At 62.2% G+C, this 91,517-nt stretch carries 78 protein-coding genes and 8 pseudogenes; 37 read left to right on the top strand and 49 right to left on the bottom strand.

Annotated elements, in window-relative coordinates:
- Window positions 1–308 precede the first annotated feature (308 nt).
- The 6 genes from HV773_RS26910 (at window position 309) to HV773_RS26885 (ending at window position 5,704) form a co-directional block, all read left to right on the top strand.
- Complete coding sequence (locus HV773_RS26910; protein ID WP_175197262.1) at window positions 309–1,094, top strand: HvfC/BufC N-terminal domain-containing protein; 786 nt, start codon at window positions 309–311, stop codon at window positions 1,092–1,094.
- Between the two features lie 106 nt (window positions 1,095–1,200).
- Entirely contained in the window at window positions 1,201–1,512 is a 312-nt protein-coding gene (locus HV773_RS26905; RefSeq protein WP_175197261.1) for a BufA1 family periplasmic bufferin-type metallophore, read from the top strand.
- 31 nt (window positions 1,513–1,543) lie between these two features.
- On the top strand, window positions 1,544–2,464 hold the full coding sequence (gene bufB / locus HV773_RS26900; RefSeq protein WP_175197260.1) for an MNIO family bufferin maturase: 921 nt from the start codon (window positions 1,544–1,546) through the stop codon (window positions 2,462–2,464).
- A gap of 53 nt (window positions 2,465–2,517) precedes the next feature.
- Window positions 2,518–2,973, top strand: coding sequence for a DoxX family protein (locus tag HV773_RS26895; protein WP_377730758.1), 456 nt, complete (start codon window positions 2,518–2,520; stop codon window positions 2,971–2,973).
- Between the two features lie 86 nt (window positions 2,974–3,059).
- Entirely contained in the window at window positions 3,060–4,649 is a 1,590-nt protein-coding gene (locus HV773_RS26890; RefSeq protein ID WP_175197258.1) for an aspartate:alanine exchanger family transporter, read from the top strand.
- A 59-nt stretch (window positions 4,650–4,708) separates the two neighbouring features.
- Entirely contained in the window at window positions 4,709–5,704 is a 996-nt protein-coding gene (locus tag HV773_RS26885) for a 2-hydroxyacid dehydrogenase (protein WP_175197257.1), read from the top strand.
- Here HV773_RS26885 and HV773_RS26880 read toward each other — a convergent pair.
- Window positions 5,701–6,618, bottom strand: coding sequence for a LysR family transcriptional regulator (locus HV773_RS26880; RefSeq protein WP_175197256.1), 918 nt, complete (start codon window positions 6,616–6,618; stop codon window positions 5,701–5,703). The two genes, HV773_RS26885 and HV773_RS26880, sit on opposite strands and share 4 nt — an antisense overlap.
- Before the next feature lie 113 nt (window positions 6,619–6,731).
- Between HV773_RS26880 and HV773_RS26875 the strand changes: the two genes are divergently transcribed.
- Together HV773_RS26875 and HV773_RS26870 are read left to right on the top strand one after the other, a co-directional pair.
- The gene (locus HV773_RS26875) at window positions 6,732–7,481 is read left to right on the top strand and encodes an SDR family oxidoreductase (protein ID WP_175197255.1); all 750 of its coding nucleotides are present in this window, start codon (window positions 6,732–6,734) and stop codon (window positions 7,479–7,481) included.
- A 68-nt stretch (window positions 7,482–7,549) separates the two neighbouring features.
- Window positions 7,550–7,999: a VOC family protein gene (locus tag HV773_RS26870; protein WP_246282406.1), complete on the top strand. Its 450-nt coding sequence runs from the start codon at window positions 7,550–7,552 to the stop codon at window positions 7,997–7,999.
- 31 nt (window positions 8,000–8,030) lie between these two features.
- Here HV773_RS26870 and HV773_RS26865 read toward each other — a convergent pair whose 3' ends face one another.
- From HV773_RS26865 to HV773_RS26825, 9 genes are all read right to left on the bottom strand, one after another.
- Window positions 8,031–8,399: a BON domain-containing protein gene (locus tag HV773_RS26865; RefSeq protein WP_246282404.1), complete on the bottom strand. Its 369-nt coding sequence runs from the start codon at window positions 8,397–8,399 to the stop codon at window positions 8,031–8,033.
- Between the two features lie 28 nt (window positions 8,400–8,427).
- On the bottom strand, window positions 8,428–9,507 hold the full coding sequence (locus tag HV773_RS26860; RefSeq protein ID WP_175197254.1) for a porin: 1,080 nt from the start codon (window positions 9,505–9,507) through the stop codon (window positions 8,428–8,430).
- 69 nt (window positions 9,508–9,576) lie between these two features.
- Complete coding sequence (locus tag HV773_RS26855) at window positions 9,577–10,026, bottom strand: nuclear transport factor 2 family protein (protein WP_175197270.1); 450 nt, start codon at window positions 10,024–10,026, stop codon at window positions 9,577–9,579.
- 40 nt (window positions 10,027–10,066) lie between these two features.
- On the bottom strand, window positions 10,067–10,780 hold the full coding sequence (locus tag HV773_RS26850) for an NIPSNAP family protein (protein ID WP_175197253.1): 714 nt from the start codon (window positions 10,778–10,780) through the stop codon (window positions 10,067–10,069).
- 49 nt (window positions 10,781–10,829) lie between these two features.
- Window positions 10,830–11,888: a maleylacetate reductase gene (locus HV773_RS26845; RefSeq protein WP_175197269.1), complete on the bottom strand. Its 1,059-nt coding sequence runs from the start codon at window positions 11,886–11,888 to the stop codon at window positions 10,830–10,832.
- Window positions 11,889–11,912: 24 nt separating this feature from the next.
- Entirely contained in the window at window positions 11,913–12,563 is a 651-nt protein-coding gene (locus HV773_RS26840; RefSeq protein WP_175197252.1) for an alpha/beta hydrolase, read from the bottom strand.
- Window positions 12,564–12,579: 16 nt separating this feature from the next.
- Window positions 12,580–13,545 (bottom strand): VOC family protein, encoded by a 966-nt coding sequence (locus HV773_RS26835; RefSeq protein ID WP_175197251.1) that lies wholly within the window; start codon window positions 13,543–13,545, stop codon window positions 12,580–12,582.
- 70 nt (window positions 13,546–13,615) lie between these two features.
- Window positions 13,616–14,392 (bottom strand): citryl-CoA lyase, encoded by a 777-nt coding sequence (locus HV773_RS26830; RefSeq protein ID WP_175197250.1) that lies wholly within the window; start codon window positions 14,390–14,392, stop codon window positions 13,616–13,618.
- Window positions 14,389–15,897 carry a class I adenylate-forming enzyme family protein gene (locus HV773_RS26825; protein ID WP_175197249.1) on the bottom strand — a complete coding sequence of 503 codons (1,509 nt, stop codon included), beginning with the start codon at window positions 15,895–15,897 and terminating at the stop codon, window positions 14,389–14,391. The genes HV773_RS26830 and HV773_RS26825 overlap by 4 nt, the downstream gene beginning before the upstream one ends.
- Before the next feature lie 153 nt (window positions 15,898–16,050).
- Here HV773_RS26825 and HV773_RS26820 point away from each other — a divergent pair, with 153 nt between their 5' ends.
- Window positions 16,051–16,836: a GntR family transcriptional regulator gene (locus HV773_RS26820; RefSeq protein ID WP_175197248.1), complete on the top strand. Its 786-nt coding sequence runs from the start codon at window positions 16,051–16,053 to the stop codon at window positions 16,834–16,836.
- On the opposite strand, the gene HV773_RS26815 is transcribed toward HV773_RS26820, so the two are convergent.
- Entirely contained in the window at window positions 16,833–17,747 is a 915-nt protein-coding gene (locus HV773_RS26815) for a LysR family transcriptional regulator (RefSeq protein ID WP_175197247.1), read from the bottom strand. The two genes, HV773_RS26820 and HV773_RS26815, sit on opposite strands and share 4 nt — an antisense overlap.
- A gap of 115 nt (window positions 17,748–17,862) precedes the next feature.
- On the opposite strand from HV773_RS26815, the gene HV773_RS26810 reads away from it, so the two are divergent.
- Entirely contained in the window at window positions 17,863–18,543 is a 681-nt protein-coding gene (locus HV773_RS26810) for a hydrolase (RefSeq protein WP_175197246.1), read from the top strand.
- Window positions 18,544–18,595: 52 nt separating this feature from the next.
- Here the strand turns inward: HV773_RS26810 and HV773_RS26805 are convergent, their stop codons facing one another.
- The 4 genes from HV773_RS26805 to HV773_RS26790 form a co-directional block, all read right to left on the bottom strand.
- A complete protein-coding gene (locus HV773_RS26805; RefSeq protein ID WP_175197245.1) occupies window positions 18,596–19,732 on the bottom strand; it encodes a porin in 1,137 nt (378 codons plus the stop codon).
- A gap of 59 nt (window positions 19,733–19,791) precedes the next feature.
- Complete coding sequence (locus tag HV773_RS26800) at window positions 19,792–21,429, bottom strand: amidohydrolase (RefSeq protein ID WP_175197244.1); 1,638 nt, start codon at window positions 21,427–21,429, stop codon at window positions 19,792–19,794.
- Between the two features lie 94 nt (window positions 21,430–21,523).
- Window positions 21,524–22,654 carry a polyamine ABC transporter substrate-binding protein gene (locus tag HV773_RS26795; RefSeq protein WP_175197268.1) on the bottom strand — a complete coding sequence of 377 codons (1,131 nt, stop codon included), beginning with the start codon at window positions 22,652–22,654 and terminating at the stop codon, window positions 21,524–21,526.
- A gap of 152 nt (window positions 22,655–22,806) precedes the next feature.
- Window positions 22,807–23,646 carry a helix-turn-helix transcriptional regulator gene (locus HV773_RS26790; protein WP_175197243.1) on the bottom strand — a complete coding sequence of 280 codons (840 nt, stop codon included), beginning with the start codon at window positions 23,644–23,646 and terminating at the stop codon, window positions 22,807–22,809.
- A 284-nt stretch (window positions 23,647–23,930) separates the two neighbouring features.
- Here HV773_RS26790 and HV773_RS26785 point away from each other — a divergent pair, with 284 nt between their 5' ends.
- Window positions 23,931–24,917 (top strand): LysR substrate-binding domain-containing protein, encoded by a 987-nt coding sequence (locus HV773_RS26785; RefSeq protein ID WP_175197242.1) that lies wholly within the window; start codon window positions 23,931–23,933, stop codon window positions 24,915–24,917.
- 79 nt (window positions 24,918–24,996) lie between these two features.
- Here HV773_RS26785 and HV773_RS26780 read toward each other — a convergent pair whose 3' ends face one another.
- The 7 genes from HV773_RS26780 to garD form a co-directional block, all read right to left on the bottom strand.
- Window positions 24,997–26,196 (bottom strand): porin, encoded by a 1,200-nt coding sequence (locus HV773_RS26780; protein ID WP_175197241.1) that lies wholly within the window; start codon window positions 26,194–26,196, stop codon window positions 24,997–24,999.
- An 86-nt stretch (window positions 26,197–26,282) separates the two neighbouring features.
- Window positions 26,283–27,635, bottom strand: a complete 1,353-nt coding sequence (locus HV773_RS26775; RefSeq protein WP_175197240.1) for a TRAP transporter large permease — start codon at window positions 27,633–27,635, stop codon at window positions 26,283–26,285.
- A gap of 7 nt (window positions 27,636–27,642) precedes the next feature.
- Window positions 27,643–28,122 carry a TRAP transporter small permease gene (locus tag HV773_RS26770; protein WP_175197239.1) on the bottom strand — a complete coding sequence of 160 codons (480 nt, stop codon included), beginning with the start codon at window positions 28,120–28,122 and terminating at the stop codon, window positions 27,643–27,645.
- Window positions 28,123–28,161: 39 nt separating this feature from the next.
- The gene (locus tag HV773_RS26765) at window positions 28,162–29,154 is read right to left on the bottom strand and encodes a TRAP transporter substrate-binding protein (RefSeq protein WP_175197238.1); all 993 of its coding nucleotides are present in this window, start codon (window positions 29,152–29,154) and stop codon (window positions 28,162–28,164) included.
- 541 nt (window positions 29,155–29,695) lie between these two features.
- Window positions 29,696–30,640: an SMP-30/gluconolactonase/LRE family protein gene (locus HV773_RS26760; RefSeq protein ID WP_175197237.1), complete on the bottom strand. Its 945-nt coding sequence runs from the start codon at window positions 30,638–30,640 to the stop codon at window positions 29,696–29,698.
- Window positions 30,637–31,503, bottom strand: a complete 867-nt coding sequence (locus tag HV773_RS26755) for an NAD-dependent epimerase/dehydratase family protein (RefSeq protein ID WP_175197236.1) — start codon at window positions 31,501–31,503, stop codon at window positions 30,637–30,639. The genes HV773_RS26760 and HV773_RS26755 overlap by 4 nt, the downstream gene beginning before the upstream one ends.
- 78 nt (window positions 31,504–31,581) lie before the next feature.
- Window positions 31,582–33,171, bottom strand: a complete 1,590-nt coding sequence (gene garD, locus HV773_RS26750) for a galactarate dehydratase (protein ID WP_175197235.1) — start codon at window positions 33,169–33,171, stop codon at window positions 31,582–31,584.
- A 261-nt stretch (window positions 33,172–33,432) separates the two neighbouring features.
- Between garD and kdgD the strand changes: the two genes are divergently transcribed.
- The 3 genes from kdgD (at window position 33,433) to HV773_RS26735 (ending at window position 36,702) form a co-directional block, all read left to right on the top strand.
- On the top strand, window positions 33,433–34,350 hold the full coding sequence (gene kdgD / locus HV773_RS26745; RefSeq protein WP_175197234.1) for a 5-dehydro-4-deoxyglucarate dehydratase: 918 nt from the start codon (window positions 33,433–33,435) through the stop codon (window positions 34,348–34,350).
- A gap of 183 nt (window positions 34,351–34,533) precedes the next feature.
- Window positions 34,534–35,883 (top strand): MFS transporter, encoded by a 1,350-nt coding sequence (locus HV773_RS26740; protein ID WP_281365302.1) that lies wholly within the window; start codon window positions 34,534–34,536, stop codon window positions 35,881–35,883.
- Between the two features lie 81 nt (window positions 35,884–35,964).
- Window positions 35,965–36,702, top strand: coding sequence for a FadR/GntR family transcriptional regulator (locus HV773_RS26735; RefSeq protein ID WP_175197233.1), 738 nt, complete (start codon window positions 35,965–35,967; stop codon window positions 36,700–36,702).
- A 3-nt stretch (window positions 36,703–36,705) separates the two neighbouring features.
- Here HV773_RS26735 and HV773_RS26730 read toward each other — a convergent pair whose 3' ends face one another.
- The 5 genes from HV773_RS26730 to HV773_RS26710 form a co-directional block, all read right to left on the bottom strand.
- Window positions 36,706–37,413: a hypothetical protein gene (locus HV773_RS26730; protein WP_175197232.1), complete on the bottom strand. Its 708-nt coding sequence runs from the start codon at window positions 37,411–37,413 to the stop codon at window positions 36,706–36,708.
- Window positions 37,414–37,671 (bottom strand): PAAR domain-containing protein, encoded by a 258-nt coding sequence (locus HV773_RS26725; protein WP_175197231.1) that lies wholly within the window; start codon window positions 37,669–37,671, stop codon window positions 37,414–37,416.
- A 10-nt stretch (window positions 37,672–37,681) separates the two neighbouring features.
- Entirely contained in the window at window positions 37,682–39,151 is a 1,470-nt protein-coding gene (locus tag HV773_RS26720; RefSeq protein WP_175197230.1) for a virulence factor, read from the bottom strand.
- Window positions 39,148–41,406, bottom strand: coding sequence for a T6SS effector phospholipase Tle3 domain-containing protein (locus HV773_RS26715; RefSeq protein WP_175197229.1), 2,259 nt, complete (start codon window positions 41,404–41,406; stop codon window positions 39,148–39,150). The genes HV773_RS26720 and HV773_RS26715 overlap by 4 nt, the downstream gene beginning before the upstream one ends.
- Window positions 41,407–41,626: 220 nt before the next feature.
- Window positions 41,627–43,210 carry an aldehyde dehydrogenase (NADP(+)) gene (locus tag HV773_RS26710; RefSeq protein ID WP_175197228.1) on the bottom strand — a complete coding sequence of 528 codons (1,584 nt, stop codon included), beginning with the start codon at window positions 43,208–43,210 and terminating at the stop codon, window positions 41,627–41,629.
- Between the two features lie 249 nt (window positions 43,211–43,459).
- Here HV773_RS26710 and garL point away from each other — a divergent pair, with 249 nt between their 5' ends.
- On the top strand, window positions 43,460–44,260 hold the full coding sequence (gene garL, locus HV773_RS26705; protein WP_175197227.1) for a 2-dehydro-3-deoxyglucarate aldolase: 801 nt from the start codon (window positions 43,460–43,462) through the stop codon (window positions 44,258–44,260).
- A 29-nt stretch (window positions 44,261–44,289) separates the two neighbouring features.
- Window positions 44,290–45,180, top strand: a complete 891-nt coding sequence (locus HV773_RS26700) for a 2-hydroxy-3-oxopropionate reductase (RefSeq protein ID WP_175197226.1) — start codon at window positions 44,290–44,292, stop codon at window positions 45,178–45,180.
- 29 nt (window positions 45,181–45,209) lie between these two features.
- Here HV773_RS26700 and HV773_RS26695 read toward each other — a convergent pair whose 3' ends face one another.
- Window positions 45,210–45,533, bottom strand: a complete 324-nt coding sequence (locus HV773_RS26695; RefSeq protein WP_175197225.1) for a helix-turn-helix domain-containing protein — start codon at window positions 45,531–45,533, stop codon at window positions 45,210–45,212.
- Between the two features lie 5 nt (window positions 45,534–45,538).
- On the opposite strand from HV773_RS26695, the gene HV773_RS26690 reads away from it, so the two are divergent.
- Both HV773_RS26690 and HV773_RS26685 read left to right on the top strand, forming a co-directional pair.
- Window positions 45,539–45,724, top strand: coding sequence for an SDR family oxidoreductase (locus tag HV773_RS26690; RefSeq protein WP_175197266.1), 186 nt, complete (start codon window positions 45,539–45,541; stop codon window positions 45,722–45,724).
- Between the two features lie 138 nt (window positions 45,725–45,862).
- Window positions 45,863–48,046 carry a D-(-)-3-hydroxybutyrate oligomer hydrolase gene (locus HV773_RS26685; RefSeq protein ID WP_175197224.1) on the top strand — a complete coding sequence of 728 codons (2,184 nt, stop codon included), beginning with the start codon at window positions 45,863–45,865 and terminating at the stop codon, window positions 48,044–48,046.
- A gap of 144 nt (window positions 48,047–48,190) precedes the next feature.
- On the opposite strand, the gene HV773_RS26680 is transcribed toward HV773_RS26685, so the two are convergent.
- Window positions 48,191–49,537 (bottom strand): nucleobase:cation symporter-2 family protein, encoded by a 1,347-nt coding sequence (locus tag HV773_RS26680; protein WP_175197223.1) that lies wholly within the window; start codon window positions 49,535–49,537, stop codon window positions 48,191–48,193.
- A 190-nt stretch (window positions 49,538–49,727) separates the two neighbouring features.
- Between HV773_RS26680 and HV773_RS26675 the strand changes: the two genes are divergently transcribed.
- Together HV773_RS26675 and uraD are read left to right on the top strand one after the other, a co-directional pair.
- The gene (locus HV773_RS26675; RefSeq protein WP_175197222.1) at window positions 49,728–50,681 is read left to right on the top strand and encodes a LysR family transcriptional regulator; all 954 of its coding nucleotides are present in this window, start codon (window positions 49,728–49,730) and stop codon (window positions 50,679–50,681) included.
- A gap of 94 nt (window positions 50,682–50,775) precedes the next feature.
- Window positions 50,776–51,291: a 2-oxo-4-hydroxy-4-carboxy-5-ureidoimidazoline decarboxylase gene (gene uraD / locus HV773_RS26670; protein WP_175197221.1), complete on the top strand. Its 516-nt coding sequence runs from the start codon at window positions 50,776–50,778 to the stop codon at window positions 51,289–51,291.
- Between the two features lie 30 nt (window positions 51,292–51,321).
- On the opposite strand, the gene fabG is transcribed toward uraD, so the two are convergent.
- The 11 genes and pseudogenes from fabG to HV773_RS26615 all read right to left on the bottom strand — a co-directional run bounded on the left by fabG (window position 51,322) and on the right by HV773_RS26615 (window position 61,897).
- Window positions 51,322–52,062, bottom strand: a complete 741-nt coding sequence (fabG, locus tag HV773_RS26665) for a 3-oxoacyl-ACP reductase FabG (RefSeq protein WP_175197220.1) — start codon at window positions 52,060–52,062, stop codon at window positions 51,322–51,324.
- A gap of 65 nt (window positions 52,063–52,127) precedes the next feature.
- Window positions 52,128–52,292: a hypothetical protein gene (locus HV773_RS26660; RefSeq protein WP_175197219.1), complete on the bottom strand. Its 165-nt coding sequence runs from the start codon at window positions 52,290–52,292 to the stop codon at window positions 52,128–52,130.
- A 44-nt stretch (window positions 52,293–52,336) separates the two neighbouring features.
- A pseudogene (locus tag HV773_RS26655) lies at window positions 52,337–52,497 on the bottom strand (IS5/IS1182 family transposase); the annotation flags it as partial.
- Window positions 52,498–52,703: 206 nt separating this feature from the next.
- The gene (locus HV773_RS26650; protein WP_175197218.1) at window positions 52,704–52,964 is read right to left on the bottom strand and encodes an ABC transporter permease; all 261 of its coding nucleotides are present in this window, start codon (window positions 52,962–52,964) and stop codon (window positions 52,704–52,706) included.
- 21 nt (window positions 52,965–52,985) lie between these two features.
- Window positions 52,986–56,555, bottom strand: a complete 3,570-nt coding sequence (locus HV773_RS26645; protein WP_175197217.1) for a choice-of-anchor D domain-containing protein — start codon at window positions 56,553–56,555, stop codon at window positions 52,986–52,988.
- Complete coding sequence (locus tag HV773_RS26640; protein ID WP_175197216.1) at window positions 56,552–56,884, bottom strand: hypothetical protein; 333 nt, start codon at window positions 56,882–56,884, stop codon at window positions 56,552–56,554. Before HV773_RS26640 ends, HV773_RS26645 begins: the two co-directional genes overlap by 4 nt.
- A 415-nt stretch (window positions 56,885–57,299) precedes the next feature.
- The gene (locus tag HV773_RS26635) at window positions 57,300–58,274 is read right to left on the bottom strand and encodes a hypothetical protein (RefSeq protein WP_175197265.1); all 975 of its coding nucleotides are present in this window, start codon (window positions 58,272–58,274) and stop codon (window positions 57,300–57,302) included.
- A 19-nt stretch (window positions 58,275–58,293) separates the two neighbouring features.
- Window positions 58,294–59,724 (bottom strand): TolC family protein, encoded by a 1,431-nt coding sequence (locus HV773_RS26630; RefSeq protein ID WP_175197215.1) that lies wholly within the window; start codon window positions 59,722–59,724, stop codon window positions 58,294–58,296.
- A gap of 22 nt (window positions 59,725–59,746) precedes the next feature.
- The gene (locus HV773_RS26625) at window positions 59,747–60,925 is read right to left on the bottom strand and encodes an HlyD family secretion protein (RefSeq protein WP_175197214.1); all 1,179 of its coding nucleotides are present in this window, start codon (window positions 60,923–60,925) and stop codon (window positions 59,747–59,749) included.
- Entirely contained in the window at window positions 60,926–61,381 is a 456-nt protein-coding gene (locus tag HV773_RS26620; protein WP_175197213.1) for a DUF3302 domain-containing protein, read from the bottom strand. It abuts the gene before it with no gap.
- A gap of 54 nt (window positions 61,382–61,435) precedes the next feature.
- Window positions 61,436–61,897, bottom strand: coding sequence for a hypothetical protein (locus HV773_RS26615; protein WP_175197212.1), 462 nt, complete (start codon window positions 61,895–61,897; stop codon window positions 61,436–61,438).
- A gap of 319 nt (window positions 61,898–62,216) precedes the next feature.
- On the opposite strand from HV773_RS26615, the gene HV773_RS26610 reads away from it, so the two are divergent.
- From HV773_RS26610 to HV773_RS26590, 5 genes and pseudogenes are all read left to right on the top strand, one after another.
- The gene (locus HV773_RS26610; protein WP_175197211.1) at window positions 62,217–63,173 is read left to right on the top strand and encodes an EAL domain-containing protein; all 957 of its coding nucleotides are present in this window, start codon (window positions 62,217–62,219) and stop codon (window positions 63,171–63,173) included.
- A 268-nt stretch (window positions 63,174–63,441) separates the two neighbouring features.
- Window positions 63,442–64,104, top strand: a complete 663-nt coding sequence (locus HV773_RS26605; RefSeq protein ID WP_175197210.1) for a response regulator — start codon at window positions 63,442–63,444, stop codon at window positions 64,102–64,104.
- Entirely contained in the window at window positions 64,101–67,469 is a 3,369-nt protein-coding gene (locus HV773_RS26600; RefSeq protein ID WP_246282402.1) for an ATP-binding protein, read from the top strand. Before HV773_RS26605 ends, HV773_RS26600 begins: the two co-directional genes overlap by 4 nt.
- Before the next feature lie 252 nt (window positions 67,470–67,721).
- Window positions 67,722–68,228 (top strand): glycine zipper family protein, encoded by a 507-nt coding sequence (locus HV773_RS26595; protein ID WP_246282401.1) that lies wholly within the window; start codon window positions 67,722–67,724, stop codon window positions 68,226–68,228.
- A 1,306-nt stretch (window positions 68,229–69,534) separates the two neighbouring features.
- Window positions 69,535–70,075, top strand: a pseudogene (locus HV773_RS26590) (transposase); the annotation flags it as partial.
- A 78-nt stretch (window positions 70,076–70,153) separates the two neighbouring features.
- Here HV773_RS26590 and HV773_RS26585 read toward each other — a convergent pair.
- Window positions 70,154–70,732: a hypothetical protein gene (locus HV773_RS26585; RefSeq protein ID WP_175197209.1), complete on the bottom strand. Its 579-nt coding sequence runs from the start codon at window positions 70,730–70,732 to the stop codon at window positions 70,154–70,156.
- A gap of 1,078 nt (window positions 70,733–71,810) precedes the next feature.
- Between HV773_RS26585 and HV773_RS26580 the strand changes: the two are divergent.
- Window positions 71,811–72,545: pseudogene (locus tag HV773_RS26580) on the top strand (IS6 family transposase).
- A 311-nt stretch (window positions 72,546–72,856) separates the two neighbouring features.
- On the opposite strand, the gene HV773_RS26575 reads toward HV773_RS26580, so the two are convergent.
- From HV773_RS26575 to HV773_RS26565, 3 genes and pseudogenes are all read right to left on the bottom strand, one after another.
- Window positions 72,857–74,059, bottom strand: coding sequence for an FAD-binding domain (locus HV773_RS26575; protein ID WP_175197208.1), 1,203 nt, complete (start codon window positions 74,057–74,059; stop codon window positions 72,857–72,859).
- A 420-nt stretch (window positions 74,060–74,479) separates the two neighbouring features.
- Entirely contained in the window at window positions 74,480–74,929 is a 450-nt protein-coding gene (locus HV773_RS26570; RefSeq protein ID WP_175197207.1) for a GNAT family N-acetyltransferase, read from the bottom strand.
- 45 nt (window positions 74,930–74,974) lie between these two features.
- Window positions 74,975–75,186, bottom strand: a pseudogene (locus HV773_RS26565) (transposase domain-containing protein); the annotation flags it as partial.
- Between the two features lie 119 nt (window positions 75,187–75,305).
- On the opposite strand from HV773_RS26565, the gene HV773_RS26560 reads away from it, so the two are divergent.
- The 5 genes and pseudogenes from HV773_RS26560 to HV773_RS26540 form a co-directional block, all read left to right on the top strand.
- Window positions 75,306–76,538, top strand: coding sequence for a site-specific integrase (locus tag HV773_RS26560; protein ID WP_175197206.1), 1,233 nt, complete (start codon window positions 75,306–75,308; stop codon window positions 76,536–76,538).
- Window positions 76,535–77,482, top strand: a complete 948-nt coding sequence (locus HV773_RS26555) for a tyrosine-type recombinase/integrase (protein ID WP_175197205.1) — start codon at window positions 76,535–76,537, stop codon at window positions 77,480–77,482. The genes HV773_RS26560 and HV773_RS26555 overlap by 4 nt, the downstream gene beginning before the upstream one ends.
- On the top strand, window positions 77,479–78,474 hold the full coding sequence (locus HV773_RS26550; protein ID WP_175197204.1) for a tyrosine-type recombinase/integrase: 996 nt from the start codon (window positions 77,479–77,481) through the stop codon (window positions 78,472–78,474). The genes HV773_RS26555 and HV773_RS26550 overlap by 4 nt, the downstream gene beginning before the upstream one ends.
- A gap of 88 nt (window positions 78,475–78,562) precedes the next feature.
- Window positions 78,563–78,805, top strand: a pseudogene (locus tag HV773_RS26545) (transposase domain-containing protein); the annotation flags it as partial.
- A 75-nt stretch (window positions 78,806–78,880) separates the two neighbouring features.
- Window positions 78,881–79,315: pseudogene (locus tag HV773_RS26540) on the top strand (IS6 family transposase); the annotation flags it as partial.
- A gap of 57 nt (window positions 79,316–79,372) precedes the next feature.
- Here HV773_RS26540 and HV773_RS26535 read toward each other — a convergent pair.
- The 5 genes and pseudogenes from HV773_RS26535 to HV773_RS26515 all read right to left on the bottom strand — a co-directional run.
- A pseudogene (locus tag HV773_RS26535) lies at window positions 79,373–79,477 on the bottom strand (IS6 family transposase); the annotation flags it as partial.
- A gap of 52 nt (window positions 79,478–79,529) precedes the next feature.
- Window positions 79,530–81,086: an AMP-binding protein gene (locus tag HV773_RS26530; protein ID WP_175197203.1), complete on the bottom strand. Its 1,557-nt coding sequence runs from the start codon at window positions 81,084–81,086 to the stop codon at window positions 79,530–79,532.
- A gap of 40 nt (window positions 81,087–81,126) precedes the next feature.
- Entirely contained in the window at window positions 81,127–82,071 is a 945-nt protein-coding gene (locus HV773_RS26525; protein ID WP_175197202.1) for an Lrp/AsnC family transcriptional regulator, read from the bottom strand.
- 16 nt (window positions 82,072–82,087) lie between these two features.
- Window positions 82,088–83,239: a thiolase family protein gene (locus tag HV773_RS26520; RefSeq protein WP_175197201.1), complete on the bottom strand. Its 1,152-nt coding sequence runs from the start codon at window positions 83,237–83,239 to the stop codon at window positions 82,088–82,090.
- 2 nt (window positions 83,240–83,241) lie between these two features.
- Window positions 83,242–83,658, bottom strand: a complete 417-nt coding sequence (locus tag HV773_RS26515) for a Zn-ribbon domain-containing OB-fold protein (protein ID WP_175197200.1) — start codon at window positions 83,656–83,658, stop codon at window positions 83,242–83,244.
- A 448-nt stretch (window positions 83,659–84,106) separates the two neighbouring features.
- On the opposite strand from HV773_RS26515, the gene HV773_RS26510 reads away from it, so the two are divergent.
- From HV773_RS26510 to HV773_RS26485, 6 genes and pseudogenes are all read left to right on the top strand, one after another.
- Window positions 84,107–85,285, top strand: coding sequence for a porin (locus HV773_RS26510; RefSeq protein WP_175197199.1), 1,179 nt, complete (start codon window positions 84,107–84,109; stop codon window positions 85,283–85,285).
- Between the two features lie 44 nt (window positions 85,286–85,329).
- Window positions 85,330–86,625, top strand: coding sequence for an MFS transporter (locus HV773_RS26505; RefSeq protein ID WP_175197198.1), 1,296 nt, complete (start codon window positions 85,330–85,332; stop codon window positions 86,623–86,625).
- A 34-nt stretch (window positions 86,626–86,659) separates the two neighbouring features.
- Window positions 86,660–88,327, top strand: a complete 1,668-nt coding sequence (locus HV773_RS26500) for an amidohydrolase (RefSeq protein WP_175197197.1) — start codon at window positions 86,660–86,662, stop codon at window positions 88,325–88,327.
- Entirely contained in the window at window positions 88,324–89,283 is a 960-nt protein-coding gene (locus tag HV773_RS26495) for a CobW family GTP-binding protein (protein ID WP_175197196.1), read from the top strand. Before HV773_RS26500 ends, HV773_RS26495 begins: the two co-directional genes overlap by 4 nt.
- Before the next feature lie 418 nt (window positions 89,284–89,701).
- Window positions 89,702–90,457 carry an SDR family NAD(P)-dependent oxidoreductase gene (locus HV773_RS26490; protein WP_175197195.1) on the top strand — a complete coding sequence of 252 codons (756 nt, stop codon included), beginning with the start codon at window positions 89,702–89,704 and terminating at the stop codon, window positions 90,455–90,457.
- A 239-nt stretch (window positions 90,458–90,696) separates the two neighbouring features.
- Window positions 90,697–91,395 (top strand): annotated as a pseudogene (locus tag HV773_RS26485) (IS21 family transposase); the annotation flags it as partial.
- Window positions 91,396–91,517 lie beyond the last annotated feature (122 nt).

Here is a 91,517-nt window from a genome sequence, read left to right as displayed (position 1 = left end):
TCTGCATCGCCGGCAGAAGCAGCCTCATGTTATCCGCAACCTGTTTCAGGAGAAGCATGTTCGCTACGCAGCTTGATCCAATATACGCACTATTTATTGAACTGGTCAGTAGTTCGTTTGAACCGTCGCGCCGGTTACAGCGCCCCTCACTTAATCATCCGCAGGGCACGATGCGCGCGCGTCGCCTAAAAAAATCCGGCGCCTGTAACCGGACACCGAAATCCACCGAATTAACCAGCATATCCGCCCATCCCCAACAACCGGACCAGCGCCAGAGCCCGATACGCTACGCGCAGCGAGAACCCGCCATGAAGCCTGAACATCGCCCCGCCGACTTCGCGGCACGCTTTTCGCCCGGTCTGACGAATCCCGATGCGGCCACGCCCGAAGGCGTCGTCGCCGCTGCCGGCACGCCCGGCAAGGACGTCGTCAAGCGCTACAACATCTATCGGAACAACGTCACGGTCAGTCTGATCGATGCGCTCGCGGCGATCTATCCCGCCGTGCAGCGCATCACCGGAGTCGAGTTTTTCCGCGCGATGGCCCGCTTTCACGTGCGCGCCACGCCACCGGTTTCACGGCTGCTGTTCGAGTACGGACGCGATTTTCCGTCCTTCATCGAAACGTATGAGTACGCACGCGAGATGCCGTGGCTCGCGGATACCGCACGCATCGAACGCGCCTGGCTCGACGCGTATCACGTTGCGGATGCTTCGCCGCTCGCTGCCGAGACGCTGGCTTGCATCGATCCGTCCGCGCTCGCGCAGGTGCGCTTCGTCACGCATCCGGCCACGCGCATCGTGCGCTCGCGCTATCCGGCCGTTTCGATCTTCACGATGAATCGCGTGAACACGCCTGTCACGCCGCTGCATTCGAGCGACGCGGAAGATGCGCTCGTCACGCGGCCCGACGCAGACGTGATCGTTTCGCGACTGCCGCCGGGTGGCGCGGCCTTTCTCGTTGCGCTCATCGAGGGCGCGACGCTCGGCGCGGCGGCGCAGACGGCCTTCGAGGAAGCCGCCGATTTCGATCTGCCGGCCAACCTCGCCGCGATGTTTTCAGCCGGTGTTTTCGCCGCCGTTCAACTTGATTAGTTTATCGAATTAAATATTCCGCCGCTGTAACCGGCACATTGCAATTCCCGAATTAGCTTGTGTATCCGCGACGGATACCTCTCTTTCCCTCTACTGGAGATCTCTCATGTCCACCAAGATCAATGTCAGTTCCGCGCTGGTTGCCGGCGCAGTCGCCAGCCTTCTCGCCGCCACGGCGCATGCCGCGCCGCTCACCAAGGCGGAAGTCAGCGCCGCAATGGCCGCGCATAAGGAAAAGTGCTATGGCGTCGCGCTGAAAGGGCAAAACGATTGCGCCGCCGGTCCGGGAACGACCTGCCAGGGCACATCGACAATGGATTTCCAGGGCAACTCGTGGAAGTTCGTTCAGGGTGGCACGTGTGCGAGCATCGTCGTGCCGGGTGGCGGCCACGGCTCGCTCACCCCCATGAAGTCCTGATCGCGCATCTGACGAGAGGAGATGGACGGCCATGACCCCTTCCACTGGCAGCGTGACGGCGCATGCGCCTGGCCGTCCTCTTCGCGCAGTCGGCACGACACGCGCGAAACCCGTGCTGACCGGCACGAGTTTCAAACATGAACACTTCGCCGCCATTCTCGACGATGGACTGAAGGACGGCTTTTTCGAGGTCCACGCCGAAAACTACATGGGTGCGGGCGGCCCGCCGCATCGCATGCTGAGCACGATCCGCGAACGCTGGCCGCTCTCGCTGCATGGCGTGTGCATGTCGATCGGCGGCCCGGAAGTGCTCGACGTCCATCACCTTGCCCGCTTTCACGAACTGGTGGAGCGCTACGAACCGCTGCTCGTTTCCGAGCATCTGGCGTGGTCTTCGCACGGCGGAACCTTCTTTAACGACCTGTTGCCGCTGCCTTATACCAAGGCCACGCTCGACCAAGTTTGCGAACACATCGACCAGGTGCAGGAAACGATCAAGCGCCCGATTCTGCTCGAAAATCCCTCCACCTATGTCGCGTTCGCGTCATCGACCATGAGCGAGCCCGACTTTATCCGCGCAGTCGCGCAGCGCACGGGTTGCGGATTGCTGCTCGACGTGAATAACGTTTTTGTCTCGGCAGTCAATCACGGCTATTCGCCCCAAGCGTATCTCGCGGAATTTCCGTCCGAGTACGTTGGCGAGATCCATCTCGCGGGACACAGCGAGCAGCGCGACGACGAGAATGCGCTGCTACTCATCGACAGTCACGACCGGGCCATTGCGGACTCCGTCTGGGATCTTTACCAGCTTGTCATCGAACGCCTCGGCGCCGTTCCGACGCTGATCGAATGGGACAGCAATCTGCCGGCGTGGTCCGAGTTGCGCGCGCATGCAGAGACGGCTAGAGAGATCGCAACCTGTGCGCTCACGTCAGTTCAGCCTGGAGTGTAATCATGATATCGACCCGGCAAGATCTCAAGCCATCCCCTTCAAGCATCGTCGCGATGGCCGTCGTGCGGGCACGGCGCCTCGTCGAGAAATTCGCACAACCGTGGTTCGTGCAATTGCTGCTGCGTATTGCGCTTGCTGTGCCGTTCTGGCGCTCGGGGGTGCTCAAATGGCACGGCTTCCTCCAGCTCAACGACACGGCCATCGATCTGTTCACCGACGAGTTTCGACTGCACCTGCCTGGCGGCCCGTACCCGTTTCCTGCGCCGGCGGTTTTCGCATTCCTTTCGGCGTGCGGCGAGGTCGCATTTCCGGTGCTGCTCGTGCTCGGCATCGGCACGCGTTTCGCTGCGCTGGGTCTGCTGCTGATGACCTGCATGATCGAATTGACGGTGCCGGATGGCTGGCCGATTCACATCACGTGGGCCGCCATGGCGCTCGGCATTGCCGCATGGGGGCCCGGGCTGATCTCGATTGATTATCTGCTTGGGGACCGCGCGCACAGGACGTGAAAGCCAAGTTGCCCCCTGATTAACCGAGCAGCGAGTAATATGCATCTCCTGCACGTTGCTTTATCCATCCATCTAGAGGGGGCGGCATGGATGCAGTCAGGGACCTACTCAGCGCTCAGCCGCTATTCGCACTCTTTCTGACCATTGCGATCGGCTACCTGGTCGGCGAAATCAATATCAAGGGCGTGGCGCTGGGCTCCGGCGCCGTGCTGTTCGTCGGCCTGGCGGTCGGTGCGTTCGCACCGAAATCTGCGCCGCCGCCCTTGCTGGGCACACTCGGTCTGCTGCTGTTTCTTTATGGCATCGGCATACAGTACGGCGCGCAATTCTTTCGCGGGCTCACCAGCAAGGAAGGCGCGAAGGCCAATGCGGCCGCGTGTGTCGGCGTAATCGCCTCGGGTCTCGTGGCATGCGGATTGATTCGTTTCGGCATCACGCTCGCCGATTCGCTCGGGATGTTCGCGGGCAGCGGCACCAGTACGGCGAGCCTGCAAGTAGCAATCGCCTCGATGAAAAGCAACGACGCCGCGGTGGCCTATAGCGTCACCTATCCATTCGGCGTGGCCGGGCCGATTCTATTCATCTACGCGCTCAATGCCGTGATGAAAGTAAAGATAAGCAAACCTCCCGCGAAGTTATTGAAGACCGCGGAAATCGCGTTGCGCAATTCAACGCTGTTCGGTCTCAGGCTGTCCGAGCTCACGGCCCGGCTGCCTGCCAGCGTGGTCATCTCGGCCGTGCGGCGCGCGCATCACAATCAGTTGCCCGTCGAGGATTTCACGCTGCGCGCCGACGACGTCCTGCTCGCCACCGCCACCGACCAGCGCCCGCTGGACGAAGCCACGGCGCTATGCGGCGAACTGCAGCCCGGGCGCATCGCGAGCCATCGGGAAGACCTCGACTATTTGCGCGTGTTCGCATCGAACCCGTCGGTGGTCGGCATGGCGCTCGGCAATTTGCGCTTTCCGGACGGCGTGAACTGCGCGATCGCGCATGTGCGGCGCGGCGACGCCGATCTGGTGTCGACGCCCGATCTGATTCTCGAAGCCGGCGACCGCGTCGGGCTGCTGGTCAATCAGGCCCATCAGGCGACGGTCCGCGCGTTCTTCGGCGATTCGATCAAGACCACGGCCGACCTCAGCTTCATCAGCCTCGGCATCGGCGCGGCGCTGGGGCTGCTGGTCGGCGCGATTCCGCTGCGCGTGCCGGGGCTCGGCGCGTTCAGCATGGGGCTCGCGGCATTGCTGCTGGTCGCGCTATGCCTCGGCAAGGCACGCCGCAACGGGCCGTTCGTCTGGGTCATGCCGCTTTCCGCCAATCTCGTGATGCGCAATCTCGGGCTGACGATTTTTCTCGCGCAGGTCGGCATTTCGTGCGGGCCGAAATTCATCGCAACGGTTGGCACCGCCGGGCCGCTGTTGTTGCTCTATGGCGCGATCACGCTGCTGGTGCTGGTGGCCACCACGGCGGTGTGCTGCCTGTGGATTTTCAAGCTGCCTTTCGATACAACGATCGGCGTGATCTGCGGCGCGACCGGCAACCCGGCCATTCTCGCTTTCGCCAACCGCATCGCGCCGACCGATGAACCCGACATCATGTACGCGATGATTTTTCCGTCGATGACCATCGTGAAGGTGCTTTTCGTGCAGATCGCCATCGCGATTGCCGCCGCCTAGACGCGCCCGCGTGACACCTTAGCCGATGATCTTGAGTTGCAGTTTCAGGGGAATACACCATGGATGTAGCGGTTTTCAGTTCGACGCGCTATGAGCGCCAGTTTCTCGACCAGGCCAACCAGGCCGCGCAACACGATCTGCACTACTTCGACGTTCCGCTCGATATGGACAGCGTCGGCCTTGCAGCGGGCTACGGCGCGGTGTGCATCTTCGTCAACGACCGCGCCAACGCGCAAGTGCTCGAAGCGCTGCACAAGGGCGGCACGCGTCTGCTCGCATTGCGCTGCACGGGTTTCAACAATGTCGATCTGGAAGCGGCGGCGCGGCTCGGCATGAAAGTGGTGCGCGTGGTCACGTACTCGCCGTACTCGGTGGCCGAGCACGCGGTGGCGCTGCTGCTCGCGATCAACCGCAAAGTGCACCGCGCCTATAACCGCACGCGCGATTCGAATTTCTCGCTCGACGGCCTGACCGGATTCGACCTGCACGGCAAGACGGTCGTGGTGGTGGGAACGGGCCAGATCGGCTGCGTGTTTGCGAAGATCATGCTGGGCTTCGGCTGCAAGGTGATCGGCTTCGATCCTTATCCATCGGCCCAATTCGAGGCGCTTGGCCTTAGCTACGCAACCGCAGGCGAATTTGCCGAGCAAGCCGACGTGATTTCACTGCATTGCCCGCTGACGCCCGAGACGTATCACATCATCAATTCGCAGACGCTCAAGCGCACGAAGCCCGGCGCCATCCTGATCAATACGAGCCGGGGCGGTTTGATCGACACGGAAGCCACTATCGAAGCGTTGAAGAGCGGCCAGCTCGGCGGGCTTGGGATCGACGTTTATGAACAGGAGGCGGATCTGTTCTTCCGCGATCTCTCCAGCGAGATCATCACCGACGACATTTTTCAGCGCCTCGTGTCGTTTCCCAATGTGATCGTCACGGGGCATCAGGCCTACCTCACGCGCGAGGCGCTGACGACCATTTGCGAAACCACGGTGGAAAGCATTACGGACTTCGGGAACAAGCAGGCTTTGAAGAACGAGGTGAAGGTTAATTAAGCATACGCATCAACACCCCGCACCAACCGCCTGGCGAGCCGCGCATCCCTCAACTGCTCCAGCCACCATTGAAGCGCACGGCCCTCGTGGTCGTTACGCCAGCCGACATACAGCACATTCGGCTCGCGCGGATTGGCCGTGCGCTTTTCCACCAGTTCGCCGCGCTTGAGCAGCGACGCCACCCGGTGCCGGGGCAGCCAGCCGATCCCGAGCCCATCGCGCTGGGCCTGCATCTTGGCGCGCATGGACGGCACGGCCAGCGCACGCTGCCCGCCCACCGTGCCGTACGCACGGCCCGCCGTAAAGCGCGACGAGTCGGCCACCACCACCGCGCGATGCTGGGCGATGTCCTCACGCGTCAGCGGTTCGTGGGCCGACGCGAGCGGATGCCGGGGAGCGATCGCGAACACCCACTCGACCACGCCCAGTTCGAACCACCCGAGGTTGGGAATCGCCGGCGGCTCGTTGGTCGCGCCGATGACCAAATGTGCCCTGCCGTCCCGCAGCGCTTCCCAGGTGCCGGCGAGGACCTCATGCGTGACGCGCAGTGCCACCCCAGATTCCAGCTTGTCGAACGCGCGCATGACCGGCATGAGCGTTTCGAATTCCATCAGCTCGTCGGTGACGATCCACAACTGGTCCTCCCAGCCGTTGGCCACCTGGCGCACGCGCTGCGTGACGCGCGAGACGTCCTGCGCGAGCCGCGCCGCTTCTTCAGTGAGCACCTCGCCGGCGCGCGTCAATTGCAAGCGGTAGCGGCGACGGTCGAACAGCAGCGCGTCGAAGCGCTGCTCGAGTTGCCGCGCGGCGTGCGACACGGTCGAGGGCGCCTTGCCCAGCCGCGCCGCCGCGCGCGACAAGCTGCCTGCATCGCGGATCGCCTCCAGCAGGGCCAATTCGTCTTCCGACAACATGTGCAACTCCTTCGAACGAGTTCATCGATCCGATCGTATGGCAAACCGCAATCCCGCGTCCATACTGCACTCACGCAATTGTTGAAGTTCAACTTTTTCCACTGGAGAACATCATGAATCGCTTCGAAGGCAAAACCGTTCTGGTCACTGGCGGCAACAGCGGCATCGGCCTCGCGGCCGCCCAGGCATTCGCCCGGGAAGGGGCGCGCGTGGTCATCACCGGCCGCGACGCGGCGGCGCTGGAAACCGCCCGCGCCACGCTGGGCAGCAAGGCGCTCGCCATCCGCAACGAAACCGGCACCGTACAAGCCGCGCGCGACCTCGCCCGTCAATTGTCCGAAGAAGGCATCCGCCTGGACGCCGTTTTCATCAACGCTGGCGTCGCCAAATTTGCCGCGCTGCCCGAGGTGGACGAGACGCTGTGGGACGCCACCTTCAACGCCAACGTGAAAGGCGCGTACTTCCAGATTCAGGCGCTGCTGCCGCTGCTGAATCAAGGGACCTCGATCGTGCTGAATGGCTCGATCAACGCACGCATCGGCATGCCGATGTCGTCCGTGTACGCCGCCAGCAAGGCCGCGCTGATCTCGCTGGCCAAGACGCTCTCGGGCGAGCTGGTCGGTTCGGGCATTCGCGTGAACGTGGTCAGCCCGGGGCCGGTGACGACGCCGCTGTACGGCAAGCTCGGTATGGATGCCGAAACGCTATCGGCCACCGCCGCGCAGATCCAGAACCAGGTCCCGCTGGGCCGCTTCGGCCTGCCGGAGGAGATCGCCTCGACCGTGCTGCATTTGTCGGCGCCTGAATCGGCTTTTATCGTCGGCACCGAAATCATCGCCGATGGCGGCATGAGCCAGCTTTAAGCCTTCCGGGGGGCGGGCATTGTGTCCGTCCCCCAGACATCGCGCATCCCATTTGAGGAGCATCCATCGTGGCAACCATTCAAAGTTCTCCCGCACCGGCGCTGCGGTTAAACAATGTGGCATTGGCCGTGGCCGATCTCGATTCGATGATCGACTGGTATCGGAACGTATTCGGCTTGCAGGTCGAAACGCGCGGCCATTTCAATCCCGTGAACGCCGATTTCGCCATGCTGACCGGCAACGGCTTCCGGCTCGAACTCGTGTCGCGCCAAGGCGGGGAGCATCGTCCCGCCGACCGCTCTGCTCCGCCGCTGCACCTGCACGCGCTGGGCTGGAAAGCCATCGTGCTGGAAAGCGACGATCTGGCCGCAACGACGGCCACGTTGACGGCGCTGGGCGTCGAAATCGTCTGGGCCGAACAAGCGCTGACGCCCACGCTCGCTTCAACCATGGTGCGCGATCCCGAAGGGAACCTCGTGAATATCTTCGGCGAATTGGCCCAGACGTGTTGCTCCTGAAGCGCAGACGCAAAACCGCGTGAGCCGGCAACTACAAACCTTCCGGCCTCACCGCGAGATTGCTCCGCACTTCTTTGACGCCCTCGACGCCCCGAGCGAGTGCAACGGCCAGTTCAGCCTCATGCGCTTGCGGAACCGACCCGCCCAGCGTCACGACACCGCCTCTCGCCACGACCACGATGTTGTTCGCGTCGAGCCCTTTCGTCTTCAAGAGATGGCGCAGCACCTCCTTCTGAAGCCTTCGGTTCTCCGCCTTCTCCGCTTTCCTGCCGGCGTTACTAGTGCTTGCAGAAACGGCGGCCCCCGCTTCCACCGCACCACTCACCTGCGCATGACCCGCCACCGCGACCGTCATGATGAACACGCCGGCTACGCCCCTCATCGACTTGAAAAAGTCCACGTTTCACTTCTCCCTGAAATGGTAATGGCTAGAACGTATGCCGGATGCCAACCACCGTGCCGACCGAGGTCCCCGCCACTTCATACAGCGCGCCGATCATCGACAATCCAGTATTCATCGCGCCGTGATTGTTCACCATGCCGACTTGGGCATAGAGCGTGGTCCGCTTCGACAAAAAGTAGTCGGCCCCCAGCGCCCCCAGAACCGAGTGATTGGCCGTATGGTTGCGATCGCTCGTCACCCAGACGCCGCCGTTGATATCGAGCGCCGGCGTGATGTACCAGTTGGCGCCGCCGCCGAAAACGTCGGCATTGAACGAGCCCGCGACCTTGTAGTTGACGAACGACCCCTTGACCGTTAGCGATCCGAACTGATACCCGACACCGATCATTCGCCCCACGTATTGCACCGTCGTGGGAACCGGCGTCTGCGCGGTGCCGCCGCTATTGCCGTCGTAAATGGCCGCGTTGACGGTCAGCCCGCCGTACCCGTACTTGAGGCGGACCGCATACTGCCGCCCCGCCTGAAAGTTGCCCGGCTCGCCGCCGAACGCAAACAACGCGCTGCCCTGAAAACCGCCCAGTACGGGACTGGTCCAGGAAATCGCATTGGCGTTGAAAATGCCGGTGCCCAGCACGTTGTCCACGAGCGGGATCGCGCCGCTGCCGAACAGCGAAAGATTGCGCGGATCCGAGTCGTACACCGCCAGAAAGAACGGCGAAAACTGCAGACCCAGCTTGATCTCGCCGGGAGGCCCGTCGACGCCCACCCACGCCTCGCAGCCAAACAGGTTGCCATTGCAGTGAAGCAGGCCGCCGTTCGCGATATTCAGGCCGCTGACGAGGCGAAACTTGGCCTGGTATCCGCCGCCGATATCCTCCGTTCCCACGAGGCCGAACTGCGAATAGTACGAGCCCCCGTCGATCACGGAAAACTGCTTGCCTGCGTTGCCTCCCGTTGCCGGATCCAGCGTCTTGTTCGTATAGAGCAGAGCGCCATCCAGCACGCCGAACAGCGTGACACTCCCTTGCGCCTGTACCGCGCCGCTAATCGCCAAGCCTGTCGCACACAACGATAACTTACGGATTACTAACTTTCTGCGTGACATCAACCGTCTCCATTACCTGCCGCATCGAGTGCGGTTTGTTCTTTTATTGATTACGCGTCAGAAGCGGCATTAGAAGCGAACCGGGCGATCGGAACCTAGCCATGGATAGCGCGCCGTATCGGCGCCGCCATAGTCGGGATCGAGATACACGTAGCAGCGCTGAATCTTGAAGTCGCGGATCTCGAAGACATCGCACCAGCGGCCGGCATGGGTTACGCCGGCGCGCCAGGTGGCGCCGTCGCGGGTCTTGCCGCTCGACGTGCCCTCCGCCACCAGCAAGTCGCCCTGCTGGATGAAGTTGATGCTGGACGCGTCATGCGACACCTCGGAGAGAATGCCCATCAGGTCCGAGAAAAGCCGCTCGATTTCGGGCTTGCCTCGTGCAATGCCCCACTTCGGAAAATAGACTTCGGCGTGGTCATCGAAGAGTTCGAAGAGGTTGCCGCCCCGGTCCATACGTTTGAAATATTCGAGTGCGATTGCCTTTCTCTGCTCGTCCGTCATCGTTCGGATTTCCATCATGGGCACCTGTTCAGGAGGGTTTTAGAAAAATCGTGATTTAGTCGTTTGCATATAGCGGCGACATGTCCGCTACCGTGGATGGCGCAAGCAGCCGGCTTTCGGCGTGAACGTCGACCGGCGCAAGCTCGCGCAGAAAATCATTCCAGCGGCCCGATTCCCGCAGGCGGCTGCGGTGCTGCAAAGCGGCTTCGAGATCAGGGTGACGCCAGTACAGCAGCACCTGATTGAGCACGCCCGCAATGGTGCTGAATCCCGCGCACAAGCCGCTCATGACCCCGGCATCGGCCGTCAAGGCGTGCCGTGCCATCGCCTCCCAGCACGCCGGCACGCCGCCAGCGGCGAAGGTCAGCGTCAACTCGTCCATCACGCTTTCAGTCCTCGGCGAGGCAAAAAGCGGCCCGTGCGCGGGCAGCCAGTCGCGCCCGTTGCCCCAGTGCGGCGTCAGTTCGGACAGCGGATCCGGTGCGAGAAAGCGGCTTTCCTGGCGCCGGATAAGCGGCCTGACCGCACGAAAATACGGTTGCAGCGCCGCCTGCCGATACAGGCCGAACAGGCGCGTCTGCCAGTCTTCGAAGCTGTCGTAGCGGTACAGGCTCACGATCTGGTCGGTCGCGCCGCTGCGCGCGGCATAGGTGCCGATCAACCGTTCGAGAATGGGACGCAGCCCCTGCTCGCCGCGCTCGCGTTGAGCGTCCCAGAACGATGCCTCGGCGCCCGGCGCGAGGGTGTACACGCGGTGCTCGATCAACATGGCGGGTTCCTCTTGATGCTTGATTCGTGCGGTGATCCGGAGTGCGGATTCAGACCGGCTCGGTGCCTTCGTAAGCGCGCTGCAGTAGTTCGCGGATCGCGCCGCGCTCGATGGGCCGCGGATTCGGATAAGGCGTCTCGACCACAAGATCCGCTGCGCGATCGAGCCCCTGCTCCGGCATGCCCAACTCGCGCAGCGAACTCGGCACGCCAAGCGCCGCCGCCAACGCGCGCAGGCCCGCGGCGGCCGTCTCGCTGCCCAGCGCGCGGGCAATGCGCGCCATCGCCTGCGGCGCAGCCAACGCGTTATACGCGAGCGCGTACGGCAGGATCACCGTGTGGACCTCCGCGTGCGGCAGATTGAAGGTCCCGCCCAGCGTATGGCACAGCTTGTGGTGCACTCCCATTTGCACATTACCGAGCACCGTGCCGCACAGCCACGCGCCGTATTGCGCGTCGCTGCGCGCCTCGAGCTCCGAGGGCGTTTCGCGCAAGCGGGGCAGCGCGCTCGCGAGCGCCCGAATGCCTTCTTCGGCCATCAGGCGGTAGACGGGGTTGCCGTCGCGGCCATACAACCCTTCTGCCGCGTGCGCGATCGCGTTCATTCCGCTCGTCATGCTGAGCGGCACCGGCAGCGTCAAGGTCAGTTCGGGGTCGTAGATCACGCTGCGCGGCATCACGCGCCAGTCGCGCCCGGTCTTTTTCAGGCCGTCGTCGGTGATGCCGTAGAGCGGGGTCATCTCGGACCCCGCATAGGTGGTGGGCATGGCGATGATCGGCAGGCTCGATTCGAGTGCGATCGCTTTCGCAAGGCCAATCGTCGAGCCGCCGCCGATGGCCACGCATCCATCGGCACCCAGACGGCGTGCCGTCTCGATGGCCTCGCGCGCCACGTCCAGCGGCACGTGCATCACCGCCTTGCCGTGCACGCCGGCGCTGCGCTCGCCGAGAATCCCGGCAATCTGCTCGCCGATGCCGGTCTGCTCCGGCGTGGTCAGCACGAGCGCGCGCTGCATCCCGAGGTTTTCCAGCTCGTGAATCAATTGATGGCGGCTGCCCGGCCCGAAGACCACGCGGGCCGCACGCGTTTCATGCACGAAAGTTTGCATCGTCACTGCCTTTTCCTTTATGTCTTACGGCTGACCGCCGGCCAGCAGCATGCGCGCATAGGCGATTTCGGCGTCGCGAATGCCATGCTCGACGCCGGCCTCGATCTTCAAACTCACGCACGCCCCCGCCTCGGCAAAGCGCTGCGCCGATTCGCGCACGCTCTGCGCGGGCACATGAGGGTCGTCGTCCCAGGTGGAGAACAGCACGGGCATTCCTTCGAGTGCACTGGGCACGATTTCGCGGTGCATGCCCGGCGGCCCAATCAAGCCGCCCGTGAACGCCACGAGCCCGCGATAGCGCCGCCCCGCCCGCCACACGAACTCGCTGCACAGGCAGGCGCCCTGCGAAAACCCCACCAGCACCTGCGATTCGTATGGAAAGCCCTGCTCGCACAGCGCGCCGGAAAGCGCATCGAGGCCCGCCAGCGCGTGCGTGAGATGGGGCTCGTTGTCTTCGAGCGGTGCAATGAAGCGCTGCGGATACCACGACTGCCCGGCCGCCGCCGGCGCATGCCAGACGAGATCGTCGCGGCCGAAGCGGCGCACGACCGCGTCGTGCATCCACTCGGGCGACTGCCCGCGCCCATGCACCAGAATGACCGCCAGTGCGGCATCGCGCGGCGCGCAGCCGTACACCCGGGGCGGCTGGGCCAGATGCGGATTGGCATTCGACATGGCGCGTGGCTCCGGCTCAGAATTCGAGTTTCTCGAGCGAGGCGATGATGGTCGCGCGCTGGCTCTCGAACTGCGGCGCAATCTGCACTTTCGAGCCCAACGCCTCGTACGGTTCGTCTATCAGGAACGCCTCCGGCTTCGAAACGGTGGCCTCGAACATCGCGCCAGCCGGCGTGCGCACGTAGATCGATTCGAAGTAGCCGCGGTCCTTGCGCTCGGAGGTGTCGGTGAAGCCGAGCCCTTCGAGGTTGGCCTTGACCTTGTCCTGCACCGCGCGGTCCTTCACCTGGAACGCGCAGTGGTGCACGATGCCCTCGCCGTAGGTCCAGCTCGCCTGCGGCAGATCCGGCGTAAGCACGTAATCGACGAACTGTCCCGGAAGCCCCGCACCTTCGCCGAATGCGAAACGCGTATGCGTGCCGTCGCGATCCACTTCGTGTGCGCTCCAGCCCTGCTGCATGAATTCCTGCGAAGGCTCCATCTCCCGCACGTTCACGCTGATCGTGTGCAGGCCGCGAATCGCGAGGTCCGCCGGCACCTCGCCGTTCGACCACGGCTTGCGTACATCATCAGCAATGCCAATCATCTCGTAGGGAATGCCACAAGGGTGTGCGAACGAGAGCACCGGCTCACCAAAGCGCTCCGAGCGCTTCACCTCGAAGCCGTGGTCGCGCAGCCGCTTCTCCCAGAACGGGATCGACGAAACCGGCACCGAAAGCGACAGCCCGCCGATCTGCCCCGCCCCGCGTTTGCCCACGCGGCCGAAATGCCCGACCGGGAAGCAGGTGATGAGCGTGCTTTCCTCGCCGATATCGTTGCCATAGTAGAGATGGTAGAACGGTGCGACACCATCGTAGATCAGCGTCTTCTTCACGCTCTTGAGCGCGAGCACCCTGGTGTGGAAATCGTAGTCCTGCTGCGCCGTGCCCACGCATAGCGTGATGTGATGGTGGCGCAGGATGGCTTCTTGTGCTTCGGTCATGGTCGTCTCCTTCATGTTTGATGCAATGGCGTGAATGCGTGCGAATCCAGGCTGGACGCTCAGTTGACGCTCAATCGGCGGACCGGGCATCGGTCATGGCCGTGTCGACCAGGTCCCAGATGAAACGCCCCGAAGGGTCGCGTTGTTCCTCGGCGATGTGCGAAATGAGTCCGGCCGCGCGGCTCAGCACGGCGAAGCCGCGCATCAGCGCGACCGGGATGCCGATGTCGCCGAGCAGCGCCGCAATCGCGCCCGTCGCGTTGATGGTGATGTGACGGTCCGCAGCGGAATCCACGGCGGAGGCGAGATGCGCGAGCGCCTCGCAGTACGGCCCATACGTCCCCACCTCGCGCGCGAGCGCGAGCAGCGCGATCGCGCGGGGGTCGTCGGGTTTGTGGAGGTGGTGGCCGAATCCCGGCACGGCCTCGCGCCGCGCGCGGTAATCCTGGGCAATGCGCGCTGCTTCCGCCCCGGCGTCCGCGCTCGCGGCGATGCGGCCCAGCAGCTGCGCGGCCGGCTCCATCGTGCCGACAAAGCGGCTCGCCACCGCGAGCAGCCCCGCCGCCACGCCCGCCTGGAGGTTTTCCGGCGAGCTCGCATAAATCATGCGTGTGGCGATCGCGCTCGGCGTCATGCCATGCTCCATCAGGGTCACCAGCACCGCATCGACGATGCGCCGCTCGCCGGCGCTCGGCGTGCGGCCGAAGGTCTGCTTCATGAACACGTCGATGAAGCTCGCCTGGCCGAGCAGATCGCGCACGAGATCGGCATCGCCATAGTAGACCGCATCGGTGGTGTAGTGGCAGAGCGTGGTGCGCGGCGAGTGTGCTTCGTTCATCGCGCTCATGTTTCGCTCCGCAGGTTCAGGATCGCTTCGCGCACGGCGGGCTTGAGCACCTTGCCCACTGCGCTGCGCGGCAGCGCGTCGAACAGATGCACGGACTTCGGTGTCTTCACCGAGCCGAGCTCGCGCTTGACGAGCGCAACCAGTTCCTCGGCGTCGACGCTCATGCCGGGGCGCAACTGCACGGCCGCGTGCACGGCCTCGCCCCATTTCGCGTCGGGCACGCCCACCACCGAGCAATCGGCCACGGCAGGATGACTCGACAGCACCACCTCGACGTCGCCCGGATACACGTTGAAGCCGCCCGTGATGATCACGTCGCGAATGCGGTCGTGCAGGAATAGATAGCCATCCTTATCGAATACGCCCGCATCTCCCGTACGCAGCCAGCCATCCACGAGCGTCTTGCTGGTTTCCTCATCGGCGTTCAGGTAGCCGCTCATCACGAGGCCGCCGCGCACCGCGATCTCGCCCTCCTCGCCCGGCCCAAGCAACTGGCCCGACTTGTCGAGGATCGCAACGCGCGTGAGCAGCGTCGGCCGGCCGACCGAGCCGAGGCGTTCGCCCGTCATCTCGCTGGGCGGCAGGAACGTGATGATCTGCGGCGCTTCCGTCTGCCCGAACGAGGTGCAGAGCACCGGGCCGAACACCGCTTGCGCATCGCGAATCTGCTCCGGCCGCATTGGCGCGCCGCCGTAGACGAGGTAGCGCAGCGCCGGCAGCGCACGCGGAGCGCGGCGCTGCTCTTCGCTCAGCGCGAGGATCAGCGTGGGCGGCGCGAAGAAAATCGTCGCGCCGTGCTCGCTCGCGGCATCGAGCAATCCGGCGGGCTTCGCGTGTTCCGGGAACACGAGCGCGCCGCCCGCGCCGAGCAGCGGCAGCATGTAAGTCGAGGTGCCGTGCGTGATGGGCGCGGCCACGAGATAGCGATCGTCGGGCGTGAGGCCCAACTCATGGATCTGCGTCGCGATGTTGGTATTCCAGGCGCGCAGCGGCTGGATCACGCCCTTGGGGACGCCGGTCGATCCGCCTGTGAACTTGATCGCCTGCGCTTCTTCCACGCTGACACCGCCGCGAGCATAGGGGCCGAAGGCCACGGCGGCGAAGTCGCCATCATCGCCGTCGGCGCGGTCGAGGTCGCCGAGCGGGCGCAGCGGCGCGGGGATGCCCGCGAGGCGTTCGAGCATGGCGTGGTCGGCCAGCACCAGCGACGGCGCGACGAACTCCACGATGCGGCGCAGCTCGGGATCGCCATTGCGCGGATTCAGCGGCACCCACACCTTGCCCGCCGCCAGCACGGCAAGCAGCGACAGCAGGTGATCGACCGAGTTGGCCGCGCCGATGCAGACCCGGCTACGCGGCAGCGGATCGAGGCGCGTGAGCGCCGCCGCACGGCGCAGCACCTCGGCAGCCAGCGCTTCGAAAGTCAGGTCTCCATCGGGGCTCACGATGGCGGTCCGGCGGGGATGGCGGTGCGCAGCGCGCCACAGGAAATCGATCGGGTACATGCAGGGTTCTCCGGAATTCGCGGAGCCCGGAACTTCCGGCTCCATGAAAGCCATTTTATATTTATTCGATTGTTCGAACATTCGTGCTTACCCTGGCCGCTGCTATACTGTCGCCATCGCGGCCGCTGCGCGCCGCCTCTCGTCCCGAACGCCATGCCGCCCATTTCCGACGCACCCGAAGCCCCCATGTTCGACGTGCCGCAGCCCCGCCATGTCGACCTGGCCCGCACGCTCATGGAAGACATCCGCCAAGGCCGCTTCGCGGTCGGCGAGATGCTGCCAACGGAAGCGGAACTATGCGCGCAGTGGGGCCTGAGCCGCTACGCCGTGCGCCAGGCCATCCAGAAGCTGTGCAATCTCGGCCTCATTACGCGGCAAGCCGGCGTGGGCACGACCGTGCTCGCGGACCGTCCGCAAACGCGCTATGTCCAGTCGATGGACACCCTCTCCGATCTCGCGCTCTATGCAAAGGGAACGTGCCTGCGGGTTAGCTCGCGCCGCACCATCCTGGCCGATGCATCGCAAACCGCGCTGCTGCGCTGCGAGGCGGGCGCGAAGTGGCTCCATCTGGAAGGCGTGCGCCACGGCGGCAAGGGCTCAGGAGAAAACGCCGACGAGCCGATCGCGCTCGTCGACATCTACGTGAACGCGGAGTACAGCAAGCTGACGGGTCTCGCGAAAACACTCGACAAGCCGGTCTACACCATGATCGAGGAGCAGTACGGCATCAAGGTCACGCGCGTCGAACAGGAGATCCAGGGGCTGCTGCTCGAAGGAGCCGTCGCCGACACGCTGCAAGTGGAAAGCGGGTCGGCGGGCTTGCGCATCGTGCGGACTTATTTCGTGCGGGACAAGGTCATCGAAGTGACCACTGGCGTGCACCCGGCAAGCCGCTTCAGCTATTCGATGGCCTTCCGGCTCGCTCCAAGCGCGGGCTAGCTCTCGTCGATCTCCTGAAACCGCTGCGCAAGAAAATCGATCAACGAGCGCACCGAGGGCAGCAAGCCGCGCCGCGACGGAAACACGGCGTGAATGATGCCGCTGCGGGGGTTCCACGCCGGCACGATGTGCACGAGCGTGCCGCGCTTCAGTTCGTCGGAGACCACCATCAGCGGCAGTTGCACGATGCCCGCACCCGCGGCGGCGGCCTGCTTTAGCGCGAGCATGTCGTCGGTCACGAAGCGCGGCGTATGGTGGATCGCTGCCACCTGGCCGTCCGGTCCGTCGAGTTCCCAGACGTGCTCGCCGGGCGCCGGCCCGAAGTCGAGGCTCGGCAGCGACGCCAGATCCGCCGGCACTTCAGGCCCCCCCGGCACGCCATGCTGATGCAGCAGCGCCGGGCTCGCGACGAGGCACCAGCCGCGTTCGCCCAGCACCTTCATCACGAGATCGCTGTCCTTGAGCGGCGGCGGGCGCACGCGGATGGCCACGTCGACGCCTTCGCCAATCACGTCGACGACACGATTGGTCGCCTCCAGATGAACGGTTACGCGCGGCGTCGCCGCAAGAAAATCGCCGAGCATCGCGCCGATGCGCGCGTGCAGAATGCCCACCGGACACGTGAGGCGCACGATCCCCTGCGGCTCCGAGCGGTTCAGGTCGATCGCCTGTTGCGCCGCCTCAGCTTCGATCAGCATGGCCTTGCAGTGGCTGTAATAGCGCTGCCCCATCTCCGTCACAGAAAAGCGTCGCGTGGAGCGTTGAATGAGGCGCACGCCAAGCTGCTCTTCCAGCAGCGCGATGCGCCTGCTGAGCGTCGATTTCGGCATGCCGAGCGCGCGGCCAGCCGGGGCGAAGCCCTGATGATCGACCACCTGCGCGAAGAAATACAGGTCGTTGAGATCCTGCATCGGCCGTCTCCCAGCGTTCCATAAACGAGACTCTGAGGATAACCCACCCCCTCTACCGGCACCCGTGCGCGCGCCCTATGCTTCGCTCGTCACCCACCTCACAAGGAGCATCGACATGACGGCCCCAGCGAACTTCAACGGACAGCGCCCGGTGATCGACCCGAACGACGCCGCCATGCTGCTAATCGACCACCAGAGCGGACTGTTCCAGACCGTCAAGGACATGGAGATGACGGTCCTGCGCAATCACGCGATTGCGCTCGCGAAGATGGCGACGCTCTGCAAGATCCCGGTCATCACCACGGCCTCGGTGCCGCAAGGGCCGAACGGTCCGCTGATTCCGGAAATTCACGAGAGCGCCCCGCACGCCACCTACGTGGCCCGCAAAGGTCAGATCAATGCGTGGGACAACCCCGATTTCGTCGCGGCAGTCAAGGCAACCGGCCGCAAGACGCTGATCATCGCGGGCACGATCACGAGCGTGTGCATGGCGTTCCCGGCCATCTCCGCCGTGCAGGAAGGCTTCAAGGTCTTCGCCGTGGTCGACGCATCGGGCACGTACTCGAAGATGGCGCAGGAGATCACGCTCGCGCGCGTGGTGCAGGCCGGCGTCGTGCCGATGGATACCGCGGCGGTGGCCTCGGAACTGCAGCAGAGCTGGCACCGTCCCGACGCCGGGCAATGGGCCGAGGTCTACGGCATGATCTTCCCGCCGTACCGCCTGCTCATGGAGAGCTATCAGAAGGCGCAGGACGTCGTGAAGAACGGCGAAATTCTGGATTCCGAACGTAGCTGAGATTGCGCTGCACGGCCCCCTGGGATGTCATTCGAGGGCCGTGCAGGCAGCCCTAGAACGTATGCGTCACCCCCACGCGCGAAACGAATTGATTCAGCGAAGTGGACGGATTAAAACCCGCGATCTGGGCATTTTGCGCCGCCCCTGCCGCGTGCTGGTACGCAGCCATCGCATAGACCGAGGTGCGCTTGGACATCGCATACTGAACGATCAGATTGCCCTGGTGATATTTGGGCGACGAATCGGTTGCGTGGTCAAGGCCGTTAGTAAAGGTATAACCCGCGCCGAGCGTAACTTCGGGCGTGACGAAATACACCCCGGAAATCTCGTAGTTCTGGAAATGGAGATCATGCGAGCCATTGCCTGACGAGAAGTCCACATTCGAATAATCCGCCATCACGCGGAAGCTTCCGATCGTATAAGACGCCCCCGCAGAGAGCACGCCCTGATAGCGCGCGTTTGCGAGCGCGTCCCCGTAAATCGCGTTGGCGAATCCGGGGCCGCTCGCATAGCCCGCGACGGCAGTGACGGGATTGTTCACGCGCAGGTAGCCCACGCCCGCGCTGAACGCCGCGCCAGTATAAACAGCGGCCGCGCTATACGAGGCGTTGTTCGAGAACTGCCCCGCCTCGCCGCCGAGCGAATAGTGCCCCTCGAACTGGAAGCCGCCCATGACCGGGCTGGTGTACTTGATCGCATTGTTGACGGGAAATCCGTTATCCAGATTGTCCATGTCGTTGGGGTGCGCGAAATACCATCCGCCGTAATTGCCGTTCAGCGTGAACGGCTCGATAAGATCGACGCTGGCGTCCCATTGCTTACCGAACGTCAACTGCCCGTAGTGTTCCGACCGGATGCCCACGTAGGCGTTGCGCGAGAACGCGAGGCCGCCAGTCAGCGCGCCGTTGGTCGCGTTAAAGCCGTTTTCCAGCTTGAAGATAGCGGAGAGCCCGCTGCCCAGGTCTTCCGTACCGCGAATGCCCCATTGACTCGTTTGCGCCACGCCGCTCTGCATCTGCACGAGCTTGCTGCCGCTGCCGGGAATGAGCACGCCGTCCGGCGCATTGCCAACGTTGCTCGCGTAATCGACGCCCAGATCGACGATGCCGTACAAGGTTACCGAAGACTGCGCCAGGGCTGGCGAGACCGATATGGCAGTCAATACCGATGCGGCCAATAGCTGTTTCATGGAGTTCTTCAAAATAGGTCTCATCACACAATCACCGTATCAATCAGCACACCAAATATTTATCGGTCGAAGCCCGGATTTCGATAAACTTCTTCGCCGCCAAGCAGCGTCATCAACACCTGTGTCTGGCTGATTTCATACGGCGAGATCTCGTACAGATTGCGATCGAGCACGATCAAGTCTGCGTATTTCCCGACACTCAAACTGCCGGTGCAGTCGTCGCGCCATGCGGCGTGCGCGGCGTTGATCGTGTAGCCCCGCAGCGCGTCATGCACGCTAATCCGGTGATGAGGCGTATGCGCCGGGCCTTCCTCGCGCGCATCGGGTTTTTGGCGCGTCACGGCGGTTTGCATGATTTCGAAGGGATCGAAGCCGGTCACGCCCCAGTCGCTGCTCACCATGCAGGTCACGCCCTGGCGAACGAACTCGCCAATCGGAAAGACCCACTGGCTGCGTTCGGGACCCAGCATGGCTTGCGCAATCGCGTCCGCCTCCTCCATCGGTTGCGCCCACAACGTCTGGAAATTCGCGAGAATGCCAAGCGATTTGAAGCGCGGAATGTCCGATGGACTCACCACTTGCAGATGCGCAAGCTGGTGGCGCGCATCCCACTTGCCGTTCTGGCGCTGCGCATGCTCGATGCCATTCACGGCGGCATGCACCGCACCGTCGCCAATCGTATGCACGTGAAGCTGAAATTTCTCGCGATCGAAAGCGGCGAAGTATTCGTCGATCTGCGCCTGGCTGAACATCAGTTCCGCGTTGCTGCCCGTGTCGCTGCGCGGTTCGAGCAGCGCCGCCGTGCCGTTCTCCAGCACGCCATCGAGAAAGAACTTGGCGGAGTGCAGCGACACCCGGTCTCCCTGATACGTCTGCCGCAAGTCGACCAGCTCGCGCACCTGTTCTTCGAGCGGCTTATGCGCGAAGATCTTCGACGTCGCGCGCACGCGCACCGTGAGGTCGCCGCGATCATGCGACGCCTGGTAATTCTCCATGTAATGCCGATTCACCATCGCATCGAGCACGCCCGTGATGCCGTGGCGATTGAATTCCCGGCTGTAATGCTTCATGGCTTCGAGGTACTCGGCGTCGGTATAGCTCGGCGCGATGCGGTTCATTGCCCAGATCGCGTCTTCGAGCAGCCAGCCTTTGGGGCTGCCGTCCGCGAGGCGCACGTAGCTGCCGTTCTCGGGCTCCGGGCTGCCCGGCTTCACGCCCGCGATTTCGAATGCGGCGCTGTTGGCCCAGCCATTGTGATAGTCGCAGGCGAACATCAGCGCCGGACGGCCGCCCGTCACGCTGTCGAGGCGCTCCTTGGTGAGTTCGTCCGGGCCGAACAGGCTCGGAGAAAAGCCCACGCCGCGAATCCACGCTTTCTCGGGATGCTGCTCGGCAAATTCGCGGATCCGTTCGAGCAATGCATCGACGGTCGTGACGTCGTACAGGGCCGCGTTGTGATAAAGGTCGGCGCTGCTCAACTGGAAGTGAACGTGGGTGTCCTGCAGGCCAGGCAGAATCATGCGTCCCTGCGCGTGGACGCGGCGCGTGCGTGCATCGGCAAGATGCTCGATTTCCGCGTTGCCGCCCAGCGCGACGATGCGCCCGTCGCGAATCGCGATTGCGTTCGCGCGCGGCTGGCGCTCGTCCATCGTGTGAATGTCGGCGTGAGTGATGATCAGGTCAACGGGCTGTGACATGGCAAATTCAAAATAAGTTATCCGAATCAATCCGCACAATGGCAGCGCTTCGGGTGCGCGCGGCGCCTTAGGGCGGCGCCGCGGCGGATGGGGTTCAGTCGTTCTTCAGCTTCGCCCAGAGGCGGTTCTGGAGACGCATGATCTCCGGCGGCACCGGCTTGTTGGCGATGAGCTTCGCGTACACGGCGGGCGGCGGGAACACGGCCGGATCGGCTTTCACTTCGGGGCGAATGAGCGGCTTCGCCGAAGGAATCGCCGTCGGGTACGACGTGTCGTTGGTCAGATTGGCCGCTTCTTTTGCCGAGAGCACATAGTCGATGAACTTGAGCGCGGCCTCGGGGTGCGGCGCATCCTTCGGGATCGCGATCATGTTGAACCAGATCGCCGTGCTTTCGGCCGGAATCACGTATTTGATGTGATACGTCTTGTGAGCCGACTCGGCGGCAAGGCGCGCGGCATTCACGTCGCCCGACCAGCCGAGCGAGACGCAAATATCGCCGCCGGCCAGATCGTTGATGTAGCTGGTCGAGTTGAACTGCGTGATATAGGGCCGAACGCTCTTGAGCAGTTCATATGCCGCCTGATAGTCGGCGGGGTTGGTGGTCGTCGGGTCCTTCTTCAGATAGATGAGCGCCGTGCCGAACGCGTCCACCGGCGAATCGAGCACCGAGATGCCGCAGCTTTTCAGCTTCTGCGCGTACTTCGGGTCGAACAGCAGCGCCCAGCTATTGAGCGGCGCATCGTTGCCCAGCGTGGCTTTCACCTTCTCGACGTTGAGGCCAAGCCCATCGGTGCCCCATAGCCACGGAATGCCGAATTGATTGCCGGGGTCGTCCTGCTGAAGCTGCTTCAAGCTCGCCGGGTCGAGCAATCCGTAATTCGGCAATTTCGATTTGTCGATTTTCTGGAAGATATTCGCGCGCACCTGGCGGGCCCAGAAAATATCGGACGGCACCACCACGTCGTAACCGGAATTGCCCGAAAGCAGCTTTGCCTGCAGCGTTTCGTTCGAATCGAACTCCTGGTAGACCACCTTGATGCCGGTGGCCTTCTCGAAGTTCGCGACCGTGTCCTTGCCGATCGAATTGCCCCAGTTATAGACGTTCACGACCTGCTCGGCCGCCTGCGCCACGGGCAACCCGCACCACGCCAGCCCTGCGGCGGCCAGCGCCACGCACGCAGCCCTGAGCGGGTTCACGCCCTTTCCCGATACCTGCCTCTTCATCATCATGGGGTTGTCTCCTCCGTCGCGCAGCGAAATGCGCGGGTGCAGGAAATTTAGCCCATGAGAATCAAGCAGTCTGTCCTGCCACAGAGGTGGACAAGGGTTTTTACCGACCGCCCAACGTCGAGAGCATTACGGGCGCTGCGACGCGCTCAGGCGTTGCCGCCGGCCCACGCGAACAGTTCCTTGCGGCTGCTCACGCCGAGCTTCGCGAACGCGCGCCCGACATAGGTCTTCGCCGTGGAAAGCTTGATGTCCAGATGGCTCGCGGCCTCGGGCACGGACCAGCGGCTCAGCAGCAGCTTGCAAAGCTCGCGCTCGCGTTGCGACAACTGGATGTTCTCGCGTTCGAGTTGAGCTTCGAAGCCGTCCTCGTGCGCGGGCTCGTCAAGAAGCGCGGGCCGTCGCGCACCACACGCGCGCACATGCGACTCGAACATCGGAAACAGCATCTCCGCCATGCGCCGCAGGCAAAAGAGTTCGTCCATCGCGAAAGCGGCTTGACCGCGCCCGCGCGTGAGGGACAAGGCAAATTGGTTCTTCGCGTCGCCGTGCACGAGCATGCATTCTTCGGCAATGCGCGGCTCGTCGAAGAAGCGGCGGCGCAACTCGCCCGCCGCCATTGCGCCAACGTCGCGCAGCAGCACCAGCGTGCCCTTCTGGGCCCGCACCGGCTGGGTCAGCGGATCGTCCTGCCAGTAGTCGCGGTAATAGTCGCGCATCACGTCCGACACGTCCTCATAACGCACGCTCCAGCTGCCGAACCAGTCGACGACATAGTCCGATTCGCTGCCCGCGCGCGGACGGCACCGTTCGAGATGCAGATAGTCGATCGGGACGCTCTCGCCAATCAGCGCCCCGATCGCGGGCGCGAATCCCTCGGTCCCGATTGCGCCGACCACGGCGCCGACCGTTTCCGGCCGGACGCGAATTGCGCCGCTGCCGGCGTCGGACGTTGCCGTCCGCGTGAGTCCCGAGTAAAGGATGTGCATGGAAGAAGCCTTGATGCGAAGTAGACCGTGCGCACCGCGATGCGCGCTGCGGGTTGCTTACTATACACGGCCCAAAGCGGGCGTCCGGCTCGCGTCAATGCGCACACTCGCCCGGCACGAATGCAATCAGCTTGTAGCGGCTCACGCCCCGCCCGATCGGATTCGGATTTCAGGTGGGGGCCAAGCGTATCCAGCTAGAATGGGAACCAAAAGACGTTAAATTCTAGTTCGTGACGACCCTGAGTTGTCACCACAGCGGCGCGCAAAAGCGAACAAAGGCGATCATGAAAGACCATCATTTGCGGGCATGGCTGAGCCTGGTCGATACCGGCAGCATTCGCGGCGCGGCGCGCCAGTTGAAACTGAGCCAGGCCGCAGTCACCAAGGCGATCCGAGAGCTCGAGGCCGATCTCGACGCGCCGCTGATCATGCGCGGCACGCGCGGCGTCACGCTCACTGAATGCGGACACCAGCTCACGATGCGCGCGCGGCTCTCGCAGGCCCAGCTCGCGCTCGCGCGCCAGGACATCCAGCAGATTCTCGGCGGCAAGCGCGGACGGGTCTCGGCCGCCGTCACGCCGATGGTCTTCCTCGGCGTGCTGCCCGACGTCATCGAACGCTTCCGCGCGCGCATGCCACTGGCAGAGCTGACGCTCGACGAAGGCATGATGCCGCTCGTGCTGCCCGCGCTGCGCGACGGCGCGATCGACTTCGCGGTGGCCGCGCCGACCGTCGAAGCACTCGGCAGCGAGTTCGAATTCGAGGCCCTCGGCACGCTCGAAACCGTGATCGTGTGCCGGCGCGGCCATCCGCTCGAACAGGCGACGCAGTGGAAGCAACTGGTCGATGCCACGTGGGTGATGAACCTGTCGCCGGGAAGCCAGCACAGCGGCCTGCTCGACCATTTCCGCCAGCAGCGGCTGCCGGCGCCGTCGGACATCATCCGCACCAACACGTTCGGCGTCTGCTGGAACCTGATGGCGCGCAGCGACGCGCTGCTCGCGTGCCCGGCCGGCATGCTCGCCGTCGAGCCCTATGCGCAGCAGGCGAGCCGGGTTCCCGTGCGGATGGCCTTGCCCGCGCTCGAGCTCGGCATTCTGAAGATGCGGGACGTGCCGCTGTCGCTCGCGGCGGAAACGCTCGCGGAAATGTTCAGGGTGGAGATCGCGGCGAGCGTGCACGGCAATCGCGCCGGGGTTCGCTCGGGTTCGCGCCAGAAGAGCGCGCGGCCGCAACGCGCGCCCACCAAAGAAAAAACCCGCGAGGCGTAACGCCATCGCGGGTTTGCGGTGATGCGTGAGTGGCGGCGAACCGCGCCGCCACGCACCGCTCAAGCCATCAGGAACGGTATTAGAAGCGGTGGATGATGCCCACGCCAACGCCAACCATGCTGCGCGACGAAGACGGCGAGCTGTTCTGGCCGTCGCCGATGTCCGCCGTGGCGTTGATGACGGTCTTGCCGTTCGTGCCCAGCGTCTGGCCGTTCGCGCGCTGATACGCTTCCAGCGCATACAGGCCGGTGCGCTTGGACAGTGCGTAGTACTGCGAGAGGTTGAACTGGTTGTAGCTCGCCGCGCTGGTGATGCCGTTCGACAGCGTCGCCGCGGTGTAGCTATAGCCAGCGGCCAGGTCCCACGCCGAGGTCGGCTTCCAGTGCAGCACGGCGCCGGCCGTGTTCCAGATCTGCGTGCCGTGGAACAGCGAAGCCGTGCCCGCCGCATATTGCACGTTCGAGTACGAGAGCGACACGTCCCACTGCGAGTTGAACGCGTAGCCGCCCGTCACCGCCACGCGCTGCTGCTTGGCTGCGCTCTGGAAGCCATTGTTGATTGCCGAGACGCCCGGCTGCGAGCCGTTGTTCGACGCCGTGGAGTTGGCACCCCATGCGCCGCCGCTCGTGTTGCCGTTGTCGATGCGCTGGATACCCGCCGCGATGCCGATCGGGCCGTTCAGGTACTGTGCCGCCACGCTCCACGTCTGGCCGGCGCCGGTGCTGCCGGGCGTGCCGCCCAGCGCGTACGAGCCGCTGACCGTCAAGCCGTACATGCTCGGCGACGTATAGACGAGCGAGTTGTTCACGCGGTACAGCGTATCGAGCGAGTCGATATCACCCGGGTGCGCGCCGTATGCGCCGGTCAGCCACGTGGTCGGGCTGTACGGCGAAAGCAGCGTGTAGTACGAGGTGTACTGGCGGCCAGCCGTCAGCGTACCGAAGCGGGTATCCGTCAAGCCGACCCACGCCTGGCGGTTGAACATCAGACCCGACACGGATTGTGCGCCGTTCGCGCTGTTGAAGCCCTCTTCCAACTGGAAGATCGTCTTCGTGCCGCCGCCCAGATCTTCCGAGCCCTTCAAGCCGAAACGGCTGCCCGCCCAAATGCCGTTAATCATCTTGACCGCCGAGCGGCCGCCCGAGTTCGAACCCAGCGCGGCCGAGCTGCTTTGGTAGCCAAGGCCCGTATCGACGATACCGTACAGGGTCACACTGCTTTGCGCATGGGCGCCCAGAGCGACCAACCCCAGAGCCGAAGCCAAGAGCGTCTTCTTCATATTCTCTCCTCTGTTAGAAACTATATTTATGCGGCCCTGAATACGTGCCGCCGAGTGTGAAGTCAAACTGGATCAAACAGCAAACGTCAGAAAACCGGGTGCCCATTGATCAGGCTCGGCAGCCAGGTCGAAAACCACGGAACGTACGTGACGATGTTGATGGCCGAAAAGATAGCGAGGTAATACGGCCACGCGACCTTGGTGGTTTCACCGATGGACACGTTGCCAATCGCGCAACCGATGAACTGCACCGAGCCAATCGGCGGATGCACGAGGCCAAGCGCGCAATTCAACAGGATCATGATGCCGAACTGCACCGGACCCACGCCGTTGTGCATGGCCATCGGCAAAAACAGCGGCGTCGTGATCAGGATGTGCGCCGCCATGTCGACGAAAGTGCCCAGAAACACCTGAATGATGTTGATGTACAGGAGCATCAGCCACGGCATCGAAGTCGCGCCGTCGAGCATGCGCTCGATCGAATCCGGAATCTCCAGGTAGGCCATCTGGAAGCGCAGCATGTTCGACACGCCGATCAGCAGCAGCACCACGCCCGTCGTTTTCGCCGCCTTGCCGAGCGCGTGACCGAGTTTCGCCAGCGACATCGAGCGGTACACCACGATGGTCAATATCAGCGAATACGCCACAGCGATCGCGGCCGCTTCCGTCGCGGTGGCGATACCGCGCGCCACGCAGAACAGAATGATCGCGATGACCATCAGGCCCGGCACCGCGCCGATGAACGTGCGCAGCACCGCCATCCAGCCCGGGAAACGCTGCAGTTCGGTCGAACCGTCCGCACGGCGCGGATAGCCGTGCTTGACGGCCTGCCAGTATGCGGCGATCAGCACGAGGCCCATCACCCACAGCACCGGCAAGAGCCCCGAAAACAGCAGGTCGCCAATCGACACGCCGTGCATCGGCATGCCGTTGAGCGTGCCGCTCACGCCCTGCGCCGCGAACGCGTAGATGATCATGTTGGTCGAGGTCGGCATCAGCGCGCCGGCGAGCGACGAATGCGTTGTCACGTTGACCGCGTACGCCGCGCTGTAGCCTTCGCGCTTCATCAGCGGGATCACCACGCCGCCCATCGCCGAGGTATCGGCGGTCGGCGAACCCGACACGCCGCCGAACATCGTGCACGCCACCACGTTGGCCATGCCGAGGCCGCCGCGGAAATGGCCAACGGTCGCCTGCGCGAAACGCAGGATGCGGTCGGCAATGCCGCCGTGGAGCATCAGCTCGCCCGAGAAAATGAAGAACGGGACCGCGAGGAACGAGAACGCGTTCATGCCCGAGACCATCGACTGCATCGCGGTGGCCGTCGGCAGTCCTTCGTATAGATACGTGAGGACGCAGGACAGCCCGAGCGCGAATGAGACCGGCACCCCGAGAAAGAGGAAAACGAGAAAACTGGCGGTGAGAAGGGCTAGTTCCATGATTGTTCTACTTGTGTTTCCGGGCGAAGAGCGCGAGCAGATGCTCGGTCGAGAACATCGCGATGCAGATGCTGGCGACGATCGGGATGCAGTAACGCAGCCCTTCCGGCAAACCCAGAATCGGAATCCGGTCGTGCCGCGTGGTTTCGGCCATCTCCAGGCAGCCGATAAAAATCGCCACTGCGAAAGCGATCAGGCACAGATGCTGAATGCCCGCCACGATCGTCTGGCCCTTCGGCGGCAGCTTCTTCACGAACGAGTCGAGCCCGATGTGACCGCCTTCGCGCACCCTCAACGCGGCGCCGAACAACGCGATCGCGATGACGAGCAGCAGCGCGATGGGCTCGACGAAATCGGGCGCGTCGGCAAAGACGTAGCGCATCACCACGCCATAGATCACGAGCGTGCACAGTGCGGCGAGGCTCAGCGCCGCCACGACCAGCAGCACGCGAAAAAGAAAATCGTTGGGGCGTTTCAGAAAAGTCATTGACCCTGTCCTTGTTGCGACACGTCCGGGACGCGAGACTTACTTGACGGCCTGGATCTCGTCGACGATCTGCTTCATTTCAGGCGTCTTTTCGTACTTCGCCCACACCGGCTGCATGGCCTTCACGAAAGCGGGACGGTCGATCTGCGCAGCCGTGATGATGGTGGCGCCGCCCTTCGTGACGATCTTCTGCGCATCGGCTTCACGCGCGGTCCACAGCTTCTCGTAGTACGGCACCGAGTCGGCCGCCGCCTTCTTGATGATCTGCTGCTCCTGCGGCGTCAGCGTGTCCCACACCTTCTTCGAGAACACCAGCACTTCCGGCGTCATCGAATGCTGAGTTTCCGAGTACACCTGAGCCACTTCGAAATGCTTGGTTTCTTCGTAGGACGGCAGGTTGTTTTCCGCGCCGTCGACGAGGCCGGTCTTCAGGCCCGTATAGACTTCCGCGAACGGCATCGGGGTCGGCGTGCCGCCCATCGCCTTGATTTCGTCCACCATCAGGTCGGACGGCTGCACGCGCACTTTCAGGCCCTTCATGTCGGCCGGCGACTTGATCGCCTTCTTCGCGTACATCGAGCGCGCGCCGCTCTCGTAGAACGTCAGCGCGATCATGCCTTTCGCGGCGAACGCGTCGAGAATCTTCTGGCCCACGGGGCCGTACATCACCTTGCGGAAATGGTCGATGTCGCGGAACAGGAACGGCAGCGACGGGATCATCGATTCCGGCACGATCTCGTTGAACGCCGCGCCGTTCGCGCGCGCCATGTCGAGCGCGCCGATGCGCACCTGGTCGAGCGTGTCGTTCTCGGAGCCGAGCGCGCTGTTGCCGAACACCTTCACCTTGTCCTTGCCGTCGGTCGCCTTGGTGATTTCCTCGCCCATGTACTTCACGGCCATGTTGGTCGGATAGGTGTCGCCGTGCACGTCCGCAACGCGAAACACGCGCGCTTGCGCCGACATCGTGCTGAACGCCAGCGCCGCGGCCGCAACGATCATCGAAACACGGGAAGAGGCAAACTTCTTGTTCATCGTGACATTCCTTGGAAATTGACCATCCCATCGATTGCGGATGTGACATGGTTTTAATGCGTCTCCGGCTCGGCGCATCGCCCCTTCGCAAGGTGCGGCGCTCGCCGTACTGGCTGTGCAACCACCCCGGCACAGGTTATCCAGCACTCCTGTCGATCACTCGACTTCCCCGCTTCGATTACGCCGGCAACCTTTCAGGCGAAAGCGATTTGTTGGGTCATCTATGTTGTACGACGACAGACGAAGTCTATAAAAGCACTTTTCGCTTGTACAGACGGTATTTACCCGCAGAATCACCCTCCTGGCAGCCCTGGCCGGATCCGCACACCGCCAAGGCCCGTGCCTGTTACAGCGGGGTATGGCAGCGCAATTCGAAGCCGCTCGCAAGATGTTGTGCATTTGAAACAGGAACGTTAAAGACAGTGACTTCTACGCGACAAGTTGTACGATGAGTGACGATAAATTGCGATAGGAAATGTCCCGTAAACGAAAAACGCCGGGAGAAGGACTTCCTCCCGGCGCATGCTTCGTGCAAGTCTGATTACAGTTGCCCTGCGAATTCCGGCTCGGGCAGCCCGCTCACGCCGGGTCGCAGCGCGAACACGTGGCCGTCGTGCTCGCTCGCGCCATTGCCCGGACGGATCGACGTGACAAACAGCGTATCGAGCTCGCGGCCGCCGAACGCGCACATGGCCGGCTTCACGGCCGGCACGGCGATCTGCCGGTCGAGCTTGCCTTGCGGCGTGAAGCGCAGCAGCAGCCCCGCGTCGTTCGCGCAGATCCAGTAGCAGCCGTCGGCGTCCACCGCCGCGCCATCGGGGCGGCCCGCGTAGTGGTGCAGATCGGCGAACACACGCCGGTTGCGCGGCTCGCCCGATTCGACGTCGTAGTCGAACGCCCAGATCAGGCGGCGCAGCGGATGCGAGTCGGACAGATACATCGTCGTGCCATCCGGCGACCAGCCGAGGCCGTTCTGCGTGATGAGCGCGTCGACGACCGGCGCGGACAGCGCGCCAGTTGAGTCGAAGCGGTACAGCGCGCCGCCCGGAATGGCCGCGGCCATATCCATGACCATCGTGCCGGCCCAGAAGCGCCCTTGCCGGTCGCAACGGCCATCGTTGAAGCGCATGCCGGCGTGTGGAAATGCGGGCGCCGCGAGCTGGCGGACCGTCGCCTTCAGCGGCTCGCCGCCCGCCGCGCCAGGCGCCTTCGCCTCGCCCAGCGTGAGCGCGAACAGCCCCGTTTCGCAACCGGCGAGCACGTTGCCGTCACGGTTGAAGGCGATGCAGGCAACCTGCTCCGGCAGCAGCCATTCGGTGCGCCGGCCCGTTTCGAGCTGAGCCCGCACGATCTTCTTCGCCGGAATGTCCACCCAGTACAGCGCCTGCTCCGCCGCGCGCCAGACCGGGCTTTCGCCCGTCGCCGCGGGCAGCGGTCCGGCGGCTTCGAGCCGCTCCACTTTCGGGTTAACCGTTGCGCCCGTCATCTGGACTCCCCCGTCGCGTTGTTGCGTTTGGGCTCCATCGGTCCGGCGAGCACGAACGGGCCGCCCTGGTACAACTGGGTCGGATCGTCGAAGCGCGGGTCGGGCGCGCCAGCGGGAAACAGATGCTCGAACGGCTCGGAGCTGTCCTTCGGACGGAAGCCAAGGAACGCGGCCTTGGTGTTGTCCACCCAGGAAATGCGGTTGTCCGATACGCCATAGACGATCGCATGGCCGACGCGGTTGGTGAACAGCGCGCAGCGCACGAGCTCGATGAAGTCGCGGTAGCTCAGATACGTGACGAGCATGCGCGCCGACTTCGGCTGCTCGAACGAAGAGCCGATCCGCAGACACACGGTCTCGAGACCAAAGCGGTCGAAGTAGTAGCGCGACAGCGCCTCGCCGAAACACTTCGTGACGCCATACAGGCCATCGGGGCGCAGCGGCGCGTCGACGTCGACCACCTCGGTCACCGGGTGAAAACCCACCGCGTGATTCGAGCTTGCGTAGATGACGCGCTTCACGCCCTGCTTGTATGCGGACGAGTACAGGTTGTAGAGGCCGCGAATGTTCGCTTCGAGCAGATCCTCGAACGGCGCCTCGACGGAAATGCCGCCGAGATGCACCACGGCATCCACGCCTTCGAGCAGCGCGTGCACGGCTGCTGCATCGGCGAGATCGACGACGGCGGCTTCCTCATGCGCGGCGACTTCGCCGAGCGGCGCAATGTCGGACACGCGCACGATGTCGGCCCAGTCGGCGAGCGCGCCGCGCAACTGCTTGCCGAGATTGCCCGCCGCGCCGGTGAGAAGCAGGCGGCGGAAAGGTTTCTTCGCCGCGGAGCGGTCGAGGTTCGAATCGGTCATGTTTTTTTGCTTCTGATTCTCAGAATGAAGTTGGAGCAACGCGCGAGCCGATAAAGCGGCGCAGCGGCAAGGTGGCGCTCAGGTCACCGGCGCCGGATTGAACAGCGTCAGCGCGTTATGCAGCTTGAGCTTCTCCGCGCAGGTCGCTTTGCGCCCGCTCGCCACGTCGAGCATCAGGCGGAACAGTTCCCAGCCCACGTCCTCGATGCTGGCCTGGCCGGTCGCGATGGTGCCGGCGTTGACGTCCATCAGGTCGAACCAGCGGCGCGCGAGGTCCGAGCGCGTCGCAACCTTGATCACGGGCACCTCGGCGAGGCTGTACGGCGTGCCGCGCCCCGTCGTGAACACGTGCAGCGTGATACCCGAGGCCACCTGCAGCGTGCCGCAGATGAAGTCGCTCGCGGGCGTCGCCGCATAGATCAAGCCCTTCTGGCTCACCTTCTCGCCCGGCGACAGCACACCGGAGATGGCCGAGTTGCCCGACTTGATGATCGAGCCCATCGCCTTTTCGACGATGTTCGACAGCCCGCCCTTCTTGTTGCCGGGCGTGGTGTTCGCGCTGCGGTCGGCGCCGCCGCGCTTCAGGTAATCGTCGTACCACTGCATTTCGCGGATGATCGCCGCGGCCACCTCCGCATTGGCCGCGCGCGCCGTGAGCTGATCGACGCCGTCGCGCACTTCGGTGACTTCCGAGAACATCACGGTCGCCCCCGCGCGCACCAGCAGGTCGGTGGCGAAGCCGACGGCCGGGTTCGCGGTCAGCCCGGAGAACGCGTCGCTGCCGCCGCACTGCACGCCGACCACGAGATCGGACGCCGGGCAGGTTTCGCGGCGACGGTTATTCAAGCGCCTGAGATGCCCCTCGGCCATGCGCATGATCGACTCGATCATCGACTGGAAGCCGACGTGCGCTTCGTCCTGCAACACCACGACGTCGCCATTGGGGGCCGCCGCAACTTCGCCGATGTCGGCGACGTCGTCCACGTTCGCGGCCGCCGCGATCGGGATCGTGCCCGGCGGCATCAGGCGCTCGGGCTGCAGCTTCTCGCAGCCGAGGCTCACCATCATCACCTCGCCGCCGAAGTTCGGATTCAGCGCGATGTTGCGCACGGTGCGGATCGGCACCATCGCGTCGGGCGCGTCGATCGCGACGCCGCAGCCGTAGGTGTGGCCGAGGCTCACGACGTCGTCGACGTTCGGGTACTTCGGCAGCAGTTCCGCCTTGATGCGCGTGACCGCGTGCTGGACCACGTCGGCCACGCACTGCACGGTGGTCGTGATCGCGAGGATGTTGCGCGTGCCGACCGAGCCGTCCGCGTTGCGATAGCCCTCGAAGGTATAGCCATCGAGCGGCGCCATCTCGGGCGGCTTGATGGTGGCGATGGGCAGGTCTTCGAGCCCCGGCGGGCTGGGCATGCGGATCACGTGCTCGTTGATCCAGCTGCCCTTGGGCAGCGCCTTCAGCGCATAGCCGATCACCACGTTGTAGCGAATGACCTCGTCGCCCTCGGCGAGATCGGCCAGCGCGACCTTGTGCCCTTGCGGCACGCGCTCGCGCAATGCGAGGCCGTCGGCAAAGACCGCGCCCTCGCCCAGACCGCCGTCGTTGACGACGATCGCGACGTTGTCGTTGGGGTGAACGCGTATGTAGAGCGGAGTGTGTTCCATTGCATCGATCCTCAAGGCACTGTCAGCATGCTGCGCCATTATTCATACGTCATCATACAACATAGGCGTTAACCACACCGTTCCGTATTTACCCTACGATGCGTATTACGCCATGAATCCCCGTTGAATTCCCGGATCCGTTGTTGTACGATGACGTATAAGTAATCGGCATTTCTTTGAAAAATTCCTTACTTGTCGGACCTCCGGCTTCAAGAGCCAGGCGGGCCGACCCACCGAAACATACCGCTTCTGGATATTCACATGACGACACCGCAAGAACTCAAGCAGATCGTTTCGGAAGGCCTCCTGTCCTTCCCCATCACGGACTTCGACGCACAAGGCGATTTCCGCGCCGACACCTACGCCGAGCGCCTCGAATGGCTGGCTCCGTACGGCGCGTCGGCCCTGTTCGTGGCCGGCGGCACCGGCGAATTCTTCTCGCTCACGCACGACGACTACTCGAAAGTCGTGCGCACCGCCACCGAAGTCTGCAAGGGCAAGGTGCCGATTCTCGCCGGCGCGGGCGGCCCGACCCGCGTCGCGATCGCCTACGCGAAGGAAGCCGAGCGCCAGGGCGCGCAAGGCATCCTGCTGATGCCGCACTACCTGACCGAAGCCAGCCAGGAAGGCATCGCCGCACACGCCGAAGAGGTCTGCAAAGCCGTGCCCAACATGGGCATCATCATCTACAACCGCGCGAACTCGAAGCTCAACGCCGACATGCTGGAGATCCTGGCCGAGCGCTGCCCGAACCTGATCGGCTTCAAGGACGGCGTGGGCGAGATCGAAAACATGGTGACGATCCGCCGCCGCCTTGGCGAGCGCTTCTCGTACCTCGGCGGCCTGCCGACCGCCGAAGTCTACGCCGCCGCCTACAAGGCGCTCGGCGTGCCGGTGTATTCGTCGGCGGTGTTCAACTTCATTCCGAAGACGGCGATGGACTTCTACCGCGCCATCGCGGCCGACGACCATGCCACCACCGGCAAGCTGATCGACGAATTCTTCCTGCCTTACCTGAAAATCCGCAACCGCCGCGCGGGCTACGCGGTCAGCATCGTCAAGGCGGGCGCGAAGCTCGTGGGCCACAGCGCGGGCCCGGTGCGCGCGCCGCTCACCGACCTGACCGGCGAAGAAATGGAACAGCTCGACGCGCTGATCCGCAAGCTCGGACCGCAGTAAGGCCGCGGCGGCGCGCTTGCACACACGCACAAGCACGCACGCGCCGCCAGCCAGACCGACGAGGACCGCACAGACGGTCCCGTCATGCGCGCCCAGCCCGGCAACGCCGCCGGGCGCGCTGCCTTTGCATGACAGGCAAACGGCCGATACGCCGCCCCTGCCGGATCAACTCAGGAGACAACCATGAACATGAGCCGCACGGCCAGTTCCACCAGCGCCGTCGCGCGCACCCGGGTTCGCTACACGATCCTGGCGCTGATCTTTCTGATCACCACGCTCAACTACGCCGACCGCGCGACCCTCTCGGTCACGGGCTCCGCGATGCGCGCCGCGTTCAGTCTCGACGCGATCCGCATGGGCTACATCTTCTCCGCATTCAGCTGGGCCTACGTGCTCTCGCAACTGCCGGCCGGCTGGCTGCTCGACCGCTTCGGCGCGCGGCGCGTGTACGCGGCCAGCATTTTCTCGTGGTCGATTTTCACGCTGCTGCAAAGCTCGATCGGCCTGCTGGGCAGCGCGGGCGCCGCGGTGACCGCGCTGTTCGTGCTGCGTTTCGCGATGGGCGCGGCGGAATCGCCCGCGTTTCCGGCCAACGCAAAAGTGGTCGCGAGCTGGTTCCCGACCAACGAACGCGGGACCGCATCGGCCATTTTCAACGCCGCGCAATACTTCGCCGCCGTGGTGTTCACGCCGCTGATGGCATGGATCACCCACGCGTTCGGCTGGCAGGCCGTCTATGTCGTGATGGGCGCGCTCGGGCTGCTGCTCGCGTTCACGTGGCTGACGTTCATGAAAAATCCCGCCGACCACCCGCGCGTCTCGCGCGCCGAACTCGACTACATCGAGCAAGGCGGCGGCCTCGTGAGCGGCGCGCGCAAGGCTCGCTCCGACGACGTCGAAAAATCCGTCGGCTGGGCGCTGTTCCGCCAGCTGATCAGCAACCGCATGTTGCTCGGCGTCTATCTCGCGCAGTACTGCATCAACGTGCTGACCTACTTCTTCCTGACCTGGTTTCCGATCTACCTCGTGCAGGCGCGTGGCATGACGATCCTGCACGCGGGCCTCGTTGCTTCGCTGCCGGCGATCTGCGGCTTTTCGGGCGGCGTGCTCGGCGGCCTGATCTCCGACGGGCTGATCCGGCGCGGCGCATCGCTCACGTTCGCGCGCAAGCTGCCGATCGTGGGCGGCATGCTGCTGTCGACCTGCATCATCGGCTGCAACTATGTCTCGACCGACTGGATCGTGGTCGCGCTGATGTCGCTCGCGTTCTTCGGCAAGGGCATCGGCGCGCTCGGCTGGGCCGTGGTGGCCGATACGGCGCCGAGGGAAGCGCTGGGCCTTTCGGGCGCGATTTTCAACATGTTCGGCAACGTGGCCGGCATCGTCACGCCGATCGTGATCGGCTATCTCGTCGCCAACACGGGCTCGTTCAACGGTGCGCTCGTGTTCGTCGGCGCGAATGCGCTGATCACCGTGTTCAGCTACCTCGTGATCGTGAAGAAAATCGAGCGCGTCGAGCTGCGCGCGGCCTGAGCAGTCATCGGAGCGACCATCGGGCGACGGTATAATCCCATGCAGAGACCTCTGCCAATTTCCAATCAAGGGGCGTATTCGATGGCCACACCAGTCGCGCCTCCGCCACGACGCGCACGCAATCTTGCCGAGCTCGTCGTCAACTATGTCACCGAGCAAATTGCCGCCAAGGCACTGAACCCCGGCGACAAACTCCCGACCGAATCGCAACTGATGCACACGCTCAGCGTGAGCCGCACCGTGATTCGCGAAGCCATTTCGCGCCTGCAGGCAGGCAAGATCATCGAAACGCGGCACGGCATCGGCAGCTTCGTGCTCGAACCGCCGCGCGAAAAGCTCGGCATCGACGTCGTGCCCGCCACGACGCTGCGCGACGTGCTGGCCATTCTCGAACTACGCATCAGCCTGGAAACGGAATGCGCGGGCCTCGCCGCGCAACGCGCGAAGCCGGACGATATCGCGCGCATTCGCGCGGCGCTCGACGCGATTGAAACTTCGCGCCACAACGGGCAAGACAGTGTGGACGCCGACCTGCAGTTTCATGTCTCGGTGGCGCGCGCTACCGGCAATCGCTACTTTGTCGACATCCTCTCCCAGATGGGTAGCGCGCTGATTCCGCGTAAGCGGCTTGACTCGGCCGGCATTGCGCGCGCCGATCCCGATGCGTACCTGTCGCTCGTCAATCTCGAACACGAGAGCATTTTTGAGGCAATCTCGCGGCACGATGCTGAAGGCGCGCGCGCGGCGATGCGCATGCATTTGTCGAATAGCCGGGAGCGGCTGCGGCGGGCTAATGGGGTGGGTGAGGGGAATAGCTGAGCGTCAGAAAAATCGAAACCGTCCGGCGGACTGCTGCGACGGCTGAAAGGCGAATTCCCGCGCAACGAAATGCCATTGCCCGAACTCGGGGTCGTACACCGCGTACTGGTTGCCTGCTTCGGGTGTCAAGGTGGTCAAGAGCGGCATCGTGTCGAGCGCCCGATCTAGCGCCCGCTGCGTGCGTGGCCGCGCCCAGAGCCTGACCAGCTCCGCAGTTTCCCGCCAGGCAAACAGCCCCGCCTGTTCGTACAGGTAGTCGATATGCACAAGCGCATCCGCGTCCACTTCGATGCCGGACAACGTGGAGCGCGTTCGCGACCCTTGCACGCAGACCACCGCCCATAGCGAACCATCGGGGCGCTCGAGCACGCGTCCGTCATGCGCCGCCCAGGCGATGTGAAGAGAAACCTGCATCTGCTTCGCATCCGGGCAAAAGACGTTCGGTTCAACCCCGGAAACGCGCGCCAAATGAAAGTTGCTGGCATTGCGCCGCGCCTGGTACTCGCCTGAAACCAGCGCATTGAACATCGACAGATAGAAGTTCGGGGTCTCGCCGTCCGGAAGACGACTCCCTTGCACCTGTGCGGCAACGCCATCCGCTACCAGGCGGATCAACATATACGGGTCGATTATTTCGACGGCCTTGATGTTTTCATCCGCCTTGATTTTTTCGTCCGCGGGGCGACGACGCATGCGATTCCAGCCGAACATCTATTTGCGCCCCGATGACGACATACTCGAAATCAACTCGGCCCCACACGAAGTCTTGTGGCCGTTGAATGCCGCAGCAGCGCCATCGACCTTGAAGTTGTCATCGCCGTCGGCAATCACAACTTCGCCATGCAACGCGCAGAGGCACGCATCGCCTTGGCGTGCAACCGCCCGCCCCATGACCTTGTAATTGGGCGCGCCAGCTTCCACATGCCCGCCGTGACTGAGAAGGTCGCCGACCCGGATGATGCCTTGCATAACTTCTCCTTTACTCTGAATAGCCCTGCTTTAAGCCCTTGTCCACGTCGAAGCGGCGGCCCCACCACGGCAGATAAGCATTGTTTCCGCCGCGCGCGCGGAACCAGTCGGCATCGGCATCGATGGGGTTGAGTTTCGACGGCGGCACGATCACCACCGCAACGGGATGATTCGCATCTGTGGTGCCCGCGACCAGCACATTGCCGCCCAGATGATTCGCGCGGCCGATCGCGAGCGCGACGTCTGTCAATGCGGTGCCCGCGCCCATCTCGCCGAGCAGTGCAGGCGTGTTGAACATCTGTTTGCCGTACTCGAAATCGGGCAGCGTTTCGGTGAGCGTGCGCGACAGCGGGACGACGCGCGCCGATGCCTCGTCGCTGGCCCGGCCGGCATCGTGTATGACGTAGTGAATGTCGGGAACAGTGATGCCCGCATTGTGCGCAGCGGCTTCAACCGTTGCTTTCCACGCCTGTACTGTGCGGGTCGTGCCGGCTTTCGCTTCGAAATCGTTCGCGTTGCCAGTTGCAGCACGGCCGATCCAGGCGAGCGGTTCGCGCTCCGTTTTAAAGTCGGGGCCGGTCAGAATCAGCAGCACCATGTTTTCGTTAAGCTGCCCGTCCTTTGGCGGGAAACTCGGTGCGTCCCAGTTCATGACCCACACGCTTTTGTCCGGATTGGCCTGGAGGTAATCGAGCGCGGCGTTCAGCGAGGTGAAGCCCGCGTTCGGGCCGCCCGGTGTCACATGAACGTCGGGCGGGGTGCTGTCGCTCCAGAGTTTGGGGAAATACTTGTTGCCGATGTTGAATTCGCTAATGATCTTTTTTTGTAAATAGGTTTTGGCTTCAACCGGATCGAGTCGTGTGGGAATGGCAAACTCGACGTGGATGCCGGCCAGTTCTCGCCAGTCTTTTTTGTTTTCTGGCTTGACTGTGTAGAAGTATCCGGAATTCATTACGTAACGGGTTCCGAATAGAAGTAGCAACTCTTCAACATATTTGTGATAAAAGCCCTTGAAAGTCTCTGTGCCATCGTTTCCATAAGCAAGAGCACCAATGGACTGCAGCGTCGAGAATTTTTGCGGTTGAGTCCGCACCATGTCGTCGTTCTTGTTGGGCTTCACCAGACCCAAAGCCCACAACAATTGCCATTCGGTCGGATAGTCGCGCCGTTGCAAGGGATTGAGCCATTGGACGCCAACGACCTGCGCAACGAAGGGCCGGGAAGACTCGCTGGTTGCGGCCGCGGTTTCTGCCGGCGGCGTGGCGGTCTGCGCCGTCGCCGGCATCAGCACCGTGCTCAGCACGAACGTTGCCCAAGCGGCAAGACCCGGCAGCAGAAACAGTCGTTTCATGAAATCTCCAGTATCGAGGGGTTCCAGGTTGTCATGCGCCATCCACACCAGCATGACAACCGCTGACAGGATCAACGCGCAGAATGCCAGCGCCACGCGGCGCGGCCAAGTTGCAATCAGAGCGCTCATGCGATTCCCCCGATATTCAGATAGAAGCTGCCTTCACGTTCGTCCGCGATCTTTGCGGGCATTTTTGCTTCGTCATCTTTTTTTGCCCATATATCCAGTGATACGCCGCCGAGAACGCCATCATTGAAGTACTCGGAATATTTCTTGTTTGGATTTTCGTCGCCCATTCCCCTGCCAAACCGCCAGTCAGCTTCAATTCGAAGGGCCTTCATCTGTTCCGGCGACAGGTAGCACAACCCGACCGCAACGTCATACGCGAGCGCCCTTTCCGCATGCATCGGATTCGTCATGATGGTCGAGTGGTTGGTCGGATTGTTGTTCGCGCCCTTGTCCAGAATGCTGACGACCTGCGCGTTGCGCCATTGCGTGTAGCCCTCCGGGGCCGCACTCTTGCCGTCCTCGCCAATCACGTTGCCGTCCCCGTCAAGCCAATCCGGATTACGTTGGCGCAGTGCGCGCATGCGCAAAATGGCATGATCCTCGTAACGCTGCTGCGCTTCGCTGTCTTTATCGCCGATGGCCTTCGCCCCTTTCCCGTAGCTGTCGTACGGATCGTCGGGCTTCACGTCCGTCTTCGCCGCGTCACGTGCTGCCGAAGGCGGGTCGTGGCTCTCGTTGAAGTCGCTGTGCGCATTCGGGCCATCATCAATTTCGACATCCTTACCGTATCGCCGCGCTTTCGGCGTGAACGGTTCATCGAGCTTCGGCGCATCGGCCACGACTTTCCAGCCAGTCGGCGGGTCCGCATTCACGCGCATCGCATCGAGCGACGATGTCACCAGCGTCACGATGGACAGTACCGGCGCCGTTACGGTCGTGGCAAACCATCCGACGGGGTTCTCATTGCCGCTCCACGCATCCGTCAATCCGTATATCGCGGGCGGCGACGGCGGATACCAGAAGCCGCTGGTCTTTCCTTTACCGTGCCGCCAGTCGTCTTCCCAGTAGCGATATTCGAGCGGTGCATTCTTCAGGCTGTACAGCCCCACCGGAAAGTGCGTCGCGAACACGCGCTGTGTCAGCACGCCGTGCGCCCCCGTGTCGGCAAGTTCGTGGCCCGCCAGTCCGCGCCAGCCGATGCCCTGCACGGTCGTGGCCGAGATCACCTGGTCATGCGGACAGCAGTACAGCGTGACGCGGCCGTAAGTGCTGTTGTTCACGCCATGGGCCGCGCGGTCTTCCGCCGCCTTGTAGCGCTTCCCGCTGGTCAGCGATATGCGTTCGTTCGCCATGTCTTCATCGACCTTGTCGACGGGCATTTCGAACGGCTGTTGCGCACGAATGATGTCGAAGAATTCCCGTAGCGTCTTCGTACGCGCCTCATAGGTCTCGCGCCCCCGCTTGTCGCCCGCATCGCGAATCCGGCGCTGCGACCAGTTCTCCATCACCGTGCCCGTGTTCGCGACGCTGTACGGCGGGTTCGCGAGCACGTAGGCATCGGCCACGCAGCGCCCGATGTTGCCCCAGGGGTCAGTGACTTCCGGCAACTGGTCGCCAAAGAAAGCGGCCGCGAGGCCCACCATGTTCCCCTGGCTGTGGCAGACGATCGTGATCGGCACATTGGCCTGTTTCTGCCGGATCGACTGGACCAGTTTCGCCAGCCGCAGCGCGGCCAGCACGCCGTAGGCGCGTGGCGGCGTCCGGTACAGCGGGCGCTGCGTCGGGTTGAGTCCCTGGACGGTGATGAAGCCGAAGATGCGGTCGTCGATGCCCTCCTGCCACAGGTCCGGCAGGCTCGAGCAGCCATTGGCAAACGGGCCGCCGCCCCAGTAGCCCTGTTCGTTCAGGAAGATCTTGTCGCCGTACGCCTTCAGTTCATCTTTGTTCGCCTTGTAGCCCCAGCGGAAATGAATCACGGGCGAGAACGACGGGTCGGGTTTGATGTAGTTGTCGACAAGCAGGTTCGGGTTCAGAAACCCATCGGGCGTCAGGCTCCCGGTGTACTGGGCCGGCGACATCTGCCCGCCAACCACGCCCTTGTGCGCCATCTGGTCGTCCAGACGCGCGAGCCGCCGGTTCAGACCTTTGCACAGCCCTTCCTCGGCGGATTCGTACCACTCGCCTTCGGAGTTGACGCCATGCACGAAAATGACGACGCCGGGCAATGGCTGCTGCTTTACGCAGATCAGTTCGCTAGTTAAATCGAAGACCAAAGGCCCCTGCCCCTGGCCAACCACGATGCGCGGCGGTTCGGTGGCTGGCGCAGCGGTTGGAGTGGGTGACGCCGCGTCTGGATTCGTGAAAGAGTCGGTCATGCTCGAACAAACCCTTCAATCAGAATGGAATCCAGATATTCTGCTTGACGAACTAATTCACGAATGATGCAAGCGGGCTGCCGTTGACGGACAACAATTTTCCCGCGTCGTTTGCTCGGGTCGAGGCAAGATCAGGGCCGCTAACATGTTGTGCTTGCAATAAAAAATGGCCGGGGATTTTGAATCCCCGGCCATTTTTTTGAACCATCGCGCCGTTAATTTAACCGCGCACGATCTCCCCATCACGACGACGCCACAGATCGAGCGGATTGTAGTCAGCCAGCGCCTGCGGCAGCAGTTCGGCCGGGAAATCCTGGTAGCACACGGGACGCAGGAAGCGGTCAATCGACGTCGTGCCAACAGAAGTCGCGCGAGCATCCGAGGTCGCCGGAAACGGCCCACCGTGGACCATCGCGTGGCACACCTCAACGCCGGTCGGGAAACCATTGACCAGAATCCGCCCCGCCTTGCGCTCGAGAATCGTCACCAGCTTCTTCGCGGCCGCCACATCGGCGCTGTCCATCTGCAGCGTCGCCGTCAACTGGCCGGCAAAGTGCTCGGCCACCTTCAGCAGTTCCTGCTCGTCCTTGCAACGGATCAGTGTCGACACCGGGCCGAACACTTCGTCTTCAAGCGCCGGAGTCGAGAGGAACGTCTGCGCATCGGTCACAAACAGCGCCGCGCGCGCCTGGGTCGGACCGGTCGCGGCCACGCCACGCGCCACCACTTCGACGCCCTGCGTCGCGGCAAGCTGGTTCTCGCCCTCCTCATACGCGGCATGAATGCCCGAGGTCAGCATGGTTTGCGCCGGCTTCGCGACCAGCGCCTCGGAAGCCGCGGCGACGAAGCGCTCCAGCGCCTCGCTTTCGATCGCGATCGCGAGACCCGGGTTGGTGCAGAACTGGCCCGCGCCGAGCACGAGCGAGTCGACGAATCCGCGCGCGATGCTCTCGCCGCGCGCCGCAAGCGCGCTCGGCATCAGGAACACCGGGTTGATGCTGCTCATTTCGGCGTAGACCGGAATCGGCTCCGGCCGCGCCGCCGCCACGCGCATGAGCGAGGTGCCGCCCGCGCGCGAGCCGGTGAAGCCGACCGCCTTGATGGCCGGGTGCGCAACCAGCGCCTCGCCCACCGAGTTGCCCGCGCCGACAATCATCGAGAACACGCCTTCGGGCAGATCCATTTCCTGTGCGACGCGCTGGATCACGCGGCCGACCAGCTCCGAGGTGCCGAGGTGTGCGCGATGCGCCTTCACGACGACCGGGCAGCCGGCCGCGAGCGCCGCGGCGGTATCGCCACCCGCCACCGAGAACGCGAGCGGGAAATTGCTCGCGCCGAACACGGCGACCGGGCCGAGCGCGATCTTCTGCATGCGCAGGTCCGAACGCGGCAGCGGCTTGCGCTCAGGCAGCGGCGAGTCGAGCGTGGCGCCGAGCCACTGGCCCGCGCGCACGACCTGCGCGAACAGCTTGAGCTGGCCGGTGGTGCGGCCGCGCTCGCCTTCCAGACGCGCCTTCGGCAAGCCCGATTCGGCCTGGGCGCGCTCGATCAGTTCGTCGCCGAGCGCGGTGATGCCGTCGGCGATGCGCTCGAGGAACTCCGCGCGCACCGCGAGCGGCAGTTGGCGATAGGGGTCGAAGGCTGCGCGCGCCAGCTCGCACGCCTCGTCGACATTGGCCACGGTGCCGCTGCCGAACACCGGTTCGGCAATCTCCGACCCCGTCGCGGGATTGAAGGCGCGCCGCGCTTTTTCTTCGCCGCGCACGGCTTGGCGGCCGACCAGCATCTCTCCGGTAATAGGCATTTGAGCTTTCCTTGAATGGCGTCTTTAGATATACGTCATCCTACAACATAAAAAGACTTGTACGCAACCGGGAGCGCCCATCGGACTGGGGATTCCGGGTTTACACACCCGTTACAAGGACAGGCATCGATGTTAATCTGCCACTAGACATACGATGACTTATAACCTCACAATAGACTGCGCTTTTTCAGCAGGTTTGCCGTCGTCGTCGCCGATTTTCCAGATCCATCGCCATTGAGGAGACACCCGATGTCCACCGTCACGCCTTACCAGTCCCTGCCCAACCGCTTCCGCCAGGCGGTGCGCGGCGGAGAAACCCAGATCGGCTGCTGGGCGTCGCTGGGCAGCCCGATCGTCACCGAACTGCTGGGCACGGTCGGCTTCGACTGGATCCTGCTGGACGCCGAGCACGCGCCCAACGACGTGCTCACGCTGATCCCCCAACTGATGGCGCTCAAGGACAGCGGCAGCGCGCCGGTCGTGCGGCCGCCGGCCAACGACAGCGTCGTCGTCAAGCGCTTTCTCGACAGCGGCTTCTCGAACTTCCTCGTGCCGTTCGTCGACAGCGCCGACGACGCCGCCCGCGCCGTCGCCTCCACGCGCTATCCGCCGCAGGGCATCCGCGGCGTGTCGGTCGGTCATCGCGGCAACCGCTACGGCACGATCGCCGATTACTTCGCACTCGCAAACGAAAACGTCTGCGTGATTGCACAGATCGAAAGCTGCAAGGCGGTCGAGTCAATCGACAGCATTCTCGCGGTGGAGGGCATCGACGCGGTCTTCATCGGCCCGTCGGATCTCGCGGCCTCGTACGGCCACCTCGGCAACGCGAACCACCCCGAAGTGCAACAGGCCATCGCACATGTATTCGAGCGCGCGCAGGCAGCCGGCAAAGCGAGCGGCACGCTCGCGACCGTGCAGGCCGATGCGGAGCGTTATCTGTCGATGGGCTCGCGCGTGGTCGCGGTGTGCGCGGATCTCGGGCTGCTCAAGGGCGCTGCGCAAGCGGCCCAGCAACATTTCATGCAGAAGCGGGCCGGCGAGGCTTGAGCGCCGCCCGCACTTATCCGGAGCATTCAATGAAAGCAGGCTTTATTGGACTCGGCATCATGGGCAAGCCCATGGCCGCCAACCTTCTGAAAAACGGCGTTGCGCTTGCCGCGTTCACGCGCAGCGGCGTGCCCGACGAGCTGATCCAGGCCGGCGCGGTGGCGTGCGACAGCCCGACCGCGGTGGCCGCCCACGCGGACGTGATCTTCGTGATGGTGCCGGACACGCCCGACGTCGAGCGCGTGCTGTTCGGCGAACACGGGCTCGCGAGCGGACTGCGCGCGGGCCAGATCGTCGTCGACATGAGTTCGATCTCGCCAATGGCGACGCGCGATTTCGCGGCGCGGGTGCGCGAGCACGGCGCCGACTACCTCGACGCCCCGGTCTCGGGCGGCGAGGTGGGCGCGCAAGCCGGCTCGCTGACCATCATGGTGGGCGGCGAGCCATCGACGTTCGATGCCGTGAAGCCGCTGTTCGGCATGATGGGCAAGAACGTCACGCTGATCGGCGCGGTGGGCGCGGGCCAGGTGTGCAAGGTCGCGAACCAGGTGATCGTTGCGGCGACCATCGAGGCGGTGGGCGAAGCGCTGCTGCTCGCCTCGAAGGCCGGCGTCGATCCGGCGCGCGTGCGCGAGGCGCTGATGGGCGGCTTCGCGTCTTCGCGCATTCTCGAAGTGCACGGCGAGCGCATGACGAAGCGCGCCTTCGACCCGGGCTTCCGCATCGAACTGCACCAGAAGGATTTGAATCTTGCGCTGTCGACGGCGCAGGCGCTTGGTGTGTCGCTGCCGAATACCGCCACCTGCCAGGCGCTATTCAATGCGTGCGTCGCGCACGGCGGCAAGGCGTGGGACCACTCGGCGATGGTGCGTGCGCTAGAGGTGCTCGCGAATCACGAGATCGGGCAGAAGGCGGCGTGATTTCTCGCACGCGCTCACGCACGCGCGGTTCAAACACCGATACCCAGCGCGACGATCCGCCGGTATAGCGTCGCGCGCGCCATACCGATGCGCGCGGCTGCATTCGCCACGTGGCCGTTCGCTGCGCGTAGCGCATCGGCCAGAAAGCGGCGCGCGAAATCCTGCATCACCTCGTCGTACTGCTGCGCATTGGCGCGATCCGGCGCGGCGGCAATCGGCTCGCCGTGCGCATCGTCTTCAGCCTTGATCTGGCCGCGCCCTTCACCGATGAAGCGCGCCCGCGAACGCGCATCGATCCGCTCGTTCTCCAACAGCAGCACAGCGCGCTCGAGCGTATTGCGCAGTTCGCGCACATTGCCTGGCCCGCCGCGAGGCCATCTCCCCCGAAGATGCCACCCTGAAACTGCTCGCCGAAAAGCAACCGTCGGCACGCTTTGCCACCGTCGAACAGATTGGCGGCGTGGCGGCATTTCTCTGCTCCGAATCCGCAAGCGAAATACGCGGATCGGAGATCAAGGTCGACGGAGGCTGGATTGCGCAGTGAAGCCCGCGCGCAATCTTTACTGGAATCCGCAACCCGCTTGTCCTAAGCTCCGGTGATGCCGCGGCTGCGGCCGCGGCGCATCAGAACGGTCTTCCCGAAGCAGTACACGTTGTCCGAACAACAATCATGGAGACATCGATGAGAGAAACCCCGTTTGCAGTCCGACATAAATTCGCGCTGCTCGGCGCGGCCTTGGCGCTAACCGGCGCGGCGCTCGTGCCCGGCGCGCATGCAGACAATCAAGGCGGCAATAGCAACAGCGGCAACAGCGGCCACGCAGCGCTGAACCGGCTGCCGGCATTCGTGGTTGCGGGCAGCCTGAGCACGACGAGTTACGACGGCGTGAGCGACGATCTGCTCACTGCCGGTCTCGGCAAAACCGGGCTGGCGGGTGCCGCGCCGGCGATTGCGAACCCGGCCGCGCCCACCGCAGCCGAGTTGCGCAGGCTTGCCATCTGGTCGAACTATCGCGCGCTCGTCGACATGAGCGCAAACGGCGGCTATGGGCGCTTCTGGGGGCCCAACGTGGACGTGTACGGCAACGACACATTGGGCGAAGGGAAAATTGCCGGCACCGAATATCTTGCGTATGCCGATGACGGCTCCGGCCGGCAGAACGTCAGCCTCCTCGTTCAGGTGCCAGCGAGCTTCGACCCGGCGAACCCCTGCATCGTGACGGCAACCTCGTCGGGCTCGCGCGGCGTGTATGGCGCGATCTCGGCGGCCGGCGAGTGGGCGCTCAAGCGCAACTGCGCGGTAGCCTATACGGACAAGGGCTCGGGCAACGGCGCGCACGAACTGATGACCGGCGTAGTCACGCTGATCGACGGCCTCACCGCCGCTGCCGCCACGGCCGGGCGCAACAGCCTCTTCACCGCGAACGTGCCCGCCGGTGCGCTTGCTGCGTACAACCAGCAATACCCGAATCGCTACGCATTCAAGCACGCGCATTCGCAACAGAACCCGGAAGCGGACTGGGGCAAGGACACGCTCGAGGCTGTGCAGTTTGCATACTGGGTGTTGAACCAGCAATTCGCGCCGCGCGTTGATGTTTCAAATACGGTGTCAAATGCGGTATCGAATGCAGCGTCGAATCACGGCGTGCGCTACGCGCCCGGCGACATCACAACGATTGCGGCTTCGGTGAGCAACGGTGGCGGCGCGTCGCTCGCGGCGGCCGAGCAGGACCCGGGGAAATGGATCACGGCCGTGGTGGTGGGCGAACCGCAGATCAACGTGCGCATGCCCGGCAGCGCCCAGGTCCGGGAGGGCGGGCAGCGTATCGCCTCGGCGGGCAAGCCGCTCGCCGACTACATGACGCTGGCGAACCTGCTACAACCGTGCGCCGCGCTCGCGGATACCGCCGCTGGCGCGCCCTATCTCACGGCGCTACCCATCGCCACGACAACGGCCATTCGCCAGGCGCGCTGCGCCTCGCTGGCGTCGGCGGGCTACGTGCACGGCAGCGACACGCAAACGCAGGCGAACGACGCGCTGGCACGCTTGCACGCAGCTGGCTACGAAGCCGACTCCGATCTGCTGCACGCGCCCATGTGGGACTCGCAGGCCGTGCCGGCCGTTGCGGTGACTTACGCCAACGCGTACACGCGCTCGAGCGTGACCGACAACCTTTGCGGCTTCAGCTTCGGCACGACCAATGCATCGACGGGCGCAGCGGGCGTGCCGCCCGCGGTCTCGCCCATGCCAACCGTGTTCGGGCTGGGTAACGGCGTGCCGCCCACCAATGGTGTCAACCTCGTCTACAACGTCACGCCGTCAAGCGGAGCCGATCATCGGCTCGCGACGCCCGATGCCAGTTTCGCGGGCGCGGTATGCATGCGCGCGCTGTGGACGAACGGCAATCCACGCATGCGCCAGAGCGTGCAGGCGATCAGCGTGAATGCGAATCTGCACGGCAAGCCCGCAATCATCGTGCAAGGCCGCAGCGATGCACTGGTGCCGATCAATCATGCTTCGCGCGCGTATCTCGCGGCCAACAGCGTACGCGAAGGCTCGCGCAGCCAGTTGTCGCTTTACGAGGTGATGAACGGGCAGCACTTCGATGCGTTTCTGGGCGTGCCGGGTTTCGACAACCATTTCGTTCCGGTGCACTACTACAACATCGAGGCGCTCAATCTGATGTGGAATCACCTGAAGAACGGCACGCCGCTGCCGCCTTCGCAGGTCGTCCGCGCGACTCCGCGCGGCGGCAATCCAGGTGCCGCGCCGGCGCTGACCGTGAGCAATCTGCCAGCCATCGTTGCGAATCCGGGCAGCAATGCGATTCGGGTGAATGAGGGTATGGTGGACGTGCCGCATTGACGGCAGTGCGTGGTGCGCCGCGCGGCACAGCGCGGCGCGTGAACGCTTTCGGTTCAAGGCCTGTTCCGTAAAACGGCCGCGCCGCGGTTAATCCCGCGGCGCGGCCGTTATACATGCAAAAGCCGTGCGGCCGTGATCCGCGTGTTAGTGCGGGGTGTTGCGGAAGTCACCCGCCAGTTCCTGCTCGACTTCCTCGACCGTCTCGGCGCGATTGAACATCGCGTTCAGCACGATCGCAGCGATCGCGGAGAGCGTAATGCCGCTGTGCGTGAGCGCACCGGTCCAGGCCGGCAACTTGTGGAAGAAGGTCGGGGAAACCAGCGGAATGACGCCCACGCCCAAGCTAATCGCGATGATGAGCAGGTTGTTCTTCTTGCCGTAGTCGACGTGGCTGAGGATCTTGATGCCGGTGGCGGCCACCATCCCGAACATCGCGATGCCCGCACCGCCCAGCACCACCACCGGAATCGACGCAATCAGGTTCGACAGCTTGGGCAACAGACCCAGCGACGTCAGCAAGGCGCCAGACACGACGACCACCCAGCGGCTGCGCACGCCGGTAATCCCCACGAGGCCGATGTTCTGTGAGAACGACGAGTGCGGGAACGTATTGAAGATGCCGCCGATCAGCGTGCCGAGCCCGTCCGTGCGCAGCCCGCGCGCCGCATCGATGTGGTTGACCGGACGCTGCGTGAGTTCGCCGAGCGCGAGGAACATGCCGAGCGATTCCACCATCACGACGATCATCACGAGGCACAGCGACGCAATCGCCGCGAAATCGAAGGTCGGCATACCGAAGGCGAACGGATAGACCGGCGCGAACCAGGCCGCCTGCCCGACTCCGGAGAAGTTCACGAGCCCGAACGCCAGCATCAGTACAAACCCCACGATCATGCCGAGCAGCACCGAGATGTTTGCAAAGAACCCTTTGACATACTTATTGATCAGAAGAATCGTGACCAGCACGATCGACGCGATCGCGAGATTGAGCGGATCGCCGAAACCGGGTGAGCCATGCCCGCCGCCCGCCCAGGTAATCGCGACCGGAAACAGCGTGACGCCGATCGTCAAAATAATTGTGCCGGTGACGATGGGCGGGAAAAAGCGCATCAGCTTGCCGAAGAATGGCGCAACGATGATGCCGAAAATACCTGCCGCTATGGTTGCGCCATAGATACCCGTTAGGCCCATGCCCGAGCCTATCATTCCCACCATCGGCCCGACCGGCGCGAAGCTGACCCCCATGATGACCGGTAAGCGGATACCGAATTTCCAGACGCCGATGCACTGGATCATCGTAACGATCCCGCACGCGAACAAATCGGAACTGATCAGGAACGCGACCTGATCCTTCGGCAACTTGAGCGCCGCGCCGATGATCAACGGCACGGCGATCGCTCCTGCATACATCACCAGTACGTGCTGAATCCCGACGGTCAACATTTGCCCGAATGGCAGTACTTCGTCGACCGGATGCACTGAATTTTCCATGTCCCCTCCTGTTTCCTGTTATAGGCAGACCGCGAACACCAAGGCCTTTACGGATGCTAGGCAGACCAAATTTACAGTACAACGGGATGAAACGGCATACCACATATTCTGTTATGGAATGAATAGGAATCGGCTCACCAATCACGCGGAAAGTTAGCCTATATTGAGCGCACCATAATCGAGGGTGCACATGGATCGACTCACGGAATTGCAGGTCTTTACGCGCGTAGTCGAACTCGGAAACTTCTCCAAGGCTGCACGGGAGCTGAATCTGACCCAGCCCACCGTGACCAAGTACATCAACTCGATCGAGCGCCAGCTTAACGCACGGCTGCTCAACCGCAACTCGCGTTCGATCAGTCTGACCGAAATCGGCGCGCGGTACTACGAAAAATGCAAAGACGTGGTCCGCAACTACGAAGAAGCGCAGCGCGTTGCATCCGATAACAACACGCATATCGATGGCCTGTTGCGCGTGGGCACCTCTCTCACCTTCGGGCGGCAGATCATTTCGCCGCTGCTGATCCGCTTCATGCATGCGCATCCGCACCTGCGCATAGATGTGACGCATGACGACCGCTACGTCGACCTCATCGCGCTCGGGCTGGACGCTGCAATACGCCTGGGCTCGCTCGCCGATTCATCGCTCGGCGGCCGCTACCTGGGGCTGAATCCCTGGATCATGGTAGCGTCGCCCGTCTATCTCGAACAGCATGGCGAACCCAGGGTACATACCGAGCTGACGAACCACGAGTGCCTGATTTATAGCAGTGTTCAGGAAAGCGATTATTGGCGTATGCGTACCCCGTCGGGCGAGCGTGTGTCGGTGTACCTGAACGGGCGGCTGCGTTCCAACAACCTGACCTCGCTGATCACCGCGGCCCGCAACCACATGGGCATTACGGCCGTCCCGTATTACGCGGCAAGCGAATCCATTCGCGCCGGCGCCCTGCGGCAGATCATGGCCGATCACGTGCTGCCCGATCAGGAGATTCACGTGGTGTACCCGTCGCCGAAGCTGATTCCAGCCAAGGTGGCCGAGTTGATTCACTTTCTCAAGGAAGCGTTCCAGGAAGAATGGTGGTTGACCTTGCCGTCGATCGAACACGAGCCTCTGATGGACGCGCAAGAGGCAACGCCATGAAAATGAGCGACTAACCGACCTACTGACCGGCGATGGGCGCGCGACACTCACTGCATGGTTCGAGCGCGGCGCGTCGAAATAGCGAGGCACAATCATGAAGCACTATACGTTGGAACAACTGAATTCGATGAACGACGCCGCGTTCGTTGCGGCGTTAGCGGGCGTTTTCGAGCACTCGCCATGGGTCGCGGAAATCGCCGCAAAGCAGCGGCCTTTCGCGAGCATCGATGCGCTGCATCGGACCATGTCGGGCACCGTGGAAACGGAAGGCATCGCGCGGCAGGTAGCGCTTATCATGGCCCACCCGGAACTGGCGGGCAAAGCTGCGGTGCGTGGCGAGCTGACCGCCGAATCGACCCGCGAGCAAAGCGGCGCGGGCCTCGATCAATGCACGCAGCAAGAGTTCGAGCGGCTGCAATATCTGAACACCGCGTATCGCGAGAAGTTTGGATTCCCGTTCATTCTCGCGGTACGCGGCTACGACCGTCACGGCATCATCGCGAACTTCGAGGCGCGCCTGAACCACAACCGCCCCGACGAATTGCGCGCGAGTCTCGATCAGATCTACCGGATTGCGCGCTTCCGGCTCGACGAGCTGATCGACGCGTAGGCTGCGGCGCACATTTGTGTGCCGTCACACCTAAACCGAAAGCCCTCCCGAGACCTCGATGGCCGTGCCGTTGACGAAACTGGCGTCGTCGGACGCGAGGAATGCGTAGACATTCGCGATCTCGTCGGGTGAGCCGAGACGCCGTTGCCAGCACGCATTCCTGAAGCCTTCGATCACCTTGTCGGGCATCGTGCTGAGAATGTCCGTCGCGATGAAACCCGGACACACCGCATTGACGCGAATGCCCTTCGGGCCCAGCTCCCTCGCCCACGTCTTCGTGAAGCCGATCACGCCGAATTTGCTGGCCGCATAATTCGTCTGGCCGAAGTTTCCGTAAATGCCGACGACACTCGATGCATTGAGTATCACCCCGCGCTGCTGCCCGATCATCGTGTCGACAACGGCCTGCGTGCAATTGAATACGCCCTTCAGATTGACGTCGATGACATTGTCGAATTGCGCTTCGCTCATGTTCACGAGCCGCGCGTCCTGCGTGATGCCAGCGTTGTTCACGAGAATATCGATTTGGCCGAAGCGGCGCTTCATGTCCTCGACCAGCGCGTCGATGCCGGCGCGGTCGGTCACATCCACCGCACGGGCAACCGCCGAATAGCCGCTCTTGCTCAAGCTTCGCGCCTCGCGTTCCGCCGCATCTCCTGAACGATCGCATAGAGCCACGATCGCGCCTTCGCTCGCGAATTTTTTCGCCGTCGCCAATCCGATACCGGCGGCAGCCCCCGTAATAATTGCAACCTTGTCTTTGAGTTTCATCGACTTCGACCTCGGTTAATAATGGCGCCGCACGATCGCAATGCGCCGGCGGCGCCATGCTTCACTCACGCCGGGATGGCGCCCGAAGCATCAATCTTCTGCATCCCGCTGATTACGTCAACATGATCTTTCGGCACCAGCCCGGAATGAACCGTCGTCCAGCAGCTGGGGCAGAATTGCTCGCGGAACACGATCTCCGCATCGACATAATACGAGGGATCGACACGCACGTTCGTAGATCCCAAATGGAAATGTCGGTTTCCGCTAAGAGGTGTTAACAGAATGACTTTTGCAGGTGTCGCCAGCATATGATGCAGCAGGCGATTCTGAGGAAAGCCTCGTGGATGCAAGCGAGCTGTTCGAAGCGGATGCCCAGTCGGCGGAATTGTGAAGCCACGAGATGGTCCGCTCCACAACCCGGCGTGTTTTGCCTAGTTCGCTACCATGAAGCGTCGGCAGCAGCGCGAGCATCACGCTGCCGCGCGAGCCCGCATAGGTGCAGTTGATGACGCCCGCCTGCGGAGCCATACCGGTGAAATCGAAGGTCAGATGATCGTCGCGCTTCGTCATCGACAGCATCAGCATGCTCAAGGGCCGCGAGTGTTTGTGAAACCCCGCGTGGCTAACTGATGTTCGTCCGCTTAGCGTCTCTCGAGGTGATCGATGCTGACCATGGCGGCTGCGCGCCGCCATGTTTTCATTGCCGCCACGCTCAGCACGATGGTGACGAGACCTAGCCCGGCGACGACCAACCACTCCACCGACCCGTCGCCCCGGTCCGGATCCCAGCCCGACACGAACTCGATCCAGTCAGGAACGATCGCCGTGACGATGGCCAACAGTCCCGTGATCGTGGCCAGGCCGACCTCGACCCAGAACAAGCGTCTGATGCCGTCTCTCATTTTGATCTCCTAAAAGAAGTTTTATCGGCACCCATCGCCCTCGTTGTCGTCATCGTCATCATCGTCGTCGCAGCACGGGTAGCCCTGCGGGCAAGGCGAGCATTTCCCGCAACAACGATCGCGGTGGCACTCGTCGTCGTCCGAAGCGCGATCGCGGCAATCCTTATCGCATTCCTCCCAGAGCGTGTGAGCCAGTACCTCGACATATTTCACGGGCATCGCCGGATCGTTGCTTTCGATTACCAGTTCGCAGGGACGCGGGCATTTCTCGCCGGCGCGATACTGAATGACGACCGGAAGACACGAACCCGGATGCAGTGCTGCCGGGAACGGATTGTTGAGCAGTTTCCAGCGCCGGCTCCTGCGCCGGAAATGCACGCTGGTCACGTTCAACGCGCAATGACCGGTATTGCAGATCGATACGGTGCGGTCCGCGCAGCACCCGACGCTCACGCCGCCGAACGACGTCGATCCGGCAACCGTCAACTTGCCCGAAGGCACCTCACCGGAAACGGCGATGCTGATCGGGCTCGCCGGATCATCGCTCGTCACCGTGATCGTCGCAGTCGTCCCGCCGAAGCTGAGCGGCTTGAACCGGATCGGGACCGGCAGTGCGTCGCCGGGCCCGATCGCGATCGGATACGACAGCACCTCCGGCACCTGAAACTCGCTCGACGACGACAAGATGCCGGTCACGAGCAGCGTGCACTTGCCACTGTTGGTGACAATCAGTGCCTCGTCTGCAAACGAGCCGATGCAGACCTCGCCGAAGCTGCCTGTGTTGGCGATCATCAGGTTCGCCTTTGGCGCCGGCACGAACCCCGAGACCGGGACGACGTGCGGCCCGGCCGGGTCGTCGCTGACGATCGTGATCGTTCCGGCTTTCGCGCCAAAGAACCCGGTCGGCTCGAATCGCGCAATCACATCGATCGACTCGCCGGCGCCGACCCGCAACGGATAAGCCAGCACACTCGGCGCAAGGAAGTCCGGCGATCCGACGATATCGAAAATCGACAACGGACACGTCCCGCGATTGTTGATCGTCAGTAGCTGATCGGCCTTCGAGCCGAGGCAGACGCTTCCGAAGCTGCCCGCCTGAGCGATTGCCGTCGCTACCCGGCCGCTGCCGATGAGCGCCGTCGCCAGCATATCCACCGCCGGCGCATTCGGATCGTTCGTGATGATCCGGATCGTCGCGGCCTCGAAGCCAGGCGCCCCGGTTGGCGTAAACGCCACCGTGAATGCGATTTCCTCGCCGGGCGCGAGGCTGAGCGGCGTCCCCGGATTCGCGAGCACCGTGAAATCGGTCGAGCCCATGAGCCGTTGCACGCTCGTGATGACGAGATCCTTCACGCCCACGTTGTAGACCGTGATCGTCTGGTATTGCGTCGATCCCCGGCAAACCGTGCCGAAGGCGAGGTTGCCGGAAAGATTGACCGCAATCACCGGCCCCGCCGGCTTGAGGAAGGAGAACACGCCGCGCCCGAACGTCGCCGCCCGCAGTTCGCCCGCGTGGAAAACCAGTTCGAACACCGGCGCGCGCGGAAAGTGCAGATCGTCGAGCACGCCCCAGTTGGCGCCGCCATCGACCGACCGGAGCACGCCAAAATCCGTGCCAGTGTAGATCGTCGTAGGCGTGGTGCTTCCGTCGAGCGCGATGGCATTGAACGGCAGATCGAGCGGCGGGGAGATATCGGTCCACGTCGTATCCGCAATCGTGGTCCGGAACACGTGGCCGCCCGCAAAGCCACTGAACCCGCCTAGCACGGCATAGATAGTCGCCGGGTCGTTGGGATCGAACGCCACGCGCGCGACGAACCGCCCAGGCAAGTCGCGTGTGAGATTGGTCAGCGTGTACGCGCCATTAGCATTCGTCGACACCAGAACCCGGCCGCCGACGGCCACTACCACGTTGTTGTTGTTGGTCGGCGCAACATCGACCTCGTTCGCAGTCCCTGGTATCGGCACCTTCTTGGGCCAAGTCGCTCCGCTGTCGGTGCTTTGCCAGAGGTTTGCGTTGCTGCCCGCATAGACGGTGCCAGCAGTGCTCGGGTCGACCGCGACGGCCGACAGATAGACGTTCGATTCCGCAGCCGACCACGGCGGCGAAATGCTGCTGTAGCTGTCCCCGTTGTTCGTCGAACGGAAGATGTTGGCGTTGCTCCTGCCGTAGACCTTCGTCGCGTTCTGTCCGTCGTGCGCGACGTCGAAACCATCGCCGCCTACGCCATCGGTCCAGGCCGGGAACACGGCGGGGGTTGCGTTGGTGACGATGCCGTTGTCCTGCAGCGCGCCCAAGGTCACGCTCGCCCCCGGATCCCGCTTGACGTCGAGGTTGTAGAACAGCGCGGTCTGCAAGCCATCCCCGTTGAGGGAGGTAAAAGCGGTGCTGCCGCCGGTGCTGCGGAAGACCCCGCCGTCATTGCCGCAATAGACGGTCGAAAGCGGACCCGACTGCGGCACGAACGTCCACGCATGCGTATCGGCGTGCAGTCCCGTCAGCGGCGTGAATGTCTGGCCCGAATCCGTCGAGCGCGCCTGACCGACCGTGCCGAAATAGAGGATGTCGTGGCTGCCATCCCCAGGCGAAGCGGGATCGACGGCCATATGGAAGCTGTACCCGCCCTGTGTGTTGAGCGGCATGCCGAAGCCGGGCGGTTTGCCCGAACCGGGCGGCGTCTGCAGGGTCCACGTCAGACCTTGATCCGTACTCCTGAACACACCCACGGGATCGGGCGCATCGGTGGGCAGCGGCGGCCGATTCACCGGCCGTCCCACCATCGTGGCGTAGAGCACCTGGATGCCACTCGCGACGGGCGGAGAGAGTGGCGGCGCCAGCGCAACGATGAACTTCCCGACGCTGCGGCCCGGGACGCATGGCGGCGTGGGGCAAAGCTCGTTCGCGACCACCGGGGTGGCGCCGCTCAGGATCAGCGCCCACGTCTGACCGCCATCTTTCGATTGAAAAATGCCGGCACTGGTCACGCCCGCATAAAGGATGCGAGCGCCGGCCGGCGATGTCGGGTCGAGCACCAGCGAGCGGACGTCGCCGAACGGCAACGCTCCCTGCGTCCAGTTCAGCCCGCCATCGCCGGAAACGAACATGCCAAAGTTGGTCGCGAGGTACACGACCAGATGGTTCGCCGGATCGACGATGACGATGTTGATGATCTGGTTGAAGAATTGACTCGCATTGCTCGGCGCGCTCGACGGATACCCGGAACCGAGCCGGACCCAACTGCCACCGCCATCGGTCGATTTGAACAGCCCGGCCGGCGGCTGCGTCGCCTCTCCCGAGAACTGCGAGCCGTCCCGGCTGCTGGTCCCCACATAGACGATGTTGGGGTCGACCGGGTCGATCGCGATCCCAGCCGGCTCGCCAACGCCCAGCGCCGGCGCCCGGTCGAAAATGGGAGTCCAGGGTGCGCCTCCGTTGCGCATCCACACACCGCCCCAGGCCGTGCCGATGTAGACGATGTTGGAGTTGGTCGGATGAACCGCGATCGCCGTGACCTGGCCGTTCGAGGTGATCGCCCCCTGGTTGATAGGGCTGGGCCCGATCGGCGCCCACACTGTTCCGTTCAGGCTCATTGTTTCGGCTCCTGCTCGTCCGGATTGACCTGACCCGTGGGCGGCGAGTCACCGGAAGCCGGTGCTCCGATCACTGGGTCCATGGAGGGCCTCGCGAGGACGCCGGGCAATCGGTACCATTGTTCGCGCGCCAACGCATACAACTCCGGCGTCGGCGGCAGACCGCCAGCGAACCGGCGTCGTTCTATTTCGAGATGCTCCGCGGGATCGTCGTATTCCTCGCCCTCGCCGGACGAACCGTTTTCATCGGGGCCTTCCGGCTCGTGATCGTCATGATCATGGTCTTCGTCTCTGCCACGGGAACCGCCGCGCCGTCCTGAACCGGCCATGGCAACCTCCTGTTACGGTTCACTACCTTGCCTTCGTTTTCCGGCTGCCGCACGGCCGTCGACCGGGATGCACAAAGATCGCTCAAATGAGGACGGGTAGGGTCGTTCCTCGCTCGCCGATAAACGTATCCCTCAAGAAAATCCAGGCGTGATGCCGGCGCAAGCAGGTCAATAATTCCGATCGATTTTTATATAGGTTTGCTTACTATTTATCATCGACCCGGTCGGATAGCGCACCCGAAAGCCATTTGCATTGAGTCTGCGTGAGGATGATTGCTTTTATCCTGCGTCACTGAAGGACACGAACACGCGTCTGGAAATTACCGTGCATACATTCATGAGAATAGGCACCGGTCGAAAAAGATCAAGCAGCGGTGAAACGATGCAGCGGCCCGCATCACATCCGCGATTTTGCTCACCATCGGTAGCCAATACCGGCCAAAATGACGTCGGTGTCGCGGTTATAGCTCGTCACCACGCGATTCCATTCGAGCCGTGCATCCCAGTTCGTGCTGAAGCGGTACGAACCGGCAATCGTGACGAGCCCCGAAAATTTACCGGCGCCCGGCCCCGGCGAGGCGCTGTTCTCGTTTTCATTGATCGCGTAGTACGCGCCGGCGCCTACGCCAAGCGTCACCGCGTCGTTGAGGAACGCGCGTGTGAGCCAAAGCTGGCTGGCAACGCCATTGCGGCGGGCGATTGCGCTGCTGCCTTCGTACATATAGCCGACCGTCCAGTCCACATATTTCGTGAGGCCCCGGCGATATTCAATGGCACCGCCAAAGGCATCCGGCGAGCTCGTGGAGTTGACGATGGTCTTGCCAAGGTACAGGGTGACTTCGTTATGGGTCGTTTTCTTCGCCGAGCCAGCCGCCCAGTCGCGCGGCCCCGGCGTATCGGGCGCATCAAGCTGGTAACCGACACCGAGCATCACGCCAGTGGAATCCGGGCCGCGCTGCACGTGCACGCGGTTCAGTTGCAATTGCGTAACCCACCGGTTGGATGCGTACCAGGACCCGCGCAGGCTGTACACCACGCCCCAGCCGTGCACGTCCGAATAGCTGCCGCCCTGGTCGGCGGTGGTCGTATCGAAGTAGCGATACGGTCCGATACCGGCCTGCACCACGAACTGCGGGCTGCCCACCGGCATTCGCGCCCAGAGCTGGACCAGTTGGCCATCGCGGTGATGATTCGGAATGTGCCCTTCGTTGAGCCATGTGAAGCTCGCCGCGAAGTCCTTGCCGAGACCTTCCTGATAATTGAAGGCCCACGTATAGGTATTGATGTTGCTGGCGCGCGAACCGCCGCCAAACAGGGAAAACTCCTGTGCTTTCGCCTGGGACGTAAAGCACAGCCCCAGTATTACGGCCGCAATCGCCGCGCTGAACATCTCCATTCGCATCATTCCGTCAATGCGCGACGTTAGAAGCCGGCGCATCCGCAAGCGCGAAGTCACCCGCATTCGTGCCGGCAACACCCGAGCGCTGCCAGTCGCCACCCAGTGCGAGCAGCAAATCGACACGTTGATCAAGTTGATCGCCGCGTACATCGACGAGATCCTTCTGCGCCAGCAACAACGCTTGCCGGTTTTCCAACACACTGCGCCGATCGACCGACCCAATCGTTGCGCGCGCCTCTTGCCTGCCCAGCAGCGTCTGGCTCTCGTCCACGCGCGCCTGCAACTGCGTGACGCGCGCGGCATAACGCGTTTCTGCCTGAAGACCCGCTTCGACTTCGCTTAGCGCTGCCAGCGCACAATTGCCATAAGCGACCATCGCCGCCTTTTGCGCCTGCGTGTAATAGTCCGCCTGAGCCTTGAGCCTGCCGCCGGTAAAGATGGGCGCCAGCAGCGTGGCGCTCACGCCCTTTACCGGACTGCTGGAGTCCATGAGCGTCAGCACGTTGCTGCGAATTCCCGTAATCGCCGCATTGATCGAGATATCGGGCAGACGCGCGGCCTGCGCCGATTGCCGCTGGTCGAACGCCGCCGCGACACGCTGTGAAGCCGCGACCATATCGGGCCTGCGCTCGACGAGGCTTGCGGGCAAGCCCGCCGGCGGGGCCGCAGGCAACGTCGGCATGTCCTGCTCCGCTTGAATTTCGCCGCCCGGATAGCGGCCCAGCAGCAATTCCATTGCCTGCGCGGCGCGGTTTTTGGCGAGCGTGGCCTGGATGAGGGCATCCTGACGAACCCTCAACTTGTTTCGCGCGTCCTCAACCTCCGTTTGCGGCGCAGCGCCGATCGCCACACGGTGATCTTCGATCTTCACGATCTCCGCCTGCGCGTCGACGATCTGCTGCAGCTTGCTTTCGAGTTGCGTGCACTTGATGAGCGCAAACCAGGCCTTCGCCGTCGTGGCCGCGATCACGCGCTGCGCCCAGACATAATCGGCCTCCGAGGCAGCATGCTCGGAGCGCGCCGCCCGGGCCTGCGCACGGATGCGCCCCCAGAGGTCGAGTTCCCAGCTCACGCCAACGGAAAGATACTGCGACTCGGATTCACCCACCCGCCCCTTCACCCCCGCAGCGGGAAGGAGACCGCTGCTCTGCTCAGCCACTAGCGACTCGGCCTGCTGGACCCGAATGGCGGCTAGCGCAAGATCGCCGTTATGGGTCATTGCTTCGCGCACCAGCCGGTTCAGTTGAGCATCGTTGAAACTGGCCAGCCAGCCGTCGGTGGGGTCGCCCATTACGGCGCCGTTGACCCACTGCCGATGATCGTCAGACGCCGGAATTGCATGGCTGGCAAGCTCGGAGGCCGCAGGTGGTTTCTCGAGCGCGCATCCGGACAGTAATCCGAATTGAATCGCGAGCAGAAGGAACAGCGCATTTTTTCGCATCGAATACGTCACAACGAGTCCTTTAATGCAGCTTGAGAACGAGGTAGTTCAACTTGGAACTGACACGCAGGAACACCATGCGAATGATCTGAATCGGCTCCACGTGCTCCGTATATATCGCGCCCGCCCCGACCGCTCCCACCGGCAGCACACGTCCTTTCGATTCGCCACGCAGCGCCAGCTTGACCGCGAAACGATTCGCGCTCACGGCTGCCGCGCCAGTGTTGGGCAACAAGCCGCTTTGCGCGAATTGACCTTGCGACTGCGCCCAGACAATCGAATCCACTTTCGCCTCCAGAATCGCTCCGGGATTCGTCGGCAGATAAACCTCCGCGAGATCCCCCTCGCGCACGTTGTACAGCTCGTTCTGGTCATAGAACGCGACCAGTTCCTGGTCATCCTCGACGAAGCTGAATGCGGGTGTAAGGGGTAGCGGAACCAGCATCGTCCCGACACGAACCTGCAGGTTCACGACCTGGCCATCCGCCGGTGCGCGGTAGACCGTCTGCGCAAGCTGCCACTTCGCGTTTTCGAGCATGCTTGCGGTTTCTGCCCGATGGGCGCGTGCCGCCGCAATCGCAACGAACTCACCCTGGCTTTTTGCGGAAAGTTTCTCCTTCGCCGCGTCTTCCTCTGCTTTGGCGCTCACGAGCTGGCCTTCCAGCTCGCGCTGCCGCGCCATGGCATCGTCGCGGTCGAACTTCGACCCGGCCCCCGCTGCAAACAGCGCGTCCTGCTCCGTCAACCGTTGCCGGGCCAGCGCCAGCGACGCCTGCACGGTGCTGACTTTGCCCGCTTCGCGGCGCACGGAGTCGGCCAACTGACGGGCCGACGCCTCGGCCTCTGCAACGGCTGCGTCGTCAGCGCGCAACTTTGCTTCGAGTTGCTCGACCGCCAGCGCATAGGGCGTCGGGTCGATGCGCAGCAGGACATCGCCTTTCCTGTAGCGCCGATTGCCCTCAACCGGAATCTCCACGATGCGCCCCTTGACCTGCGGCACGACTTGCAGCACCTTGGCGACGACCCTGACTTCGTGAGTGGACGGCGCCACCACGTTGAGCGTCATGACTATGGTTGCAAGCGCAACGATTGGAATTGTGAACGAGACCACCATGGAAATGGTGTTCCATGGCAGCCATTGGAACTTGAAAAAGACCAGCCATACACAGAATGCGTAAATTCCCAGAATCAAGATTTCCATCTAAACCCCATCCTTCTCATTAGCCAGTGCGTTCGTTACGGCGCCCGTGCGGCGTTTGGCGACCTGGGGCTCGTCTTCGTCCGGTGGCGCTTTGTCAGTGCCATACGCCGCCCGATAGAAAACCGGCTTGGTGTGCGCCCATAGCCAGGCCAGCGGCCATAGGAGCCCGCCGAAGAACAGCGACAACAAGCAAAGGGCGTGAATGGCCTCTTTCTGCGGATGCTGCTTCTTTCTGGCTACCTTTTCCGGCAAAACGTGCAGCATCCAGAAAACGTAGATGCCGGCAACCGGCACGACGGCGAGAACGATCCAGGAGATCAAGTCGGCCGCGTGCTCCAGCACCCCACGCGGCACGGCGGCGAAGGACGGAGTACTGATTTCCAGCAGCGCGGCGCCGGCCGCGAGATATCGACTCGATTTGAGCAATGCATCACTGATGCGCGAATAGTTAGCCATGGTTTCCGGTATAAAAAGATGGATGCAGTCCTCTCTGGACGTGCGATCCCTGCATCAAGGCGCGTGCAGGTTCAGAACGGACGCATGGATGAAGCGATTGGACTCGCAGGCTGCGTAGTACGCAACGCACCGGTTCGATATGGAACCCGCGAAGACCATGAGCGGCACGGCCCCGTTCAAGCCAGGCGCAAGCGTCGCCATGGCTGTGCTCTCGAAGCCGCCCGGCACCGTGCCAGCCTGCGTGTCCATTGGCGGCACCATTGGCGAATGATTGAGCGCTTTCAGCGGCGCAGCGGACTGCGCGCTTTGCGCCCAGTCCCTGTAGAGCAGGTCATACTTGCCCGGCATCGTGCCGGTGGAGCCTGCGGGCCGCACGGCCTCCATATAGAACCCGAACCCGTAACCGGAACGCGGCGAGATGCGCGCCCATCCGTCATCGTGAACGTTCTGCGCCTGTGCGTGGCCCGCTCCGGCCAGCACGGCAGTCAATGCGAGCCTGTGTGCAATTGCCCGCACGGCGTCGCCGCGCCGAAAAGCCTTCTTTGTCCGCATTCGTTCGATAGCGCGACGTCCTCCTGACAAAAGGAGGGCGAACAGACTGGCGCCCTCTCTCGGGGCCGCGGCATGATCATTCCCGTTCATGTGTAAAGTTCCCTTCCAATGGAGCGCACACCGCGCACGGAGATATGCGCGTGTCAATCACTGCAGTAGTGTTGGAAACTTATGCGCGTCGAGCGCCACTCGCTATCACAGGAATCAGAAATTGCCCGGCGGGCACCCCCTTGCATCGCACTTCCAGTGCGCCATCGAAGCGTTTCTAACTTCTACGATAGCCTTGACGGAGAACGTGCCCTATCTTCGGGAAACGATGGAATTCACAACGGGGGAGACGGGCATGATGAGTTGCTTGTGGCGCGACAAGAGGAAACCCAATGTTCTGGATACCAAACTGATTGGCAAAGACCCTCCATCGCCATCGAACCCCGCTTTGCAGGGCGAGTTGCGGGTCGCCTACCAGGCGATCGTCTCGGCGCGTTCTGGCGCATTGACCGGCGCCGAAGCCATCGCCGCCTGGAGTGATCGGCCCAATGCTCCCCTGTCTGAAAGAGGCGCTGCGCCACTCGGGCATCAGGCAAGCTCGCCGCCCCCGGTGTTCGAAACCATTTTCGAACTCGGATGTGCCAACCTCGCTCGATGGCAGCGCCACACGCCGGACGGCGTAGCGCTGTCGATCGACATTTCGCTCGAGCAACTAGTCGCGAAAGACTTCACCCCTATGGTCATGGGCTGCATCCGGCGTCACGCCATACGGCCGGAATGCGTGAAATTCGAAATGCCGGAGCCAAGGGACCGGAACATTACCCGGACGCTCATCGAGCGGCTGTCGGACTTGCGGCGCATCGGCGTCGCGGTCGTGCTCGACGACTTCGGCATGGAACATTCGACGCTATCGAGCCTCATTGCGCTGCCGATCAGCGGGCTCAAATTTGGCCGCCGATTCACAAGCGCACTGCCAGATGACCGAATTGCCAGCGCGATACTGACGAGCGTGGCAAGTCTCGCTCGCGACCTGGGAATCTCGATAGCCGTCGATGGTGTGCAGAGCGATGCCCAACTCGCGTGGCTTCGCCAATTCGCCAATCTCGACGTTCAAGGCAGCCTGATTTCGAGCCCGGTCTCCGGCGAGGCAATCCTTTCCTGGCTGCCAGGGTCCGGCGGTGGAACATCGAAGCGAGGCGGCGAGGAAAAGCGATGGACGTCCTTTGCCGCCATGAACAAGCTCTCTGGGTGAATAAACGCACACGCACCCAATTCACGTTCTTTTGTCCCTCAAAAATACGCTGCAGTCGTAAGCACGGAAGAATGCGTTACTCGGCTAAACTCCACTTTCTCAAAAACGCGCCCGACCGGCCAAACGCCGTCGAACGCCCTTGCGGTTAGTGGCCATCAGCCTCTGGTCCGCACATGAAACTATTTGCCGTGATTGTAATTTTTCGAAATATCGTTGCCGCCGTATGGCCCCATGCACCGCACGTCTTCATTGCGTGGGGAACATGCCGATGACACAAGCACCACTTTCCCGTGCGTTGTCGGTCGCGATTGCTGACGACCATCCGATGATACGGCTGGCGATCAAGGACGTTCTGGGTCCGCTCAGGCTTCAGGAGGTCGCGATGTGCCAGTCGGGCAACGAACTTCTCGAAGCGCTCGAGCGGCAACGCTTCGACCTCGTGGTCACCGACTTCTCGATGGAGCGCGAGCAAGGCAACGACGACGGTCTGCGCATGATCCAGCGGATCAGAAGCCGTTTTCCGCAGATGCCCATCGTCGTTTTCACCATGCTCACCAATCCGGGGCTGCTCGCCTGCATTCAGGCCGAGGGGGTCGGCGGAATTGTCGGGAAAGCCGAGGATCCCGAAATCCTGCGGCGGATCTGCCTCGACGCCCTTTCGGAAAGCGGCGGCACGCATCTCTCCGAGGCGATTGCCAACCGGATCGCCAGCGCCGGCGGACGCCCCGGCGCCAGTACCCGCCTGCTCTCTCCCAAGGAACTCGAGGTCGTGCGCATGTTCGCGAGTGGCGACTCGCTGACGAAAATCGCCGCCGGTTTTCATCGCTCCCTCGCGACCGTCGCGGCCCAGAAACGGTCAGCCATGCTAAAGCTCAACATCGCCAACAACGCTGACCTCATCGCCTACGCTCGCGAGAACGGCCTTGCATGAAGAAGCCGGCAACACCCCGATACAACGATTCGCCGCTACGCACCTTCGATTCCGTTGAGAAAAACCTGCTGCGCGAGCGGCGCGTCTTCTCGATCGTGGTGCTGCTTCTCGTGCTCGTCACGTTCGCGGGCGCCGGTGCGATCTTCCTCGTGCGGCTGAGTGACTCGCTGCGGGCACAGGAACAACTCGCGCGCATCTACGCGCAAGGTATCGTCGATGCGGTGCTCGAGCGCCGCAGCGAGCTCATGGCCGCCAACCTCATACTCGACCTGCGCGCCAACGACCCATACCACGCGGATCACAGCCCCTTAGCCGACAACCTGTGTACCCGTGTCGCTCCGCTGGGTCCGCACAACGACGTTCTTCGGCAAGGCTGCAATGAGGCCGTCCGCACGCTGCTTGCAGCAGGCCAGAGGCCTTCGATCGCGATGATCTCGGTCGCCGACGGCGCCGCGTACTGGTATATCGGGCCGCCCGCCGCGGAGTCGGCCAACAAGGACCGCCCCCCTCCCATGCCTGCCGCGATGATCGTGGAGGCAGTGCTCAACCAATATCGCGCCGCAAAGCTGGATCCGCTGGAGGCCGCAAGAGAGAAACGCGTTGTCTGGCTGGCGATGCCCGCCACGGCCATGAACGACAGCCCGGAAATGATCGGCGCATCGCTGGTCGCGAAAGGCAGCCGCATCTACGCGGTTGCCCTAACCCACATCGCCCTCAAAGATCTGCTTCAGCCCGCAAGACAGGGACTTTCGATTCCGGACGCTATCTTCTTCGACAGTTTCGGTGTGCCGCTGGCCAGTTCGGGAAAAAGCGTCGATGCACAACTGCTCGACCGCAAGCTGCCGGAGCGCGAGGATGGCGTCTTTCACTGGGTGGTGGGCTATGGCTGGGCGCTGCGCCTTGCACCACTCGCCGCCGACTTCGGGCGGCTCGTTTTCGTGCTCCCGCCCGGACAGCAGGCTCACAAGATGGCCGGCGAGTTATTGCTGGTTGGCGCAATTACAGCGGCGGCCCTGGGTCTGCTGTTCGCCATGTACAGGCACTGGAACTACCGGTTTCTCGTTGTCACATACGAAGAAGCCTCGCGCGCGCTCGAGAGCGAAATGCTCAATCATCTCCTTGTTCATGTCACGCCGGTCGGTCTGTGCATCGTGCGCCGCGAAACCCTGGAGATCATCGTTTCGAATCCGATCGCGCGCGAAGTGCTGGGGCTTGCGCAGGAAGACGCATGCCTGCCCCAGGCGCTTCGCGCCGCACTCGCCGCCCGCCCCGACGAGCAAGATCGGGCCACCGGCGAAACCGGCCTGTTCCAGATTCCGCTTACCTTGAACCGCACCGGAAGCAACCCGGTGTCGCTGGAGATCACCTACGCCCCCGCGGAGGTCCGCCACGAAGCCGTGCTGTTCTGCGCCATCGTGGACGTAACGGAGCACCATCACTCGAATCAATTGCTGCGGCAAGCCAAGCTCGCGAGCGACGCCGCCGCGAAGGCAAAACTCGCGTTCTTCGCATCCATGAGTCATGAGATTCGCACACCGCTTTCGTCGCTGGTGGGAAACATCGAGCTCATTGCGATGGGCCCGCTGCAGGCCGAGCAACGCGAGCGCGTACGCGCGATGCAAGTCTCGGCCGAGGGACTCATGCAAGTGGTCAACGACGTACTCGATTTTTCGAAAATCGACATCGGTGCGATGAGCATTGCCGAAGAACCCGGCTCGCTCGTCGAGCTGCTCGAGCACCTTGCCACGTCGCATGCGCGCGAAGCGAGCAAGCGCGGGTTGACCTTGCACGCCGTATTCGACCGTCATATCCCCGCTGAGCTTTACTTCGATCCGGTGCGCCTCGCGCAGATCGTCAATAACCTCCTGAACAATGCCTTGAAGTTCACGCATTCCGGCAAGATCGTATTGCGTGCGCGCTGGAGCGACGAGGGCCTCGAAATCGAAGTGTCCGATACCGGTGTCGGGATACGCGAGGATGAGCGGCATCGCCTTTTCCAGCCGTTTTCACAGGCGGCCCCGAATCGCCTGGCCCGCGCACGCGGGACCGGCCTCGGGCTGTCGATCTGCGCGAAGCTGTGCGAACTCATGGGCGGCCGGATCATGCTGGACAGCATGGTGGGCATAGGCACACGCGTCACCGTCCAGCTGCCGCTCAAGGCCGTGAGCCACGGCAACGAGACATGTGAATCCATGGGCTTGCCGCCGAACCGTACCGCAGTGCTGTTGCGGGCGTCCGAGCACCATGAAGCACTACTGAATCAATTTGACTGGAGCGCATCCACGCCAGTCGCCATGTCGGACCTGAGCGAGCCCGTTGAGCGCGAGACGTTCGATTGCCTGATGGTCACCGAAGAGTTCGATCCCGTGGAAGTGCTCGCGTGGTGGCCCACGGCGGCCTCCATCGTCTGGCTGAAGCAGCAGGGTCCCCTGCTCGCCACCACGCGCGCGGACGGCGGCCAGGATGTATCGATTTATAGCCGCACCGGCATTCACGCCGCCCTGCTGGCAGCGATTTCAGGAACACCCCGGCTTGCCGCGGGCGCCAAACGATCCGCCGACGGCCAAGTAAGCGCTGCGCCAGGCGAACCGTTGGCGGGATTGCGCATGCTGGTCGCGGAAGATAACCCGTTGAACCGGAGCCTTCTGCGCGATCAGCTGTCCATGTTGGGCGCGAAGGTTCTCGAAGCTGGCAATGGTCACGAGGCGCTCGCGATGCTGGCGAATACTCGCGTCGACGTGGTTCTGACCGATATCGACATGCCCGACATGAACGGATTCGAACTGCTTCGCGAAATGAGCCGTCGTGCCTTGCAGATGCCCGTCTATGCAGTAAGCGCGAGCACGCGACCCGAGGACATTGCCGAAGGACGGGCAATGGGCTTCGCCGACTACTTCACCAAACCGGTCCCGCTCGCCGTGCTCGCTTCAGCGCTGCGCGGCAAGGCCACCACCGCGGCCGAGGCCGCTCATCTCGACGAGCGCCTGCAAGAGCCGGATCCATGCGCCCGGTCCGGCACGCACGAGAACCCCGAAATCCCACAAGTACCCGCCGGGTATGCCCTGGCGTTTCTCGATCAGACCGAAGCCGACATGCGTTCCTATCGCAGCGCCATTGCCGATCAGGATCGCACTCGCCTCGAGCGATTGCTGCACCGGACGTCGGGAACGCTCTCGGTGCTCGAACCCTCCCAACTGCTCGCCTTGTGCGAGGACCTGCGCCTCTACCTCACGGAGATCGAGCATTGGGATGACGAAACCCGGCTCCAGTCCGAATTCATTCTGCAAAGTCTGACTCAAATGTGCCGGCTTGCGAGTGCCGATGCCAGGCATCCTGACCGACCCCATTCGCGCCACGTGCTCTAACGCCGTCATTTCCAAGTTCTATGATTGCGGGCGTTATCCGCAAGCTCCAATATGGTCACGACAACTGCAGCGAACACGCAGCAGATCTGTCCAGTTGTGTATGTGAATCCTCCTTTCGCGCCCGCCTTCGTGCGGGCGCCTTTTTCAGGAACATCGCAGGGAAGCTGCTGCGTCTGTACCCAATGTGCACTCGCTTTGCCATCGCACTGAGCGCTGCCAGCCCCCTGTATGCTTGACTTGTCAGGATAACGAATGAACAAACATTCACGTCTTATGCAGATCATGCGGGTAGCACTCGCGCTGGCTTCGGCGAGCGCCGCCTGCCTCGGGCAGAACGCCCACGCACAGGTCGTCTACGCGAAGCCCCTTGCCTATCCCGCACGCGGACAAACACCGTATCAGCAATCCACCGACGATGGCGCCTGCTATAGCTGGGCCAAGCAGCAAACGGGCTTTGATCCGGCATGGGCGGCAACGTCGCCCGCCCCGGTCATGGCGCCCGGCGGGCAGCGGGTTGTGGGCGCGGCCCGAGGCGCCGCGACAGGTGCGGTGGCGGGAGCCATCGCCGGCGACGCAGGAAGAGGCGCCGCTGCGGGCGCCGCTATCGGCACGATGGTCGGCGGCATCGAGCATCGTCAGGAACGACGGACAGCAGGTGCCTATAACGCGCAAGCTGTGGCGAATAACGAGGCCGGAACGTCGTCGTATTGGCGCGCGTGGGGCGCCTGCATGAGCGGCCGCGGTTATACAGTCAACTGAGCAGTCAACTGAGCCGTCAACTGAGCCGTCAACTGAGCCGTCAACTGAGCCGTCAACTGAGCCGTCAACCACGGTAGCAACGAAATACGCAAGACCAACGAGACCCTGCGTATGACGTTGCTACCCGGGTGAGACCGCACAGTTAATGGTATGAATTCCTAACCATTACGCAAGGTCAATGAAAGGTGAGTTGGAATCCATCCAGTCATATTGGCCCTGCTGAGGCGCCCACGCCCAGTTCGGGTTGATGTCACGTGCCAGAACGGGTGTGAACCGGTCCGTAACAGGTTTGGAGTCCGTGCTGCCTACGGCAACGGCTTGTCTCGATTCATACCGATCATTCATCTGCTCCATCCTCCTAAAACATTAAGGAACGGCCTTCTTTCATTACGCAATCGCGTAACCAGGGGCACATTGCTGCCGGTTGTTTAACCGTCAGCTATAAAGCAAGGAATGCGCCAGACAGCCGGCAAGCGCGCAAAACCCGTGCTTTCGCGCCTAAACGGCGTGACGCCAGCAAGATACGTTCAGATTTGAAATCAGATGTTGCAGCTTTGAAATATCCTCTGTCCCTTTTGACAAGAGGCAGGCACTACCTCACGCTCCGCGGCGAACCTGAGGCTGTCCCCACTGATATCGGGGTATCGACCCCTGATTGGGTTGACTGGCCACACGTGAAAACAAAATCACGTGCATCTTCCTTCGGGCTCAAACCGCTTTCGGGCCGATCGAATGCATAGTTCACATGCACAGGTTTCTCGCCGCAAACCTTGCTGGCAAGGGTGAAACAGGTCTTGCTGCTATCGAACAGACCGTGGCAATGAACACCCCAGCCCTGCTGGGAATTCGACAACTTTACGGCTTCTACATTGTGCGTCGAGTTGGATGCCGTCGTACAACCGGCTGCAAATGTCACGACTATCACGGCAGAGAGAATACGGATCTTCATTAGGCTCAAGCGGAATAATTGCGGTGGCTGCGTTTTACTTCGCTCGCCATGACGAGCTTGCGGCGGACTTGCGCCCGCAGGGGTGAGTTCACGCCGTGCGCACAAAGGGCTCCCGCTCGATGGCGGGCGCAAAGGAGGCGCTCACATACGTCAGCCGATATATCTGCTACGTGTTCACTACGCCTGCTCGTGGAAATATTGCTTTTTCGTGATTGCGTCCGCAATCGTAGAAATTAGAAAGTGGGAAGTAACACAACGCCATCTTTCGATTGAAAAATGCCGGCGCTGGTTACGCCCGCTGGAGCGGCCCCACGTATCTGAGGACACAAGGACTCTCTTAAAATAAGGGATAGTCTTGTGCCTATCAGTAAGCCTAGTCATTACGTGGAACTCATCGAAATTCTGACCGAGCCGGGGCGTCGTCGGCGACGCACGGCCCAAGAAAAAATCGCCATCGTGCAGGAAACGCTGGCGCCGGGCGCATCGGTGTCTGCCGTAGCGCGGCGGCACGGCGTGAATCCGAACCAGGTGTTTGGCTGGCGCAAGCAATACCAGGAAGGCAGCTTGGCGGCAGTGCAAGCGGGCGAAACCGTTGTACCTGCATCGGAGTTGGCCACCGCAATCAAGGAAATCAAGGAATTGCAACGACTGCTCGGGAAGAAGACGATGGAAGTCGAAATCCAGAAAGAAGCCGTTGAGTGGGCCGTTCAAAAAACCCGATTGCGCGTTCGCCCTTGTTGCCGAGGGACGACCATTGAAAACGGTCTGCGAAGTTCTCGGCGTGGCGCGCTCTGGCATGGCGGTGAAACAGGCTCGCTCGTCCGATTGGCAAGATGGTCGCCGTGCCAAGCCGACCGACGACACGGAACTGGTCGAGGAAATCCAGGCCCATGTGGCGCACTTTGACCCTGGCCCAGAAAACCGTTCCATTTAAAACTGGAACATTCCGGCATGCTGTTCAATCCCACATCGACAGTCAGTGGTCCCCAAACCCGTTTGACTCTGTCTGCGCCGTATCCAGAGGCCCTCCCCATAGCTCCCCGGCATGGCGGTCCATCGCAAGCCCAAAGCTGAGGTTATGAGTTTCCGATCGGGCATACCTGAAACGGTTGGCGGCTGGAATGTTAAGGCCCGCGCCTGCAAGGTCCGCGGCCACGTCGGCAAAGGAGTGCCCCTCGGTGGCCACGATAAGGTAGTCCACGTCGTTCGGCTGCGGGGCGCCGCCGCCAATGGCACTGTTGAAAAGGTTGACCAGGTTATTCCAGCGCGAGCTGACCGTCCTGTGATACATCGTGATCCGCACCGCATTCCCTAGCCGCACTCGCATCAGACCAACACAGGTGCACCCGCAGAGTCCAGCCGTTGCCAGTGCGGCTGTCCCTCCCCCTTGAGCATCCCTGCTCCTGATGCCGTCCATCTTGACATGGGTGAATTGATAATTCTGGATGCTGGGATGTGGCAGTATGATCCGGTTCATGTTGTTGGGGGGAACTGCCCCAACCTGCCAGGTGGTCCAAAAGTGTCCACGATTGTCGGGCACCTGATAGTCGGGCATTGCGTCTCTCCCTTCAGGACGATGTACCCGTTTCTGGTAGAACGAATAAAGGGTACCAGTTTGCGATAGCAAGGGGGCCGTCGCCAAGGATCAAAGGCGAGTAACCTTGCGCCGGCTCGACGATTTCCAAAGCCTATGAAATCAGGCAGCATCGCACTCCCTCGCGACTGCCAAGATGTTCCAGAACGTCATGAAGTTGACGCAACCATAGAAGGTCGGCGCGCGTCCGATGCCACTCAGTCAGTTCTCCATCGTTTATGACTTGCCAAGCGCAATATCTCAAATCTGAACACACCTGACACTTGGAACATTTTCCTTTTAGGAAAGACCTGATGTCTACCTGCCAAATTTGGCAGGTAAAAATTCCATGTTGATGTAAGGACTGTGCCGCCCCCTCACCCATCCGTGTCAGATGCTCTCCTGCCAATAACAATCTCGGCCCTCCGGCGTGCCTAAGCGACGGCCACCATACCTTAGAAGCTGACTGTGAATTCGTGTCGATCGAGAGGGCCGGAGTGGATCGTCCAGTGATATTCGGATAGTCCGCGCCAAGACGCGTGGTGTATGAAGAAATCCGTTTCTTGAAGGCATTCCAAGAGCGATATCGTTAGTTTAGCGGAATAAATTTCGATATTGCAATATTAGATCTTCGATAGATTGGAAAAGGTTCTGACTGGAATGAATCTACAATATATATCATGAAAACGGGTCAATAACGAGAATCGCTCGCATTTTATTTCGACTATATCGAAGGAATATAGATCATACTCAGTAGAAACATGAAGCTCCGTTTCCCGTACAACAAGGTTCGCCTGAGGTCACGACTGGAACAACAGGCGCTCGCCCGCACGCTGGACAGCGAGCTCCGAAAGCTTTTTCCAACGGGCGCAGCCTCTCACTTATACCAGTGGGTAGGTATATTGCCTCTTTATTTATATATAGTATTCCTACATTATTGGATAAAATGAGCCTTCCACGATTACCGCGGTACGTCCCAGGCTAACGATCGATGGCTGTTACGAACGAGTCGCTCAAGAGGCACTGTCACGTTGCTGAAATGGTCGGGAAAGATCGCGTGATGAAGAATGCAAAGTCGCTCTACCACGGACATCGCTTTCCGGTGGCGGTCATCAGTTGCTCGGTGCGCTAGTATTTCAGGTTTCAGCTCAGCTTGCGTGATATCGAAGAACTGTTGTTCGAGCGGGGGGTTGTCGTCAGTTACGAAACAATCCGACGCTGGTACGATAAATTCGGCGCGTGCTTCGCACACCGTGTCAAGGCGGCTCGTCGCAAGCCCGGAACGACCTGGCACATTGACGAAGTATTTGTGACGTTGCGCGGCGAACCTTACCTGTTGTGGCGCACCGTCGATCAGCACGGCGTCGAGCTCGATATCCTGCTACAGAAGCGCCGCGACAAGGCTGCAGCCAAACGATTTTTCAAGCACGTGCTTGCCTCATGTGCTGAGGCACCGCGCAAGATCGTGACCGACCAGCTGCGCAGCTATCCGGCCGCGAAAGCCGAGATTCCCGAGCTCGCCCACGTCAGGCACGTCTTCGTCAAAGCCAGCGCGCGGCTGAACAACAGGGCCGAAAACAGTCATCAACCGACACGCGAACGCGAGCGACGCATGCGTGGTTTTCGCGATCCTGAACGCACGCAGGCCTTCCTATCGAGCTTCGGTCCGATCCGGCAGCACTTCGCATTCAAGCAACATCTACTGCGCGCCTCGCTCTATCGCAAACAACTGGCCGCACGCTTCGACGCGTGGCATCGCTTCACTGAGATCACCCGAGACCCGTCCGCTTTCTGAGCAAATGCGCGTCCTCTCCGCTACTGCGTCGCAGACGCTTTAACGTGACAGCGCCGCCCAAAGTGCCATCGAGGCGGCGCGCAACAGGATCGGACAGTTCAGGACGTCGCTGGGGACACTCCTCGCAGTGGCGGGATTCCTCACGCTGCTGCTGGTCCTGATGTCGATCGAACGTAATACGCGCCACCTGCGTTTCGAAAGGAAGGTTTGATGCGATTGACGGTATAGGGCCGTCGACATCAATGGAACGTCAATGTTGACCTCGACATTCGCCTTCATCTGCTAATCGACAAGCCTCTGCCGTTCGGGAGTCACCTTCGGTGACCTCCCGAAAGCGGAAAGGCCTCCCCGAACATTCGCCGCGCGAGCCACGTGCCGATTTGCGGAACGTTCATCATATTCACCACGCAATCTCGCAAAAATAGTCCGATTTGGCTACGAGGTGTGAAGGAACCGGCAAAGCGAATGGCAGCATCCTGCTGGCGCCATATGAAGACGCGGAGACGATTTTCGTAGGCCGGGAAGGCGCGCGCGAGATCGCCATCTGCCACGTGCAATTCGTCCGCCAGGATATAGGCACCGAGCATCGCAAACGCGGCGCCCGCACCGGCAAGCAACGACGGGCTATATGCGGCATCCCCCACCAACGCCGTACGGCCTTTTGTCCAGCAAGGCATGCGAATCTGGCTGACCGCATCGAAATAGAGGTCGTGCGCCGTGTCAAGCCTTGCAAGAATCTCGGGCGTTTCCCAGCCGTCGCCTCCAAACCTGGCGCGAAGACGGGCTTTTTGCGCCCCGAAATCGTGAGCGGCGATCGCAGGTTTGCCTGTCTCGGCAAACACGAGCAGAAACGCGCTAAGGCCCTCGCGCATCGCATATCGACTGATCTGCCGCCCTGGCCTCGCGAAACTCACGTACGTTGCTTCATCCCGGTGCGGATAACCACTGGCAATGAACGAAGCCGCAACATAGCCGAGATATTTTTCGAATTGCGCCTCCTCACCAAAGACCAACTCGCGCACGCGCGAATGCAGTCCATCCGCTCCTATCAAAAGGTCGAAGTGGCGCCTCTGTCCTGTCGAAAGTTCGACGACAACGCCTTGTGCGTCTTGCTCGAGTGACTGGATGGAAGCTCCGTACAACACTTCCACCCGATCCTTGACTGTATCGAAGATGGTTTGTGCCAGGTCACCGCGTGGAATGCTGAAAAACTTTCCGTCCAATGCCGTGCGCAATACGGTCCCACCCATACCCGAGATTTTGCGTCCTCGTTCGTCGACAAACCTCAGGCTGTCGAACAGATAGGCGCGCTCCATGACCATCTTTAGAAGACCATAGCGTTCAACGATATCGTATCCGGTGCCCCACACATCAATCATGTAGCCACCATCACGGAACGCAGCGGCGCGTTCGACTATCGTGGGTTCAAAGCCGAATTGCAAAAGCCGATGGGCCAGAGACGGTCCGGCGATCCCTGCGCCAGAGATGAGAATGCGGCGGTTCGCTGGTGCCAAGCGTTACCTCCTCAGACTTGCACTGTGCCTTGCTGCCAGTGCCAATTCGCGTAGTCTAGACTAATCTCGCCTGATTCCGGCGGGCTGCAACGTCTCTGTAGACAGTGCGACGATAAAGTATCAATTCGCAGTGTTACTTTCCTGAGAGCCCCCGTTCCCGGGAACGAATTGCGACATGGAAAGTGAGCCCGTCAGCGACCGCACCGGGGCGGAGCCCATCCCCCAATGAAGTGGCCGCTAGCGCGTGAACCCACGAGGCCGAGTTCGGGCCAGGAAGGATCCTTCCTCGACACGAGTCCCCTGAAGATCGGCCGACGGCTCTACTACAGCGAACCGTGATTCACTGAGCGAAGGCGAGTGAAATATATGCGGTCATTTAACGACGCCGGTCAGACATCCAGATCCACGTCGTTGCGGACGTTAACATGCGCATCCCGGGTGCCATATCAGCTTGACGTCGAGTGATGTTTCTGTAACTGGTCTGAAGCCGAGTTGCTCGTAGAGACGACGCGCGGGATTTCCGTGAAGGACGCTCAGGGAAACGGACACGCCTTCTCGCCTTGCTTCATCCAACACCACGCCGAGGACGGTTTTGCCGATACCTTTGCCTTGATGGGAGGGCAACACCTGGATCTGCTGAAGGTGCCACTCGCCGCTTCTTCGATTGATCTTGAGAAGCCCCACGCTGGTATTTCCCTCGCAAATGATCTTGGCGTCTTCGAAGTTCGACCAGATGCGCTTATAGTGAGCCTCATCGTCAGTCGGCATCGCGGCCCGCTCCAGATGTTCGGTCATTGTCAGCTTGCGAAGCATCAGGAGAAACGGGACGTCGGACGGTGACGCCTCTCGTAATTTGATTTGTTGGCTCATAGGCAGTGATTCCGGCTCTTTACGCGTGAATCTACAATGAGGTTGTCAGGGCATGGTCCACGGCGCATGAGCGCCGCGTAGTCGTCAGCGGTTACAGCCAACGGCAACTTCGTGAACAGCCAGACGAGATAGCGGTACGGATCGATACCGTTCGCCTTGCAACTCTCGACGAGCGAATAGAGATTGGCGCTGGCCTGAGCACCGGCAACCGTGTCCGCAAACAGCCAGCCCTTGCGGCCGACGACGAACGGCCTGATTCGCCGATTATGCCGCGTCATGCATGCGCGCGACGGTGCGTATGGCCTTTCATGACCGCTGTGTCGGCATAAACGTATGATTTCTCAGGCTGGCTATCGCGCTGGCCAGGAGAAGCCACATGAATGCGAAACGCACAGTCAGCGAATCCGGCGGGCTGCCGGCCCATCACGTCGATGCATTTCTTGATCGTCTACGGACGGCACACTATTCCGAGGTATCGCTTCGCAAGAAACGAAGAGTCCTGTGTGTGTTCTCTGGGTGGATGAAGAACCGGAACATCGACCTGATTGATCTCGATGAGTCTGTCACGGCTCGTTTTATGAAGCGCCTGATCGACGCATCACAAGACCGCGTCCAGCGTGCGCGCCCCACATTACGGCAGTTTCTCGCCTATCTGCGCGTGGAAGCCATTGTGTGCCCGCCGACGTTGGGCCGCCAATCCGCGATCGCGCACATATATGGCCGATACCTGGACTATCTGAGGCAGGATCGTGGACTCGCGAAGAACTCTCTGCTCGTCTACGGCCCGTTCATTCGCGACTTTCTCGACAACCACTCTGCCAGCGACGGAAGCTTATTGCCAGATGCATTTGACGCGGTAACGATCCGGAATCATCTTCTTGCCCGCAGCCAAGGCCGATCGCCAGAGTACACGCGGCTGATGGCAGTTGCGCTTCGCTCGTTCTGCCATTTCCTATTTCTGCGCGGCGATACGGCCCGAGACCTGTATGAGTCAGTGCCTTCGGTTCGTAAGTGGCGACAGTCAACTGTGCCGACGTTCCTCACGCCTGAGCAGCAAGAAGCTCTCATTGCATCTGCAGACCAGTCGACTCCGACTGGGCGCCGTGACTACGCAATCCTGCTGTTGTTGGCGCGGCTCGGTCTACGTGCCGGAGAAATCGTTGCCATCGAACTCGACGACATTCACTGGCGTTCGGGGGAGCTCGTCGTTCACGGCAAGGGGCAGATGGTCGAGCACGTCCCCCTGCCATCGGAGGTTGGAGAGGCAATCGCAACATATCTTCGCGATAGTCGCGGAGGAAGTGCATCGCGGCGCGTCTTCCTTCGCAGATTGGCACCCCGGGTTGGTTTGGCGGGGCCGGGGGCGATTGGCAAGATTGTTTGCCAGGCCTTCGCACGTGCCGGTTTCCGCCCCGCGTGCCGGGGCGCAGCACATCTGTTCCGTCACGGTCTGGCGACGACGATGATTCGCCACGAGGCCTCGATGGCAGAAATAGCCGAGGTCTTGCGGCACCGCTCACCGGACAGTACCGCGATCTATGCAAAGGTCGCGTTTGAGGACCTGCGCGGGGTCGCGCGCTCGTGGCCCACAGTTGGAGATTCAATATGACTGCAATCCGCGATTCTCTCGCTCGGTACGTGGCGGTTCGCCGCGCTCTCGGGGCATCATTCTATGAACCTGCATTGGCACTTGGCCATTTCGTTGATCTTCTGGAACATGAAGCTGCTGAGTTCATTACGACCGATCTGGCTCTGCGCTGGGCGATGACGCCCGCACTCGTCGAACGCGCCACCTGGGGGCGGCGCCTCTCTCAAGTGAGAGGCTTCGCCAGATGGATGAACGTCATTGACGGTCGAAACCAGATTCCTCCAGCAGGACTCCTGAGTGCCCGCAGACGGCGCAATGCCCCGCATATTTATACTGAGCAGGAAATTGATCTGCTTATGACCCGAGCCGCTCAACTGCGATCCCGAACCGGCATGCGAGCACAGACCTATTCGACGCTCATAGGGCTTCTTGTAGCGACGGGCCTCAGGCCAGGCGAAGCGCTTCGGCTCGACCGGTCCGACGTTGACCTCGTCAGCGGGATACTCTCCATCCGGGAATCGAAGTTCGGCAAATCGCGCTTCGTTCCTGTAGCAGAGTCGACCCGGGTCGCACTCGAACACTATGCCCAGAAACGCGATCAACTCTGTCCTTTACGATTGAGCGAGGCGTTCCTGGTTAGTGAGCGCGGCAAGCGACTGAAGGCCGGCACCGCACGAAGCATGTTCGTCAGAATGTCGCGCGCTGTCGGCCTGCGATCGGCGACAGAAGATGGGCGCGATGGTTACGGCCCGCGCCTACAGGACTTCCGGCATAGCTTCGCGACGGGAAGGCTGGTCGAGTGGTATCGCGCCGGTCTGGACGTCAGTCGGGAATTGCCGAAACTTGCAGCCTACCTCGGGCATGTCAACATCGGTCTTACGTACTGGTACATCGAAGCGGTTCCTGAGTTGCTTGAACTCGCGGCAGGCTATCTCGACAAGAGCTGTCCGGGAGAACAGCCGTGAGCGCCGCCAGTCTGCCATCCCTCGTTCAGCGCTTCTTTACCCAGCGCCTGCTCGAGCAGCAAGGTCTGAGTTCGCATACGGTGGCAAGTTACCGAGACACGTTCCGGCTGTTGCTAGCGTTTGCCACGAAGCATATCGGGCGCGCGCCGTCAAAGCTGCGAATCGAGGACTTCGACGTGTCGTTGATTGAGGAATACCTACAGCACCTCGAACACGGCAGAGGCAATTCGGTGCGGACACGCAACACGCGGCTTGCCGCCGTGCATGCCTTCTTCCGGTTCGTCGCGGTCAGCGAACCTGCGTTGTTTCTGCAGTGTCAGCGCATTCTTGCAATTCCATCTAAACGCTGCGAGCACGGCCCTGTTGAGTTTCTGACCGAGAGCGAGGCCGCCGCTCTGGTAGGGGCGCCTGACGTACGAACGTGGATCGGCAACCGCGATCGAACGCTGCTTCTTGTAGCGGTTCAAACGGGTCTGCGCAACAGTGAATTGACCACACTCCGGCGTCAGGATGTGATGCTCGGCACAGGCGCCCACGTCCGTTGCCTTGGCAAAGGCAGAAAGATGAGATGCACCCCGCTGCGACCGGATGTCGTTGCCGTCCTGAAAGAATGGCTGCTGTATCAACCAGACGAACCAGATGATCCGGTCTTCCCCAGTTCGCGTGGTGGTCATCTTAGTGCCGATGCACTTCAGCGAATCGTGTCGCGCAACGCCGAAATCGCGCGTCTCTCGTGCCCCTCGCTGAAGAAAAAATCCATAACGCCTCACACGCTTCGGCACACGGCCGCGATGAGCCTGATGCATCACGGCGTCGACCTAACCGTGATCGCGCTCTGGCTCGGTCACGAGTCCTCCGAGACTACTCAGGTCTACTTGCACGCCGACATGCAACTCAAGGAACGCGCGCTCGCGCACGCCACGGCGAGCGGTGTGGCGCCGACACGCTACAAACCTCCAGATCCGTTGCTCGCCTTCCTAGAGGCTCTCTGATAATGCCGACAATCCGAGCGACCGGGAACAGAGATCCGCCCAACCGTTGTGTGCGTGGATTCATGACGCGGCATAATCGGGGAGTCAGCATAATCCCTGCGAAAACTCAATCCGCCCCTTCTGCGTCGGGCGCCGCGGATGGCTGTTCTCGGACACCGTCGACGGTGCGAACGCAAGCGCCAATCTCTACGCGTTGGTCGAAACTTGCAAGGCCAACGGCATCGACCCGTATCGTTACCTCACCTGGCTGTTCCAGCGGCTACCTCTTGCAAAGACTGTCGACGACTACGACGCGCTGCTTCCCTGGAAAATGCCCGCGGGCCTTCGCTAACCCACCGCCGCGTTCAGACATGCAGCACTCCGCCACTCCGCTCTGAGGGGCGTCCTTCGTGGATCGCATACGGTCTATCTTTATCGGGCGGTGGATCGGGCGGGTCAGACGGTCGACTTCATGCTCAGCGCCAGGCGCGACGTGAAGGCGGCAAAAGCGTTTTTCAGGAAGGCAATCAAACATCAAGTCCAGCCACCGAAGACCATCACGCTTGATGGCTACGCCGCCTCGCACCGCGCCGTGCGCGAGATGAAGGCCGATGGCTCGCTGCCGGAGGACACGAAGGTCCGATCCTCGAAATATCTCAATAATCTGGTCGAGCAGGACCACCGCAACATCAAGTCCCGGACGAAAGTCATGCTCGGCTTCAAACGTTTCCGGAGCGCAGCGATCACTCTCTCAGGTGTTGAACTGGTACATCGCATTCGCAAGGGCCAATTCCGCCTCGCGAAACTCCACCTCAAAGATACCGCTGCGCCCGCAGTCTGGGTGGCAGTCCTGTCTGCCTGATCAGGCATCCTTTATATAGCAAAATATCTCGTCCATATCAGCTATTTGCACCAGAGCCATATCGCGCGGGCTCAGGTTGAAGCGGAAATACCAGCGAACGGCGCAGCTGATGACGCTCGCTGGGAAGCGGTGACCGTGGTAAAGCGACTTCGTCTTCTTCATCGCCTCTTTTTAACGCCGCGCGCTCGCTAACCTGACAACGCCCGCAGTCCACTTAAATCACACGTTCTTTTCCTGCCCAGTACGGCGCGCGGATGTCCTTTTTCAGAACCTTGCCATTCGGACTACGCGGCAGACTGGGCACGAAATCAACGCTCTTGGGTGCCTGCACGCTGCCCAACCGCTCTTTGCAGAGTGCGATGAGTTCGCCAGCATCGACCGCCTGCCCCGGCTTGAGTTCGACTACAGCCTTGACTGCTTCACCCCATTTCGGGTCGGGCACACCGATTACTGCACAGTCCTGGACCGCGGGGTGTGACCAGATCACCTGCTCGACTTCGCTCGGGTAGACATTGAATCCGCCGGTGATAATCATGTCCTTCTTGCGATCCGTGATATGCAAATAGCCATCAGCGTCAAGGTGCCCGATATCGCCCGTATGCAGCCATCCGTCAATGATCGTCTCTGCGGTCTTCTCCGGCGCCTTGTAGTACCCCTTCATCAACAGGTCACCGGACACGCAGATCTCCCCGGCTACGCCCGCGGCGCAGGGATGGCCGGCATCATCCATGATCGTGACCCGGATCAGCGGCGAGATCCGGCCGCAGGACGATAAGCGCTTATCGTCCGCAATCCTGCCGCTCACGAAATGCTCATCTGGCCGCATGATCGCGATGGTGCCAGGGCATTCTGTCTGACCGTAGAACTCGATCATCACGGGTCCGAAGACCTCGATCGCCTCGCGTAGTTTCTCGGCGGACATCGGAGACGCCCCGTAAAGAAAGTAGCGCAAGGAGGAGAAGTCCCGCGTACGGATATCGGGCCTGCTAAGCAAGGCATAGATCACCGTAGGTGGCAGGAAAAGTTCGGTCACCCGGTGCCGCTCGATGGCGTCGCACAGGCCCACCGGGTCGATCTGCTTGAGGATCACCGTGGTGCCGCCTCGCGCGGTGCATGGCAGGGAAGCCAACCCTGTCGAATGCGTCATCGGCGCGGCCGCAAGAAACACCGCCGGCTCGTCGGATCCGTAGTGGCAGGCCATCATGGCGTGTGCCACAAAGGTCTGCAGGCTCCGATGCGTGTTCATCACGCCCTTCGGCGTGCCGGTCGTGCCGCCGGTGGGCTGCACCGCGACCACATCATCCATCTCGTAGCGGACGTCGGGGACGGTTTCCGGCTGGCCCGAGATCAAGGTCTCGAGGGAGGTCGTTTGCCCCGCTTCGCCATCGATGCACACCACCCGTTTCAGCTTGGGCAACTGCGGCAGGATGGATTCGATCGCAGGCCAGAACGCCTGCTGGAAGAAGAGCACCTCACAATCGAAGGCGTCCAGCAGTTGCGCATTATCGGTGACCGAACTCCGCGGGTTGATCGGCACCCATGCGAGGGCCGCCCGCCACGCACCCAGCACGCACGTCCAGGCAACGGGGTCGTTCAGGGACCACACCGCTGCCTTGGTTTCACGCGCGAATCCGCTAGCTAGCAGGGCGTGAGCAATGCGGCAGGACAGCGTGCCCGCCTCCTGGTAGGTGAAGGCCCGCTCGTCCATGACATAGGCGATGCCGCGCGGATTGAGCTGCCACCCGCGGTCAAAGAAATCGATAATTGCCATGCGTGTCTCCTTTCTTGAAGGGTATGTTTTAGATGTGGATTCAGCCCGGCGGCTCGACTAGGCTGATCAGGTCCGCGCGATGTTTTTTGGGCCTGGCGACAAGGCTCACCGAGGTCTCGATCACACCCGGGACCGTTTGGAGTTTGTTGCGGACGATTTCGGACAGGTGATCAAAGTTGCGTCCGCTGAGAATCACGAAGATGTTCGACCGGCCGCTGATGGCACTGACCTGTCCGACCTCATGCTGGGCGACGAGGTAGTTCAGTGCCGTCTTGAACTGGTCGGCCGCAACCTGAAGATAGGCGATTGCTGCGATCTCGAAGCCCATGCTCCGGTAGTCGCACACTGCACCGATACGGATCTGCTTTGTCGTGAGCATGCGATTGACCCGTTCACGGATCGTGCTGGCCGAAATTCCGAGCACGCGCCCGATCTCCCGGTTGCTGATCCGGCCGTCCATCTGCAACTGGCGAACGATGTCATCGTCCAGCGGATCGCCCTGCGGCTCGCCGAGCGATAGGGCCGGGCTGAGACTGACGACGTCATAGCGGTATTTGTAGGCTTTCAGCGTTACGCTGACATCCAGGCGATCGACGCCGCTGACCTGCCCGATATGGTCTTGCAGCAAGACAAGCAGATCGTCGTTGTCCTCGACCAGCGCCGTGACGTGTATCTCGGGACTGCCCACCATCATCATCACGGATCCCGCGCCTGCGAATGCCGCGATGTCATCGGCCACCGCCTCGGCGGAGCGTCCGCGTATCCATACCTGGATAAAGCAGAAAAGCCGGGTCCTCAGATACTCGACATTGCGTTGGGCCATGACCCGCATGACGCTGGCATCGCTCAGTGCGTGGATGCGCGAAGTCACCGTCGCCTCGGTCACGCCGAGCGCCTGGGCAATCGTCTTCGCGGGGCGCCTGCCATCCTCGCGAAGCTGGCGAATGATGTCGAAATCCAGCTTGTCTGGACGGTTATTCTCCAAGATGGCCTCCTAGCCTCTAGGTTTCGTTGCGAAGAATATGTACCACACAGACTGCGCCCGCTCCGAGCATATGAGCGAGGCCGGTGCGGGCGCCATGATGCTGGCGGCCCACGGCCTCGCCACGCAACTGGCGCGTAATTTCGCAAATCTGACCTATACCGGTCGGGCCGAGTGGATGCCCCATTGCCAGCAGGCCGCCTGAAGGGCTCACGGCCACCCGGCCGCCAATGTCGAAGGCGCCGGCGCGCAGTTCCGCCGCCGCCGTGCCCGGCGCACACAGGCCCATCTGCTCAACGTAAAGCAGTTCTTCGACAGTAAAAGCGTCATGCATTTCGACGATGTCGATCTGGCCGGGGGTGACGTCCGCTTCGGCGTAGGCCTGCAGGATCGTCTCCTGGGTCAGGGCCGCGTCCCAGCCTGTCTCGTCCGGGTAAAGACGCTCGCTGCGCGCGGTCGAATTCAGCACGCGCGGGGCCCTGGGCGGTTCGATTCCATGACGACGCAGCGCTTCTTCCGACGCGACCAGGACGGCCGCGGCCCCTTCTCCGACCGGGCAACACTGCAAAGGGGTAAGGAAACCGGCGACCGGTTCGCCGCTCATGATCTCCGCCAGGCTGTGAGCACGCTGGCGGTGGGCCCAGGGATTGCGCGCGCCGTTGCCAAGATTCTTCACCGCGACCCGCGCGAAATCGGCGGCTGTGGCACCGCTTTCGGCGGCGTACTTCTCGGCCAGCAGCGCGAAATGCGTGAAGGGCGAGACCCGGTCGCCCTCCAGAGAGTCGAGCCCGTTGTGCGTGATCCCGAGTGTGAGGGACCGCGGCTTGTCCACCCCTATGGCCAACGCAATGTCGCTCATCCCCGAAGCCACGTCGATCACTGCATTGCGAAAGGCGGTGGACCCGGAAGCCGAGGCGTTTTCGACCTGTTGCATGGGGATTCCCGTGCAGCCGAGATGGCGCAGCATCGGCCGGGCGGGCGCCATGTCGAGCTGCGTCGTGGCGCAATAGGCAGCGTTCACCGCGGACCATTCGACCCCGGCGTCGGCAAGCGCTGCACGCACGGCGGTGAGTCCGAGTTCCACATACGATGTCGCCGACCGGCGCTGATAACGATGATTGCCTACGCCAATCACATAGACCGGCCGCAGCGCAGCAAGCGCATTGTGCATGATCAGCCCTCCACCGGCGCGAAACGCAACTCGAGCGCGGCGCCCGGCCGGTCACCGGCCACCAGCATCCCGCGCAAGCGCGCGCCGACCTTGAGCCCAACGGCGCGGCGCGGTGCGAGCGTGGCGCGCAATAGCGGACCGCCATCCAGCCGGACTTCCGCCATCACGAAGGGCGTGTCGATATCGGCGCCATGATGGCGATGCACTTCCGCGAAGGAGATCAGTTCACCGTCGGCCGGCAGATCCATGTCCGCCAGTGCAGCGCCATGTGCCCCGCAGGCCTCGCAGCCGTAAGCCTGCCGGGGAAAGCCCACGCGCCCGCAATGGGTGCAGCGGCCAGCGAAGATCACGGGCACTCCCTCTGTGCCGGCCCCATACAGGCTCGGGTGCGCCAGCGGCGCATCGGACTTCTCAATCATTGTTTGTCTCCTGCCTAGATTTTTGGTCGAGTCTCGCAGCCGCGAGCACCGCACGGTAGCGGCGGGGTACAGCACGGTTCACACGCATGTCAGGACGGACAAACAGCCTCCAGAGCGCCAGAGTTCGCTGCCGATCCGCCGCCATTCAAGCGCAATACATTCATCAACACAGATCATAAAACATTTTTGATCTAATTTTCTCGTAAATTTTAGTCCAAAATTAACTTACGGGAAGTCCCTATGTATGTTGTGATTGCAAAAAATATTTTTTAACGCCTAGAATTCGTTCAAATGCGGCCTGAAACGATGTTATGCGTGAAACTTCGCAAATCTAATCGCTCAAAACGATTTATGCTGGGATGCAGATAGGTGGATTGGACGGGAGGTCGCGGCGAGCATCGCCGTAGGCAGCCGGCAGAGCCATAACAAGAATGACTTGAGGAGACTTATGAAACACATAAAACTAGCAACGCTCGCAGCCGCATTGACTGCGTGCCTCGCGCCGATGACAGCGGCCGAAGCCGACTCGATGCGGGACATCATTGGCTACGAAGCCGTCGGCGGCGGCCCCGGTGTATTCGGCGTGGTACCGGCCACGAGCATGGTCTCGATCTACGGATCCATGGACGTGGGACTCGACTATACGAATGCCGGCGGCAAAACCGTTACCCGTGTCGAAAGTGGCAATGAGTACGCTTCCAAGTGGGGGATCTATGGCCAGGAGTACCTGGGCAGCCAGTGGACCGCCTTCTTCCGCCTCGAAAGCGCTTTCAACCTGAATAACGGCACGGTGCAAAGTCAGACTTCGTTTTTTAACCGTGCGTCGTATGTGGGGCTGAGCAGTCCGGTCTGGGGTACGGTGTCCGTCGGCAGACAGTTGAGCGGCGAAGGCGCCATGGCAATCGGCTCCGATGTCTTTCTCGCCAATGGCCATCATTCCATCTCCGCCTACCTGAGCGGCTACTCGGATCTCGGCTACGGGGCCAACGTCGACCTCAGCCGGGTCAACAATTCGATCAGCTACACCACGCCGAATTTCGGGCCCTTTAGCGCCAATCTTTTCTACGCGTTGAAGAGCAACCAGACGGTCGGCCCCAGGACAAAGAACGCATCGATCACGTTCGCCTATGCGACCAGCAAGAATATTGCGACGGCGTCATACTCGCAAACCTACTGCGATGCAGACCCGAGTGCCTCAACCCCGTGCTTGCACGATGCGACGATTGAACCGTCGGTGCGCACAGACAATGTTCTGCTTTCGTATCTGCACGATTTCGGTGGCTTCACGGGCGCGGCGTCCTATCTGTGGAATCACCCCCGCTTCCCTGGAGACCATTCGTCGCAGACGCTGGTATTGGGCGCGGAAAAGATGATCAGCCGCAATCTGCTGCGGGCTAGCGTGGGGTATCGCGATACCACGCAAACTGGCAATCACGCCTGGGGCGTTACGCTCGGCGAAGATTATTTCCTTTCCAAACGCACCTCGCTCTATGCCCGTTTCGGCTTCCTAAAGAACGGACCGAAGTCGGCGCAGACCTACAACTTCGACACAACGGACGCATTCCCATTGCCTGCCATGAGCAAGTCCGTGGTCTCTACGACCATTGGCGTGCTGCATAATTTCTAACCTCTGCGAGTGGGTCTCTGGCCCATTCCGGCGAGCGATAAACGATGACAATGCACCTCGAAGCCAAGATGGCCAGTGAAGCCCGCCCATCACAGACACGTCAGTCCAATTTCAAACTGATCATGGCGACTTCACTGGGAAGTGGCCTGGAAGTTTACGACAACACCATCTTCAGCTATTTTGCGATCGTAATCGGGCAGCAGTTCTTTGCGCCGGCGGGCGACTATGGCGCCTTGCTGCTTTCCGTATCCGTGTTTGCCATTGGCTTTTTGATTCGACCGCTCGGCAGCCTGTATTTCGGCAGCATGGCCGACCGGCGCGGCCGCAAGTTCACGCTCTTGCTGACCATCATGCTGATGGCGCTGGGTGTCCTGCTGATTACCCTTTGTCCGCCGTATAGCCGGATTGGCGTAGCCGCGCCGATCATCCTGCTTGTTGGCCGTCTGCTGCAAGGTTTTTCGCTCGGTGGCGAGTTCGGAGCAGCCACGACGCTGGCCATGGAGTCGAGCGCTCCGCGCTCACGCGGGCACGTGGTCAGTTGGCAGACCGCGTGTCAAGGGGCCGCGACGCTAGCGGGTGCGCTGGTTGCCTTCACACTGACCAAGTACGTACCGCCCGAGCAGTTCCATTCGTGGGGATGGCGAGTAGGCTTTGCGATTGGTTTGAGCATCGCGCCGGTCGGCTTGTATATCCGCTCCCAGATGTCGGAGACCTTCGACGTCACCCAGGCCGCGGGAACGCCGCTCACCGATTTGTGGAAAGGCTATCGCCGCCCGGTGTTTCTCGGCGTCCTGATGATGCTGCTCAACTCCTCGCTGCTGTACATCATTGTCCTGTACATGCCAACCTATCTGATGCAGCAACTGCATTTCCCGAGTTCGACATCCTATCTTGCGAGCATCGTATCCAGCGCCGTTCTACTGGTTACGGCCCCCTTGTCCGGACGACTGGCCGATCGCATGCCGCGGCGCAAGCCCATCCTCCTCGTGTCCATGCTTTTGCCGCCCCTGCTGGTCTACCCGCTGTTTGCCATGCTGGCAAACACTCAGGCCCTCTGGCAGGCACTCCTTTTGATAGGCGGCATGATGGCGGTGGCATCGCTCGGCAGTGGTGCGTTCCTCCTGCTGCTACTCGAAGCATTTCCGGCCAGGGTGCGGGCCAGTGCATTGAGCATCATCTACAGCATAGGAGTTTCCGTCGTCGGTGGATGTGCCCAGTTGTTCGTCACCTGGCTGATCAAATTCAGTGGCGATCCGATGTCCCCTGCCTGGTTCATGATGGGCTGCGGCGCGATCTCCTATACGGCCCTGTTGCTGTTCCGCGAACATAAATCCGTTTGACCCGATTCGAGTCACTACCTGAAGAGATATCCCTATGAAATCGAGGACCGTGATTTTTTCCGCGAAGAAGATCATCACCATGAATCGTAGCCGCCCATATGCGACCCATGTTGCGGTACGCGATGGCCGTATTCTGGCGGTCGGTACGCTCGACGAGATGAGTGGCTGGGACGACGCGACGCTGGACAATTCGTTTGCAGACAAGACACTAATGCCTGGATTTGTCGAAGGCCATGCCCACCTGCTGGAAGGCAGCATGTGGGAGCACGTCTATGTCGGGTATTTCGACCGTTGCGACCCGGATGGCAAAGTGTGGCCGGGACTCAAGTCGATCGACGACGTGGTGGCACGCCTTGCCGCGGCAGCGCGTGAACTGGGCGATCCGTCACAACCTCTGCTTGCGTGGGGATTCGATCCTATCTTCTTCGGCAATGGCCCGCGTATGAGCGCACACGATCTTGACCGTGTGTCGACGCAGCGCCCCGTGGTGATCCTGCATATGAGCAACCACCTGCTGAACGTCAATCGCGCGACGCTTGCGAGGGTGGGCATTGACCGGCACACGGCAATCGACGGCGTTCCCAGGGACGACAACGGCGATCCGAGCGGTGAACTGCAGGAGTTCGCGGCCATGTTTCCGGTGCTCCAGCTGCTTCGGGAAACTGTGGGATTCAACTTCGGAGAGGACAGGAACGCAGCCAGGAACTTTGCGAATATTGCACGGCGGGTCGGCATTACGACGTCGACTGACCTGGCCAATCCCCTGAGCGAAACGGGCATTGCCAATTTGCGTGCGGCAACCGACGATCCGGCATTTCCCATTCGCCTGATCCCTGCATTCGCCCCATTGCTCTTCAAGGGCCAAGAGGGTCCTGCACATCTCAAGGCAGTGTGCGAGTACAACACCGACAAATTGCGTTTTGGCCTGGTGAAACTGGTGATCGACGGATCTATCCAGGGCTTTACCGCGCGCCTGCGCTGGCCGCATTACTACCAGAACCCGGGCAACACCGGCTCCAGCGGCAACGGTCTGTGGCTGCTGCCGCCGTCCCAGCTCGCCAGCCAGCTGGCGAGCTACCACCGCGAAGGCTTCCAGGTGCATATGCACACCAATGGCGACGAAGCCTCCGAAGTGGCCATTGACGCGGTCTCGCAGGTGCTGGCCATGCACCCGCGCCAGGGCCACCGGCATACGCTGCAGCATGCCCAGATGGTGGATGGAGCCCAGCTCGCGCGCATGGCCGAGCTGGGCCTGTGCGCCAACTTTTTCAGCAACCATATCTATTACTGGGGCGATGCCCACTATGCCAAGACCATGGGTCCGGAGCGGGCGCAGCGCATGAACCCCGCAGCGAGCGCCTTGCGCTGTGGCGTGCCTTTCGGCATGCACTCGGATGCACCGGTGACGCCGCTAGGGCCTTTGTTCACCGCCTGGTGCGCGACCAACCGGCTGACCCTGTCGGGGCGTGTGCTGGGTGAGAGCGAGCGCATTAGCGTTGCGGATGCCTTGCATGCCATCACGCTAGGCACGGCCTGGACGCTCAAGATGGACCATGAAATCGGTAGCATCGAATGCGGCAAGTTCGCAGATTTTGCGGTGCTGGAAGACGACCCGCTGGTCGTGGCGCCCGAACGGCTCAAGGACGTACGGGTCTGGGGTACGGTGCTGGGCGGGCGCGTCATGCCCGTGCACCAGGCATGACAGCCGCGCTGCATTCCGGCCCTACTCGCCTGACGGTGATCGGTGGCTTTCTTGGCGCGGGCAAGACCACGCTGCTCAACCATATCCTGAGCAGCGGTCTGAGCGAGCGCACCACGCTGTTGATCAACGATTTCGGCAGCGTGAACATCGATGCAAACGTGATTGCATGGCGGTCTGACGAAGTCATCCAACTGACCAATGGCTGCATGTGCTGCAGCGTGGGAGCCGACTTTTCCCAAGCGCTGCTGCGCGTCATGGAACAGCCGCCCGAGCGCATCATCATCGAAACCAGCGGCGTCTCCGATCCCTGGAAAGTCGCCCAGGTCGGCCTGATAGGGCCGCGCCTGCGGCTGGACGCCGTGATCGTGCTGGTGGACGCCACGTCCGTACGTCAGCATGCTCGGGACCGCTATGTCGGCGAGGTCGTTTTGAGCCAGCTGCGCGCCGCCGACATGCTGGTGCTGAACAAGACCGATTTAATTAGCCCGGCACAGCTCCGCGAACTGCACGTCTGGCTGGCCGAAACCGCACCGCGCGCGCCCATCCTGGATGCCGTGAACGGCGCGCTACCACTGGACTTACTGCTCCACACGCCGCAGGAAAGGGAGCATGGGCGCGGCGCACGCTTGGGTCAGCCCGGAGCCTGGCAGGTCAAGCGGCATGACACGGCATTCTTTCGCTGGCAATGCCTAGATCAGGGCCTGCTGGATGCACAACGCCTGCAGGAGCAGCTCGACAAGCTGCCAGCTGAAGTCCTGCGCATCAAAGGTTTTTTGCGTCTGTCCAGCGCGCCCGAGCAATGGCAAATGCTGCAATGGGCCGGCCGGCGCTTTCAGTTGACGCCTGCGCCTGAATATCGTGCCGGCGACGAAGCGCAGCTGGTGGCCATTGGCACGCCTGCGGATTTCGACCTCAGGGTGCTGGACCGGGCGTTTGAGCGGGCGCGTGCGCGGTGACTTTCAGTACCTACCACGCGCTTCCCCAAGCTGCTGCGGACGGACCGCAAGTTCTAGGGAGCCTCTGCGTAATGCAAATCCCACCGTGGCGGTGCTTGAATAAGCCTTGTGCCCCACGCTTTTTCTCCCACTGGATGCCCTCATCCCCAGCGGGCAGTCTTGCGCAGAAATCAACCCTATGAGGGCCGCCTTTGACCGGCGTGGAGCCACGGACCTAGGTTGCCCTTGCGAGAGGTCTGTCAAATGGCCGGACTTGATGGTGCAGCAGTTACTCGGGAAGTGGACCGGTAAAAGTGGCTGAGGTCAGCTGCGCAACTACATGCCATTGCGACTGTATGCATATTTCATTTGACCTCAGAAAAAGTTAATTAAACAGTTTCACGTTCTCTAAACAACGATTCTTCAAGGAGATAATTAAATGGGCCGTCTGGAAGGAAAAACTGCCATTATCACGGGCGCGGCGAATGGCATTGGCCGTAGCTCAGCGTTGCTGTTCGCTCGCGAGGGCGCTAGTGTTGTAATTGCAGACATCGATCACGAGGGTGCCTGCAAAGTTGCGGAGGAGATTGCAAACGCCGATGGACGCGCTATCGCGGTGCATACCGACGTGACCGAGGAGCAAAGCATGTTAGCGATGATCGACATGGCCTTGTCCGCGTTCGGGAACATCAACATCCTCTACAACAATGCGGGAGGATCCACTCCGCGAGACAACAATGTGGTCGACGCCCCCGTTGACGAGTTCTGGCGAGCAATCAAGCTTGACCTCTGGGGTACTTTCCTCGGCTGCAAGCTTGTCATTCCTCATATCGTCAGGGTGGGAGGAGGGGCCATCATTAATACAACTTCGAACGTGGCGTTGATTGGCTGTCCCGGCGTGGATTGTTATACCGCCGCCAAAGGAGGTGTCGCGGCACTCACTCGCTCCCTTGCTGTTGAGTTTGCCTCCAAGCGTATTCGTGTCAATGCCATTGCGCCGACTATAACGATGACGCCACGCGTTGCCGAGCGAATTAAGACAGCCGTCGGAGCAAGTGAACATGTCTCACGAAATCATCTGGGCCTCGCTTACCCTGAAGATATTGCGCTCACTGCGCTCTATTTGGCATCAGACGACTCGCGTATGACGACTGGTTCGATTCAAGCGCCAGATGGAGGCTCCACGATCTCATGAGCTAGAGCGTGTTAGGAACTATTCGTAAGGTTTGCGAAATGAATGGTGCGCGTCAAACAAGATGAGAGCAGCGCGTCAATCAGGATGAGAGTACTGGCGTTGCGGCAGCGGTGGAGGGCGTAGCCCGGAACCGCTGCCGCAACGCCGCGCCGTGGAGCCCCCCGCTGTCTGGGTGCCTTGTCGGTGGTCGCGGTAAATCGGGTATGAACAGCTCGTCCATGTAGCGAAGGGAGGCTGAGTTGCCCGGCCGACACGTCAACGACCATCAGATGAGGCTCTACATGAAGTACAGACTCAAGGAGGGGCCGCCCCAGGCGGCTGCGCGCGCTGGGTTCAGCGCCGCCACGGGCTATCGCATCGAAGAGGACCCGCGATTGCCGTCGCAGAAGAAGGCCCCGCGCGGGCGTCGCCGGGCCGATCCCCTGGTCGCGATCTTTGACACCGAGATCGTGCCGCTGCTCCAGTCCGCCCCCGGCATCCGGCCGATAGCCGTACTGGACGAGATGCTTCGGCGTCATCCCGACCTCCCGGGCAACGTGCGCCGCACTCTCGAGCGGCGTATTCGCGACTGGCGCGCACTCCATGGCGAGGAACGTGACGTCATGTTCCGTCAGGTGCACCAGCCCGGTCAGCTAGGCTTGTCCGACTTCACCGAGATGGACAGCCTGGGCATTACCGTGACCGGTGTCACGCTGGACCACCGTCTCTATCACTTCCGGCTGGCCTGCTCAGGCTTTGAGCACGCTCACGTCATTCTCGGCGGCGAGAGCTATGTCGCGCTGGCCGAAGGGCTGCAGAACGCGATCTGGGCACTCGGAGGCGCGCCGCGCGAGCACCGCAGCGACAGCCTGTCGGCGGCGTTCCGCAATCTCGATGCCGACGCGCGCAAGGATTTGACCACGCGTTACGACGCACTGTGCGCCCACTACGGCATGCAGCCCACACTGATCGGCCCCCGGTAAACAGTGCCATGATGTAAGCGAGTTTTCGGCGGACTTTTCGAAGGAAAGGAGCCGTGCGATGAAACGCAAACGCTTCAGTGTCGAGCAGATTGTGGCTG

The sequence above is a fragment of the Paraburkholderia caffeinitolerans genome (assembly GCF_902859945.1).
GTDB classification, from domain to species: domain Bacteria; phylum Pseudomonadota; class Gammaproteobacteria; order Burkholderiales; family Burkholderiaceae; genus Paraburkholderia; species Paraburkholderia caffeinitolerans.
The sequence above is the reverse complement of the archived record's forward strand: the minus strand, read 5'-3'. Positions and strand labels throughout refer to the sequence as shown.

Coding starts and splice junctions, on each gene's coding strand:
- HV773_RS26910 (WP_175197262.1), top strand. CDS start 309: ATGAAGCCTGAACATCGCCCCGCCGACTTCGCGGCACGCTTTTCGCCC.
- HV773_RS26905 (WP_175197261.1), top strand. CDS start 1,201: ATGTCCACCAAGATCAATGTCAGTTCCGCGCTGGTTGCCGGCGCAGTC.
- bufB (WP_175197260.1), top strand. CDS start 1,544: ATGACCCCTTCCACTGGCAGCGTGACGGCGCATGCGCCTGGCCGTCCT.
- HV773_RS26895 (WP_377730758.1), top strand. CDS start 2,518: ATGGCCGTCGTGCGGGCACGGCGCCTCGTCGAGAAATTCGCACAACCG.
- HV773_RS26890 (WP_175197258.1), top strand. CDS start 3,060: ATGGATGCAGTCAGGGACCTACTCAGCGCTCAGCCGCTATTCGCACTC.
- HV773_RS26885 (WP_175197257.1), top strand. CDS start 4,709: ATGGATGTAGCGGTTTTCAGTTCGACGCGCTATGAGCGCCAGTTTCTC.
- HV773_RS26880 (WP_175197256.1), bottom strand. CDS start 6,618: ATGTTGTCGGAAGACGAATTGGCCCTGCTGGAGGCGATCCGCGATGCA.
- HV773_RS26875 (WP_175197255.1), top strand. CDS start 6,732: ATGAATCGCTTCGAAGGCAAAACCGTTCTGGTCACTGGCGGCAACAGC.
- HV773_RS26860 (WP_175197254.1), bottom strand. CDS start 9,507: ATGTCACGCAGAAAGTTAGTAATCCGTAAGTTATCGTTGTGTGCGACA.
- HV773_RS26855 (WP_175197270.1), bottom strand. CDS start 10,026: ATGGAAATCCGAACGATGACGGACGAGCAGAGAAAGGCAATCGCACTC.
- HV773_RS26850 (WP_175197253.1), bottom strand. CDS start 10,780: ATGTTGATCGAGCACCGCGTGTACACCCTCGCGCCGGGCGCCGAGGCA.
- HV773_RS26845 (WP_175197269.1), bottom strand. CDS start 11,888: ATGCAAACTTTCGTGCATGAAACGCGTGCGGCCCGCGTGGTCTTCGGG.
- HV773_RS26840 (WP_175197252.1), bottom strand. CDS start 12,563: ATGTCGAATGCCAATCCGCATCTGGCCCAGCCGCCCCGGGTGTACGGC.
- HV773_RS26835 (WP_175197251.1), bottom strand. CDS start 13,545: ATGACCGAAGCACAAGAAGCCATCCTGCGCCACCATCACATCACGCTA.
- HV773_RS26830 (WP_175197250.1), bottom strand. CDS start 14,392: ATGAGCGCGATGAACGAAGCACACTCGCCGCGCACCACGCTCTGCCAC.
- HV773_RS26825 (WP_175197249.1), bottom strand. CDS start 15,897: ATGTACCCGATCGATTTCCTGTGGCGCGCTGCGCACCGCCATCCCCGC.
- HV773_RS26820 (WP_175197248.1), top strand. CDS start 16,051: ATGCCGCCCATTTCCGACGCACCCGAAGCCCCCATGTTCGACGTGCCG.
- HV773_RS26815 (WP_175197247.1), bottom strand. CDS start 17,747: ATGCAGGATCTCAACGACCTGTATTTCTTCGCGCAGGTGGTCGATCAT.
- HV773_RS26810 (WP_175197246.1), top strand. CDS start 17,863: ATGACGGCCCCAGCGAACTTCAACGGACAGCGCCCGGTGATCGACCCG.
- HV773_RS26805 (WP_175197245.1), bottom strand. CDS start 19,732: ATGAAACAGCTATTGGCCGCATCGGTATTGACTGCCATATCGGTCTCG.
- HV773_RS26800 (WP_175197244.1), bottom strand. CDS start 21,429: ATGTCACAGCCCGTTGACCTGATCATCACTCACGCCGACATTCACACG.
- HV773_RS26795 (WP_175197268.1), bottom strand. CDS start 22,654: ATGAAGAGGCAGGTATCGGGAAAGGGCGTGAACCCGCTCAGGGCTGCG.
- HV773_RS26790 (WP_175197243.1), bottom strand. CDS start 23,646: ATGCACATCCTTTACTCGGGACTCACGCGGACGGCAACGTCCGACGCC.
- HV773_RS26785 (WP_175197242.1), top strand. CDS start 23,931: ATGAAAGACCATCATTTGCGGGCATGGCTGAGCCTGGTCGATACCGGC.
- HV773_RS26780 (WP_175197241.1), bottom strand. CDS start 26,196: ATGAAGAAGACGCTCTTGGCTTCGGCTCTGGGGTTGGTCGCTCTGGGC.
- HV773_RS26775 (WP_175197240.1), bottom strand. CDS start 27,635: ATGGAACTAGCCCTTCTCACCGCCAGTTTTCTCGTTTTCCTCTTTCTC.
- HV773_RS26770 (WP_175197239.1), bottom strand. CDS start 28,122: ATGACTTTTCTGAAACGCCCCAACGATTTTCTTTTTCGCGTGCTGCTG.
- HV773_RS26765 (WP_175197238.1), bottom strand. CDS start 29,154: ATGAACAAGAAGTTTGCCTCTTCCCGTGTTTCGATGATCGTTGCGGCC.
- HV773_RS26760 (WP_175197237.1), bottom strand. CDS start 30,640: ATGACGGGCGCAACGGTTAACCCGAAAGTGGAGCGGCTCGAAGCCGCC.
- HV773_RS26755 (WP_175197236.1), bottom strand. CDS start 31,503: ATGACCGATTCGAACCTCGACCGCTCCGCGGCGAAGAAACCTTTCCGC.
- garD (WP_175197235.1), bottom strand. CDS start 33,171: ATGGAACACACTCCGCTCTACATACGCGTTCACCCCAACGACAACGTC.
- kdgD (WP_175197234.1), top strand. CDS start 33,433: ATGACGACACCGCAAGAACTCAAGCAGATCGTTTCGGAAGGCCTCCTG.
- HV773_RS26740 (WP_281365302.1), top strand. CDS start 34,534: ATGAACATGAGCCGCACGGCCAGTTCCACCAGCGCCGTCGCGCGCACC.
- HV773_RS26735 (WP_175197233.1), top strand. CDS start 35,965: ATGGCCACACCAGTCGCGCCTCCGCCACGACGCGCACGCAATCTTGCC.
- HV773_RS26730 (WP_175197232.1), bottom strand. CDS start 37,413: ATGTTCGGCTGGAATCGCATGCGTCGTCGCCCCGCGGACGAAAAAATC.
- HV773_RS26725 (WP_175197231.1), bottom strand. CDS start 37,671: ATGCAAGGCATCATCCGGGTCGGCGACCTTCTCAGTCACGGCGGGCAT.
- HV773_RS26720 (WP_175197230.1), bottom strand. CDS start 39,151: ATGAGCGCTCTGATTGCAACTTGGCCGCGCCGCGTGGCGCTGGCATTC.
- HV773_RS26715 (WP_175197229.1), bottom strand. CDS start 41,406: ATGACCGACTCTTTCACGAATCCAGACGCGGCGTCACCCACTCCAACC.
- HV773_RS26710 (WP_175197228.1), bottom strand. CDS start 43,210: ATGCCTATTACCGGAGAGATGCTGGTCGGCCGCCAAGCCGTGCGCGGC.
- garL (WP_175197227.1), top strand. CDS start 43,460: ATGTCCACCGTCACGCCTTACCAGTCCCTGCCCAACCGCTTCCGCCAG.
- HV773_RS26700 (WP_175197226.1), top strand. CDS start 44,290: ATGAAAGCAGGCTTTATTGGACTCGGCATCATGGGCAAGCCCATGGCC.
- HV773_RS26685 (WP_175197224.1), top strand. CDS start 45,863: ATGAGAGAAACCCCGTTTGCAGTCCGACATAAATTCGCGCTGCTCGGC.
- HV773_RS26680 (WP_175197223.1), bottom strand. CDS start 49,537: ATGGAAAATTCAGTGCATCCGGTCGACGAAGTACTGCCATTCGGGCAA.
- HV773_RS26675 (WP_175197222.1), top strand. CDS start 49,728: ATGGATCGACTCACGGAATTGCAGGTCTTTACGCGCGTAGTCGAACTC.
- uraD (WP_175197221.1), top strand. CDS start 50,776: ATGAAGCACTATACGTTGGAACAACTGAATTCGATGAACGACGCCGCG.
- fabG (WP_175197220.1), bottom strand. CDS start 52,062: ATGAAACTCAAAGACAAGGTTGCAATTATTACGGGGGCTGCCGCCGGT.
- HV773_RS26650 (WP_175197218.1), bottom strand. CDS start 52,964: ATGAGAGACGGCATCAGACGCTTGTTCTGGGTCGAGGTCGGCCTGGCC.
- HV773_RS26645 (WP_175197217.1), bottom strand. CDS start 56,555: ATGAGCCTGAACGGAACAGTGTGGGCGCCGATCGGGCCCAGCCCTATC.
- HV773_RS26640 (WP_175197216.1), bottom strand. CDS start 56,884: ATGGCCGGTTCAGGACGGCGCGGCGGTTCCCGTGGCAGAGACGAAGAC.
- HV773_RS26635 (WP_175197265.1), bottom strand. CDS start 58,274: ATGTTCAGCGCGGCGATTGCGGCCGTAATACTGGGGCTGTGCTTTACG.
- HV773_RS26630 (WP_175197215.1), bottom strand. CDS start 59,724: ATGCGAAAAAATGCGCTGTTCCTTCTGCTCGCGATTCAATTCGGATTA.
- HV773_RS26625 (WP_175197214.1), bottom strand. CDS start 60,925: ATGGAAATCTTGATTCTGGGAATTTACGCATTCTGTGTATGGCTGGTC.
- HV773_RS26620 (WP_175197213.1), bottom strand. CDS start 61,381: ATGGCTAACTATTCGCGCATCAGTGATGCATTGCTCAAATCGAGTCGA.
- HV773_RS26605 (WP_175197210.1), top strand. CDS start 63,442: ATGACACAAGCACCACTTTCCCGTGCGTTGTCGGTCGCGATTGCTGAC.
- HV773_RS26600 (WP_246282402.1), top strand. CDS start 64,101: ATGAAGAAGCCGGCAACACCCCGATACAACGATTCGCCGCTACGCACC.
- HV773_RS26595 (WP_246282401.1), top strand. CDS start 67,722: ATGAACAAACATTCACGTCTTATGCAGATCATGCGGGTAGCACTCGCG.
- HV773_RS26585 (WP_175197209.1), bottom strand. CDS start 70,732: ATGCCCGACTATCAGGTGCCCGACAATCGTGGACACTTTTGGACCACC.
- HV773_RS26570 (WP_175197207.1), bottom strand. CDS start 74,929: ATGAGCCAACAAATCAAATTACGAGAGGCGTCACCGTCCGACGTCCCG.
- HV773_RS26560 (WP_175197206.1), top strand. CDS start 75,306: ATGAATGCGAAACGCACAGTCAGCGAATCCGGCGGGCTGCCGGCCCAT.
- HV773_RS26555 (WP_175197205.1), top strand. CDS start 76,535: ATGACTGCAATCCGCGATTCTCTCGCTCGGTACGTGGCGGTTCGCCGC.
- HV773_RS26530 (WP_175197203.1), bottom strand. CDS start 81,086: ATGGCAATTATCGATTTCTTTGACCGCGGGTGGCAGCTCAATCCGCGC.
- HV773_RS26520 (WP_175197201.1), bottom strand. CDS start 83,239: ATGCACAATGCGCTTGCTGCGCTGCGGCCGGTCTATGTGATTGGCGTA.
- HV773_RS26515 (WP_175197200.1), bottom strand. CDS start 83,658: ATGATTGAGAAGTCCGATGCGCCGCTGGCGCACCCGAGCCTGTATGGG.
- HV773_RS26510 (WP_175197199.1), top strand. CDS start 84,107: ATGAAACACATAAAACTAGCAACGCTCGCAGCCGCATTGACTGCGTGC.
- HV773_RS26505 (WP_175197198.1), top strand. CDS start 85,330: ATGACAATGCACCTCGAAGCCAAGATGGCCAGTGAAGCCCGCCCATCA.
- HV773_RS26500 (WP_175197197.1), top strand. CDS start 86,660: ATGAAATCGAGGACCGTGATTTTTTCCGCGAAGAAGATCATCACCATG.
- HV773_RS26495 (WP_175197196.1), top strand. CDS start 88,324: ATGACAGCCGCGCTGCATTCCGGCCCTACTCGCCTGACGGTGATCGGT.
- HV773_RS26490 (WP_175197195.1), top strand. CDS start 89,702: ATGGGCCGTCTGGAAGGAAAAACTGCCATTATCACGGGCGCGGCGAAT.